The 115,343-nt window shown below is 37.6% G+C and carries 106 protein-coding genes, 3 tRNA genes, 1 pseudogene, 1 CRISPR repeat array, 2 riboswitches and 1 other annotated feature (1 of these 114 running past the window's edge); of the genes and pseudogenes, 45 read left to right on the top strand and 65 right to left on the bottom strand.

Features of this window, described 5'->3' with window-relative positions; genetic code table 11:
* The 11 genes and pseudogenes from J3U71_RS02250 to J3U71_RS02205 all read right to left on the bottom strand — a co-directional run.
* A protein-coding gene (locus J3U71_RS02250) for a sigma 54-interacting transcriptional regulator (RefSeq protein WP_267392570.1) crosses the window boundary here: on the bottom strand, positions 1–900 show its 5' portion. 1,644 nt of this gene lie to the left of the window's left edge; only the first 900 of its 2,544 coding nucleotides appear in the window; the start codon lies at positions 898–900; the stop codon falls past the left edge of the window.
* A 345-nt stretch (positions 901–1,245) separates the two neighbouring features.
* Entirely contained in the window at positions 1,246–1,404 is a 159-nt protein-coding gene (locus tag J3U71_RS11620; RefSeq protein ID WP_416381414.1) for a transposase, read from the bottom strand.
* 117 nt (positions 1,405–1,521) lie between these two features.
* Entirely contained in the window at positions 1,522–1,659 is a 138-nt protein-coding gene (locus J3U71_RS11615; protein ID WP_416381413.1) for a hypothetical protein, read from the bottom strand.
* Positions 1,655–1,849 (bottom strand): annotated as a pseudogene (locus tag J3U71_RS02240) (IS5/IS1182 family transposase); the annotation flags it as partial. The pseudogene J3U71_RS02240 and the gene J3U71_RS11615, both read right to left, overlap by 5 nt.
* Before the next feature lie 147 nt (positions 1,850–1,996).
* Positions 1,997–2,263, bottom strand: a complete 267-nt coding sequence (locus tag J3U71_RS02235; RefSeq protein WP_220220594.1) for a hypothetical protein — start codon at positions 2,261–2,263, stop codon at positions 1,997–1,999.
* 170 nt (positions 2,264–2,433) lie between these two features.
* On the bottom strand, positions 2,434–3,252 hold the full coding sequence (locus J3U71_RS02230) for an alpha/beta hydrolase (RefSeq protein WP_220220593.1): 819 nt from the start codon (positions 3,250–3,252) through the stop codon (positions 2,434–2,436).
* Positions 3,249–4,010 carry a YibE/F family protein gene (locus tag J3U71_RS02225; protein ID WP_220220592.1) on the bottom strand — a complete coding sequence of 254 codons (762 nt, stop codon included), beginning with the start codon at positions 4,008–4,010 and terminating at the stop codon, positions 3,249–3,251. The genes J3U71_RS02230 and J3U71_RS02225 overlap by 4 nt, the downstream gene beginning before the upstream one ends.
* Positions 4,007–5,131, bottom strand: a complete 1,125-nt coding sequence (locus tag J3U71_RS02220; RefSeq protein ID WP_374106774.1) for a YibE/F family protein — start codon at positions 5,129–5,131, stop codon at positions 4,007–4,009. Before J3U71_RS02220 ends, J3U71_RS02225 begins: the two co-directional genes overlap by 4 nt.
* Positions 5,132–5,253: 122 nt before the next feature.
* A complete protein-coding gene (locus J3U71_RS02215; protein ID WP_267392572.1) occupies positions 5,254–6,012 on the bottom strand; it encodes a transcriptional regulator in 759 nt (252 codons plus the stop codon).
* Positions 6,013–6,038: 26 nt separating this feature from the next.
* The gene (locus J3U71_RS02210) at positions 6,039–7,124 is read right to left on the bottom strand and encodes a D-alanine--D-alanine ligase family protein (protein ID WP_220269000.1); all 1,086 of its coding nucleotides are present in this window, start codon (positions 7,122–7,124) and stop codon (positions 6,039–6,041) included.
* A gap of 235 nt (positions 7,125–7,359) precedes the next feature.
* Positions 7,360–8,412 carry a helveticin J family class III bacteriocin gene (locus J3U71_RS02205; RefSeq protein WP_267392573.1) on the bottom strand — a complete coding sequence of 351 codons (1,053 nt, stop codon included), beginning with the start codon at positions 8,410–8,412 and terminating at the stop codon, positions 7,360–7,362.
* Positions 8,413–8,519: 107 nt separating this feature from the next.
* Here J3U71_RS02205 and J3U71_RS02200 point away from each other — a divergent pair, with 107 nt between their 5' ends.
* Entirely contained in the window at positions 8,520–9,509 is a 990-nt protein-coding gene (locus tag J3U71_RS02200) for a CAP domain-containing protein (RefSeq protein ID WP_267392574.1), read from the top strand.
* A gap of 49 nt (positions 9,510–9,558) precedes the next feature.
* Here J3U71_RS02200 and J3U71_RS02195 read toward each other — a convergent pair whose 3' ends face one another.
* The 6 genes from J3U71_RS02195 to J3U71_RS02170 all read right to left on the bottom strand — a co-directional run bounded on the left by J3U71_RS02195 (position 9,559) and on the right by J3U71_RS02170 (position 14,409).
* Positions 9,559–10,035, bottom strand: coding sequence for a nucleoside 2-deoxyribosyltransferase (locus J3U71_RS02195; protein ID WP_220268997.1), 477 nt, complete (start codon positions 10,033–10,035; stop codon positions 9,559–9,561).
* Between the two features lie 103 nt (positions 10,036–10,138).
* Entirely contained in the window at positions 10,139–10,966 is an 828-nt protein-coding gene (locus J3U71_RS02190; protein ID WP_220268996.1) for a hypothetical protein, read from the bottom strand.
* An 11-nt stretch (positions 10,967–10,977) separates the two neighbouring features.
* Positions 10,978–11,661 (bottom strand): TetR/AcrR family transcriptional regulator, encoded by a 684-nt coding sequence (locus J3U71_RS02185; RefSeq protein ID WP_220268995.1) that lies wholly within the window; start codon positions 11,659–11,661, stop codon positions 10,978–10,980.
* A gap of 141 nt (positions 11,662–11,802) precedes the next feature.
* Positions 11,803–12,783: a ribose-phosphate diphosphokinase gene (locus J3U71_RS02180; RefSeq protein ID WP_220268994.1), complete on the bottom strand. Its 981-nt coding sequence runs from the start codon at positions 12,781–12,783 to the stop codon at positions 11,803–11,805.
* A 127-nt stretch (positions 12,784–12,910) separates the two neighbouring features.
* The gene (locus J3U71_RS02175; protein WP_267392575.1) at positions 12,911–13,567 is read right to left on the bottom strand and encodes an alpha/beta fold hydrolase; all 657 of its coding nucleotides are present in this window, start codon (positions 13,565–13,567) and stop codon (positions 12,911–12,913) included.
* A complete protein-coding gene (locus J3U71_RS02170) occupies positions 13,564–14,409 on the bottom strand; it encodes a glycosyltransferase family A protein (protein ID WP_220268992.1) in 846 nt (281 codons plus the stop codon). The genes J3U71_RS02175 and J3U71_RS02170 overlap by 4 nt, the downstream gene beginning before the upstream one ends.
* A 141-nt stretch (positions 14,410–14,550) precedes the next feature.
* On the opposite strand from J3U71_RS02170, the gene J3U71_RS02165 reads away from it, so the two are divergent.
* Positions 14,551–15,516, top strand: a complete 966-nt coding sequence (locus J3U71_RS02165; RefSeq protein WP_267392576.1) for a DUF1002 domain-containing protein — start codon at positions 14,551–14,553, stop codon at positions 15,514–15,516.
* Here J3U71_RS02165 and J3U71_RS02160 read toward each other — a convergent pair whose 3' ends face one another.
* Positions 15,517–16,308, bottom strand: coding sequence for a ribonuclease H family protein (locus J3U71_RS02160; RefSeq protein ID WP_220268990.1), 792 nt, complete (start codon positions 16,306–16,308; stop codon positions 15,517–15,519).
* Between the two features lie 70 nt (positions 16,309–16,378).
* Between J3U71_RS02160 and J3U71_RS02155 the strand changes: the two genes are divergently transcribed.
* Positions 16,379–17,311: an alpha/beta hydrolase gene (locus tag J3U71_RS02155; protein ID WP_220268989.1), complete on the top strand. Its 933-nt coding sequence runs from the start codon at positions 16,379–16,381 to the stop codon at positions 17,309–17,311.
* 23 nt (positions 17,312–17,334) lie between these two features.
* Positions 17,335–18,792, top strand: a complete 1,458-nt coding sequence (gene cls, locus J3U71_RS02150) for a cardiolipin synthase (protein WP_267392577.1) — start codon at positions 17,335–17,337, stop codon at positions 18,790–18,792.
* Positions 18,793–19,837: 1,045 nt separating this feature from the next.
* Here the strand turns inward: cls and J3U71_RS02145 are convergent.
* On the bottom strand, positions 19,838–20,284 hold the full coding sequence (locus J3U71_RS02145; RefSeq protein ID WP_267392578.1) for a hypothetical protein: 447 nt from the start codon (positions 20,282–20,284) through the stop codon (positions 19,838–19,840).
* Positions 20,285–21,090: 806 nt separating this feature from the next.
* On the opposite strand from J3U71_RS02145, the gene J3U71_RS02140 reads away from it, so the two are divergent.
* Entirely contained in the window at positions 21,091–23,559 is a 2,469-nt protein-coding gene (locus tag J3U71_RS02140) for a BspA family leucine-rich repeat surface protein (protein WP_267392579.1), read from the top strand.
* A gap of 729 nt (positions 23,560–24,288) precedes the next feature.
* Here J3U71_RS02140 and J3U71_RS02135 read toward each other — a convergent pair.
* Entirely contained in the window at positions 24,289–26,073 is a 1,785-nt protein-coding gene (locus J3U71_RS02135) for an FAD-binding protein (protein WP_267392580.1), read from the bottom strand.
* Between the two features lie 114 nt (positions 26,074–26,187).
* On the opposite strand from J3U71_RS02135, the gene J3U71_RS02130 reads away from it, so the two are divergent.
* Positions 26,188–27,111 (top strand): LysR family transcriptional regulator, encoded by a 924-nt coding sequence (locus J3U71_RS02130; protein WP_267392581.1) that lies wholly within the window; start codon positions 26,188–26,190, stop codon positions 27,109–27,111.
* 807 nt (positions 27,112–27,918) lie between these two features.
* Here the strand turns inward: J3U71_RS02130 and J3U71_RS02125 are convergent.
* Positions 27,919–28,395 (bottom strand): hypothetical protein, encoded by a 477-nt coding sequence (locus J3U71_RS02125; protein WP_267392582.1) that lies wholly within the window; start codon positions 28,393–28,395, stop codon positions 27,919–27,921.
* 135 nt (positions 28,396–28,530) lie between these two features.
* Positions 28,531–28,772: a binding site (T-box leader), on the top strand.
* 58 nt (positions 28,773–28,830) lie between these two features.
* Between J3U71_RS02125 and asnA the strand changes: the two genes are divergently transcribed.
* From asnA to J3U71_RS02110, 3 genes are all read left to right on the top strand, one after another.
* Positions 28,831–29,844 carry an aspartate--ammonia ligase gene (gene asnA, locus J3U71_RS02120; protein ID WP_267392583.1) on the top strand — a complete coding sequence of 338 codons (1,014 nt, stop codon included), beginning with the start codon at positions 28,831–28,833 and terminating at the stop codon, positions 29,842–29,844.
* 129 nt (positions 29,845–29,973) lie between these two features.
* Positions 29,974–30,678: an NAD-dependent protein deacylase gene (locus J3U71_RS02115; RefSeq protein ID WP_267392584.1), complete on the top strand. Its 705-nt coding sequence runs from the start codon at positions 29,974–29,976 to the stop codon at positions 30,676–30,678.
* 112 nt (positions 30,679–30,790) lie between these two features.
* The gene (locus J3U71_RS02110; RefSeq protein ID WP_103752767.1) at positions 30,791–31,570 is read left to right on the top strand and encodes a TerC family protein; all 780 of its coding nucleotides are present in this window, start codon (positions 30,791–30,793) and stop codon (positions 31,568–31,570) included.
* A gap of 107 nt (positions 31,571–31,677) precedes the next feature.
* Here J3U71_RS02110 and J3U71_RS02105 read toward each other — a convergent pair whose 3' ends face one another.
* Entirely contained in the window at positions 31,678–32,052 is a 375-nt protein-coding gene (locus tag J3U71_RS02105) for a DUF488 domain-containing protein (protein ID WP_267392585.1), read from the bottom strand.
* 43 nt (positions 32,053–32,095) lie between these two features.
* On the opposite strand from J3U71_RS02105, the gene J3U71_RS02100 reads away from it, so the two are divergent.
* From J3U71_RS02100 to J3U71_RS02085, 4 genes are all read left to right on the top strand, one after another.
* Positions 32,096–32,728, top strand: coding sequence for a DNA-3-methyladenine glycosylase (locus J3U71_RS02100; RefSeq protein ID WP_267392586.1), 633 nt, complete (start codon positions 32,096–32,098; stop codon positions 32,726–32,728).
* Between the two features lie 83 nt (positions 32,729–32,811).
* Positions 32,812–32,988, top strand: a riboswitch (Lysine riboswitch).
* A gap of 111 nt (positions 32,989–33,099) precedes the next feature.
* The gene (locus J3U71_RS02095) at positions 33,100–34,725 is read left to right on the top strand and encodes an ABC transporter substrate-binding protein/permease (RefSeq protein ID WP_103752764.1); all 1,626 of its coding nucleotides are present in this window, start codon (positions 33,100–33,102) and stop codon (positions 34,723–34,725) included.
* On the top strand, positions 34,725–35,474 hold the full coding sequence (locus tag J3U71_RS02090) for an amino acid ABC transporter ATP-binding protein (RefSeq protein ID WP_267392587.1): 750 nt from the start codon (positions 34,725–34,727) through the stop codon (positions 35,472–35,474). The genes J3U71_RS02095 and J3U71_RS02090 overlap by 1 nt, the downstream gene beginning before the upstream one ends.
* Positions 35,475–35,851: 377 nt before the next feature.
* Positions 35,852–36,253: a hypothetical protein gene (locus J3U71_RS02085; protein WP_267392588.1), complete on the top strand. Its 402-nt coding sequence runs from the start codon at positions 35,852–35,854 to the stop codon at positions 36,251–36,253.
* Between the two features lie 55 nt (positions 36,254–36,308).
* Here J3U71_RS02085 and J3U71_RS02080 read toward each other — a convergent pair whose 3' ends face one another.
* A complete protein-coding gene (locus tag J3U71_RS02080; protein WP_267392589.1) occupies positions 36,309–37,628 on the bottom strand; it encodes a replication-associated recombination protein A in 1,320 nt (439 codons plus the stop codon).
* A gap of 140 nt (positions 37,629–37,768) precedes the next feature.
* Complete coding sequence (locus J3U71_RS02075; protein WP_220268979.1) at positions 37,769–38,452, bottom strand: dihydrofolate reductase family protein; 684 nt, start codon at positions 38,450–38,452, stop codon at positions 37,769–37,771.
* Positions 38,453–38,710: 258 nt separating this feature from the next.
* Between J3U71_RS02075 and J3U71_RS02070 the strand changes: the two genes are divergently transcribed.
* Positions 38,711–40,243, top strand: a complete 1,533-nt coding sequence (locus tag J3U71_RS02070; RefSeq protein WP_267392590.1) for an SLAP domain-containing protein — start codon at positions 38,711–38,713, stop codon at positions 40,241–40,243.
* A 127-nt stretch (positions 40,244–40,370) separates the two neighbouring features.
* Here J3U71_RS02070 and J3U71_RS02065 read toward each other — a convergent pair whose 3' ends face one another.
* The 3 genes from J3U71_RS02065 to J3U71_RS02055 form a co-directional block, all read right to left on the bottom strand.
* On the bottom strand, positions 40,371–41,339 hold the full coding sequence (locus tag J3U71_RS02065; protein ID WP_267392591.1) for an SLAP domain-containing protein: 969 nt from the start codon (positions 41,337–41,339) through the stop codon (positions 40,371–40,373).
* A 20-nt stretch (positions 41,340–41,359) separates the two neighbouring features.
* Positions 41,360–42,322 carry an SLAP domain-containing protein gene (locus J3U71_RS02060; protein ID WP_267392592.1) on the bottom strand — a complete coding sequence of 321 codons (963 nt, stop codon included), beginning with the start codon at positions 42,320–42,322 and terminating at the stop codon, positions 41,360–41,362.
* Between the two features lie 92 nt (positions 42,323–42,414).
* Positions 42,415–44,253, bottom strand: a complete 1,839-nt coding sequence (locus J3U71_RS02055; protein ID WP_267392593.1) for a BspA family leucine-rich repeat surface protein — start codon at positions 44,251–44,253, stop codon at positions 42,415–42,417.
* 198 nt (positions 44,254–44,451) lie between these two features.
* On the opposite strand from J3U71_RS02055, the gene J3U71_RS02050 reads away from it, so the two are divergent.
* On the top strand, positions 44,452–45,990 hold the full coding sequence (locus tag J3U71_RS02050; RefSeq protein ID WP_267392594.1) for an SLAP domain-containing protein: 1,539 nt from the start codon (positions 44,452–44,454) through the stop codon (positions 45,988–45,990).
* A gap of 409 nt (positions 45,991–46,399) precedes the next feature.
* Positions 46,400–46,687 (top strand): hypothetical protein, encoded by a 288-nt coding sequence (locus tag J3U71_RS02045; RefSeq protein WP_220268973.1) that lies wholly within the window; start codon positions 46,400–46,402, stop codon positions 46,685–46,687.
* Positions 46,688–46,811: 124 nt separating this feature from the next.
* Here J3U71_RS02045 and J3U71_RS02040 read toward each other — a convergent pair whose 3' ends face one another.
* The 7 genes from J3U71_RS02040 to J3U71_RS02010 all read right to left on the bottom strand — a co-directional run bounded on the left by J3U71_RS02040 (position 46,812) and on the right by J3U71_RS02010 (position 53,066).
* Positions 46,812–47,996 (bottom strand): MFS transporter, encoded by a 1,185-nt coding sequence (locus tag J3U71_RS02040; RefSeq protein WP_220268972.1) that lies wholly within the window; start codon positions 47,994–47,996, stop codon positions 46,812–46,814.
* A 104-nt stretch (positions 47,997–48,100) separates the two neighbouring features.
* The gene (locus J3U71_RS02035) at positions 48,101–49,021 is read right to left on the bottom strand and encodes an HNH endonuclease (protein WP_103752753.1); all 921 of its coding nucleotides are present in this window, start codon (positions 49,019–49,021) and stop codon (positions 48,101–48,103) included.
* 115 nt (positions 49,022–49,136) lie between these two features.
* Complete coding sequence (locus J3U71_RS02030) at positions 49,137–49,277, bottom strand: hypothetical protein (protein ID WP_090094091.1); 141 nt, start codon at positions 49,275–49,277, stop codon at positions 49,137–49,139.
* Positions 49,278–49,426: 149 nt separating this feature from the next.
* Positions 49,427–50,074, bottom strand: coding sequence for an ABC transporter ATP-binding protein (locus J3U71_RS02025; protein WP_267392595.1), 648 nt, complete (start codon positions 50,072–50,074; stop codon positions 49,427–49,429).
* The gene (locus tag J3U71_RS02020; RefSeq protein ID WP_267385592.1) at positions 50,071–52,170 is read right to left on the bottom strand and encodes a hypothetical protein; all 2,100 of its coding nucleotides are present in this window, start codon (positions 52,168–52,170) and stop codon (positions 50,071–50,073) included. The genes J3U71_RS02025 and J3U71_RS02020 overlap by 4 nt, the downstream gene beginning before the upstream one ends.
* A 122-nt stretch (positions 52,171–52,292) precedes the next feature.
* Entirely contained in the window at positions 52,293–52,427 is a 135-nt protein-coding gene (locus J3U71_RS02015) for a hypothetical protein (RefSeq protein ID WP_258562412.1), read from the bottom strand.
* A 282-nt stretch (positions 52,428–52,709) separates the two neighbouring features.
* Positions 52,710–53,066 (bottom strand): iron-sulfur cluster biosynthesis family protein, encoded by a 357-nt coding sequence (locus J3U71_RS02010; protein WP_220268967.1) that lies wholly within the window; start codon positions 53,064–53,066, stop codon positions 52,710–52,712.
* A gap of 211 nt (positions 53,067–53,277) precedes the next feature.
* On the opposite strand from J3U71_RS02010, the gene J3U71_RS02005 reads away from it, so the two are divergent.
* From J3U71_RS02005 to htpX, 3 genes are all read left to right on the top strand, one after another.
* On the top strand, positions 53,278–54,378 hold the full coding sequence (locus tag J3U71_RS02005; protein ID WP_103752751.1) for an SLC13 family permease: 1,101 nt from the start codon (positions 53,278–53,280) through the stop codon (positions 54,376–54,378).
* Between the two features lie 107 nt (positions 54,379–54,485).
* The gene (locus J3U71_RS02000; protein WP_103752750.1) at positions 54,486–55,055 is read left to right on the top strand and encodes a LemA family protein; all 570 of its coding nucleotides are present in this window, start codon (positions 54,486–54,488) and stop codon (positions 55,053–55,055) included.
* A gap of 16 nt (positions 55,056–55,071) precedes the next feature.
* Positions 55,072–55,968 (top strand): zinc metalloprotease HtpX, encoded by an 897-nt coding sequence (gene htpX / locus J3U71_RS01995; protein WP_267392596.1) that lies wholly within the window; start codon positions 55,072–55,074, stop codon positions 55,966–55,968.
* A gap of 57 nt (positions 55,969–56,025) precedes the next feature.
* Here the strand turns inward: htpX and J3U71_RS01990 are convergent, their stop codons facing one another.
* Positions 56,026–56,964: an AraC family transcriptional regulator gene (locus tag J3U71_RS01990; RefSeq protein WP_220268965.1), complete on the bottom strand. Its 939-nt coding sequence runs from the start codon at positions 56,962–56,964 to the stop codon at positions 56,026–56,028.
* 167 nt (positions 56,965–57,131) lie between these two features.
* Positions 57,132–57,222: riboswitch (TPP riboswitch) on the top strand.
* Between the two features lie 36 nt (positions 57,223–57,258).
* Here J3U71_RS01990 and J3U71_RS01985 point away from each other — a divergent pair.
* A complete protein-coding gene (locus tag J3U71_RS01985; protein ID WP_267392597.1) occupies positions 57,259–58,626 on the top strand; it encodes an ATP-binding cassette domain-containing protein in 1,368 nt (455 codons plus the stop codon).
* A gap of 8 nt (positions 58,627–58,634) precedes the next feature.
* The gene (locus tag J3U71_RS01980; protein ID WP_220220553.1) at positions 58,635–59,288 is read left to right on the top strand and encodes an energy-coupling factor transporter transmembrane component T family protein; all 654 of its coding nucleotides are present in this window, start codon (positions 58,635–58,637) and stop codon (positions 59,286–59,288) included.
* 54 nt (positions 59,289–59,342) lie between these two features.
* Here the strand turns inward: J3U71_RS01980 and J3U71_RS01975 are convergent, their stop codons facing one another.
* From J3U71_RS01975 to yycF, 9 genes are all read right to left on the bottom strand, one after another.
* Positions 59,343–60,752 carry a glycoside hydrolase family 32 protein gene (locus tag J3U71_RS01975; protein WP_267392598.1) on the bottom strand — a complete coding sequence of 470 codons (1,410 nt, stop codon included), beginning with the start codon at positions 60,750–60,752 and terminating at the stop codon, positions 59,343–59,345.
* A gap of 188 nt (positions 60,753–60,940) precedes the next feature.
* On the bottom strand, positions 60,941–61,264 hold the full coding sequence (locus tag J3U71_RS01970; protein ID WP_267392617.1) for a LacI family DNA-binding transcriptional regulator: 324 nt from the start codon (positions 61,262–61,264) through the stop codon (positions 60,941–60,943).
* Positions 61,265–61,367: 103 nt separating this feature from the next.
* The gene (gene rlmH / locus J3U71_RS01965) at positions 61,368–61,847 is read right to left on the bottom strand and encodes a 23S rRNA (pseudouridine(1915)-N(3))-methyltransferase RlmH (protein ID WP_220268961.1); all 480 of its coding nucleotides are present in this window, start codon (positions 61,845–61,847) and stop codon (positions 61,368–61,370) included.
* A 491-nt stretch (positions 61,848–62,338) separates the two neighbouring features.
* Entirely contained in the window at positions 62,339–63,550 is a 1,212-nt protein-coding gene (locus tag J3U71_RS01960) for a S1C family serine protease (protein ID WP_103752744.1), read from the bottom strand.
* A 57-nt stretch (positions 63,551–63,607) separates the two neighbouring features.
* On the bottom strand, positions 63,608–64,405 hold the full coding sequence (locus J3U71_RS01955) for an MBL fold metallo-hydrolase (RefSeq protein WP_267392599.1): 798 nt from the start codon (positions 64,403–64,405) through the stop codon (positions 63,608–63,610).
* A gap of 15 nt (positions 64,406–64,420) precedes the next feature.
* Positions 64,421–65,242 carry a two-component system regulatory protein YycI gene (locus tag J3U71_RS01950; protein ID WP_220268959.1) on the bottom strand — a complete coding sequence of 274 codons (822 nt, stop codon included), beginning with the start codon at positions 65,240–65,242 and terminating at the stop codon, positions 64,421–64,423.
* 2 nt (positions 65,243–65,244) lie between these two features.
* Positions 65,245–66,579, bottom strand: coding sequence for a YycH family regulatory protein (locus J3U71_RS01945; protein WP_220268958.1), 1,335 nt, complete (start codon positions 66,577–66,579; stop codon positions 65,245–65,247).
* The gene (gene walK / locus J3U71_RS01940; protein ID WP_220268957.1) at positions 66,560–68,416 is read right to left on the bottom strand and encodes a cell wall metabolism sensor histidine kinase WalK; all 1,857 of its coding nucleotides are present in this window, start codon (positions 68,414–68,416) and stop codon (positions 66,560–66,562) included. Before walK ends, J3U71_RS01945 begins: the two co-directional genes overlap by 20 nt.
* A gap of 63 nt (positions 68,417–68,479) precedes the next feature.
* On the bottom strand, positions 68,480–69,196 hold the full coding sequence (gene yycF / locus J3U71_RS01935) for a response regulator YycF (RefSeq protein ID WP_220268956.1): 717 nt from the start codon (positions 69,194–69,196) through the stop codon (positions 68,480–68,482).
* Between the two features lie 138 nt (positions 69,197–69,334).
* Here yycF and J3U71_RS01930 point away from each other — a divergent pair.
* Both J3U71_RS01930 and J3U71_RS01925 read left to right on the top strand, forming a co-directional pair.
* Positions 69,335–69,407: transfer RNA gene (locus J3U71_RS01930), tRNA-Lys, on the top strand.
* A 439-nt stretch (positions 69,408–69,846) separates the two neighbouring features.
* A tRNA-Lys gene (locus J3U71_RS01925) sits at positions 69,847–69,922 on the top strand.
* Between the two features lie 71 nt (positions 69,923–69,993).
* Here J3U71_RS01925 and J3U71_RS01920 read toward each other — a convergent pair.
* On the bottom strand, positions 69,994–70,482 hold the full coding sequence (locus tag J3U71_RS01920; RefSeq protein ID WP_267392600.1) for a zeta toxin family protein: 489 nt from the start codon (positions 70,480–70,482) through the stop codon (positions 69,994–69,996).
* 148 nt (positions 70,483–70,630) lie between these two features.
* Between J3U71_RS01920 and J3U71_RS01915 the strand changes: the two genes are divergently transcribed.
* The 6 genes from J3U71_RS01915 (at position 70,631) to J3U71_RS01890 (ending at position 76,813) form a co-directional block, all read left to right on the top strand.
* A complete protein-coding gene (locus J3U71_RS01915; protein WP_267392601.1) occupies positions 70,631–71,521 on the top strand; it encodes an alpha/beta hydrolase in 891 nt (296 codons plus the stop codon).
* Positions 71,522–71,646: 125 nt separating this feature from the next.
* A complete protein-coding gene (locus tag J3U71_RS01910) occupies positions 71,647–72,732 on the top strand; it encodes a DUF4097 family beta strand repeat-containing protein (protein ID WP_267392602.1) in 1,086 nt (361 codons plus the stop codon).
* A gap of 141 nt (positions 72,733–72,873) precedes the next feature.
* Positions 72,874–73,188, top strand: coding sequence for a PadR family transcriptional regulator (locus J3U71_RS01905; protein WP_103752736.1), 315 nt, complete (start codon positions 72,874–72,876; stop codon positions 73,186–73,188).
* A complete protein-coding gene (locus tag J3U71_RS01900; protein ID WP_220232621.1) occupies positions 73,181–73,819 on the top strand; it encodes a DUF1700 domain-containing protein in 639 nt (212 codons plus the stop codon). Before J3U71_RS01905 ends, J3U71_RS01900 begins: the two co-directional genes overlap by 8 nt.
* 2 nt (positions 73,820–73,821) lie before the next feature.
* Positions 73,822–74,787, top strand: a complete 966-nt coding sequence (locus J3U71_RS01895; protein ID WP_267392603.1) for a DUF4097 family beta strand repeat-containing protein — start codon at positions 73,822–73,824, stop codon at positions 74,785–74,787.
* 311 nt (positions 74,788–75,098) lie between these two features.
* Positions 75,099–75,397: a CRISPR direct-repeat array (repeat unit 35 nt; unit sequence TTCTAGTCATCACTGATTTAACAACCATCTAAAAC).
* 687 nt (positions 75,398–76,084) lie between these two features.
* Entirely contained in the window at positions 76,085–76,813 is a 729-nt protein-coding gene (locus tag J3U71_RS01890) for a DUF4097 family beta strand repeat-containing protein (protein ID WP_267392604.1), read from the top strand.
* A gap of 179 nt (positions 76,814–76,992) precedes the next feature.
* Here J3U71_RS01890 and J3U71_RS01885 read toward each other — a convergent pair whose 3' ends face one another.
* Both J3U71_RS01885 and deoC read right to left on the bottom strand, forming a co-directional pair.
* The gene (locus tag J3U71_RS01885) at positions 76,993–77,712 is read right to left on the bottom strand and encodes a GntR family transcriptional regulator (RefSeq protein WP_103752732.1); all 720 of its coding nucleotides are present in this window, start codon (positions 77,710–77,712) and stop codon (positions 76,993–76,995) included.
* Between the two features lie 114 nt (positions 77,713–77,826).
* A complete protein-coding gene (deoC, locus tag J3U71_RS01880) occupies positions 77,827–78,534 on the bottom strand; it encodes a deoxyribose-phosphate aldolase (RefSeq protein ID WP_220220539.1) in 708 nt (235 codons plus the stop codon).
* A 163-nt stretch (positions 78,535–78,697) separates the two neighbouring features.
* Here deoC and J3U71_RS01875 point away from each other — a divergent pair, with 163 nt between their 5' ends.
* The 9 genes from J3U71_RS01875 to J3U71_RS01835 all read left to right on the top strand — a co-directional run bounded on the left by J3U71_RS01875 (position 78,698) and on the right by J3U71_RS01835 (position 85,273).
* Positions 78,698–79,108, top strand: coding sequence for a PTS sugar transporter subunit IIA (locus J3U71_RS01875; protein ID WP_220220538.1), 411 nt, complete (start codon positions 78,698–78,700; stop codon positions 79,106–79,108).
* A gap of 23 nt (positions 79,109–79,131) precedes the next feature.
* A complete protein-coding gene (locus J3U71_RS01870) occupies positions 79,132–79,626 on the top strand; it encodes a PTS system mannose/fructose/N-acetylgalactosamine-transporter subunit IIB (RefSeq protein ID WP_103752729.1) in 495 nt (164 codons plus the stop codon).
* 21 nt (positions 79,627–79,647) lie between these two features.
* Positions 79,648–80,490 (top strand): PTS mannose/fructose/sorbose/N-acetylgalactosamine transporter subunit IIC, encoded by an 843-nt coding sequence (locus J3U71_RS01865; RefSeq protein WP_220220537.1) that lies wholly within the window; start codon positions 79,648–79,650, stop codon positions 80,488–80,490.
* Positions 80,491–80,507: 17 nt separating this feature from the next.
* Positions 80,508–81,341: a PTS system mannose/fructose/sorbose family transporter subunit IID gene (locus tag J3U71_RS01860; protein WP_220232617.1), complete on the top strand. Its 834-nt coding sequence runs from the start codon at positions 80,508–80,510 to the stop codon at positions 81,339–81,341.
* A gap of 152 nt (positions 81,342–81,493) precedes the next feature.
* Positions 81,494–82,255 carry a lysophospholipid acyltransferase family protein gene (locus J3U71_RS01855; RefSeq protein WP_220220535.1) on the top strand — a complete coding sequence of 254 codons (762 nt, stop codon included), beginning with the start codon at positions 81,494–81,496 and terminating at the stop codon, positions 82,253–82,255.
* A gap of 15 nt (positions 82,256–82,270) precedes the next feature.
* On the top strand, positions 82,271–83,110 hold the full coding sequence (locus J3U71_RS01850) for a glycosyltransferase (RefSeq protein ID WP_267392605.1): 840 nt from the start codon (positions 82,271–82,273) through the stop codon (positions 83,108–83,110).
* A gap of 25 nt (positions 83,111–83,135) precedes the next feature.
* Positions 83,136–84,083: a glycosyltransferase family 8 protein gene (locus J3U71_RS01845; RefSeq protein WP_103752726.1), complete on the top strand. Its 948-nt coding sequence runs from the start codon at positions 83,136–83,138 to the stop codon at positions 84,081–84,083.
* Complete coding sequence (locus tag J3U71_RS01840) at positions 84,080–84,958, top strand: lysophospholipid acyltransferase family protein (RefSeq protein ID WP_220232613.1); 879 nt, start codon at positions 84,080–84,082, stop codon at positions 84,956–84,958. The genes J3U71_RS01845 and J3U71_RS01840 overlap by 4 nt, the downstream gene beginning before the upstream one ends.
* Before the next feature lie 84 nt (positions 84,959–85,042).
* Positions 85,043–85,273, top strand: coding sequence for a cytochrome b5 domain-containing protein (locus J3U71_RS01835; RefSeq protein WP_103752724.1), 231 nt, complete (start codon positions 85,043–85,045; stop codon positions 85,271–85,273).
* Between the two features lie 93 nt (positions 85,274–85,366).
* Here the strand turns inward: J3U71_RS01835 and J3U71_RS01830 are convergent, their stop codons facing one another.
* Entirely contained in the window at positions 85,367–86,554 is a 1,188-nt protein-coding gene (locus J3U71_RS01830) for a hypothetical protein (protein ID WP_220232607.1), read from the bottom strand.
* A gap of 195 nt (positions 86,555–86,749) precedes the next feature.
* On the opposite strand from J3U71_RS01830, the gene J3U71_RS01825 reads away from it, so the two are divergent.
* Both J3U71_RS01825 and J3U71_RS01820 read left to right on the top strand, forming a co-directional pair.
* A complete protein-coding gene (locus J3U71_RS01825) occupies positions 86,750–87,943 on the top strand; it encodes a metal-dependent hydrolase family protein (protein WP_220232606.1) in 1,194 nt (397 codons plus the stop codon).
* Positions 87,944–87,961: 18 nt separating this feature from the next.
* Positions 87,962–89,134 carry an amidohydrolase gene (locus J3U71_RS01820; RefSeq protein ID WP_267392606.1) on the top strand — a complete coding sequence of 391 codons (1,173 nt, stop codon included), beginning with the start codon at positions 87,962–87,964 and terminating at the stop codon, positions 89,132–89,134.
* Between the two features lie 619 nt (positions 89,135–89,753).
* On the opposite strand, the gene J3U71_RS01815 is transcribed toward J3U71_RS01820, so the two are convergent.
* Genes J3U71_RS01815 through J3U71_RS01800 form a run of 4 tightly spaced genes read right to left on the bottom strand, consistent with a single transcriptional unit; the run spans position 89,754 to position 94,920 of the window.
* Entirely contained in the window at positions 89,754–91,217 is a 1,464-nt protein-coding gene (locus J3U71_RS01815; protein WP_267392607.1) for a glycoside hydrolase family 1 protein, read from the bottom strand.
* A 1-nt stretch (position 91,218) separates the two neighbouring features.
* Positions 91,219–92,139, bottom strand: coding sequence for an ROK family protein (locus tag J3U71_RS01810; protein ID WP_258562411.1), 921 nt, complete (start codon positions 92,137–92,139; stop codon positions 91,219–91,221).
* A 12-nt stretch (positions 92,140–92,151) separates the two neighbouring features.
* Positions 92,152–93,723: an alpha-rhamnosidase gene (locus J3U71_RS01805; RefSeq protein ID WP_220268944.1), complete on the bottom strand. Its 1,572-nt coding sequence runs from the start codon at positions 93,721–93,723 to the stop codon at positions 92,152–92,154.
* A 12-nt stretch (positions 93,724–93,735) separates the two neighbouring features.
* Positions 93,736–94,920 (bottom strand): MFS transporter, encoded by a 1,185-nt coding sequence (locus J3U71_RS01800; protein WP_267392608.1) that lies wholly within the window; start codon positions 94,918–94,920, stop codon positions 93,736–93,738.
* A 135-nt stretch (positions 94,921–95,055) separates the two neighbouring features.
* On the opposite strand from J3U71_RS01800, the gene J3U71_RS01795 reads away from it, so the two are divergent.
* Complete coding sequence (locus J3U71_RS01795; protein ID WP_220268942.1) at positions 95,056–96,183, top strand: AraC family transcriptional regulator; 1,128 nt, start codon at positions 95,056–95,058, stop codon at positions 96,181–96,183.
* Positions 96,184–96,360: 177 nt separating this feature from the next.
* On the opposite strand, the gene aroD is transcribed toward J3U71_RS01795, so the two are convergent.
* The 11 genes from aroD to J3U71_RS01740 all read right to left on the bottom strand — a co-directional run bounded on the left by aroD (position 96,361) and on the right by J3U71_RS01740 (position 108,776).
* Positions 96,361–97,116, bottom strand: coding sequence for a type I 3-dehydroquinate dehydratase (aroD, locus tag J3U71_RS01790; RefSeq protein WP_267392609.1), 756 nt, complete (start codon positions 97,114–97,116; stop codon positions 96,361–96,363).
* Between the two features lie 14 nt (positions 97,117–97,130).
* Positions 97,131–98,045: a shikimate dehydrogenase gene (locus J3U71_RS01785; protein ID WP_220235033.1), complete on the bottom strand. Its 915-nt coding sequence runs from the start codon at positions 98,043–98,045 to the stop codon at positions 97,131–97,133.
* A gap of 43 nt (positions 98,046–98,088) precedes the next feature.
* Positions 98,089–99,858, bottom strand: coding sequence for an FAD-dependent oxidoreductase (locus tag J3U71_RS01780; RefSeq protein ID WP_267392610.1), 1,770 nt, complete (start codon positions 99,856–99,858; stop codon positions 98,089–98,091).
* Positions 99,859–99,882: 24 nt separating this feature from the next.
* Positions 99,883–101,076, bottom strand: a complete 1,194-nt coding sequence (locus J3U71_RS01775) for an MFS transporter (RefSeq protein ID WP_267392611.1) — start codon at positions 101,074–101,076, stop codon at positions 99,883–99,885.
* A 306-nt stretch (positions 101,077–101,382) separates the two neighbouring features.
* Complete coding sequence (locus J3U71_RS01770; protein ID WP_220220515.1) at positions 101,383–101,832, bottom strand: acyl-CoA thioesterase; 450 nt, start codon at positions 101,830–101,832, stop codon at positions 101,383–101,385.
* On the bottom strand, positions 101,833–103,350 hold the full coding sequence (locus tag J3U71_RS01765; protein WP_267392612.1) for a class I adenylate-forming enzyme family protein: 1,518 nt from the start codon (positions 103,348–103,350) through the stop codon (positions 101,833–101,835). It abuts the gene before it with no gap.
* A 9-nt stretch (positions 103,351–103,359) separates the two neighbouring features.
* Positions 103,360–104,280 (bottom strand): electron transfer flavoprotein subunit alpha/FixB family protein, encoded by a 921-nt coding sequence (locus tag J3U71_RS01760; protein ID WP_267392613.1) that lies wholly within the window; start codon positions 104,278–104,280, stop codon positions 103,360–103,362.
* Positions 104,281–104,284: 4 nt separating this feature from the next.
* A complete protein-coding gene (locus tag J3U71_RS01755) occupies positions 104,285–105,022 on the bottom strand; it encodes a hypothetical protein (protein WP_267392614.1) in 738 nt (245 codons plus the stop codon).
* Between the two features lie 14 nt (positions 105,023–105,036).
* Positions 105,037–106,182, bottom strand: coding sequence for an acyl-CoA dehydrogenase family protein (locus tag J3U71_RS01750; protein ID WP_220232593.1), 1,146 nt, complete (start codon positions 106,180–106,182; stop codon positions 105,037–105,039).
* A 9-nt stretch (positions 106,183–106,191) separates the two neighbouring features.
* Positions 106,192–107,436, bottom strand: coding sequence for a CaiB/BaiF CoA transferase family protein (locus tag J3U71_RS01745; protein ID WP_267392615.1), 1,245 nt, complete (start codon positions 107,434–107,436; stop codon positions 106,192–106,194).
* 89 nt (positions 107,437–107,525) lie between these two features.
* Entirely contained in the window at positions 107,526–108,776 is a 1,251-nt protein-coding gene (locus J3U71_RS01740; protein WP_220268933.1) for an acyl-CoA dehydrogenase family protein, read from the bottom strand.
* Between the two features lie 352 nt (positions 108,777–109,128).
* On the opposite strand from J3U71_RS01740, the gene J3U71_RS01735 reads away from it, so the two are divergent.
* The 3 genes from J3U71_RS01735 to citG are packed head-to-tail and all read left to right on the top strand — an operon-like array spanning position 109,129 to position 111,892.
* Entirely contained in the window at positions 109,129–110,040 is a 912-nt protein-coding gene (locus J3U71_RS01735; protein WP_220268932.1) for a LysR family transcriptional regulator, read from the top strand.
* A 29-nt stretch (positions 110,041–110,069) separates the two neighbouring features.
* Positions 110,070–111,065, top strand: a complete 996-nt coding sequence (locus J3U71_RS01730) for an NAD(P)H-dependent flavin oxidoreductase (protein WP_220268931.1) — start codon at positions 110,070–110,072, stop codon at positions 111,063–111,065.
* Positions 111,066–111,070: 5 nt separating this feature from the next.
* The gene (citG, locus tag J3U71_RS01725; RefSeq protein WP_267392616.1) at positions 111,071–111,892 is read left to right on the top strand and encodes a triphosphoribosyl-dephospho-CoA synthase CitG; all 822 of its coding nucleotides are present in this window, start codon (positions 111,071–111,073) and stop codon (positions 111,890–111,892) included.
* 73 nt (positions 111,893–111,965) lie between these two features.
* On the opposite strand, the gene J3U71_RS01720 is transcribed toward citG, so the two are convergent.
* Positions 111,966–113,846: a flavocytochrome c gene (locus J3U71_RS01720; protein WP_103752911.1), complete on the bottom strand. Its 1,881-nt coding sequence runs from the start codon at positions 113,844–113,846 to the stop codon at positions 111,966–111,968.
* A gap of 299 nt (positions 113,847–114,145) precedes the next feature.
* On the opposite strand from J3U71_RS01720, the gene J3U71_RS01715 reads away from it, so the two are divergent.
* Positions 114,146–115,072 carry a LysR family transcriptional regulator gene (locus J3U71_RS01715; protein ID WP_220268929.1) on the top strand — a complete coding sequence of 309 codons (927 nt, stop codon included), beginning with the start codon at positions 114,146–114,148 and terminating at the stop codon, positions 115,070–115,072.
* Between the two features lie 105 nt (positions 115,073–115,177).
* On the opposite strand, the gene J3U71_RS01710 is transcribed toward J3U71_RS01715, so the two are convergent.
* Positions 115,178–115,250, bottom strand: a tRNA-Asn gene (locus J3U71_RS01710).
* Positions 115,251–115,343 lie beyond the last annotated feature (93 nt).

The following is a 115,343-nucleotide window of genomic DNA, read 5'->3' as shown; positions in this document are numbered from 1 at the left end:
TAGTTTTACTTTATTACCTAAAGTACCTATATTTCCAAGATAATTCCGATTGGCTAAATCCATAAGCAAAGTTTTTGAAACTGAAAACTTTTTCTTTGTTTCGGTTGCCTCATGTTTAAAACACTGTGCCACTATAGCAACTCGTTCGGTCAACGGACGATCAATAAACTTAGGCAGATTTATGTGAAGAGGTATTCGCCGTAAAAAAGTCTTTAATAAGCAATTATCTAAATTTTCCGTAGTTGCAAATATTAATCGAACATTTACTTTATGCGGATGACTGACCTCCCCTAATGGATAAAAAGTACAATTATCCAAAAGAGAAAATAGCTTTTCCTGATCGGATTTTGACAAGCGATGTACCTCATCTAAAAAAAGGTAGCCATTATTAGCTTTATCAAGCAATCCTATGGTATTTTCATCAGCACCAGTAAATGCTCCTTTTTTATAGCCAAACAGAACTGATGATAGCAACTCAGGATTATTAGCATAATCTGCAGTATTTAGAGTAACAAATTTACCATTTTTTTGAATTTTACCTAATTCTAGCGCCCTTTGATACATGAGTTTGGCCAAAAGACTTTTACCAGTGCCGCTTGCACCTGTAATTATTACGGGTAGACCATGTGGTGGATACAAAATCGCCTGAGTTAAAGCTCGAATGTGGTATTTAAGACTTCCATCAGACCCAATAATATGATCAAATACAGATGATTCAGCTTTAACAATCCAATATACTGGACGCGTACCATGCTTTTCTACCAGATTTTGTTTAAACAATTTAGCTAAATAGCCACTTACTGCACTTCGACTAAGACCGGCTATTTGGGCAATTTCTTCAGTTGTCAATAATTTATTTTCTTTCTGAAGTAAACGATATAAGTGCTCAATTGCTTTCATATTTTTCCTTTTTAAACATTAACTTAAATTTTAAGCACTACTTAAAGCGCTTTTTCTATTTTTAATGCTTATTATAAAGAATTATATTTAGATATGTACTTAAGCAATCAAGATTTATTTTTATTTAAATTATTAACTAATTTAAGTGTACTATTAGTAAAAGAGTCTGGGAAGAAACTAGCTCTTTAAGCAAAAAAAGAAGCATCCAAAACACCGAAAAAAGTGTTTTGGATGCTTTTTGCTTCTTTCTGCCTGCCAAAGTTGACTATTAGGACTACTCCTTTGCCAATATTTTTTCAAATTCATGGTCATTAGCATTAATCCTAGATCATTTTCAACTTTTGCTTATCCTCTTAAGTGGACCTGGCACATGCCAAATACGTGCTTCAAATGGCCAAAGACCGGTTCCACATCAATCTTGCGTTGACCATAAATCCGTTTGCCGGTTTTGCTTTGAAGGGCTGCTTGGGCCTGGCTTTGAAATACTGCTAGGTGGGATTGCAATTGAGCTAGCGCTGGTGCCCGCTGGGCGTTTTAGCTAGAGCAGTTTTGGCCGCATTTAGCTGAAACTCTTCTGCTTCGTAGACTTTAAACTGACGGGTAAAGCCGTAACGATCGTTTCTAGTGCTTAAAGTTGAAGCGCACGCCCTGATGGTCTAAGTAATAATCCTCGGTTTCATCATAATACCAGTTGTCTAACTTAGTCGTGTCATGACGATACTTGCGCTTCTGCTCTTTTTCATAAGTAGTGTTAGGCAAAAAGCAAGACTTTAAGCATCAGAGCCGGATGGAAGGCTGGACGGCCAGTAAAAGAAGGCTTACCCTCAAGCACAGCTAGGGGAATAGGATCAACAAACTGACTAATGGCATGAACGAGGTGATTTTGCAGAATAGAAAAGTCTAAATTAAGTACTAGAGCAGTCTGGCCTGTGGTATAATTTGGGTACATTGTTTTTGGTCTCCTTTCTATTTGAAGTTAGATAATTAAATAATAACAAGACCAAGAAAGAATGTATACAAAAAAAACGTTGAGCCATTATGTTCAACGTTTTTTTATGGTCTAAAAAAATAGTTTTTCCCAGACTCTTTTCCTTAATTAAGCATGGTGTCTTAACAAATGAGCCTTCGCAGGTTCACTTCTCAGCCAACTGGCAAAGAAGGCAAATCCAAAAATGATTACGGCAATTATTGCTGTAAAGATGAATAAACCATTCCCACTATTAAGGGCAATTGTTTGCTCATCATCTAAAAGGCGACTTGACTCATTAACTTGATTACACAATCCAAAGAATAACATGATTAGACTGCTTAAAGTTAGTACGCCGTTAATTGCTGTTAAAATTTTTATTTTCGTTAACTTCAAAAAATCATGTCCTTTCTTTTGATTCAAATATGTGCAATTATATACCTTTTAGAAATAAATGCAATACTTTTGTTTAAAAAATTCGCACTTTTTAATTTTTATATTAATATTCTTTCTAGTAAGTCTTAATGCTGGCAAATAGCCCACAAAAAAGCAGCTACACTGCCTGTTTATGACCATTCGCTGGCCAACCACTCTTGAGCTAACTTAAACCAGTGGGCCGCATGCGGATTTTCCTGCCACTCGCGCCCTTTTATCACCATATCCTTACGGGCTAGTGAAAAGCCGTGACCACCACGATTGAAAATATGAACCTCACATGGCACATTTTTGGCATGTAAAGCAGCAATATATTCCATGGTATTTGTCACTAATACAACGGGATCATCCCACGCATGAAAAATAAAGGTTGCAGGCGTTTTGGCAGTTACACCTAATGCACTATTTTTAACAAACTCATCTGTCGGTACCTTGCCCTCCTCTTCAGCGGGGACATCAAAGCCAATTTTAGCTAAGTTAATTAACGGGTACCCTAAAATAGTCTTAGATGGTAAGACGGCACTGCTGGTAAAAGAAAATTCTTTTTGGTATTTAGGAGAGTTAGCCATGCTATTGGCAAAGCTGGCCACGTGACCGCCAGCTGAAAAACCAACAGTAACAATTTTTGCAGGATCAATATTGTATTCACGCGCGTGATCACGAAAGTACTTAACCGTAGTCAATACATCTAGCCCCGCATCCGGATAGATATCACCTTCATCTTGAACCAAGTTATATTCCATTACAACGCTGTTGAAGCCGCAGTTATTAAAGGCAAGTGCTACCGGCTCGCCTTCTCGTAAAGACAAGTGGTCAAAACTGCCGCCTGGAATAATAATGGCAAGCGGATGCTTAGGAGTCACTAAGTCACCAATTGAATCCAGAGTATAAGTATGAACTTTAAACTCCCGCTTGTTAAAGTTAGTTAACGTTAAATCATTTACTTTCATTTTTTCACCTCACGTTTAGCCATCTTTTTTGCTAAAAAAGCAGTCGATAATGGCACAGTTAGTAATACACCAATCAATGAATACATAATAATAAGCGTTTCATTGACAAATAATTTTTCATTTAAAATTTCACCTAATGTGTAATTGAGCCTAATATACCACAAAAATAGGGAAAGAAAGCTACCAAACATGCCAAATAAAATGGTATTCATCGCTGTTCCTAAAACATCGTTGCCGATTTTTGCCCCACTATTCAGTAGTTCTTCATGGGTAATCTCGGGATTGTGCTTTTTAATTTCTAATAATCCAGAACTCATTGCAACCGCCGCTTCCGCAACCGCTCCAAGCGTTGAAAAAATCGCAACAGCTACGGCAATTAACGGATAGCTAAGCCCCGGCATTTGTGATAAACCAACGAGAATCTCTCCTGCTTCTGGGCCTAAGCCAGCAGCTTGTGCCAGCCATTCGAATCCTAAAATCAAACAACTGACAACTAAACACACAATTAGAGCAGAATAAAATGAGTTTTTCGCTACTTGATAGTCATGCGTTCCCAAAAAGATAATTGTCACTAACTTGAGTGGAATAAAAATCAAAATTAACACGGGAATGCTAATACCCCATGAAATCAGAATTGCCAGCAAAATTAACAATAAGGTGTTAATCAGCACACTGAAAAAACTACGAATGCCGGTTTCACCGCCAATGACCGTCATTAATATTGCCAAAACGATTATCAATGCCATTAATGTGTTCACTTTTTATTCCACTCCTTCCATTTTTGACCTTCTAAAAAGAACAAACTGCAGCCAGTCGCGAAAACAACCGTTAAAACAATTCCGATTGCGGAGATAACGCTTTGCGTTACTCCTAAAGATAAGGTGAAGCCAAAGGTGGAACTTAAAGTGTTGTTGTCACGTAAATAAATAATTGTTAGCGGCAACGCTTCAGACATGAAAATCAGCACTAACACATTAATCAGTGGTCCCATAATCTCTTGGCCCATTGTTCGGCCACTTTCAATCAGCTGTTTGGCAGTCAAATCTTTTTTAGTCTGAATTAACTCATATAAGCTTGAGATAATATCCGTTGCTTCATCCATCACTGCTCCTAAAATGCCGAGCAAGGTCTGTGCTAAAAAAATGCCACGGGGATCTTGGGTAGCGTAATCGCCAGTTTCATATTTGATTTCAGACTCTCCCGTAAGGCGCATAATTAAGTAGCACAAGCCAAACGAAACAAAGACGCCTAAAAGCGTCGCGGCCCAGGTCGCCAGCATTTTTTTATTAAGTCCTTGAACAAGCAATAAGCTGAAAAAGGAAAAGACGATGTCAGCCAAGCCAAAGAGCAACACAATATACGAACCGTTTAGTTTAATATCGGTCATAATTACGAGGTAAAACAAGAGCCAGCTCAAAGCCATGGACGCAATCAGTCCCAGCGTGTTTTTACCAGAAACGGCTACCATTAGTGTCGCCATGACTGTCAGTGCTAAAACCAACACCCAATCGCGTTTGGGCGTTTGAATAGCCGGATCATTATGTTTAATATTGACAAAAATCCGCTGACCAGCCCGGTATTTTTGCGTAATCAATTGCGATGGGTAATAATAATTGACCGTTCGGTAAGTTTGGTTCTTATGCTTACCAGATAAAACTTTGAGGTGAAGCACCTGTTTTCTGGTTTCGTCCTTGTTGTTATACACATCCGTACTTTTTTCAACTAAAGTGTCCTTAATCGTGCGGTCCGTAATTACTGCTACATCATGCTTAGTGTAGATGTCAGTGGCAAAATAAGTACACGCCGTCAAGGCCAGTCCAATAATAGCTACAACTAGCGCCAACACATAGCGCTGCTTAGTTCTTTTCAATGTAATCATCCTCAATCTATTCTTGTCTACTGTACCTCAAAAGCGGATATCATAATTAAAAGTTTAACTTAAGTTTGCTAAATTTGGCATTAATAAAAACGACTTTTTTCTAAAAGTCGTTTTTATCTAATCTACATATCAATAAGTTTTTGCCACCAATGCTTTTTTTCCGGTTCTATTTGCATATCTGACAATGTCCGGTGCGCATTAACCGTACTTTTTTGGGCGTTTTCTTGTGCTTTTGACAAAATTTCATCATGCACTTCTTTGCTTGATTTTTGTTCATCATTAGCAACCTGCGCACGCTTTTCAGCAGGTGTCAGTGGTTTATTTTCTTCAGCAAAAATTGGTGCAGTTGCCAGATCATCGGTTACAATTCCTGAAATATCAGGTAAGCTAGCAAAATCGGCTTCTTTGGCAGATGAATTTTCTAACTCCTTCTGTTTTGCTAGTAGATCTTTATTCTGCTTTTCAATTCGATTTAACTGCTTTTGTAATTTAACAAGCGCTGAATTTTGCTGTCCAATAGTCTGTTGCAAGGCATTAAGAAGTTTCATCACCTGCGGTGTGCTCATCACTTCATTGTTAGGTTCGTCCACGGCATTTGATTCTTTTGCGCTTTTATCACTCACAGCAAAAATTTGCTGTGCCGCTTCTTGCAAAGTAAGGCCATTTTCCTGTGCTAACTTATGAAAGTCCTTTAAGTCTTGAACATCCTTTTTACTATATAACCGGGCATTTTGTTTGGTTCTAGCGTAATAATCAGGCTTACCGGCAACTTTTTCAACTATTAAGGAATATTTGCGCAAAGTGGCAACGCTAATCTGCAATTCCTTAGCTGTTGCTGCAGGGGCGGTCAATTCTTCAAAATCATGCTTATCTTTAGTCATAAAATATTACTCCCAGCACAATCTAATTAACCGATTTTATGTAGCAACGTCTTTTTATGCTCATAACGTTCTTGACCGACATTAATTAACCGTGTGATCAATTCGGAATAAGGAATACCCACTTCTTCGAACAATTTTGGATACATACTAATGTTAGTAAAACCTGGTAATGCATTGACTTCAGTAAAAACAATCTTTTGGTCACTTTCACGTAAAGTAGAGTCAACCCGAGCCAAACCACTACATTCGGTTACCTGGTAAACTTTTAAGGCATTAGCCCTAATTTTTTCAATAATTTCGGCTGGTAATTCGGCTGGAATCTGCAATGTTGTGGTGGAATCATCATCATATTTATTTTCATAACTGTAGAAGGTTCCCGCAGCGTTAATAATTTGACCTACCCCAGAAACAAGCGGCTGATCATTGCCTAAAACAGCAACTTCAACTTCAGTGCCATGAATCGTTTCTTCTACTAAAACTTTATCGTCATACCTAAAGGCATCGGCTAAAGCTTCACGGTATTCTTTCTCGCTTGTAACATGGTGAACCCCAACGGATGAACCCTGATTGGATGGCTTAACAAATAAGTCACCACCCAATTTTTCGCTTACTTTTGCGTAATCACATTTAGCATTATTTTCTTCGTCATATTCAAAGCGTTTAATTGCAATCCAGTCAGCAACCGGGACACCAGCTCGTTGTGCCAAAATCTTGGTAAATTCCTTATCCATTGTTACTGCAGCAGATAAAACATCGTCACCTACAAATGGCTTATCCAAAATTCTAAATAAACCTTGCAGACAACCATCCTCACCTAAGTTGCCGTGGACAATTGGGAAGAAAACATCGATTTCAGGTAAATTTGCTAACTCAATTAGATTAGAAATATTAGCGACTTTGTGCGGATTTTGCACCGTATAGTGTGGATCTTTAAGTACCTTAAAAGAATCTGCTTCACTAGCCAAGTACCCGTCATTGGTAATCCAAATCGGGTGAACATCAAACTTATCTTGATCAATTGCATTATAAATGTTGTGGCCTGACATAATTGAGACTTCATATTCGGATGAATTGCCACCAAAAATCAGGCCAACCTGTGTTTTCCTAGTCATTTTATTTTTACCTCTTAATTAATGTTTCTAACTTTTTAATTATACGGCAATGTAAGCCTAAAAAAGCACAAATTAGCCGAATTTTAGAAATATTTTTTTAATCCGAACCTAAATCTTAAAAAACATGAGTAATTTTTCAATTAGTTAATAGCCCGCTTTTTTTATTGTGAAAATTCACTTTGCTAATAATCATTTTGGCTTTTAGTATAATATTTTTCCCGAACATTAGTGTTGGCTATAAAAGTCCCCAAGTTACTTGGTAAATTTTATTAATTTTAGTGGGATGCTTAGTTGGATTAGCAAAATCGTGCAGTTGGTGGTAGGCAACCGTCACCAAAACATTGTTATTACTTACAACCTGAATGCCTTCAACTTCCGTATAATAGCCCGGAATTGCCAGTTCTGTTGCAGTTGTCAAATCAACTAATTCCCAACCGGTAGCATTAACTTCGCCCCACGGAATTTTAACAATTTTACGGTCAAAGCCAGCTGTATCAGTAGACGGCTGGCTAGAAAGATAAAGATTAAACTGGTCGTTATGATTAGCAACATAATGATCAAGGGCAAATCCTTGCAAAGACCCTACCTGTCCTTGATTGCCAGATAAAGTTGGAATTTTAAAGGCGGCAAGGCATTGTACAGTTGTTATATCAACATATTTGCTGACAGTTGTGGCGTGATCCAAGGCATCATTAATTGCACTCAGACGGTATAGTGCAAAGTAACCATTATGATCGTTATCACCGTAAGCAATCAGAAAATATTGGCCATCAGGTGAAACTGCCGCCTCGACGCGGGCAAATTGGTCACCCGCACAACCAACACCAAAGTCGCTACCTGCATGATTCAAGTTAGCTAGCCGAGGTTGCATGCTTGTATTAGAACTGTATTTTTGTGCGTGCCACAGAGAAACCCGGGCAATCTGCTTTGACCAGCTCGACCACGTACTGCTCATATTAAGGTCATTTGGCTTAGTTCCCACAAAATATTGATCAAATTTATTCGCATATTCAAATGTTTGGGTATGCCCTGCAGCAGTTCCCGTCATGAACAACACCGGCTTATTTTTATTAAAGTTAACATTTTGACCATTATGGCCACGATAAACAAAAGTATCACCAGCAACGTGTTGCAAGGCATAAGTATAATTCTTGCCGATTGTTGCTTTTTGAACAACGACTTGACGCAAATCACGATCAACCGGTCCAGTAACGCCGTCCCAATCATCAAGATTACTAACCAATTTCAGCTCAACATTTCTTGCTTGTGGTATGTTTGGGTTAATCATATTTAATAAACGCTCTTTTCTACCAGCTTTTTTAAATTTTTGTTTTGTAGCTATCTAAAGGGCTTTTTTGCCTTATAATATTTCATAGTTAGGAGACGTCTTGAAAAATGTTACGCAAATTATCTATTATATTTACCAGCCTACTTTTCATTTTTCCATTTAGCGCTACAACTACTTACGCAGCTAATTTCACGCCAAGTGAAGCAAACCAAGTAAAGCAATTGCAACAAGAATATGCTGCTTTAGATAAAACTCCTTTTAACGAAGATAACCTCTATGTAACTAAGCCGCAGCTCAACCGCAAATTTAAAGAAGGTGTGCTAAGCCCGACTTATCTTAGTGATCAATTAGCTTACATTAATTATTATCGCGGACTTTTTGACTTAACACCAATAGCTGAGGCCAAACAAGACAGTATTGATGCACAAAAAACGGCTGCCGTTTTGGCAACCTTAAATGCCAATCCGTTAATTAACCAGCACAACCTTCCTTATGAAAAAAGGCCGCGCAACGTTAGCAAAGCGATTTGGCAAATCGCCCGCTCCACTTCCAATTCTGCTAATCTTAACTTTAATACCCATGACCAAACTGCAGGCGATGTAATTACTGATTTAATTACTGATCGCTATAATTTATCCGGACCAGACACAGGACACCGTGCCTGGTTACTCTCAACTAGACTGACTACAACCGGAATCGGAGCCGCCTACGGAAAAAATGGTTACCGCTATTCTGTTCAAAAAGTTCTTAATTCAGCTGATGTCTTTCGCAAGCCAAGTCAACAGCAAGTTACTTATCCTAGTTCAGGCGTTTTTCCGCTCGAATTAGTCCAAGGACAAAACATTGCTTGGTCTTTTTATAGCTCCGATCAGGTAATTAAAGAAATTCCGCAAATTACTATTACCGATGAGGATACACAAACCACCTATCAAGCTCAGGAAGTTCACAATTATCATAATTCCGGCTATGGCAATTTTACAACCATTATTACTTATTCTCCGGGAGCTACTCCCTTAGTTAGTGGACATGAATATCGGGTCGATATTGCGGGAATTTTTTCTTATCATTTCAAGCTCTTTCAACTAGGCAGCAACTAATTTATGACAGAAAAAAGCCACGGAAATTTTACTTCTGCGGCTTTTTTTGCTATTTTAAATACTTTGCAACTGCCTGTAATAAATCAGGTTCATTATTAACAATTGTCCCACTTAACTTAATTAGTCCCGTTGTATAAAGGTTTACGTAGTGAAATTGATTTTCAGCGATTTCACTTAGTGCAGCTAATTTTTGCTTATTATTGCTGCCTTTTTGCCGCGTATCAGTGTACAGACCAATAATCGGAATTTCTTTAGCGTAGGCAATACCGATTTCGCTTGCTACCCCATTATCAATACTGAGACCATCAAGAACGGCAACCATTAAATCACTTTGAAGGAGCTTATCAGTATCGGCCTGAGCAATCATTTTTGAGTCGGCATATGCCTCTTTATCGTTAATTGTAGCGTTTTCCTGTGGTAAATATAGATCAATTGCAGGATCTAGTTGACGAATTTTAGCTGCTAATTGGGCATTATAATTAATTTCTGCCTGAGAAAACAGAGCATTTGCAAAGTAAATTTTCATTATTAACTCCTTATTTTCGCAATCTTCTGGCAAGACAAGCCTACCTAAAAAACTTTTTAGTAGTCAAGTACTGTTTTAAGGGAACTAACGCTAAATTAACTAGCTAATTTTCTGGTGCTGTAAATTCCCATAAAATAGCACTTAAAATGTAGAGAACAACCCCCACAATTACAAAATCCAAAAATATGCTGCTGCTAATTTCTAAAATATAGCCAAAAACAGCAATTTCCCTAACATTAAAAACTATTGGAACAAGTGCAATGATTCCTGCAATCAGCATTAACCAAAAACTTGCCCACATGGCTGCACCCGTAATAGTATGGGTTAATTTTTTCGAAGTCATTTCTGTACGCAGGTCACTAATAAGCGAGCGCAAGCTGATAGCAGCCATAACTAACACAACAATGTTAAGCAGCAGTAATGCCGTTGCAACATTACTGCCCACCATCATTGTATTTAAACTGAACGCATCAACTACTTCATAAGGTGCATTACTGCCCTGCTTTTTTAATTTTTGTTGAACCAACTGAGCATCGCTTGATGCTCCCTGGTCAATATTTAAATCAATATCATATAAAATTTGGTTAGCTAAATTAAGATTATTAAACTTAAAAAATGCACCCAAAGTATAATCAATAATATGATCGGCAATCGGTTGCGTTTGCTTAGTAGTCAAAAGATTGGCGTTGCCATTTTTATTGGCTCCAATCTCGTTAGCTAGTGTATCAAAGTGCTTGTTGACCTGCCTAACAATGATGGCTTCATTATTGTTAGTTCTAATCTGATTCTTCATAAAAAAAGGATTGAGAAAAGTAACCGTAACCATAATAAGCGTCACAATTAGATAGATAATAAAGGACAGTACCTTTTGATATTGGTCATCCTGTTCCCGAGTTACTCTGCGCAGATCATCTCGCGCGCCATTTGCCATATTTTTCCTTCCTAACAGACGATCTCTTTTTCTTTTTCAAACATCGTATCAATTGCGTGATGAATTGTTTCGATATCAGTTGATTTAATGATCTCATGACCATCTTCAAGAGCACGGTTAACCTGCTCAGGCGTGCAATGCAGAAAACTATACATTAATGAACTAGTAGCGTAATCAGCCAACTGTTCGGCAGACAAATTAAACCGTTTACTATCATGATATAACCGTCCAACTCCAGTTACTACAAATGCAATACCGTACTCTACTTCGTTTAAATCAAAAGTATCTTCATTAAAAATCTGGTTTTCTTTTACCCAACTATTAAGCATTTTTCCCCAGTTATCAAGAGTTTCATTACTACTGAAAACTTCAGAAATAATTCGCTTAAGGCCCTTGTCATAAATTCCTAGCATTGCAACCGTATAAATAAAAGCCTTAGTTCGGGCACATATATTGCCCTCCTTGGCATGGTTGAATTTTCTCACCTGTTCATCCAAGGTATTAAGAATATTGCGAATCACATCATCCGTTAACTTTGCTTTATGGGGATAATATGATTGAAGAAGAGATTTTGAAATCCCTGATTTTTCTGCAATCATCTGAAATGACACATTGTCCATGCCATTTTCCCTAATTAAATGAAAGGTATTACTTAAAATAATTCGTCTTCTCTTATAATTTTTCCTTCGTGCCATAATGGTTTCTCCGTTCTACACATTTTGTTTATCTATTATACCAATGTTAAAAAATAAATAAACAAAAATACATTATAGTAGTAAAAAACATTGGCACAACAGTACTTATAAGTATTTACAAAAACACTTTAAATAATTAAATTATTTCAAGTCAATTTCACTTAACAAATGCATGGATCGATCATTATATACATAATTAATTCCACGAGCCAAAAGCAAATCGACCGAAATCCGAACCATTCTGTCTGGATAGTGGCTGTGCTTAATTGTATCAGTTACCACTATTTGCTCAATTGGCAATTCATTAAGCGTTTCCAGTGCATTTTGTGAAAGAAGTGCATGCGTAGCCGCAACATAAACTTTTTTAGCGCCAGCTGCTAAAACTGATTTAGTTGAAGAAGAAATGCGTGAACCAGTGTCAATCAAATCATCAACAATAATACATTTCTTGTCCTTAACGTCACCAATCATGTCATGCACATCTGTATCATAACGTTCACGACGTTGGTCAACAATTGCGATTGGCGCATCAAAGAACTGCCCAAAGTTCCGCGCTAATTTTGCTCCTGAATGATCAGGTGAAACAACGACAATATCGTCTTCTTCTTTAGTCGCAATTCCATTATCAAGGAAGTATTGCGCTAAAAGCGGCATTGCGTGCAGATGATCAACCGGAACGTTATAAAAGCCTTGAATTTGCGAAGCATGTAAATCTAAAGCAATTAAATGGTCTAAGCCCGTAATCTGCAATAAATTAGCAACCAGCTTAGCTGTGATTGGTTCACGGGAACGTGTTTTAGTATCAGAACGCGAATATGCCAAGTAAGGCACAACAACATTAATTCGGTGCGCAGAAGCGCGATGCAATGCATCCAAGACAATTTCTAACTCCATAAAGTTTTCGTTGACTGGATCTTGTATTGACTGGATAACAAAAACGTCACACCCTCTGACGCTTTCACCAATATTAACCTGAATTTCGCCATCGCTAAAATGCTGTACAGCAGTTTCAATTAGCGGTTTTTTCAAAATCGTGGCGATCTTTTCGTTTAAAGCAGGATTACCACTTAACCCAATTAACTTCATTGGATGCATTAACTGAAGAAGTTCTTCTTTGTTCATAGCTACCTCTTTATTTAAAATACTAACTTTGCAAATCTATTATAACCAAAAAAGTCCCTAGTGCCTAGAAAAGGTAAAAATCAAAACAAAACGCCGAAAACTTTTTCGACGTTTTGTTAAAAAATAGTTATTTAAAAAAATCTTCCATTAAATTAAGAAGTTTAAAACTTTTCACAGCATAACTTTCATGTTTTTGCCTTGGCATTACGAGAAGCTGGCCCTGTGGAATAATCTGGCTGTACCAGCGAACGTGTTCAACCTTGACCCAGTCTTTTTCACCAACAACACAATATGTTGGAATTGAAATCGCCTTTAAGCTATCAACGGACATAAAGCTTTCGGTCAATTCTACTTCACTGTCACGATTATGCCTCAAAAAGCGCAAAATCCCCTCGGTTAAGTAATGATATGGCCTAATGCCATTACCATTGACAAATACACCAGCAACCATCAATTTTTTAAAGGCCTTTTGGTCTTGACTTGCAAGCATCATTGCAACTAAACCACCGGCATCAAAACCAAAACAGTAACAGCCCCTAATACCAACCTGATCAATAAAATCAGCGACATCCTTAACTTCTGTCTGGTAATGTTGCGCTATTTCGCCTTCACTCAAGCCGTGTCCACGCATATCAAGGACATAAACTGTGTAATAAAGTCCGAGCGGGGCAATAATCTGGTCAAACATCCCACCATCTAAGTGATGACCGTGCAATAAAAGAAGTGGTTCTCCGTTACCCAGTTTGCTGTAATATAATTCGTTACCGTTAACTTTCTCTCTCATCGCTGATCCCTTTCACTAGCTTCAAGCAACTCTTGCTCAGAATTTTTTTCCTTTTTATGCTCATGCCACAAACTACGTATCATCGTTTTAAGGATAATATGATTTGCCCGAAAGTTATCAGGAATCATCTTTAAATTGAAGTTATGAACCATACTGTCTTTACGTTGCCAATAATGGTATAACGGCGTGCTGTCACAAAAGAAGCCGTCTGTTTTGGCTAAATATTGCACATTAAAAATTTGGTCTTCCATAAATGCCAGGTTGCCCATAAAACGCAAATGGTTTTGCCGAACAACGGAAAGCTTATAGCCCTTATTCCAAGTGTAGCCCTTAACTGGTGTTGCTAAGAAGTGATTGTCAAATAGTGATCCCAGCGGATTGCAGATAAGCTGATAACTGCGCAACTTTTCTTTCATCCCGTTTACTTTTTTCTTAGTCGCCGGTACGGAGCCTTCCTTATTTTCATAGTCAAGCCAAAAGCCACAAGAAACCATTGCTGCTTCGGGATGCTCATGAAAAGCTTGGACAAAAAAGTCTGTATAACCAGAATCTACCCAATCATCACCATCGTGAAAGGTAAAATACGGCGTATCAACGTTGTCGATTCCAACATTACGGGCATCAGACAAACCGCCATTAGGTTTATTTATTATTTTTAAATTATGAAAATCATTCCGGTAACTTTCCGCAATTTTTCTCGTATTATCAGTTGAACCATCATTGACAATCAACAATTTGAAATTCGGGTTGCTCTGTTTAGCCAAGTGTTCTAGTGCTCGCGGCAAATATTTTTCAACATTGTAGACCGGCATTATGACAGTTAATTCAGGTTGCTGAATCATCGCTACCTCCCTCATTGTTTTTTATTATACCATCTAAATTATTAAAAATATCGTAAACTGGATGGTCTAAAAAGCTATTTTAAACTTTTGTAATCAGCATTTAGTATAATTAATAGCAATAAACAAGGAGTTGATTATTTTATGAAAAAAGCAACAACTATTATTACTACTATTTTAACGTTATTAATCGGAGCGTTGGGACTATCTCTGCCCCAACAAACAGTCAAGGCAGATGATCTTCCCGTTGTTTGTCTAGGAACTTCTTTATCGGATGGTCAGCGCAGCGGAACAGTTAAAACGCTTAGTGAGCCGTTAAACGGCAATAGTTACCAAACTATTACCATTACAGGAAGCGACTTAGTTAAATATCTTAATCCTTCGGGGGCTAACTTCACCACTAATTCTGGCGTTTGGTCCAGTGCAATGATTCAAAAGACTGCTCAAGGCAGCGGCATTAATGTCAAAATCTTGGATTATCAAGGTAAAAACAATATCACGACTATTACCGCCGATCAGTATAAAAATGCCGCACTAACGGCCGGAATTGCCGACGCGAATATCTATGTGACTAGTGCCGTGCCAATCGATGGCTCTGGTGCTTTAGCTGGTGTCTATGCTGCTTACCACAAAACCGGTGAAAGCCTCAATCAAAGCCAGGTTAACGCCGCCCAAGACGAAATGGGAACCTTAAGTAAAATTACCAAGGAAAACAAGAGTAAAGATGGTTACAGTGACGCTCAGTTAAACAACGCTGTTGCTGGTGCCAAACAAGAAATGGGTAAAATTGGCAACAACATTTCTGACAGCCAAATTCGTGACATCGTTAACAATCAAATTAATATTAACCACTTAGGTGATGTTATTAACAATAACCAAAAACAGCAGATTATTAATGTTTTAATTGAAATCCGCAATTCTGGAGCCTTAAAAGACAACAAGTTTAAAGATCAAGCTGGAGCTTTATCCGATAACATCAAAAAAGATGCTAAGGGCATTTTTGACAAAGTCAATACCCCTGAAAACCGCAACTGGCTAGAACAAGCTTGGCAAAATGTAACTAATTTCTTTAGTCACTTATTTGGCGGTACAATTGTCGTCTTTAACTAATCACATTTGGTCCATAAACTTATTTAACGTATGGTCGACAAATTCATTGCCGCGGTTATTATTATGGCCCTTAGTCCATTCGAATTGGGCGCTAGTAAATTGCTCTAGCAACCGGTCCATTTCCTGCCAGCATTTCAAATTGGCAATTGCACCCGGTGTGCTCTTTTTCCAGCCCCGTTTTTTCCAACCCTTGAGCCAGCCTTTAGTGATTGGATTTAACACGTACTGAGAATCGAGGACAAACAATAATGGCTGCTGATTAAAGCCCAGTTGCAGCAACTTTTTCAAAGCTTCAATTAAGGCGGTTAGCTCCATCTTATTATTAGTAGCACCAAATTCACCATTCGAGTCATATGCCGTTTGTTTTTGGTTATGGTCATACCACTCAATTAGATAAGCCCAGGCAGCCTTGTCGGTTGCCTTCACGTGACCGCCTTTGAAGTTGCCCGTATTGCGTGTTCCACCGTCAGTGTAAATCGTGGCAAAATAGTCGCCACTAGTCTCATTTTCTGTTGCAGCATGTGTCTTTTTCTGTTTAGGCACTTGCTGCTTTTTATTAACTGTCTGACTAGCCCGCTGTATTTTGGCAATTGCTTGCTCTAAGGAGTCTTCGTCTTTTTGAAAAACCTGCTTAATTGTTGGCTGATCCCAATCCAAGTAGTCCGTTGCATCCGTAACTTTGCTAAAGGACTTATATTCGGCGTTAGGAAAACCATCAACTTGTTTTTTGGCTGCATCCCATGTGCGATAAACACCTGGTGTACGGCCTTTTTTTACGGCGTAAAATTTCATATGTACCTCTATCACTATATTTTCGTAGTCAATGTTAAAATGTAGGTAGCTCTATTTTTAAGGTGGTATTATGTTCTTCAATACAAAAAAATATAAAGAAGAAGCTGAGAAGAACCGTAAGCACAATTTATCAAAAGAACCTAGTCGGTTCAACATGATTTCCTTAGCTATTTTAGCAACAATTGCACCAATGCGCATTTTTTTACGCCTACATAAAAGACGGATTGAAGATAATGCTACTGTTGAAAGCAAAACCGGTAACTTTGAGCAAATACCGATTATTTATTTTCACGGCTTCCGCGGCGGTGACTACACCACCAATATTATGGTTAAGCAGGCCTTAAAAGATAAAAATAATGCTAAATTTCTCAAGGTAACCGCTGATTTGCTTGGTAACTTTAAGCTTGAAGGAACATGGACGGGGGATCAGAATCCTATTGTGCAGGTAGTTTTTCGGCAGAGAATTGTCGGTGTCTACGCAATTGATTATTATCTAAGATTAATCCTGCCATTTTTGGCTAACAGGTATCATTTTAAGCATTATCGTGCTGTGGCTCATTCCTTAGCTTGTCCTTGTATTGTGCGAACCGAAATGCGGACATACCACAGGAAAAATTTCCCGCGGCTAACAATGTGCGCATTCATTGCCGGTCCATTTGACGGTGTTACCTATATGGGCGATATTCCCAACGTTAACGGCCTCAATCGCAACGGTCGACCAGCGGTAATTAATTTGCACTATCTTTATTTATTATTTAGGCGTAAAAGGTTCAATCCCGATATTTCGGTTTTAAATATTTATGGTAATGTACTTGATAACACAAATAGCGATAAATTTATTTCTGTTATCTCGGCTAAGAGCATTCGCTATATTCTGGCACCACACGCCAAATCCTATCATGAGGTCGAAATTCGGGGTAAAAAATACGCCGAGCACAGCTGGATGCATGATAATCCGCTGGTAATCAGTATTATTGATAAATTTATTGGACTTAAAAAATAATCTTTTGTTTTTGGAGGAACTACGTGATTCTACTCCGCGATATTATTCGCATTATCATTATTACTAACACTATTTTAGCTTTCTACATCGTCTTTCACCGCCGGCGCTCGGTCTCAACAACTTGGGCTTGGCTAATTATCTTACTAGTTTTCCCTGTTATCGGCATTATCTTGTACGGCTTTTTTGGACGAGGTATTTCGCAGGAAAATATTTTTGCCATTAATAAGCAACACCATATCGGACTGCGCAATGTGCAAAAGTCAATTACCAAGGCGCCGAGAAAGACCAGTCCCTCAGACACCTCAGGAAAAGCGAGCATGGTGGTCCGCTTTTTTGACCGTAACAGCGAATCGCCGCTCAGCAAAAACAATCACGTTCAGCTCTATACTGATGGTGCACCAATGTTTCGCGACATGATGCGCGATATTGAAAATGCTAAACAAACTGTCAATATTGAATTCTACACTTTTTATAATGATCAAATCGGTAACGAAATTCTTGATTTACTAATTAAAAAAGCTAAACAGGGTGTTCGGGTACGATTACTCTATGATGCTTGGGGTTCAATGGGTGCAACCAAAACTTGGTTTGACCAGCTGCGTAAGGCCGGAGGCGAGGTTCTACCTTTCATTACTTCACGCAATATGATTACCCGTTACCGCATCAACTATCATCTCCACCGCAAAATTGTTGTCGTTGACGGAAAAACTTCTTGGACCGGCGGGTTCAACATCGGTGATCAGTATTTGAGTCGCAAGAAAAAGTTCGGCTACTGGCGCGACAGTCAAGTGCGAATTGTTGGATCCGCATCATTGCTTTTGCAAGAACGCTTCGTCATGGACTGGAATGCCTCAATTCAGCAAGAGGAGCAGATTATTACTTTTAACACGATGCTCTTCCCTAATTTGGATGAAAATGAAATTCATCCCGGTGATGTAGCCACCCAAATTATTTCTGATGGGCCTGACCGTTACAACGCAAATATGCGTAATGGCATTATCCGGCTCATGTTTCAAGCTGAAAAACGCTTGTGGCTTCAAACACCTTACCTTATTCCAGATGATGCCATGTTTGCCACCCTGCAAACAATTGCCATGTCTGGTGTTGATTTGCGCATCATGATTCCGTGCAAACCGGATCATCCCTTCATTTACCGGGCAACGCAGTGGTATGCTAACGAATTATCCCGCTATGGCATTAAGGTTTATATTTACAATAACGGCTTTATCCATGCCAAAACCATTGTTGTTGATGACGATTTCGCAACCGTAGGCTCAATGAACCAAGATTATCGTTCTTATGACCTAAACTTTGAGGACGTGGCCGTTTTTTATGATAAAAACTTCACTAAAGAAGTTGCTCAATCATTTGAAGACGACATGCAAGTTTCCACTTTACTGACACCACAAATGATTGAGCAACAAGGCCGTTGGTTACGAACTCTTCAAAGTTTTTCACGGATGCTATCACCAATTTTATAGAACTGTAAATTATCTTAAAGTTATTTTAAATTGAATAGTTGCAACAACATATAAAATTCAATGAAAAAAATTTCTCTTAGTACTTGATTGTCTTAAATTTATAGAGGCAATAAATTACAGAATGAAGTTGAACAATTATCCCGATATAATTAGAATATTTACTTTTGTTGTGTAAGATTGGACTTATGTATTCTAATACTTAATAGCGCGAAGGTAGCCATTATACTGCAAAGACTTACTTTAGCATTAACAACATTGTAACGAGTGCCATAGGTAATAAGAAATAGTTCTTTACTCTATATTATAAATATAATCATAAATATAATCCAAATTAGTCTTAAATTTCGGCCTTAGCTTAGTTATTGCCTGAGTTATTTTTTGCACTCTCTAATACATACTTTTATTGGGTCCATCACAGATTTATGGTGAACTATTAACTTAAACGACTAATGTAAATTATAATGATGCCATTTTGTTTCAGATCCAATTATAGACAAGAATTTATTTCAAGTTTTCCAAACAATATAAATTTTAAACCTTAACTTTTTATACAATTCGGCCATAGAAAAAGTTGTAAAAGTATCTAGCTTTTACGATTCACTACAATAAGCTTTAATTTATTGGAATTTTCACTTTTAGAGTTTTCCTAGACACAGAAGAATGTAATTATCCACCAATTCTAGAAAAATGTTTTCAGCAAACTTACTGAATTTTACAATATTTACTCATTTTAAATAACAGATATCTAACTTTCAACAAAAACCAGATCCTGAGTCTAATTCTGCTTTGTCATGGCTAACTGCACCGCTATGACGTCAAAGTGCTTCATCAATGCAACCATACAAAACATTTAAATTGCACAAATTGGTCCGATTAAAAGAAGAGGTACAAAGGCTTAATTAGATACCTTATACCGAGTTCATCAAGGATTATGACTTAGCAAAATCTACAATATGAAAATGGTGTAGCCTTTCAAATCAAGTAAGACACTTAGCCTAAGATTTTAGTCTTCAATTTTTATACAGCCTAAAATTTTAAGAAATATCTATAACTTCATTATTGTATTAATAAAACTAATAACATTTTGTGGCATTTCGACACTAAAAAATTCAGAACCAGTAGCACCAATATCTGTAAGAGAGGTTCTTTCACCAACGTATTTACGATGGACTTTTTCTTTATAAATAAGTAGCGGAACTTTTTCTCTAGTATGTTGAGCATACCCAATTGTAGGATCATCGCCATAATCAGCCATCACAATTAGAATATCTTCACCTGTAAACGGCTGTTCAGCTTCAGGAAGTCTCTTATCCATTATTTCAAGGATATCAGCATAATGATCAGTGTCTTCGGAATGTCTCGCAAAATCAGTTTCTTGAATGTTCATAAAAATTAGACCATCTTTAATTTCTTTAGCCTGCTTTATAAATTGGTCAAAAAAATAGTTACTATCTACTCCTGGAATATCTCCTAATTTTATTACCTCTGACAACATCCTAAGCTTTACCAATTAGGGCTACGTCAATTCCGTGATGGACTAGATGCTTGCCAGTTAGGCATTTGGATCAATCTCATATCCGAAATGGATAACAATAATATAATAATATATAGATCAGAATATTATACTTAGCGGTATATATAGAGTTAAAGAAATTGGCTTGATCAGTTAATCAGTTAAGGGCATTTTCGAATTCGAAGTCCATTAGAGTATTAACATTTAATAATAAATGGCTTAAAAAGTTTATGCAATAGAGAAATCGTTCATCGCAATTGCCCCCAAAGGATGTGATAATGAGATAGCCTACCACGTTCAACTTGAATTCAGGTGAATAGATTTGCTTAACGTATTTAATCTTTAAAGCGGTTATGCCGTGCTCGCGGACTAATTCAATTCTAACTAGACCCTGATAGCCGTGTAATCAATGTCATATTCTTTGCTTAAGTCAATCAAAGAGTTTTGGCGTTTAGATATTTACAAGCAATTTCGATTTTCAAAACAATTGAATATTTAGCCATGAATAAAAGTGCTCATGTCTAACTATTATAGGGCTCTTCATAGATTATCTTAATTAAGTTTCTATAGCTTTTATTTATATAATGATTTAAGTACAAATATTGTTATTTTTTAAATACTATAAATCTTTGTTATCAAGCTTTTATCAATTATTTTAGTTTTTTTTAAGGGCTTTGGTATCTTGATTTGTTATTAATTAAGATATACAATCGATATGTAAGAAACTGTTTACATTATAGAATATAAGTTAACTTAATAAACTAGCTATATAATGGAGAATAATAATGAACAAAAGATTGGATCATAACAAACGGACTGAGGCGTTTTTTCTTAGTAATTTAACAGCAGCTGCACTCGGTTTAACGATACTGAATACTAACGTTGTCAAGGCTGATAGTGGCCAGACAGCTCAAGAAACTGCACAAAAGCTTGACAAAAATCAAACTGAAACTACAAGTACAACTAACTCAATTCAACAGGATATTAATCAAGATACTAGTGTAAATCATGATGAAATATCAAATAGTAAAAATGATAAAAAAGTAGATCAAAATGAAAATGTGGACTCATCGCAGGGTATAAGTGAGGAATCACCCTCTAAGGGCTCTGCTGGTAATGACAAACCAGAAGCCATAACTACTAAGCCCGAAGATAAAATTACTACAAAGTCTCTCGTTAAAAGTAAATGGGGTAACGTCGATGTAGATTACGATACTGATACTAAAACAGTAACTGTACATGGAAGTACTGATAAGGATAATCCGACGATAGTAAATAATCCCGGTCCTTTATGTTCATCTATAAATGCCCAGAATAGCACTAATGCATCAAAGGCTAAAAAAATAATCTTTGATGGTCATTTTAAAATTGTTGGTGAAGCGCGATCAGTTTTTATTAGTTTCAGCAGCTTAACTGATATTGAAGGCTTGGAAAACCTTGATACGTCTGAAGTTACAAATATGTATGCATGGTTTTGTAAATGTAGCAGTCTTACCCACTTAGATCTCTCGTCTCTTAATACTTCTCAAGTAGAAAACATGGCTTCCATGTTTGAAGGCTGTACCAAACTTAGGGATCTCAACATTAGTAAATTTGATACTTCTCAAGTTACAGATATGTCATATATGTTTACTGGATGTAATAGCCTAGAAGAACTAAATTTGAAAAATTTTAATACTTCTAAAGTTAGAGATATGTCATTTATGTTTGCCGAATGCTCTGGCCTTAATAAACTGGATGTTAGCAGCTTCGACACCTCTAACGTTGAAAATATGTCATATATGTTCAATTATTGTGCAAGCTTACCAACTATTGACCTACACAATTTCAATACTTCTAAAGTTACAGATATGACTTCAATGTTTAGCATGTATTATTATCAGTTCAGCGGTACAGGTCAAGTATTTGGTTGGGATACTCAGCTGACATCCCTTGATCTTTCCAGCTTTGATACTAGTAACGTGCGAACTATGGCGCAAATGTTTTTTAAATGTACAAAATTGCAATCCTTAAACATCTCTAGCTTTAATACAGCTCAAGTTCAAAACATGGAAAACATGTTCAATGGCTGTAGAAGACTATCAACCTTGGATTTACGGAATTTTAATACAGCTAATGTTACAAGTATGGAGTCTATGTTCCGTGACACTCGTGATTTAATCAATTTGGATTTGTCGAGTTTCAATACAACTAAAGTAAAAAACATGGGTTCCATGTTTTATCACTACGATCAAGATGGCAAGTTAAAGACTCTTGATATAAGCAATTTTGACATGAGAAATGTCGAAAACTGTGGATTTATGCTATATGGACTAAATGAACTGTTGGTTTTGAAGTTGGGAAATAATGTCAAAGACTTTCCAAAAATGGAGCTTAAAACCCCAGGAATTTGGCTAAATGTTGGTACTGGAACAATACAACAACCTGAGGCAAGAGACAAGTGGTCATCAGAAGAGCTAATGAAAAATTGGAATGGTGAAGAAGAAACGTATGTGCGTGAAGTTACGCTAAAAGTTCATTATCAAGACGAAAACGGAAAGTCACTTGCACCCGATGAAACTATTATTGGTACTTATGACACTTCATATGAAGCTAAAGCTAAAGAAATTCCTGGATATATGTTAATCACAAGACCGAAAAATGCTTCGGGACGCATAGGTGAAAACACAGATGATATTACGTTTGTCTATCAAGAAATTGCTAATAACGGCGGAATACCTATTAAGGTAGGTAACGTGACGGTACATTATGAAGATGAAAACGGTAATCAACTGATCCCTAATGTAATTTTAAGCGGTAACATTGGTGACAACTATCAAACTGAAGCAAAAAGTATTTCCGGCTATACGTTAAAGTCCAAGCCTAATAATGCTACAGGCTTCTTTACTAGCCAAAATCAGAATGTAGTCTATATTTACACTAAGAATACCCAGAATACCCAAAACGATAAGCAACCTGAAAATGATTCAAAAAACAATAGTAATCATTCTAGTGATAATACAAAGTCTAATAGGAGAAAGAATAGCTCACATAAAACTAGTAAAAAAGCAAATGAGGAAAGCAAGCTAATTAATAAACGTAATAAAGTCCGTAGACAGGTGGCTAATAAATCTTCTGTTGCAAAAGAAAAAACCGGAATTTTAGTACAGACGGGTAGAGATGGAAAATCGCAAGTAGGTATTCTTCTCTTAGGTGTTTTAGCAATAGGCCTGAGTCTTTTCGGTGTAAAGATCGAAAGCAAAAATAAAAAATAATTTTTCTGGAATTTCTCTATTTATTTTTGGATCAAAGTTGAATAATATATATGCAACCTATTATCAAAGTAAACCGATAATAGGTTTTTATTTTGATTAAAATTACCTAAGCAATGAAATTATGTTTATTAACAGCAGTCAATATCAGCTGATTATAATACAGAGATTGCATAATGAGTTACCAGTTGCCGATATTTGTAACTTGCCTAACATAATTGCAAAAACGATTCAAGAGAATGAAAGTCACATATAAAACATTCAAACGTAATAGTCTACCAGACTGGCTCAATGCAGCCAAATATGATCAATATAATAGCTGTCTAATCAATTGCAAGATTAAACAGTTTGAGTAAGTACTTAGGCTCCCTTATTTATTTTCCTAATTTGATCTCAAGGATCCTCAACTTAACTATATTGAAAAAAGGACTATGTTCATGGGCTCGTCTGACATTCAAATTCAAGGATTCACTCCTGCCCTACGACCTCAGTTTCAACTTTAAGCATAAAGAAGAAGCAGATAAAAGTATCGTCATACTTCTATCTGCTTCTATTTTCGGATGTTTGGCGAGAAACCGACAAGCAAGACATTGCAAATCTTTTTTATTAAGTTTAGTGAATTAACAAAACAGTTTCCAATTAGTTTATTTTGCTTTTTGTGTTTCAAGTTCAAGGAAAGCTAGTTATCGTTAACTTAATACATTTATTTACTTACACTTTCGATTATCTTAATTAGTGCTTATTCTTTAAGGCTTTAGAAACTGCATCTTGTATTGCATGTGAAGTTCTAGTAGCCCCGGTAACAACATCAACTTGAGTAGAATTTGCTTTAATAATTTCTTGTGGTATAACCTTTAAAGCCTTTTTACCAATATCCTCACTTTCATTTTGCTCTATAATTTCAATATCCTTAATCTTGTTACCATCTGTGGTTACGCAGACTTTTATCTCATCGCCCATACCAGCATGAGAAGTTCCTAGAAACTGATTATTATTGAGAATAATATTCTCCCCATGATTTAATAAATCATTTTGACCATTCATTTCTTGTGAAGCATCAATTTCCTTGTCTTTTTCCGCAGCAATATTCTCTCCAGCAATCTTTCCAAATATTAAACATTCTGCAATGTTGCAAGCAGTTTGGTAATTATTGACGCAAACGCCTCCAAGTTCTCCAGCACCATATAAATGTCTGATTGGTTTATTTTCTCCATCAAGAATTTGGGCTTTACTGTTGCGTTTTGGCCCCCCTTGAGTATTAAGTACAGTATTTATCATTTTAATAGCATAATATGGGCCTTCTCTAAACTTTCTCATGGTTTTAACATCTCTGCCAAATTGATAGTCTCTACCTTGCTCTACAAAATAATTAAAGTCTTTAACTGTTCGCTTCAAATTATCAGCCGGTACATTAATTTGTTTAGCGAGTTCGGTTATGCTATCTGCTTTTACCAAGGTTTCATCATAGCCTTCAAAAGGCTTAGGTAGAGCCATTATCTGTTCATATTGAGCTTGATCAAAAATTAAATGAATATTAGTATGATAATTCGGTACATCCCATCTGCCATGATTATAAACATGACCATGACGATTGGAACCGTTCTCTTTAATATAACGAGTACCATCTTCTGCTACAGTCATAATACTGCCATGAGAAAACTGTGGATTGCCAAATACTAACCTGGCTCTACTGCCTTCCTTAGTATAAAAGGACAGACCTGGTATCAATCCCGCACTTTCATAATTCCACATATGCCAAAGCTGTGCTCCAGCCTCAATAGATAATCTAATACCATCTCCTTTATTATAAAGCGTGCCAAAAGGTGCCAAATATTGACTATTTAAATAGGCTTGGGCCATTTCACGACTATTTTCGTAACCGCCTAAAGTCAGAACAACCCCTTTAGTGGCAGCAACGCTGATATCTTGACCATTGCGTTGAATTATCGCGCCGATTATTGTTCCATCTTCTGTGTCTTTAATTAAATGCTTAGCTCTCGAATTTAACCAAACATCAATTTTATTATTTCTGTTTTGTACCTTTTTACGTAAGATTTTCCATAAAGCACTGTCTGCTATACCTTCATGAACTAAAGAAAAATCAAATGTATTTGCCCCATCAAACTCTGGAAATTCTTCCAACATTTTTTTTAATGGAAAAGCATATTTAGACGTATCCAATTTGTCGTGACGCACACTAACCGGATTAACTCCTAGATACTTTTTTAGGTAGCTTCTCATATTAGCCATGCCTTTAACATAAACAGCCTGTAGTTTTTCATCTTCATCCATTGGTTCAGACAACTGTTTATAATACTTTAACATCTCGTCATAATTATCTGCTGTACCTACTAACTGAATGCAGTAACGCGTATTTCCGCCTTCATGTCCATAAGGTGCAGAATCAACTAATAAAACTTTCGCTCCTTTATCTGCAGCGAATCTAGCAGCAGTTGCACCAGCTCCACCAAAGCCAAGCACAATAACATCATATTTTGCTTTGTATTCATGTTTCATTATTATTTACCTCACGATACATTTATATTAAATCGCTTACATACATATTATCAATGCTATAATCAGAGTTGTTAAATAGTTATTTTAAGAAAGATATATAAGCAAACGGCAATAATGAAACTCGATGAAGAATTAATTTTTAAAATTCTAGAAATTACAAAGAATTGTAAAAGTATTAGTGAAATTGCACATCAATTATATTTAAGCCAGCCATACATTAGCCAGGTCATTAAAAACGCTGAGAAATTTTACAATGTTAAACTAATTAATCGTAAAAGAATTCCTATTTATTTAACCCCTGCCGGTGAACAAGTTAAGGAAGGCTTATCTAAAATAATTAGTGAAAGAAATAAAATTAATACAAATCTTAGACCATTTATTGAATCAGAAGAGAATACTATTCGAATCTCATATACTCCTATTTGGTCAAGACAACAAGGGATTATCTTTAACGAGTTACAAAAGCACTATCCAAATACTAAATTTCTTTTATGCAATGTTTTTACTAGTAACACATCCTATAATTTAATCGTAAATCATACTTCTGATATATTCTGGGGTAGGTACCTCAAAGGCAAAGAAATCACCTCTACTTTTTTATATCGACAGATTGCCTATCTCTTAATACCCAAAAATTCTCCTCTTTTTGAAAGAGGTAAACGAGAGATTGCTTTTAGTAATGAAAAATTTAACCAACTAAATGGAACAAATTTGGTTTCGCTAGAGAGTGATTCCTGGTTTCAACAAGCTGTTAATCATGTATTTTTGGATAACGGAATAAAAACTAAACAGTCTGTTATCATGAATGACTTTATTGGAGCAGCAGAACTAGCCATTCAAGGTTGGGGAATAAACGTGACCCTCGCCAATACTCTTGACTATATAAGCACTAAAGAAGAGTTTAATTATATGAAGCTGCCTTTATCAATGCTTAACCTGGATACGGGATTAAGTATTAGTAATGAAGCATCTAAAAAAGTACAGCAAATAGCAAATAGCCTCGCTCAGATCATCAATGATGTTGGATGGCGAGTTTAAAAAATTAATACAGATACTTTTCGGCTTTGAACTAAGACTTTTTGAAGATATTTCCTTATGTAGCTTAATACGATGTTTTAATTTTAATCTACATCATCAATTTTTAGTTTTTTGATTACGTTAACACCCGGTGTCTAGTAGAAAAGTTGAGTTTAAATTATACGATCAATCAGCTAAGGCTTTAACTTTAAAGAAGTAATTGTGAATAATTTAGATGATTTTGGAATTCTAAAGTCCTAAACATTTTGTCGATCTTAATATGTGCCAATATGATTTCAAAAAGTTAGTATTGACTGATTATAAACATGATGACGCACTTTTACGCAAATTCTGTATCACAATATCGTTCAAATTAAAACAGAAAGCCACACGCACTCCTGCCAATTAGCAATTATTATAACTAATCTTCCCAAGAACGTAATTTTAAGACGATTACAATCGCAATAATCCATAAACTACCTCGGATTATTTACTGCTTGATCGAATTAAATATAAGTGTTCATTTGAGGATCGTTAAACTTCACATGCACTTCTTTAACTTTCAGGTGTATCAGCATCTTCAAAGTTCAAGCCCTGCAGATTGCAGCCCGATGGGGCGGTAATAGTTTCTTCAAAATTTTTACAAAAGTGTTGTTTTGTCCAACATCTTTAAAATCATTATTAAGCACCAGTTACTCGCTTTCTAATTTAAAACACCAATTATAGTATAGCTAGCAGCCTTTTGTGATGCTTTTTCACTTTTATAGGTAATAAAAAGACCAGTCCTGCTTATCAGCTAAAACTAGTCTCTTGCTTGCTAAATTATATTTATAATATATCCTGAATTTCAATCCTAATACTGCGGTGCGCGTAGCTCTTAATCGTCTCCACGATCTGAGCAACCCCCGTTGAAAATTGGAGATAATATTGCCGATTCTTCTGCGTCGTTAAAATACAAATCACAGCTTTCTTTTTCGGATTAGGCACTCTGATTAGTGTTACCAACGCAATTTCTGAATACGGTACAGTTCGACGAAAGTAGCCCGACACAACTGCTTTTTTAGGTGCAAACCCGGTAAAACCGTCAATAATGCTCATCACTAACAGGATTGCTAAAAAAACAGACAGGCCAGGATCACTTTTTTCAATCAGTTGCCAAGCAAAGCCAATCCAAATAAAAATTATCGCCCAAATAATTGATGAGGACCGATAATGTCCCTTTAAGTTGATGTTGGCCTGCCAGTACCAGCTATAGCAAGTATAGCCAAGCAGCAAGGCATCCAAAATAAGATAAAAACTTGCCATAAAATTTCCTCTCAATAAATATTCCTATCTATTATAACAGAACAAGGCTTTTTAGATTGCCAAACCGTTTTTTTATTATTTTATATTAATTTTTACTTGCATTTTAATTAAAATAGTTGTTAAATTACTATTAACTTAAATGCAGTGATGAAGACGAGTAAATAATCTATCTCTTACAAGTGAACCGGTGATAGTGGAAAATCGGCAGACCCTGAATTATCGAAAAACACTTCTAGCAGCACACTGAACTATTAATTAAAGTAGGTGGTGCCGTCTCCAGTACGTTATCAAACTGGTGAAGCATAATTGTGTTTCATGAGTGGCCCAAAGTTTGGGCAATCTAGGTGGTACCGCGGAAAAAGCCTTTCGTCCTTATTTTTATTATTACGGGACAAAGGGCTTTTTCTTTGGCTCAAAAATTTGGAGGTAATTACCATGTCTTTAATTTTGCCAAAAGATTATCAACCAACTTTAACAATTCGTGACACTGAAGCCGCAATTGTCTTTATCAGAGAAAGATTCCAAGAAATTTTGAGTCAAAAGCTAAACTTGCAAAGAATGTCAGCACCGCTTTTTGTCGAAAAAAGCACTGGGTTAAACGACAATTTAAACGGGGTTGAACGTCCAGTCGCCTTTGATGCTAAGGATTTGCCTGAAGATGACACAATTGAAATCGTTCATTCACTTGCTAAATGGAAACGATTGGCCCTGAAAAAATATGGTTTTGGCATGCACGAAGGTTTATATACCAACATGAACGCTATCCGCCGCGACGAAGATCTCGATAATTTCCACTCAATTTACGTTGACCAGTGGGATTGGGAAAAGATTATTGCTAAAAAAGAGCGGACAGAAGATACTCTAAAAGAAACGGTAACTAAGATTTTTGCGGCAATTAAACAAATCGAAGCAGAATGTGCGGCTCGCTACCCTGCTTCAACTTACCGTTTACCCGAAAAGGTGCACTTCGTTACGACCCAAGAACTAGAAGACACGTGGCCAGATTTAAGTCCCGAAGAACGTGAGGATAAAATTGCCCAAAAAGAAAAAGCCGTCTTTATTATGAAAATCGGTGACAAACTAAAACGCAGCGGTGAGCCTCATGATGGCCGGGCCCCTGACTATGATGATTGGCAATTAAACGGTGACTTGATTTTCTGGTATGAACCGCTCGACCAGAAGATCGAAATCTCCTCAATGGGTATTCGTGTCAGTCCTGAAAGTTTGCACGAACAGCTGAAAAAGGCTGACTGCCTAGACCGGGAAAAATTGGCATTTCACAAGATGCTTTTAGATGGCAAGCTTCCTTATACTATCGGCGGCGGTATTGGTCAATCTCGTCTATGCATGCTTTTACTTGCTAAGGCACACATTGGCGAAGTGCAAGCAAGTGTTTGGCCCCAAGAAATGATTGAGCAATGTCAAAAGCATCAGATGCAAATTTTGTAATTATGTTTAAATTCACACGTTAAGTTACTATCGTGTGAATTTTTATTTACTAAATAAACCTGGTTTAAAGTAAAAATCTTGTAGTAAACTATCACATAGTAATAATTTTGAGAAAGGTCGAAACATTTTATGATTGATTCACAGCAACTTACTGAACTCAAGGCAGATATTAACGCGGCCAAGCATATCACTTTTTTGACTGGTGCAGGCGTATCAACTCATTCTGGTATTCCGGATTATCGCTCCAAAAACGGTATCTACGACGGCGTGAGTGAGAGCCCCGAGACAATTTTAAGTGCAGACATGCTCTACAATCGACCTGAATTTTTTTATCGGTTCGTTATGGACAACATGTATTTTCCAGAAGCTAAGCCTAATAAAATCCACCAAAAAATTGCCGAAATCTGTAATCAAAAAGGTGAATTAATTACCCAAAATGTTGATGGCTTAGATAAAAAGGCTGGCAATAAGCACGTAACCGAATTTCACGGTAGCTTATACGAAATTTATTGCACCAAATGCCATAAATCAGTTACTTATGCGGAATATGCCGACTCTTTTCGTCACAAAGAGTGTGGCGGCATTATTCGTCCCGGAATCGTTTTATACGGAGAAGCAATTAATGGTGATCGGTTAGCTCAGGCAGTTAATGCCATGCAGAATTCTGATCTTGTTATTATTTCCGGTACTAGCTTTGTCGTTTATCCATTCGCTCAACTACTAACATACCGCCAAGCAGGCGCAAAAGTTTGGGCAATTAATAAAACCGCTATCCCGGCAAATGATATATCCGCAATTATTGGCGATGCTCTTGATGTTTTTAGCGCCTTATAAGTTTTTAGCTTAACTAGCTTAGGCTCTTGCAATCAGTAAAACAGTTTACTTATGCTAAAATAGCAAAGCAACGTGACTATCACTTGATTAAACTAGAAAAGAGAACTTTTAAATGGCAATTTTAAAATTGTATGCCCCATTCTTTAGCGCTAATAACTGGCTGCATGTTTTAACTAGCGGTAAAGACTGGCTAATTATTTTAACCTTAATTCTCATGGAATGTCTGCTTTCCGTTGATAATGCCGTTGTTTTGGCAGCACAAACTAAGGTTTTGCCAGATAAGAAGCAACAAGAAAAATCATTATTTTACGGCATGTGGGGTGCCTACATTTTCCGTTTCATTGTAATTGGAATTGGTACATACTTAATTAATTTTTGGGAAATTAAATTGGCTGGTAGTCTCTATCTTTTCTACCTCGCCATTAAGTATTTTTATGATCAGCACCATCCACAAAAAGCCGCAGCCGAAGAAAAGGCTGAAGAAGCCAAAATTGCTAGTCATCGCCCAAAAAAAGGCAAACATTTCCTATCCCTATTTTGGCGGACAGTTATTTCAATTGAAGCGATGGATATCGTCTTTTCAATTGATTCGGTTCTAGCAGCCTTAGCCGTTTCCAGTAATCCGGTCGTCGTTTTAATTGGTGGCATGATTGGGATCTTATGCATGCGAGGTGTAGCTGAGATTATCATCAAATTAATGGATATTATCCCAGAATTGCAGCCAATGGCCTATGTTCTTATTGGGATTATTGCTCTAAAACTGCTAGTTTCATTGCCACCTCTGCACTATGAATTACCTAATACCGTCTTTGCAATAATCGTTTTTGGCGTCTTGCTGTTAACAATTGCGTTTCACTTTATCCGGATTAAAAAGCACGGCCGCAAGCTATAAATTTTGCTAAGGGCAAAACTACAAAATTAAAAAGTTAAGCTGCTTTAATGGGCTTAACTTTTTTATTGGTATTTTTAAGTAAAACAAGGCCGCTATTACTTCATTGTCTACTTGTGCAAATTAACTATTTGCCCTTCAACGTATTCTTTTAAAATCACAGCTTGATTATGCAGTGAGTCCTTTGCTCCGTATAAAAATAAAACATCCTGTTCTTGCAGCTTGTTTTCAACAGTTTTAACAAACTCGGCCCCTGCCGGATTTTCCGCCAATTCTACCAGGTACTTTTGCCTAAACTCAGAAAATTTATTATCATCATGATTGAACCATTTACGTAAAGCAGTTGTCGGTCCAATTTCTTTTGCCCAACAATCAAGGTGCAACACACTTTTACTCTTACCTCTTGGCCACAAACGGTCTACCAAAATACGGTAGCCCTCCGGCTGATCTTGAGCATATACACGGACTAGCTTTATTTTTGTCATTACATTCACCTCAATTATTATTAGTGTACTACTTTAGGAAAAAATGAATTACACAACTTATTTTACTAATCAATCAACCGAAACCATCAGTGCTGACTTAATCGGCCGGCCATTAACTTACCGCAGCAATAACCAGGTACTTGGCGGCTATATTGTCGAAACCGAAGCTTATTTGGGTGTTAAAGATCGTGCGGCACATTCATATGGCGGTCATCGCAGTCTGGCAAATGAAGGACTATATGGCCCCGGTGGAACAATCTATATTTATGCTCAGCGACAATATTTCTTTTTTGACGTAGCAACCAGACAAAAAGATGAACCACAGGGAGTTTTAATTAGAGCAATTGAACCCACCTGGGGAATTGAACAAATGTGTTTAAACCGCTCAGGTAAAAGTGGCATTGCATTAACCAGCGGACCAGCAAAAATGATGCAGGCATTTGGTATTCATGATAAAAAATGGGATTTACATTTTCTTAGTGATTCCCCTTTTACTATTGACCTAAACGACCATCACCGCAAAAATGCCCAGAAAATCGCAACTAGCCCACGCATTGGTGTCAACCAGTCGGAACGCGAATGGGCTAACAAAAAATTGCGCTTTTATGTGGCTGGAAATCCATATGTTTCCCGCATGAAAAAGCGTGACTATCGCTCAGATCATGGTTGGAAATGAGATAATGATAAAATAATCTTTAAATGAAAAGATTGACAAGCCTTTGTTTTTAGCCTATTATTTTTCATAAGTTAAATAATTTCCAATGCAATAGAGGTCGCGACCATTACAAAATTATCTGGAGTGAACGAACACAAAGAAAGATAACGTAAGAATTGTCGCCGAAACAAAAAGATTTTCGTTTTGATGTTTTTGTTGGGCTGCAAAGAGAATATCTTGCAGACTGTCCTGATTAATTCCCAGGGAGCGCTATATGATTTGTCTAAAGATGATTAATTATAACCTCGTTGTTTTGAAGAGCAACGAGGTTTTTGTTTACGCTTTTTATTGTATTGGCTTTATTTGAAACAAGATTTTCGGAGGTTTTCAAAATGAAGTCAAGAAATAAGTGGATTACCGTTCTGCTTTCTATGCTGCTTAGTTTTATTATTGGCAGCAACTTCGACTTTTCTCAAGTTGAAGCAAAAAGTAATAGCGGTGAACTCAAAGTAGCTATGGAGGCCAATTACCAACCATACAATTGGACCCAAACTACTAACGCTAATGGTGCTGTTCCGATCGAGGGGTCAAACGAATACGCCAACGGTTACGATGTGAAGATTGCCAAAATTATTGGTAAACAGCTGCACCGCAAAGTCGTAGTTGTCAAAACCGAGTGGGATGGACTGCTGCCAGCTTTAACTAGTGGCAAGGCCGACCTGATTATTGCTGGGATGAGCCCAACGGCTGAACGGGCCAAGGCAATAAATTTTTCCAATGCTTACAGAAACAGCACTTTTGTTGTTATCACCAAGATTAATAGCAAATACGCTAATGCTAAAACATTAAATGATTTTAAGGGTGCGAAATTAACCGCCCAACAAGGTACTTCGCATTATGCTTTGATTAAGCAATTAAAGGGCGCTAAAAGACAGCCAGCAATGCGCGACTTTGCGGCAATGCGCCAAAGTTTAATTTCAGGAACGATTGATGGCTACGTTGCCGAAGATACCGAATCAACTTCCTTTAAGATGGTTGATCCTGACATTAAGGCGATTCCAATTAGTGAAATGGCCGGGTTCAAGGTTTCCAAGGAAGATTCAACGACTGCTATCGGAATTGCTAAGCCAAACAAGCAGCTGCTAAAAGAAGTCAACCACGTTTTAGGTACAATTCCAAATTCCCAGCGAACAAAGTTAATGACGACGGCCATTAAGCAGCAGCCAAAAACTGATGATAAGAAAAAGGGTAAAAACGGAAAGTCCGAGCCGTGGCTAGTTTCAATGTGGAAGCAATACGGCGGCATGATTTTAAACGGGATTGGCATGACCCTGCTCTTAGCCTTAGTCGGCACCATCGCCGGCTTCTTCATCGGCCTGTTTGTCGGTATCATCAGAACTATTCCAACTCCAACCAGCCAGGGTAAGAAATGGCTCTTAAAAATTGTCAATTGGCTCTTAGCCGTTTACATTGAGATCTTCCGGGGCACGCCAATGATGGTACAGGCCGCTGTAATTTACTATGGCATAGCCCAATTCTGGCACATTAATATTGACCGGACAATTGCTGCGTTAGTCATTGTTTCGATTAATACCGGTGCCTATTTAGCCGAAATTATTCGGGGTGGGATTATTTCAACACCCGAAGGTCAGTTTGAAGCAGCTAGTGCTTTGGGAATGACACATAATCAAAGAATGTGGCACATTATTTTGCCACAAGCAATCAAGAACTGTTTGCCATCAATTACTAACGAATTTATCGTCAATATTAAGGATACTTCCGTTTTGAGCATCATTTCTGTTTCTGAATTATTCTTTGTCGGAACAACGGTTGCCAGTCAAACCTTCAAGTTCTTCCCGACTTACTTAACCATTTCCGCAATTTACCTGTTGTTAACGTTCACGACTACCAGAATCTTCAATTTAATTGAAAAGCACCTGCAGGGTAGCAAAAACTACAACTTAATGGCAAACCAGGTTCAAGTAGGAGCAACAAAAGACACGGAGGCTAATAAATAATGACTGAAACAAATGAAACTATTTTAAGCTTAAAGCACATTCAAAAAGCTTTTGGTGAACATCAAGTTCTGCGTGACATCTCTCTTGATATTAATAAAGGCGAAATTGCTACGATTATTGGACCTTCTGGTGGTGGTAAATCGACTACTTTACGGTGTATCAATTTACTAGAAGAACCAACCGCTGGCAAAGTTATTTTTCACGGTGAAAATGTCCTAGAGCCAAACTATAATCGGAACATTTACCGGGCCAAGGTCGGCATGGTCTTTCAACAATTCGATTTATTCGAAAATAAAAATGTCCTGGCTAACTGCATGGTAGGCCAAGAACTTGTTTTGAAGCGTTCAAAAGAAGAGGCTCGCCAAGTTGCCCTCGCAAACCTAAAAAAAGTTGGCATGGAGCAGTACATTAATGCCCGCCCTAGCCAACTTTCAGGCGGTCAGCAACAACGGGTTGCAATTGCACGGGCGATTAGCATGGACCCAGAGATTTTGCTATTTGACGAACCAACTAGTGCACTTGACCCAGAAATGGTCGGCGAAGTTTTGAGCGTTATGCAAAACTTGGCCACTACCGGTTTAACGATGATTATCGTTACCCATGAAATGGCTTTTGCCCGTGATATTTCCGATCAGATTTTCTTTATCAGTGATGGTGTAATTGCTGAACAGGGCAATCCTGACCAATTATTTAACCATCCGCAAAACGAAAAAACCACGAAGTTCTTAAGTAACTTCCAAAATAATTAAAATTAACAATAAAAAAGACCGAGGAACGATTCGTCCTCGGTCTTTTTAAGCTGAGCGACAGCTTAATATCAACAACCAACTAAAACGTATTGCATACCATCGAGAATTTACCAATTTCGACAAATTGAAATAATACTAGTTTTAGTTTATATTGACTCATTTCCAACAATTTCAACTCAAACACAGACACAATTTAGCAAAATCTTCTTCTTTTGCTTGAAGCCGTCGCAACTTTTACTTAAACTAATTGACGCAAATTATGATAAAAGTTAGAATCTAATTAGAAAAGTTTAATCATATTTGACAATGACCGCGGTCATGTCTGCTAGCAAAAGTAGCAGCCCTAGCTTTTGCAGAAATTAAGTTAGAGAAAAACCATGAAAAAGAACAGCTACAAAATTAGCACCTGGATATTAGGAATTTTATTTATCATTACTTTAGGTGTTCTACTCTATGTAACAAGAAAGCCACCTACAGTTTATGGTGGTTTTGCCAATCATGGCGTTCCTACAAGTTCGGTCAATCCTCATGTTGCGATATCTTTAGGAACCAACGGCAAATATCGGCTTTTCAAAAATGGCAGAGAATTTGATAGTGGTACTTATGAAAATTCAAATGATAACGCCTGCGTTTTGAAATCAAATAATAAAACTGACGGCGTGATGGTCTTAAGCAATCAAAAATCATATTTATACTATCCAGCTATTAAGAAAAAGCTGTTAGTCATCAATAAACTCCCTGGTGAAACACCTATCGAGCCACTGAAAATCGGTAAGTAAAAAACCGCTTTGAACACTGTTTCAAGGCGGTTTTAATATGCTGTTAAATATCTACTTAATCATGTTCTTGGTGCCACTTTTTAATCTGCTGCAGACGCTTTTTAAATCGGTCTTCATGCCCTTGCTCAGTTGGCAAATAGTACTCGTGCCTCTCTAAATTAGGCGGCATGGTCTTCATCGTTGTCAGTTTATCTTGGGTCTGATGAGCGTATTCATAGCCCTTACCGTAATCCAAATCCTTCATCAATTTAGTTGGCGCATTGCGAATTTGGAGCGGAACCGGCTCATCAATTGTTTTTTTAACGTCTTTTTCGGCCGCAAGTCGTGCCTTGTAAACAGCGTTGGATTTTGGTGCTAGCGACAAATAAATCACGGCTTCCGTTAAATGAACATCGCACTCTGGCATCCCTAGGAACTGACAGGCTTGAAAAACATTGATTGCCACGTTGAGAGCATTGGTGTCAGCGAGTCCAATATCTTCACTGGCAAAACGCACGAGCCGCCGCGCAATGTAGAGCGGGTCTTCCCCGCCCTCTAGCATGCGCGACAGCCAATAAATTGCGGCGTTAACATCACTGTTACGCATCGACTTATGCAAGGCGGAAATAATGTTGTAGTGTTCTTCCCCATTTTTATCATATAAAACTGACTTCTGCGTAATCAGCTGTTTTAAACTGGCCATCGTCACCCTGATCGTGTCACCATTTTTTACACCATTCAAAACAGCCATTTCCAAGGTGTTGAGCGCAGTCCGCGCATCGCCATTCGCGAACTTAGCAATTGCCTTAATCTCTTGCTCGTCAATGTTAACTTTAACCTTACCAAAACCATTAGGGTTATTAATGGCATTTTTGAGCAATTTAATAATGTCGGTAACTTCAAGTGCCTTTAAAACAAAAACTTTGCAACGTGACAGCAAAGCTGAATTAACTTCAAAGGAAGGATTCTCGGTGGTTGCGCCAATTAAAGTAATACTGCCACGCTCAACATACGGCAGAAAAGCATCCTGCTGCGCCTTGTTAAAGCGGTGAATTTCGTCAATAAAAACCAGCGTCTTCTGTCCCAACTGGCTTTCTTCTTCAGCTTGCTTCATAATTTTGCGAATTTTCGCAATACTGCTATCAACGGCACTAAAACTGTAAAAACCCGCCTGACTTTGCCGTGCAATAATCTCGGCCAGAGTAGTCTTACCCACTCCAGGCGGGCCCCAAAAAATCATGGAGGAAACCTGATCATGATCAATCATTTCCCGCAAAATCTTACCCGGGCCAAGCAATTGCTCTTGACCAACGAATTCAGTTAAATTTTGCGGCCTGACCCGATTCGCTAGTGGCTCACTAGCTGCATTATTTGCAAATAATGATTCTTGTTTCATCGCTCTATCTTCTCTACTAATTGTAACCAGTTACCTTCATTATACATGGCAGTAGTAGTTTTGCTAACAAAAGATCATTACGAATTTTTTACATAAAAAAGCCCGCATAAGATGCAAGCTAATCTTTTACTCAATTATTTTCAGTTATCTTTTTCAAAAAGTAAATGAACACCGCCGTCAGGTAGCTTTTTTACCATGTCGATTTTGAAGCGGTCATCGATGCGCGTGGCTGTTTCAAAAGCCGCCTTAATCTCTTTGTCCCCATTAACATAGGGCGAGATCACAAGCGAAATTTCATCAACGACATGTTGCTCCAAAAAGACGCCATTAATTCTGGCTCCACCACAAACAGCCAGTGTTTCAATGCCAAAATGCTGCTTTAACTTGACCAGTACTTCCGCTAAATTAAAGTTCTCATCACCAGAAATAATGTAGGGAATATTGAGTGACCGTAAAAAAGCAAGATATTCTTTTTTAGCCTGCCGCGTAACCACCTCAATTGCGTGCATGCGGTGTTGATTATACAAGAAATAATTTTGATTCCAGCCACATTTGCCCTTGCGGTCAAACGCAACTGACCAAGTGTCTGACTTAATGTCAGGTAACCAATCCTGATCGTCAATACCTTCAGGACTGTATTTCGTCAAGTCAATTGTGTCTGGTGCAGCATACATTTGGATTGTGCGCCGGCCGTTACCGTCAGCGTTACTTAAAACAAATAATTCATCACTATAATATTGACCGGATTCAGGACTCTCGGTCTTCCCGTCAATTTTGCCATCAATTGTCACATACATGTGAACAACGACTTTTGCTCTTTGCATCTTTTTGCCTCCTTATTTATTCAGAGCTTAGCACTTCAAGTATTCTTTAAGTCAAGCAGATATTTTTGCCGAGTTAGACAGTAAGTTCTCCTGCACTGACCAAGCAGAAGAGACCGAGTGCTACAACAATTCGAAGAGCCCGTCTTTTTTGGTTTTGATGAAAATATTCCTTTTTCTGCACTATCTGTACCGATTGTTATATTTAAAGACACTTAAGTGAGCTATAATAAGCTTATATAGAAATTTTGCGAGGCTAAAATGATGAAATTAATTAAAAAAATTGGCATTGGGCTGACAGCAACTATTATGGTACTCAGCCCACTATTGCCAAATTTAAGCCAAATGCAAACTGTGCTAGCTACTAAGAAAAAAGCTAAGGCCAAGGGTAAAGTCACCCTGCTAAAAAATGATTATGTTTATGACAAGCTGGGCCATAAGATAAAGCTCAAGCAACTGCCTGGCGGAGGTTATAAAGTGCCAGTCAACTTTACGATTGACTCTAAGAAGGGGTTTGTCACAACAGATGCTGACATAAACGATGATGAGATGGCAAACAGCTATTCTTATTACGGCACTAAGAAAATTAACGGGCAAAAATATTACCAGCTTGCTAATCACTATTACCTTAACGAAGCTGCAGTTTTACTGCAAAACAAGCATAACACCAAAAAGAATAAGCTAGTTTTGGGTCACAACTCAATTGTGTACAATCAAAACGGAACCGCTACGGGGAAAAAATTACCTAAAAATGCCATAGTTGCTTACCAGGGCAAGATTAAAGCTGCCAAAAAGGAACCCAAGTATTTCTTTTACGAAGATGATTGGGCCCGGCATCTGCAAATCAAATACTTGCCAACCCGCCAAATCAAGAAGAAGCAATACTATTCTTTAGGTCGGGGACATTACATTAATGCGGCCAATGTCAGCTACATCAACGGTCACGTTGCACGCTATCATGGAACAGCTACCGCAACCGTTTTGCACAAAACCTATACCACATCAGTTAACTATGTTACTTTTAAGCATAATCTGAAGCCAGGACAAAAAATCAAAGTTGATCTAACCGTGATTCCATATGCAGATGACGGCTTTGCCGGCTATCTTTACCGGCTACATGACCATCATCAGGAATACATTGACCAGTCCAGTATTTCATTGGACAAGAACTTGCCAATCGTTAATTATGAGGATCTAATTTACACCTTTGTTCGACCATTATCAGGTGATAGTGTTGAACTTTACGATACTACTGGAGCAGCAATTAACAAAAAAATCCAAAAACCAAAATACGGCGATCTGACCGTTGACGGCCTCATGTATCTCTGGGTGCCGAGTGAAAACAAGGCCGAGCTATTCTATCATTGTCTAAATTACGATGACCAGAGCGTCTTTGATGATCAGCTACCCGCTGCACCGGAGGAACCAGACAGTGATAAACCAACTAAGAAAAAGTTGTTCTACGGCAATAACCTGCTCAAAGCAAGTGACGTTAAGTACATCAGCGGCCTTAAGTTGAAACCAATCAATTCGGCTAAGGAAGCTGAAAACGACCAAAAGGTGGCTTCAGAAGCGGACAAGCAGGAACTGGTGCAACTATTCAATGACGGTAAAAACAAGTATACCAATAGTCCATACAGTGACCTGCTGGTAAACTATGGTTGTGCACTGGTCAATGCTTCCCTTGTCCTGCGCAATAACAAGGCAACGGTTGCACAGGTTAAGGAAGCAGTTTGGTACATTAAGACAACCATTACCCAGTTTAGAACCATGAGCTATCCGCTGGGTGACTAAACGACTGATAAAACAAAGTCTGCTTTTCCCCTTAGGAAAATAAAAAGAATGTTAATCAAAAAGATTTAGCATTCTTTTTTGTTTTTATTGTTGCCACCAAAGCCGCGGTTCAACAGGACAGATTTTATTATTTAGCAACGTTGACAACCCGAACATAACGATTCTTGGCAATACGGTAGTACGTCTTACCCTTAATCCGGTAAACCTTGCCGTTAATTAAGAAAATTCTCCCCTTTTTGAGCAGTTTCTTAAAAGCTCGTTTACCTTTATGGTTATAGCAATATGATGCTTTACGCAATTTTACGTAGTGGAACTTGCTTGGATCAACTGGATCAACTGTGGTTGATTTCTTGGCAGTTGTAGTATTGCTATTGGCTGGCTTACCAGCAGTGGTGCCCGAGTCAGTTAAATGACCGGTTTTCTTATAGTTAGCAACTACTTGGTTAACGTAAGCAGTTGCTTGGTCGACATATTCCTGGGAAGTACCGATAGAGTATACTTTATCTTCTTGTTTGCCGATCAATGCAACTAATTCACGTTCCTTGCTAGTAAGATGATTAAAGTCTACAACAGAATCAAACTCACCCATTGCCTTTTCAAAAGCACTTACATCAGCATGAGTGACATCTGGATTGCCACTATCTACTGGATGAAAATCACTCGATGATAAATCGGTATCATTTATTGCATTATTAACTAATGTTACACTATCAGCTGGATAATCTTGCAGATTCCAGTCTTCAACATCGACATAAGTCTCTGAAATTTTACCACCAGCTTCATCTTGAATGCCTTGCAAGCCTGGAGTACCGCCAATTACAGAAGTTAAGTAAAACACATGACTTGGCAAAGACTTAGGTGGCTGTGATAATGAATATGTATCACGAACAACCTTAGTGCCAGCTCTGTAAATATGACCAGATGGCCCTCGTAAATCGTATTTTAATGTTCCATATTGAATCCACACCTTGGTACCATAAGCATTATTAGCGCTCGCCGTATAAGTATTTTCTTTAATGATCGAAGTTGCACCGACGCCAGTTAAAGCCACGCCACATAAAGCAATGACGATTCTTTTTGCTATTTTTTTATCCATTATTATTTCTCCTAACTTATTTATTTAGCAACGTTGACAACCCGGACATAACGATTCTTGGCAATATGGTAGTACGTCTTACCCTTAATCCGGTACACTTTGCCGTTAATTCTAATAATACTCCTCTTTTTGAGCAGTTTCTTGGAAACACGCTTGCCTTTGTGGTTATAGCAATATGATGCTTTACGCAATTTCACGTAGCGTGACTTGCTTGTATCCACGGCGGTCGGTTTGTTAGTAGTATTGGTGTTGCTATTGCTATCGCCCGGTTTGTCAACAGTACCAGAATCGGTTAAGTGACCAGTTTTCTTGTAGTTAGCTAATAGCCCGCTGATATAATCAGTGACTTTATCAACTTCTGCTTGTGTTACTCCAATTTTCATTGCCTCTTCTGATTGCTTTAAAGCATTAGATGCAATTTCTTTATCTTTTTTACCTAACTTTGATATATTAATGTCAATAATAAAATCGTTAGTTATTGCATTTAATTTATCAGTATTAGCATGAGGTACATCAGGATTACTACTGTCTACAGGATGAAAATCACTTGATTTTAAATCAGTATAGTCCGTAGTATTATTAACAAGCACAGTTGTTGTTGTTGGATAGTCAATCTCTGTCCAGTCACCACTAATGTTGACATATGATTCTGCAATGTAGCCACCACCAGTGTCTTGTATCAGGTTGTTTCCTGGCAGACCACCAATTTGCATAGTTAAATAGAATGGGCCTTTTGGAACAGAAAATGCTGGTTTTTCATTTGTACCAGCTTCACGTACAACTTTGGCACCAGCTCTATAGATACGTCCAGATGGACCTCTTAGGTCATACTTTAAAGTACCATATTGTAGCCATTCTTTAGTACCAGCATCGTTAGCACTTGCAGTGTAAGTATTTTCTTTAATGATTGAAGTTGCACCAACGCCAGTTAAAGCCACGCCACATAAGGCAATGGCGATTCTTTTTGCTATTTTTTTATCCATTATTATTTCTCCTAACTTAATAGTTTTTTAATTAATTTCATCATAATTCAGCTTTGTGATAATAGCTAGCCTCACTATCAATTTGACTAAAACTATTTAATAGTCATTTCTTTTGAAAAATGAGGTTTCTTGCCGTTATACATCACGTAGACTTCCACTGGGCTTTTTTTAGCGGAGTGATTATAAAGCCGTAAAAGCTGCTTTTCGGTATATTTCTTGCCTTTTGGCTTGTTAATCGTCCCCTTGCCAACCGCTTGAATATGCTTAAAGCCGTGGCCGACACCGGAACTCTTGCGCAAACGGTAATGTCCTAATTTCACGGCAAAGCCCTTGGTGTTACCTGCCTTAGCCAAGATTTGACTGTTATGAATATTTAAGTGACTTAAGTCAACGCTAGTGAGCTGGCGGTCATTGTAAAACATTCGCGTTGAAACATACATTTTTGGCAGTTTCCAGCCGCGTAAGTCCGCAGAGACAAGGCTAGGGCAGTCCATAAACATTTGGCTAATTCGTTCAACTTTACGCGTGTCACAGTTATGCAAATCAACCCTTTTCAAACTCGTGGCACCCATAAAGACGGCAAACATTTCGGTTACATTTTTAGTATTAAAGTGGCTTAAATCAAGTTTAACCAGTTTGTGATTGTCACGAAACATCGAATCCATGTACTTGACATTTTGGGTATTCCAGCCCTTCAAATTCACAGTTGTTAAGGAACTATCGTCGCGAAACATGGCTGTCATTCTGGTAGCACTACCCGTATCTAGATGACTTAAATCCAAACTGGTCAGGTTCGGGTTGTGCGCAAACAGATCCTGCATGTTTTCGACATTGTGTGTATCGAGCTTGCTTAGATCGACTTGGTCCAGATGCGCAAACTTGGCGAACATATAAGACATATTCCTGACCTTGCCCGTGTCAAAACTGCTTATGTCCAGGTTGGTCAAATTAGGGCAGTCATAAAACATATATGACATGCTGGTCACGTTACTGGTATTCCAGTTTTGTAAATTAACCTCAGTCAGATTACTGCCTTTAAACAGATTGTCCATCTTAGTTACATTGGCCGTATTAAAATTGTGCAAATCGAGACTATGCAAGTTCTTAGTTTGAGCAAACATGGCTTTCATATCAGTGACTTTACTAGTATTAAAATTAGCCAGATTTAACTGTGCAATGGCGGTGTTAAGGAACATCCCACTCATATCCGTCACTTGGCTAGTATCAAAATTCGACAGATCAAGCTGTTTGAGGTCACTTTCGTCAAACATCCCGCTCATGTCAGTGACCTTGCTGGTATTAAAGCTCGTAAGATCCAGCCTGGGAGCTTTCACAAGAGCAAACATCCGGCTCATGTCGGTAACATTGGCAGTGTTAAAGTGGCTCAAATCAATCGTCGGCAGTTTGGTGTTGTCAAACATCCGACTCATGTTGGTAACCTTGCCAGTCTCAAAATGACTCACATCTGCACTGGTTAAAGAACTATCATTGGCAAACAAAAATGACAGATCAGTTGCTTGACTGGTATCAACTTGATCTAAGCCCTTAATATCTTGTAACTGGCGGAGTTCCGCAAATTTTGAACTTGAATCAGGGGCGAGACTAACTGGTGTTTCAAAGACAATGTGTTCAATAATGTCATACCAGTTAAATTCCTTTTTAAAAGGCGTACTTGACAGCTGACTTGTTTTCACCGGTGCACTAATTGTGAGCGTTCTGGTGACTAGGTCAAATTTCCAATCACAGTCACCGTCTTTACCCGTCCATAAACCAATATCGGCTGAAGAATTAGTTTCATTACTTAGTGACGTGCCAGCTGGCGTATCGGCTTTAGTCGTCGCCGTGAAGCTAATCAGGCACAGCAAACTGAGCAAGAGTGCAGTAACTGCAATTTTGCTTTTTTTCAATTTATTCATGCTATTCGATTTCATAACATAACCTCTTTTCTCATACCTTCATTATAGACCGGCTTGCTGGTTAAATTGGTTAAAAGATAAAATTTACAAGAAGAAAAAAGACCGTTTTTTAAAAATAGCTTTATGTTGAACTCAGATTTATATATATGGTTATTAAAAAGTGTTCTATAATAGATATGATTATGAGGTTTAAGATAATTTACGAGGTAAAAAATGAAATTAATAAAAAAGATTAGAATTGGGCTAACAGCAACAGTATTAGCAATCACTCCATTATCGACAGTTTTAGCTCAAGTACAACCAGTTTTGGCTGCTAAGAGGAGCGTTAAAAAAGCAAAAGGAACAGTTCAACTGCTAGAAGATGACTACGTTTATAACCAATTTGGTAATAAAATCAAAATTAAGCAAGACCCAACTTCAAAGGCCTATTTGATACCTGCAGACTTTAGGGTCGACAAAAAAGGCTTTGCCATGACAGATGTTAACAGCGTGAAGGATACTGGAGAAAATTATGGTACCTATCCTTATTATGGCACTAAGAAAATTAATGGTCGTACTTACTATCAGCTTGCCAACAACTATTATCTTGATGCAGCCATCGTTATAAATCAAAATGGCAAAAACACAAAGAAAAACAAACTGATTTTAAATCACAATTCGTTTGTTTATAACAAAAATGGTCATGCCACAGGCAAAAAACTATTTAAAAAAGATATTGTGAGCTACCAAGGCAAGATTAAATCTGCAACTGAAGCTCCAACATACTTTTTTTATGAAGATGATTCCGCACGACATTTAAAAATTGAATACTTGCCAACAGCCAAAATAAAAGGTAAAAACTTTTATTCATTGGGTCAAGGTCACTATATTAAAGCTGCTAATGTGGGCTATATTGATGGTCATGCTCAACGGTATAACGGCGTTGCCACCGCAACAGTGTTAACTGAGTCATCAACAACTACAGTCAACTATTCTTCTATTAAACGTACTCTTAAAAAGGGTCAGAAAATCAAAGTTGATCTAGCTGTGATTCCATATGCCAATGATGGTTTTGAAGGATATATTTTTAGACTACACGACCATCCAGATGAATATATTGCTCAAAATAATGTTTCTTTAAAGGTAAACTTGCCAATCGTAAATTATGAAGATTTAACTTACACCTTTGTTCAGCCACTTTCTGGTGACACCGTCCAGCTTTACGATACTACTGGCAAATCAATCGGTAAAAGCATTAAAAAGCAAAAGTACAGGGACCTCACGGTTGATGGTCTAATGTATCTTTGGGTACCCGAGGAAAAGAAGGCCGAGTTATTTTATCACTGCCTAAATTATGAAAATTCCAGCGTTATCGATGCTAATAATTCAGCGACAACAAATTCTAGTCCCGCTCACCCTGTTGAAAAGCAAAAATTAAATTATGGCAACAACTTTATCAAGGCAAGTGATGTCAAATATATTAGCGGTATTAAATTAAACCCAATAAATACCGCTGCTCAGGCTGAAAGTGATCAAAAAACTGCCTCAGAAACTGATAAACAGGAACTGGCTAAACTAATCGATCAAGAAAAAGATAGAAAAATAAATAGTGCATACACAAACTTAAAAGCAAACTATGACAGTGCATTAACAAACGCTATTCTTATTCAAAAATCTGATAAAGCAACCGTTGCCGAAGTAAAGGAAGCTGTTTGGTATCTTAAAACAGCAAGCACGCAACTCACTACAATGTCTTATCCACTTGGTGACTAATTGGTTTATTGAAAATCAAAATATTAATAGTGCTAGTGCTGTGACAAGAAAGTGTGCATTATGATCACAGTGCAATTGCGTGGCTTTTAAAAGCAAGACTTTTTTAAAAAACAACTAAATAGTTAAAAAATCAATAGCAAAAACTATTGATTTTTTATTTTCCATAGAAATTAAACGGATTTCTCCTATCTTTATTCAAATTATAATGGTAAGATTATGAAAATTATTAAGGTGGCAAGAGCCGCTTTTGGAACCCTCAATGTAACTTGCACTAAGAATATCACTATTCCTAACGTAGGCAATCACGGATATGTAGTTCTAATAAGTAGAGCTTCTTCTAACATTTTGCCAACGTCTACTTTTTTTTTTAGCCTACTGCTGCATTTCAAATAGAAAGGGCTGACTAAGAATGGATGAAGTCAATCGAGATAACCTAATTTTGCTTTTAAAACAGGGCGTTAAAGATCTGTATGAGTATAAATGTGAAAAGTCAATAAATGGCGCATTATATATAGCAGTCTATTCTTTTGACAGCTTTCTGGATATGGTAAATATACTTGGCGCTATAGGTGCATATTTTAATGTTGATAAGAGAGAAAGTTTCGACGGCGTCCACGAATATGAATATGGCTTTACTATCAATGACTGCAAAGAAGATTTGAGCAAATATGTCTATAAGCCAAATAAGAAGCGTTAAAGCACATAAGAGTCCTAACTATTGGCAAAGTTAGTTTATTTAAGCGTCAGGTTACTATGTAACTTGGTGCTTTTTTATGATTAATTATGGCTAGAAATAAATGGAGATACAGTTTTTACTTACATTAATCTAGGCGTGACAATTTGCTGGTAAAAGTCATGGCAACCGACACGACCATGCAAAAAATTGCAATCACAAAAATTAAATGCACTTCATATCTTATTAGCACACCACTAAAGATTGACATAATCGGTCCAATTAGTCTTGTTAAAGATGTTGCGATTGAAGTTATTGTCCCCTTATAACGATTCGGTGTCTTAGACTGAATAACGGTAAAAAAGTTTGCCTGTGACCAAACACTACCAAATGAAACAATCGCATAGCCACAAGTTACCATGATAAATGACTTAACATTCAACATTAATACAAAGCCAAGAGCAATCATAATGCCAATTAATACAAGCTGCAAACCCAACTTTATTTTCTTGTTTAAGCGTAGATAGATAAAATTGCCGATAATACTAGCTATGGCTGCAATCGAAAAGAACACGCTAATCATGTTCACAGAAGTTTTCATTACTTGTCTTAGTAAAAACGTAAGCATTGGAACCACCGCTTGAAAACCAATATTGGCCACAAAAAAGCTTATAATAATCCACTTAATAATGGGCTGCGAAAACAAAAAAGTCCAACCGTTCTTTGCGCTGCTTTTAAAAGATCGCTTATTTTCAAAATAGCCTGGTTCTCTATTTAAGGGTTCGTAATCTTTGACAACATAAGTTAAATAGCCGAAACTGAGTGCGTCTAGCAGAAAGCCTCCTGCATAATTAACTAAATTGATTATAATCGCCGCTATTCCCGGTCCAAAGGTTTTCTGAATAGCAGAAATTAGTCCTACTTGTCCAGATACTGTTGACAGTTCATTATTGTCGACAGATTCTGCAATAAAAACTTGATAGCCTGTCCACGTAATTAAATCAAAAGTTCCAAATAGAAACACAGCTACTAAAATCCAAAAAATAGGGATATCTTTGATAATCAACAAGGGGGCACACACGACAAGGATTGCTTGCATGAGTAATGATATCAACATTACTTTTTTTCTTGGCCAAATATCAAATATTGGTCCAATAGTGAGACCAAACAATGCTGTAGGTAAATATTCCATTGCCGTTAAGAGCCCCATAATAATTGACGAATGAGTTTTTGATAGTAGTAGTAGCGGGATAGCGAAAATATAGAATTGATCACCTAAACCAGAAATAGCGTAACCAATTAACAATCTAGATTTTTGTGATCTTTTCTTCATTTTAGATTTACATATCTTTTCTATGAAACGCTGATTTTCAATCAACGCTATTCAAAGTTATTAGAATTAATTTGCTTAATTCACAACTATTCCAATAATCAAATTTAAATAATATCTTCTTTTTTATTCTCAAGCATTAATTTCCAGCCTGTCATGAAGTGCTGCTCACGCAAAGAACGCAAGTCTTTATAATCACTTTCCAGACTATCAATTGCGTCTTGTAATTTTTTATTTTGTTTACGCATTTGATTTAGTTCCGGATCATTAACCACGCCCTTGAGGTGCATAGTAGCTGCTAACTCACGGCGCTTTTGGTCGAACTCGCCTTTAAGCGTGGCCAGCGCATTTTCATACTTAACCAATTTTTGGTTAATTTTAGGAATTTGATCATTTAACTGAACAAACAATTCATAGGGCATGTTTGATTTAATGCGATTGCATTCTTGGCAAGATAAGATCAAGTTGTCAAAATCGTTATTATGCGATAACGATACTGGGTCCTTATGATCGACACTGCGACCACGCCGACCACAGTATTGACAGCGATAATGATACTTAGCCCGAATGCGCTCACGATCAATGTAGTCAACTTCATTTAGTTTAAAATCAACGTTTAGACCAAGTTTTTGCAAGTTTTCGGCAAAAGTTAGTTCCATACTAGGAACAAACTCAAGGCTGCCTTTCTCACTGTCAATTACTGCTTGATTAAAGTCTGGTCGTGGCAATTGCTGCTGAGCTAAGTCGTTGCCATCATAATCCTGGATAAAAGCTTCGTAGCGCTTGCGGTTTTCTTTTTTAGTAACGAAAAAGGGTGCAGATTGAACATTGTCATCGCTTAGGCCAATAAAAGTATAGAGTAAGCCCTGCGCAAAAATATTAACGGCAACATTGGCAAAATCGGCTGGTTGTTCTCCACGTTGAATACAGAGATCGCAAATACTGGTTAATTGCGGATTAACTAGTCCTTCTTGTTTAAAATGTCTGGAATTTATCCGTAATCCGCATGCACTGCACTGAAATTTCACTTAAAACAGCTCCTTTTGCCCTTAACTCATGTTTATGTTAATTTTACTCAAATTTAGATAATAAAAAAAGACGGATCACTTACATGATCTGTCTTTTTAATTCTTTACTAGCAGATTATTTGTTTTCGTCTGCTTTGGCCTTGTTCAAGAAAGCAACAACTGCTGCTACGTGAGCAACGCGCTTTTTACCGTTTTTCTTGTTCTTAGGTCTTTGGTTTGGTTCACAACCAGTGTTGTAATTTTCACCTTTACGCATAGTACTATACTTCCTTTCAGATTTTCGAAAATCTTATTCAGTTTAACACGTCAGACATAATGAGGCAAGTGACCGTTCAGCAGCAGCTAATATTGAGAATCAAACAAAGAATTGTCATTGCAATTCAATATAAATAAGGCTAGCAATGATTAACTCTTGATATTGCTCTTCAATTTAATTATTCGATTACATTTCTGTGCAACCTGCTCATCGTGAGTAACTATCAAGACAGTCTTGCCCGCTTGGTTGAGTTCTAATAACAGTTGAAGGATTTCATCACGATTTTTACTATCTAAAGAACCAGTTGGCTCATCTGCTAAGACTAACTTACTAGGCTTTATTAGGGCACGTGCCACTGCTATTCTTTGCTGCTGTCCTCCAGAAAGCTCATATATTTTATTTTGCTCATATTCAGCTAATCCAACTTTTTTGAGTGTTGCCTTAATTAACCCCAACTTCTCTACTTTTTTCTGGTGAACATATTTTAATGCCAGCATTAAATTTTGCTCAACTGTTTCTTCTTCAATTAAGGCAAAGTTTTGAAAAAGATAACTGATTTTTTCTCTGATAATTTTTTGCGCCAAATTACTATTTGGTTTGACATTAGTATTTTCTTCAAACCTGTATTTGCCATCGTCAATATTATCAATTAGGCCGATAATATTTAATAAGGTACTTTTACCTGACCCACTGGGCCCGATAATTGCCACCATTTCTCCTTTATCAATTTGCAAATTAAAGTGATCAAATATTTTCTTAGTTCCAAAAGCTTTACTAACATTTTCCAGTTCAATCATGCTAGTCCTCCTTTAAGCAGAAATGACAAGTCCCGTGTTTCAATTAATCGTACTACTAAGTCAAATACTAATAAATCGATTAAAACTAACAAAGCTGCTAATAACAGTGAGATAATTGTTGCCTTTAAATAAACTAAAACCAAAATTTCGCTAATACCGAGACAAGAAATCAACAAAATTTCTATTTGATAGCGATCAACTTTGCGATAACCTAATAAACGTTCAACAGCTAGTTTCTTTTGCTTACTTGAGATGATGTATAACATTAGAAAAGTTGTCGTAAATAAATTAATAATAAAAATAGCGATTAAGCCTATTAAGAGTGCTTGTAATCCGCGATATGAAGAATCTAAACTAGTTGTTAGTATTTCGCTTACGGTCACAAACTTTAGCCCTAGCTGCTTAACTTGCGCATTTTGCACTGATTTTTCTAATACTCTTTTAGTCTGCTGATTATTTTCAATTTTAATTGGACTATTTTTATCGGTATTACTCAAGAATAAAGACTGTCCGTCTGTTATTCGCGATTCTTCCATGACTTCAATAATGGGATTAACAAATCGCTTTTTTAACCTTACATTGTAAGTAATTGGGCTGATTTTTTCATCGTAATATTTAATCTTTATTTTTACTTGCTCAGGTTTTAATTTTTCTTGTTGTTTACTAGCTAAATCGTTGTACCGATAGCACTGCAAAAGATACCTAATTTGCGAGTCAGCCCTGCGATACTTAATTGGTACTAAAAAAATGTGGGAAGTAGAATCTAAATATTTCTTTACTCGTGGTAACTTGGCATTGATAAAATTACGATTAACAGTCATCATAGCGTATTTGGCTGTTGGATTATGAATCGTGGCTTTTTCGGGTAAGATAGCCTTTGCAGTTGATATTTCGCTATCTACATAATAAACTCCCTTATTTTTAGCTATTGCCTTGAACCAATTGCTCATGATTTTTTCTGCTTGCTTTTCGTTAGTCTGAAAAAAAGAGCTAACAGAATTGACTGTTAGTAACTTGCCTTCTTTACTCCAATCCTGTTGCAACTGGTAGTCTGACCTTACAGAAGTAATTGCATTTGAGACATTAACTAGTAAAACTGTCGAAGTAATCGTCATCATGACTTTTAAAATAAAGGCTAATTTAATGCCAAAACCAAAGTGAAAACTCCCCTTAAGCATATCTGCAATTGATAAGTGCTTAATAATAATATAAGTAAAAATATTAACTAATGTATACAAACACAGAATTATTATCTGGCTTAATATACAGCAAAGTAAAAAGCCTTGCGGTTGATAAGAAAAAAGCACGAAAGAAATTAAATCAAGGCCAGTAGCAACAATAAGGATCGTCAAGATACCAAATTTGATCATATCAAATAAAATATCCCTATTATTCCAGCCATTTAACTTTTTAATGCCAATTGTACTTGATTGAGTAATCGGGTAATAGGTATTAACTAAAAGAAAGACTAAAATAGTCAACACCAAGAGAAATCCTAGAATAAGAATGTTCTTCGTAAAATATTCAAACTTATTCCCAATAGTTGGCTTTAGTAACTGCGCCCGGGAAACACCATAAAAACGAGTCAACTTCTTAAGAACAGCTTTTTTACTTGATTTTCCAGGGATAATGGTATACACGCCATCAACTATTTGCTTTTTTTGAAAATACCTATCCATACTTTGTAAAATTACTTTATTGTTTTTAGCAAAAACAGGAATTGTACCCTTTTGTGTCAATTTTTTTGTATTATAACTAGCATAAAAGCTCTTCTTGTCGGCCAAATCTATTTGCTTGAGCCGAAAGGAAGTTTTGGGAAAAGAATGTGGATTGACAATGACAGATTTTTCAACTACGTTATTCAGACTATTTGTTGTTAAAATAATTGATACGCCATCTTGCTTGGCCAAGTTTTTAAAAAAGGCCAGTTGATCACTAGGAGTTATTTGGCTGTCTTTTAGATAAATTTGGTATGAAGATTTTGTCTGTCCCATCCGAACTATTTGGTCATAATCTTTTACTTGATAAAAGCTAATAATCATCAGGTAAGTGAGGACTGTGACAACCATTAAACAGCCAGAAACTATCTTTTTCATCAGGAACCTCCTATAAAAAATAGGTGCAGTTAATAACCAACTACACCTATCAGGGTTAATATGAAGTTACGTATAAAATTTAATAAGTATTCCACCAATAAGACAAGCCTGTTGGAGGTATCTTATGGTATTCTGCATATGCAGTTTTTCGCTGTACTACGATATTTGTTCCCCTTATAAGAAACTGGCCCTACTGCTAATAAAGCGGCAGACATAGTTACAGCAGAAATGACTTTATTCAATTTCTTTTTATTCATAGCTTTCTTCTCCTTTGCTCTAAATATAAATTTAAAATAATTGAGGATTAGAAGCCCATGAATAACATGAATCTTAGCATAAATCATTTTATAACATCGCCATATTTTTATAATACATTATATATTATTTTTAGCAAGCGCTTTCTATATTTTTTATAAATATTTTATATTAATGTATATAAAATATTAGCTGATCTAATTAACTAAAGAATTTTCTCCAAAAAAAAGACAATCAAAACTGATTGTCTCCAACAATGGATTTAAATACTATAACTATACTTTTTAATGTTTATTTATTGTCATTGCGCCGTCAATAACACCACTATCATCTGACAAGCTCATTGCTGCATTTTTCACATCAACAACTAGGTCATTGCCAAGATATTGCATTTCAGCAGGACTAGTGTAAATCTTAAGACCAGCATTGTTTTCAACTTCAATTGAGAAATCAGGATCCTGTTTATCCAAAATTACAAATTGGAAACGTGAGCCAGCAGCACAAGAACCGCCAACATCAGAGTATTTGTTTGAACCATCATTCAAAGATAGCAAAACAATTTGACCGTCTTCAACTTGGTTTTTTACTTTATCTGCAGCAGCAGATTTAATATTAACACTAACTGTTTCTGAATTACTCATAATAAAAATTCCTCCTAATCAATGCCTGTTTCCTCAAGTATAGGGTGGAACAAGTTCAGAAGTCAAAAGTTATGTTTATGGGCCCCTTTTATCCGCTATTTATTTTATGGTTTTTTTTCTATCCAAATATTTATATTGCGTATACAGGAAAAAAAGCTCAAAATGGATATAGCAACTATAGATGATTGTAACTTGTGAAAGGGGACATTTTATGACCGTCTTAAAAAAGATCTTTAGCGATAAAATTCTGCAAATTACCGTTGTGGTGACGGTAATCAGTCTTTTCTTTGCTAGACCTCGGCTGGCGGATATTAACTTACACACAATCTTTTCTGTCGCCGCGATGTTAATTATTATTCAAATTTATGCTTACCTGCATGTTCTCGATGTACTAGCTTACAAATTAACTAGTATTGCTGATAACATGCGCAAGCTCAATATCCTGTTTACGCTACTGGCGATTATTTCTGGGATGTTTTTGGGTAATGACATAACAGCGCTTACATTAATTCCCTTATATTTAAACATTGCTAAAAGATGCGATTTACCGCAAATTCTACCAGTTACCTTAATCGGAATGGGAGCCAATATCGGGGCCGCATTTACTCCGTGGGGTAACCCACATAACATTTTTCTTGTTAGCAAATATTCCGTCACTGCATTAGAATTTTTCTCATGGTCACTGCCATACCTGCTTGCAGCTGTTGTGATTACTTTCATCATTTTTCACTTTATCCCCCAGAAAAAAATTCCCGTTCAGGACGTCAAACAGATTAATATCAGCGTACGCCCAACTGTGATCACTACCGCAGTTTTTGCTTTATTCTTTTTGGGTGTTTTCAAAGTTATTAACGTTGCAATCCCAATGATTGTGGCAGCTGTTTTAGCTTTAATAATTAATCCGCGCATTTTGTTAAAAATCGACTACGCCTTGCTGCTAACCTTTACTTGCTTCTTTATTTTTATTAGCGATATCCAGCAGATTCCAATGATTGTTACCCTGATTCACACCATGGTCAACTCTGAGACATCTACCTACTTTACTTCTATTATCTCTAGTCAAATCATTAGCAACGTTCCAGCAACCATTTTAGTCGGCAAGTTTACCACATTTGCCAAAGCCCTCTTTTTGGGATCAAATATCGGTGGCTTCGGTTCACCAATTGGTTCTATGGCCAATATGCTTGTTTTAAAAACTTTTACTCAAAATGCAACTGTTTCCCGCAGTGAATTTTTCAAAAAATGGCTATTAATGCAATACGCCGGTTTAATCATCTTGACACTAATTGGCTGGGCATTGATACTACTATAAAACTTAATAATTATTAAAGCTTTACCTGCAAATGCTGCTAAAGCTTTTTTTAATACTCAAGTTTAACTTTATCAGTTATAATTGAATAAACATAAGGAGGAAAAATTATGTCAAATTCAACTTGGTTAATAATAATTATTGCGATTATTGTTATCCTGCTCATCGCAATTTATATTGCAATCTATAACGGCTTACAAAAAGCTAAAGTTTACACTGACGAATCTTGGAGCCAGATTGATGTGCAATTAAAACGGCGCAACGATTTGATTCCTAATTTAGTTGAAACTACTAAGGGCTATGCCAAGCATGAAAGTGAAACTCTGGAAAGAGTTGTTCAATTGCGGAACCAGTTGACTGCTATTCCAAGTGATGATCATGCCCAAACGTTAAAGGTTTCTAACCAAATTTCTGATACTTTGAGATCAATCTTTGCTTTATCGGAAAATTATCCTGATTTAAAAGCTAACCAGAACTTTGCTCAACTGCAGGAAGAATTAACCAACACTGAAAATAAAATTGCTTATTCACGGCAACTTTACAATTCATCTGCAGCTCTTTACGATCAAAAGTTGTTAACTTTTCCTTCCAATATCGTTGCTAATATCCACGGATTCCGCAAAGTTGATTACTTACAAACGAGTGAAGCTGAAAAAGAAGTACCTAAAGTTAAATTCTAAGCAATAGGTCAATTTTATGTTATTTCAACAAATTGCCAGCAACAAACGCAAAACTACTGGCATCTTGATTTTATTCGTCATTATTCTCGCCTTAGTTGGTGCCGGATTAGGTTTTATCTGGGGCAATCGACCTTTATTAGGAGTAATTATTGCGCTTTTTTTTAGTGCAATTTACATGTTAATTGTCTTGCCTAATCCCGCTAATATGGTTATGAGTCTAAATCATGCCCAAGAAATTCATGAACAAGACAACCCCGTTTTATGGCACGTTGTTCAAGATATGGCGCTAGTCGGCAAAGTACCAATGCCACGCGTTTTTATTATCAATGATCCTAGTCCTAATGCTTTTGCAACCGGACGGGATCCAAACCATTCTGCGGTTGCTGTCACCCAGGGCTTACTTGACATGATGAATCGCGAGGAACTTGAGGGCGTTTTAGGTCACGAAATCTCACATATTAGAAATTATGATATCTTGGTTTCCACTATTGCAGCCGTACTGGTTGGCGTCATTTCATATTTATCAGGCATTGCTAGTCGCTATATTTGGTGGATTGATGATGATCGCGACAGTGATAACGATAATGGCAATACTATTGTCGTTATTTTCAAAATCGTGGCGATCATCTTTGTACTTATTTTAGGACCTATTTGTGCCAGTCTTGCTCAGATGGCTTTATCACGCAACCGTGAATATTTAGCAGATGCTTCTTCAGTTGAGTTGACCCGTAATCCTCACGGTTTGATTTCTGCTTTGACAAAAATTGACGGTTCTGACCCCATGAAAGCTGCTGATCCAAGTAGTGCTGGCATGTATATCGAAGATCCGCTACGTAAGCGGCATGGTCTTACCCACTTATTCGACAGTCACCCGCCTACAAGTGACCGAATTAAACGTTTAGAAAAAATGTAACTTAAAAAGGAGCGCTCTGCAAAATAGTCCGCTCCTTTTTTAATAAAAATATTGCTCTTACTTTAAATTGATATTGGCCTGTCTAAACAGTTCCGCACGCATTTGTACCGGCGTTTCATGGTAATATTCATTAAATTTTTTGTAAAAGAACGATTTACCGTTATAACCGACCCGCGCGATGATTTCTTTAACCGAAATGTCAGGTCGAGCAAGCAAATTGCGTGCCTCCTGCATGCGGCGTTCATCAACATGTTCAACAAAGCTCTTACCAGTTTTTTGCTTAACTAAACTGGAAAAGTAATTTGGGTTGAGTCCAAAGTGTTCTGCTGTTTCATTTAAGGTAATATCAGTATAATTTGCATCAATGTAACGCTCTAACGCCGTTTGCGCAAACTTATGTTGATTAACTGGCGCTGTTTCCAAGTCTTGATTTCTAATTGCCGTAATCACGAGTATCCGCAATTCTGCTGCAATAATACTGCGCGTAAAAAGATTGTGGTTTAAATATTCATCAATAACTTTTTTCATTAACTGACTTGGGCGCGACATTTGTGAGCAGCGCAAACTTAATAGTCTCTTAGTCTTGAGAATCTGAACAAGCTGTTCGGCTACTTTTTGTTCACGTGAATTGAGCGTTGCTTTTTCTCCCCAAAAATCCGCGCAATTAACCTTTGAACTAAATTCTAATTTGACCAAAAGATCATTTTTCCCTTGTTTTTCGACCTCATAGCCACATTTTTCTTGCAAAAACAGCAAATTACCCGCTTTTAAAGTTAAGTTTTGTCCGTTAATTTTAGTTTTTGCCATGCCTTCAGCTTCGTACAAAATTGTGGGATTGCTGGTTTGGTACCGGTGAATGCCCGTATTATGATTTTCAAGGTAAACCCTAAACAGGTTAAAGGCCTTGTTTCCGGGCTTTAGCCGGACTTCATTCGTATCCGCATTAGTTGAATCCAATACACTTGCCAAATATTGTTCTAGCTTAACTGCTGCCATGATGTCACCTTCTAATTAGTAATTTATTTTCATAATTTTATTATATAGCAAAAAGCGCCGCTATTTATATGTTTTTAACATCTGTGATAGAAGTTGAGCCTTAAGTGCTATTAACGGAGCCTAATTTGCCGCAACTAGACAAGAAAATTGCTTTTATGTATAATTGACCTGAAATATTGGGGTGCCATCTTGGCTGAGAATATACCCACTGAACCTGCTATGGATAATGCCAGCGAAGGGAAAAGCACTGAATTTTAACGTCGCCTAGCATTATGCCATGGCGACTTTTTTAGATTGGTTAAAAAATTGCTGAAAACTAAAAACCTTACTTTTTCATATGATGAAGAAAAGCCTATTTTGCAAGATGTTAATCTTAATATCCCGACGGGCAAATTTTCCTTATTAATCGGGCCAACAGGTTGCGGTAAATCGACGCTATTAAAAATTTTAGCTGGCCTTTATCCTAAATATGCTGGTAAAGTTAGTGGAACTGTCGATCTTAATGGGCTTAAGAGTGCAATGATGTTTCAAAATGCTGGCGAACAATTCACAATGGCAACACCGCGTGAAGAGATCATTTTTGCACTTGAAAACCTGGAAATTGACCGTGAGCACTACTCAAAACGATTGCAAAAAGCAACTTCTTTTGCCCAGATCGACCAGCTGCTTGATCAAAAAATCAATACTATGTCTGGCGGTGAGCAGCAACGAGTAGCTCTTGCTGTTTTAATTGCAATGGATGTCGATCTTTTTCTGCTTGATGAGCCTTTTGCAAGTTGCGACCCTGCTGCCCGCCAATTTTTAATTAAAAAGTTGGCTCATCTTCGTGACTTAGGAAAAACAATTATTCTAAGCGACCATGTTCTAGCTGATTATGAGGGTATTTGTGACTGTTTGTTTAAATTTACCGGTCACCAGGTTACTGCCTTAAGCACTGCCGAAAAAAAGCAGCTTCTTCGACAAAATGACCACCACGAGCATTATTCTTTTGCCCTACCAACTAATGAAACAAGCCGCTTTGAACTTACTAATACCTTAATTAAGCAGAACCGGTTACTGCTAAAACAGGAGCACCTAAAGATTTTGGCAGGCAAAGCCACCCTAATCACTGGCCCTAATGGTGTGGGGAAAACATCGCTTTTCAATGCGCTAACCAAGATGCTCACATACACTGGTAGTTTGACTTACCGCCAAAAAGAAATTCGCAACTTGCGCATGCGAAAATATTTGCGTCAAGTCGGGCAGATATTTCAAAGTGCAAGTGATCAATTTATTAACGTTTCCGTTGAAGATGAACTTAACCTAAGTAAAAAAATGCGCACCAGCAACTTTTATTCCGATCAAAAAATTGCGAAAGAGGTGAAAGACCTTGATCTTGACCAGACACTAGACCAAGTCGTCTACTCACTTTCGGGCGGTCAACAAAAGAAATTACAAATTTTATTAATGCTAATTGCTGATCAAGACGTTTTATTAATTGATGAGCCCTTAAGCGGCTTAGATCACCAATCGGCACAAAAAGTAATGGGTCTGTTGCGCGAAAGCCAGGAAAAAAGGGGGCAGACACTTCTGATTATCAGCCATGAACTAACTAATTTGGCAGATTGGTGCGATTACCACCTTGTATTTGACCAGCAACAATTAACATACGTAGACAAGTGAGGCTTGTTATGAATCCCAGTTTTAAATTCATTGTCGCTTTAATTATTTCGGTTGAAATATCTTTTAAAACCAGTCTAATTACCAACGTGCTAATTATCGGCTTTTGCACGTGCTATTTACTTTACTGCCACATGAAAGTTAAAAATCTCCTGTTAACTTTTACCGTGCCATTAATTGCGGCCTTTACCGTGTTTGCCACACTCTACTGGTTTGCACCTCAGCCTAATTTAACCAACGCTTTAAGTCTTTCTAGCAGAATCTACGTTTACACGCTGACAATCTGCTGTGTCGCCCAAAAAACTAGTGCCGAAGAATTGGCACGTTCATTTGAACAGAATTTTCATTTACCTAGCAAATTCGCATACGGGGTCCTAGCAGCACTCAACATTATTCCACGCATGCAAACTGCCGTTAAACAAATTCGCACAGCGGCAATGATGCGTGGCGTTTATCTTAGTTTTTGGTCTCCCGTTCTCTATTTTAAGGCTATCCTAGTCGCGCTTAACTCGGCCGAAAACTTGGCACAGGGAATGGAATCGCACGGCTTTCGCGAAGATGCCAAGCGCTCGGTCATCGTGGCTGTTCCCGTCAAACGCAGCGATTGGTTATGGGCCGCTGGTCTTTTATTAGCCACTAACGTTGCCTTATTTACATTAAAATAATAAAAGAGCGGCAGTGATGTTTTAACCACCACTGCTGCTCTTTTTAGCTAGAGTTTATCGCGCCAAAGTATAACCTTCGACTTTTGCCTTAATTCCTTTATCAGCGCTAAAGAAGATTTGCGGTTGATTCTCGGTATAATAACGCTCTGAAAAGACCAGTTCACCATCATTTAAGAAGAACTCAATCGAACTCGTATCAATGAAGATATGCAGTTTTAAGCTTGCGCTAGTCTGGAGATTGCCATAGCGTTTGTCATCCCCATCAGGTTTATCAGCGCGGATAGCCGTTACTTGCCCAGTTTTTTTATTCCAAGTTAATGAAACCAAATCTTGCTGTTTGCTCTCGAGCGTAAAACTAATTTCATTACCCGACCAAGATGACGTATTGGCTTCAAAAAGCAGTTCACAATGCTGCGGATCCGGCGTCGTGACCTCAAGGGATGTTACCACTCCCTCTTCAGCCATAATTTTTTCAGTTCGCAAACTCATTAATTCAGCAATCGGCTTCATATACAAATGACCAGAAGCATAACTTAATTCCCGCGGAACTGTCAGTGCACCCGACCAGCCGTCGGCTTGTTCCGGGAAGTTGGCATTCCACATATCCATCCAGCCAATCAAAATCCGCCGATGATCTGGGGCAAGCATTGTTTGGGCTGCATAAAAATCATGTCCATGGTCTAATTCTGTAAACGCCCCGTGAGTAAATATGTTCTGCTGATAATCCATTTTGCCACTAAAATAGCCTGTTTGAAACTCGTTTAAAAAGCGTAAACCATCGGATTCGATGCCTTGCGGCGAACACAATAAAATGTCGTGGTCTCCTAGTGTAAATAAATCGGGGCACTCCCACATAAAGCCCTCTTGCGCACTAGTTTGTGCGTTAGCAATTGGTCCCAAATATTCCCAGTCAAATAAATTTTCAGAGCGGTAAGTTAACGCCCGTCCTAAGCCATTTGCCGCCTGACTGCCTAAAATCATGTAATAATACTTGCCTTGACGCCATACCTTCGGATCACGGAAATGCTGCGTATTATCAGCTGGAGCAGCAGCAATGATTGGATTATGAGCATCTTTTTTAAAGTTAATGCCATCATCGCTATATGCAATATTTTGCGTTTCAGTAAACTGCGTATGATCATTCAGGTCATGATATTGGTGCCCTGTATAAATCAAATACAGCCGACCATCTTTCTCAATCGCACTACCTGAAAAACAAACATTTTGCTCGTCATCTGGTGCTAGGGCGATCGGTAACTCTTCCCAGTGCACTAAATCGCGACTGCGATAATGTCCCCAATGCATCGGCCCTTTTTGTGCGGAATAGGGATAATACTGGTAAAAAAGGTGGTAATAGCCTTTAAAAAACGAAAAGCCATTCGGGTCGTTCATCCATCCCCCCGGCGTAGAAACATGATACTTGAGGCGATAGCGCTCATTGGTAACTTTCACAGCTTCAGCCATTGCAAATTCCTTTCTAATCTAGCGGAATATCTTAATCACTGTCATTAAAACAGACTTTTTTATGTGATACAAACAATACAAAAGAGGCGCAGAAAAACTGTCCTCTTTTTGCTTAAGAATTATTTGTTTAATTCAATCATCAAGTTCCCGTGGCTTACCTCGGTTGCCGTATTTTTCCAAAATTTCGATCAATTGCTAGTACAAGCAATTTCTTTTTCCGGATTATTAAGACGATTGCACAATAAAACTTTATACCCCTGATTTGACAGTAAGTATTCAATGTCCTGAATCAATTCCGCATGAAACGGGATGCACATTTGACGGAAAATTAGGTCAACCGTATGTGTTCTTTTCTTATCTACGGCTCTTGCTAAGTTATTAGGATAATATTCCAGCTTTTTCATTGCTGCCTGCACCTTATCCCGCGTTTCTTGGCTAATATATCTCCGATTATTTAAGACCTGGGATACTGTTGCAGTAGAAACATTAGCCTCCTGAGCGGCTTCACGAATTCCGACTTTTTTTCATACTAAAACCTATCTTAATTTAAATTTTGACTTCTTTTTTCGGCAAATTATCGAGCCTGAAAAATTAGCTTTTTGGCCCCAATTTGTCTTATTTATGGTATGGACTGCCACTAATAATCATAAAGCAGCGGTAAATTTGTTCAATTAGAACCACTCGCATTAGTTGATGAGGCATTGTTAGCTTTCCAAAGCTCAATAATTCATCCGCACGCTTATTCACAGCCTGGCTTGTACCAAGACTGCCACCAATGACAAAAGTTACGTCAGAGTGGCCGTAAGTAGCCAAATCCTTTAATTCCTGTGCAAATGCTTCACTAGTTCTTTCTTTGCCCTTAATTGCAGTGACATAAACATATTCCTTGTCCTTTATTTTATTAAGAATACGCTGACCTTCAAGTTCTTTAACCTTTTCTTGTTCAGCAGCACTAAGTTTTTCTGGTGCTTTTTCATCAGGTACTTGCACTAACTCAACTTTAGCAAAACGACTGAGCCGCTTTTGATACTCGGCAATCGCGTCTTTAAAATATTTTTCTTTTAACTTACCTACACAGACGATTTTGATATTCATGTTTTCTATTTTATCCCCTAATTCTCATTGTTTCCACCTTGTTTTTCCACAGTTGTGCACAAGCAAAAACTACATTTTGTGGTCATTTTTGTAAACAGACGGCTAATTTGTGTTTGTAAAAAATATTTTTAAAAAACCCACTGAAATTACCCACATGTACACTTTTCACAGTTAACATTCACAAACTTTACCCGTAAAACACTGATTTGACGCATTGAACAATTGTTTGAATTATCAACTTTTTACTAATATTTACACACAAGTCACAGGTTTTCCACAGTGAAACGAAAACACTTTACCCCATTTTATGCACAATCCACAAAGTTTTCCACAGTTATCAACAAGGAAAAAGCAAGTCTTTTTTTCTTGACAGAAATAAAAGACGAACTATTTAATGTTTCTCATTATTTTTATTAGTAAAAAGGCCATACTTGTAGCTAAAATCGCCAAGTATAGCCTTTTTTATCTTCAATTAATGAATATTATCAAGATTAATTTGCTTCAAGTTTTGCATGTAAATTAATTTCTTTTCCACCGCGGTTAACCGTTAAAGTCACCGTATCACCGATTTTATGATTATACAAAATGGTGTGTAACGATGCAACATCAGTAATAACTTTATTGTCAACTTTTATTATTACATCGCCAACTTTAACTCCTGCATTAGCTGCCGCACTATTTTTATTCACACCCGCAATGTAAATGCCACTCTTCAGGTTGGACTTAATATTGAGGTGTTTACGGTAGCTTGAAGGAATTCCTTGCAGTGCAATTACTTTGATTCCAAGCTGCGGCCGAACAATTTTACCCTTCTTTACCAGTTGGTTAACAATGTTCACAACCTCATTAGATGGAATAGCAAAGCCCATTCCTTCAACGGAAGTCCCATCACTTGATTGCGATAGTTTCATCGAGTTGATTCCAATGACCTGACCAGCAGAGTTAACCAGTGCCCCACCGGAATTACCCGGATTAATTGCGGCATCAGTCTGAATAACTGTTTGCTGGTTGGCTGATGAAGAGGTAATACTACGCGCTGGTGCCGAAATAATCCCCTGGGTGACTGTGGATGCATATTCGCTTCCTAATGGTGAGCCAACCGCAATAACAGTTTGCCCGGCTTGTAAGCTCTTGGAATCGCCAAATTCAGCCGTTTGCGTTACGTATTGCCCATCAATTGCTAAAACCGCTAAGTCAGTCGTAGCATCGGTCCCGACAATTCTAGCATTCACAGTTTTACCGTTTGACAACATAACTTGAACTTTATCACTGCCAGAAACAACGTGATTATTAGTAACAATGTAGCCCTTGTTATTTGACTTCATATAGATAACACCTGAGCCTTCGCTGTATGTTTGCAGCCGGCCCTTGCCTCTAGCATTATCATCTTTGTCATCACCGAAAATATCAAAGATCGAATTGCTGCTACTGCTTGATTGCCGTTTCAAATTGATAACGGAAACAACAGCACCCTTCACGTCATTATATGCCGGCGTCATTACACCACTAGTTTTTGCACTATTTTTCGACGTTTTTGCACTATTAGAACTAATAGTCGTCTGTGCATTATTATTCAGATTTGCATTGTTAATTTGATCCAGGGCAACATAGGAAGCGCCGCCCCCAATTAAACCTGCGACAACACCAACAATGGCAGTTTTAACCAAACCATTTTGCTTGCGTCCAGAATTTCGATTGTCCATTTGTAATCTCCTTTACATATCTTTATTTAGTATACTGAAAAACATGTGCTTATTTTTTTAAATTTGTTCTAAATTAGTCGGCTCGTCTGGACCCGTTAACATAATTTTAACATCACTTGGTAAATTAGCATCGCCATTGACTAGGATTTGCTTAGCGGCATCGTAGGCCAACTTAGCTGTATTATTGTGCTGACTGCGATGTGCTAAAAAAATATGTTTTGTTTTATTAGAAACCACATCAAGTAGTGCTTGCCCCGCATCTTCATTGGATAAGTGGCCGATATCAGACAAAATTCGCTGTTTTAAAGACCATGAATACGGACCATTACGGAGCATCATATCATCATAATTAAATTCCATCATATAAGCATCGGCATCTTCAATTACCGCTTTGACTTTTTGCGATACATAACCTGTATCCGTCAAAAAGGCCATCCTTTTGCCAGCACTAGAAAAGACGTAATACTGCGGTTCGGCAGCATCATGGCTAGTGGCAAAAGCAGTCACGTCAAGATCACCAAAAGTCTTCGTTTGTCCGGGTTCAATAATATTCATTTGCTGGACGGGAATCTGACCAATTTTGTGCGACTCACTTAAATATTCCCATGTTCCACTGTTGGCAAATGCCGCAATTTTCGGATAGCGGCGCATTAATACCCCAAGTCCTTTACTATGATCAGAATGATCGTGGCTTAAAAAAGCCATATCAATGTCGTTAATATCAACTCCTACTTCTCCTAATAACGTTTTGATTTTCTTACCAGATAAGCCAGCATCCATCAAGATTTTATGCTGGCCAGTTTCAATCAAACTGGTATTACCAGTCGATCCACTAGCTAAAACAGAAACCCGCACACCAATTTTCCCTTTCTAATTTTTCTGGACATTATACGAGCTACTTTGCAAAATTTGCGCTGTAAAAGCATTAACCCGTTTAACCGTAATATTTTTGGTTGCTTTGCTTTCGACTAAAATCAACCAGGTAGGAAGCATTATGGTGCTGCCACGTACTTCAGTCAATTTAGAATAGCCCAATTTTACTTGAATTACCCGCGAGTTATTACTGATTTCACGGTCAGTATACATGGCCTTCACGGCATGCCATGGGCTAATAATTAGTTGCGATTCACGCACAGAACTAATCGGTCCCATGTAAGAAAGCGTGTAATTAGTAATCTGATTATTATGCACATTAATTGTCAATTGTGCATCACCATCATAAATTTGACCATAAGACGTCTTTTGCACATAGCAGTATGTATCATCCCCCGACATACTTTGGTCGTACACAAACTTTTTCCCATAAGGAACATTTTCCGGGTCATTTTTAAAATCTTCTAGCTGCTGCAAGATTTTTTTCCGATTACCATTGAGTAGTATTACAGCCTTAGGCGTACCCGTTAAAGAATTGTCCGCTTTTGAATAATGGGTTGTCACTTGCGTTAAGCCATCAGTTTTGCGGGAAAGATAGTCCCGATTTTTTGCTGCTAAATAATAGCCTGACTGCTGCTTATGTGACAGATGCAGGGGAAGGTCAATTCCATCTGCCCGCATTTCCGCTCTAATACTGGTGGAAGTCGTTCCTGCAGTCGAACTTAGACTAATCGGTGAGCGCCAGATTTCGATTCCTAGGTAAAGATCAATTAATAGGAAAACAACGAAAAATAGCCATTCAATTCTTTTTCTATCCATAATTACTTACCTTCTCCCTGACTTTTCACCGCTAGCTTATTAAAATCTTGCTTTTCCCAGGCTTGCGCACTCTTCCACTGGTCGTAGGCTTTAATGTAATATGTTGGAATCAAGTTGACCAAGCTATCATGACTATGATCTTTTTCAATTCGATATGCCACAATTATTCGTTGAATTTCCGTCTTTTTTAAACCGGCATTAACCAGACGCTGGATCACCGTGCCAGTAGCAGGCAGTGTCCGCGTTTGCCCATCATATGGAATGGGAATTTGCAGTTCTAAATTGCTAAAGGCAACTTCTTCGGTATCTTGCGTCAATTTTGTGCTGACCTGAGGGCTGTGTTTTCCCATGAAAACAGGCATGCCTTCAATGTAATTGCTATAGCTTAGCTTGTCCTTGGTTGTATCAAAATAACGCAAGTCCTGCTCACTTAGACCTAATTTGTGCACATACTCAACACTATTAATCAAGCGGTCATTTTCACTTAAATTTTTCTGCTTTTCATAACGGGTATAAAGCATGTCATGTCGGCCGGCTTTAGCATCGGGTACCCGCAATTTGGTGTAATAATTGAGTGAATACGTGGTCCACCCTTTTTTATTATTGCTTGAGGTAACATTTGCTGTACCTAATAAGCGCGAAACAAAATAAGAATCAGTCTGGGTATTGGTCAAGTAACTATAAACCCGCCAGTTTTCAGGTTGATCATAAAAAGTTTCGTAACTATTTTTCATCCGCACAAATTTAACCGGTTTTTTAGCTCGTGACTTAGCGGCATATTCACGCAAGCGATTAAAGTTAGCATTAGCTATTTCAACGCGATAGATCGTTGTCGTTTTATCATTGCCAAGGTATAAGACATCATTATTTGGCGAGATAAATGAGCGCCGGAACGTTTGATCCGTACTTTTTAAATTTTTCTTCGTAAACAAATTCACACTGACTTCATTAGGAAAAGTCAATTGCAAATACTTAGGGTCATTGAGCATCGCTTCATATTCTTTTTGACTGGAGCTAACTTCTCTAATGTTTTTATATTTTACTTTTTTTAGGTCTTTAATATATTCGAGTGGTAAGTTCTTTTTGGCATCATATAAGCGGTATGGCTGCCCATTTTTAAAGCCGTAAGCACTGGTCGGCAAATAAAGATTATAGATGATCCGGCTTCGACGACTGCGTGAATTTTGACTAACATTATTAGTTTGATCAATTCGACTAAAATATTGATCATTAGTCATAATAAAAATCCACAAGACGATTGAAAGGGCGAAAACGATAAAAGTACCGGCTGTTAATAATATTTCGCTAAACTTAAACCTAGACTTCATCCCAATCATCCCCTTCACTCATCGGTTCATATGGTAAAGCAATATAGAAGGTGGAACCTTTGCCTTCGCTACTATTAGCCCAAATCTTACCGTGGTGTTCTTCCACAATTTCTTTTGCAATGGCTAACCCTAAGCCAGTACCACCTTGTTCACGGGAACGCGCCTTGTCAACCCGGTAAAAACGATCAAAGATTTTAGAAAGATCTTCCCGCGGAATCCCCAAGCCTTGATCAGCAATGCTTAAAATGATCTGTTGCCGTTCTTGGCGCAATTTAATCGTAATCACGCCACCATCAGGCGAATACTTGATTGCATTATTCATAATATTATCAATAACTTGGGCAAACTTATCGGTATCTATTTCAACCCATAATGCCTGCGAGCTTAGATTTCGCTTAATGGTATATTTCTTTTTGCCTTCTTTAGTGTCTGTTTTTACAATCATGTCAAAGCGATCAAGAATATGAGACACGAAGTCATTAAAGTTGACCCATTCAACGTCTACTTTTGATACCCCACGATCCATGCGAGACAAGCTCAAAAGTTCATTAATCATCCGGATCATTCGCTCAGTTTCTTCTTGGGTAACCTGTAAGAACTGCGGCGCAATCTTAGGATCCTTCCATGCTCCCTCATTCAGGGTTTCAATATAGGCGTGCAGGCTCGTAAGCGGCGTACGCAATTCATGCGAAACATTGGATACGAATTGCTTTTGGGAATTTTCATTCTTTTGCTGCTCAGTAATATCGTGTAAAACACAAACACTACCAGAAACAAAGCCCGTCACTCTTTTAATCAGTGAAAAACTAGCATGTAAAATCACTTCATCGCGTGTGCCCTGATTAACAGTTAATACAATACCTTTTTGACTGGCTATTAAATCCTGCGAGGTTTCATCTAAGCCCAGAACGGAGGCGATTGGCTTATTAATAATTTGGTCCTCGGTGGTATTCAGAAAACTAAGTGCCATTTGGTTAACAACATTAACATTACCGTGTCGATCAGTCGCTAAAACCCCGTCACTCATGTGAGACAAAACGCTATCCAGCCTTCGCTGTTCACTTTCAGACTCTTCTTGTGAGCGCTCGATTCTGACAGACAATGTATTAAAAGCTTGCCCCAATTGTCCTAATTCATCATTAGAATATATTTTTACCTGACTAGAATAATCACCGTCAGCAATATTTAGTGCTTGGCTCTGCATCTCTTCAATTGGTTTAGTAATCGCATGCGACACGACTAAAGACAAGATGGCACCCATCACAGCGGCAATCAAAGAAGTGACCAAAAACATTAATGAAATGTTGCGTAGGTCATTAAAAACGCCCTGCATTGACGCTCGAACGTAAATTGCGCCGACAGTATTAGCCGAACCGTTACCGGCAGTAAGCGGTGTTACCTGAATCATAAAATCGCCGTGGTCATTAATTACCTTAGTTGCTTGCCTGCCCGTTGAGGTAACCTGCTTGACCAACGTATTATTGACCCGCTGTCCAATGCGCTTTTTATCATTTAGATTAGACACAGCCCGAATAATATCTTTATTATCAACAACAATAATTTCACTAATTGTGCCGATTCCATTGCTATAATCGCCAACAATCCGGTTTAAATTGCTGTTTGTATGCCGGTCGTCTTTTAAGAGCTGTGCGGACAACTGGTTGCTGACAATAGGAAGCACTTGAATTGAAGATTGAAAGTTTTCAATACTATTTTGTTCTAATTGGCGTGTAAAATAAGCCCCAATTACTTCGATTGTGGCAATGATCATCGCCATAAAGACAATGGCTAAAGTCGTATTAATCGAAATTGTTAAATGTTTAAACTTATTTTTTAGTTTCTTCATCTTTTTAATCAAATCAATATAAAAAGAAAGCTCGCATCGTGTTAGTTCTGCGGGCTTTCTTCATTATTCTTCAGTAGGCTGCTTTACATAATAGCCAACGCCACGGCGAGTCACTAAAATCTGCGGCTGAATTGGATTGTCCTCAATTTTTTCACGTAAACGGTGAACCGTTACGTCAACAGTCCGGACATCACCGAAGTAGTCATATCCCCAAACTGTCTGCAGTAAGTGCTCCCGGGTCATTACTTGATCCATATGTTGAGCCAGATAATAGAGTAACTCAAATTCACGGTGAGTCAACTCGATTTTTTTGCCTTCTTTTTCTACAATGTACGCGTCAGGCATAATTACCAAATTGCCGATGGCAATATTTTTAGTTGAAGTATCCTCGTTACTACTTTCAACCTTTTTAACTATGCTGCGCCGACGCAAATTAGCCTTAACCCTGGCAACCAATTCACGGTTGGAGAAAGGTTTAGTAACATAGTCATCGGCCCCCATTTCAAGACCCAATACTTTATCAATTTCTGTATCTTTGGCAGTTACCATAATAATCGGCATATCATGTGTCTGCCGCACTTCGCGGGCAACATCCAAGCCGTCCTTTTTTGGCAACATCAAGTCCAAAATCATCAAATCGGGATTATATTCATCAACTTTTTTGATGGCTTCTTCGCCATCATAGGCAGTGTCGACGTCGAAGCCTTCCTTAGTCAGGTTAAATTTAATTATATCTGAAATCGGTTTTTCGTCATCGACTACGAGAATTCTCTTTGGCATCGAAAGCCCCCTTTGCTTAACATTATACTGTTTTTTGCAACATTAGCCAAAAAAGTCACGAAAATTTAATAAAAAACCTTGCTTTTTGCTTGAAATAATAGCATAATAGTTCTCGTTGATCGTTAGTTCAGCAAGTTTGGGTGGCTAGCTCAGTTGGCAGAGCAACGGACTCTTAATCCGTGGGTCCAGGGTTCGAGCCCCTGGCCACCCATTATTTTATGAAAGGCAGCAATAGATTAATCTATTGCTGTTTTTTGTTTCAACAAGTGCGAATATTTTATCACGTTCTATTTGAATGTCAATCAATTCACTGCCAGTATGGGTATTGATGATTATTAATCACTAATTTTGATTTACTACCTATAATTATGCGGACGATTTTTTAATAGCTGACTAGTACTGAAATGGTTTTAATGCTTTTATAAGTTCCTTAAAGTCACTTTTACATCTGTTGCTTCTTTATCCAAAGATCTAAAAAAATAGTTTCCATTATTTAGCCATGTCGGCTCCGCTTATTTTTCTTTATTTGGCCATTTTTGAGTCAAAGTGAAAACTTTTTCTACAAAAAACAAAATTCTGCTAATTATTTTGCACAAAAACCTTGTCAAATGGTTTAATAATTGATATTATATTTAACGGTCAACAGAAACGGGTGGCTAGCTCAGTTGGCAGAGCAACGGACTCTTAATCCGTGGGTCCAGGGTTCGAGCCCCTGGCCACCCACCATAATGAAAATGGCACTGCAAGAAGTCGGTGCCTTTTTTATTGCCTTTTTTTGAAAGCGCTTTTCAATTTGTCTACTTAATATTAGTCACCACTTCTTTGACGCACTGCTTTAGTGAAGTGCTAGTAATCTTACACTCAATGCCGGTAAGAAAATCATTTTCTAACCACCACTTTTTCAAAGTTGTTTGCGCAAATGGATTGTCTTTTTGGCGGTTGTTTTGGACTGTCTGTTCAAAGGGAACATCGAGACAGTAGAAATAAGCATTTTTACCAATTCGCTGATAAAACTCTTTTAACATGCCACCATAAATCTGCTTAGGCAAAATTCCCTCTAAAATTGTCACCTGGTAATTTTGTAACCCCAAGTTAACCATGAAATTACGCAGCTCACGTGTGGGACTATCAGGCCGCTCTTTTACATGTAAAATCTCACGTCTTAAAATATCTTCCTGCAAAAGCAGACACTGCTCACAAGTGAAATATTCTTGTAGTTTTTTTGCTAAATTTGTCTTTCCAATACCCGAATTACCCCTAATAGCAATAAAAATCGGCTCAACCATCACTTTCCCTCTTTTCGTTTTTTGATTTTACAACTTACGCCTTTCATTGCCAACTTATTATCAATCTAGAAGCACTATGAGTTGCTTATTCTGCCATTCACTTTTATATTGATAGTAACTAATCTCGGCAAAAGGAAGCAAATTAATTATGGGTAAAAAAACTTCTCGCTGGCTATTTGGAATATTATTATTGCTATTAATCGGCATAGGCTTATTTTCTTGGCGCCAAAAGCAACAAAAGTATGCCGTGTCATCTTCTACAGCAATAACGCAAAACCAACAAAAAGCTGCCGCACACCAAGACACCATTCCAACAATCTATTTACATGGTTATGGTGCAGGCGCAAGGTCAACTAACAGCATGATTACTTACGCTGAGGAGCATGACAATGCGCATCGAGTTTTGACAGCCACAATTTCACGAAGTGGCCAAGTTAAGCTCTCTGGTTCCTGGCCCAAGAATACTAAAAGGCCACTAATTCAAGTTGTGTTAAAAAATAATACCAACAATGACTACTTTGTAACCCGTGAATGGATTCATAATTTGTTCTTACTGCTTAAGCGTAAATATCACATCAGTCGCTATAATACTGTTGCCCATTCAATGGGCAATTTAACGTTTTTGTTTTATCAAATAAAGTATGGGCAAAATAATGCGTTGCCGAAACTCAAAAAGCAAGTTAATTTAGGCGCACCTTTTAACGGGATTATTGGCATGGATGACCAGCCTAATCGCAATCGCCTTGAAAAAAAGGGCAAGCCGAAATATTCTTCTTCCACCTACCAATACTTATTAGAGCACCGCAAGGACTATCCAAGAGGAGTAGACATTTTAAACATTTTTGGCAATAAAGAAGATGGCACAAATTCAGATGATGCGGTTAGCGTCACCTCTGCCCGTTCTTTACGCTACTTAGTAGGAACAAAAGCCGCTAGCTATCATGAAATTGAAATTAAGGGCCCCGGTGGTCAGCATAGCAAATTACACGAGAATAAAGCAGTCGCTAAGAAGATTGACCAATTTTTATGGCATAACTAGTTGAATGATTTAGGCAAAAAGGATTATTCATAAATATTTAATAAATAATGGCGTATACTTATATATAGTTGAGAAATTTCCCTATTAAAACTAGTGACTTCAAATTTTTAGAATAGGAGAAAAAGATGACTCAAATAATCGATGACTACATTGCTAGTCTAGCTACCCAATTAAATGCGTTATCCGCAGCCCAAAAAGAGGATGCACTCAATTTTTATCGTGCATTTTTAAGAAATGGTGATTGCCAAAGTAAAGAAGAGATTTTAATGGAGCTTGGTACTCCCGCCGCCCTTGCCAAAAAAATCAAGGCTGATTATAAGCAGATTACCCAAATAACAGCACCACCGACTGACGAGAAAAAAACAAGTGATGGCTATTTCTTAAATTTTCACGCTAAAAAGACCCCACTGCAAAAAAGGACAATGCAACCCGGTGAGTTCTCAATAATTAGGCTCAAAGTCCGGAATAGTAAAATATTTATTCATCCGGGCCAACAGTTTAAAATTAATGTGGCTGATTATAGCAATTGTGCAATTGATATCCAGCTTAAAAATCATGTGTTGCTAATCAAGGAGAAGGAAAACAGACCTGAAAATCGGCGAATTATAATTAACCGCCGCCTCCCTAGCTGCTCGGTTGAAGTTACCGTTCCCTTTCCTGATTCACTTACTTCAATTAATGGTAGTAACCAAGATGGCAGCATTATTTTGCAAAATCTACACCTGCAAAATTGTTCACTACAAAAACAGGATGGAAAACTATTTTTTAACAATTTAACAATAGCTCAAGAATTAATTGTTTCTTCAAAAGATGGCAACACTATCATCACTCAATCGCAAATTACCAGTTTTGTTTTACAAACCCGGAATGGTAATTTTGATTTCAAACGTAGTATTTGCAGTCAACTAGAGCTACAATTAAAGGATGGGAATATTAACATTAAGCAATGCCATCTTAATCTTAAAATTACTGCTAAAGATGGTAATTTGCGAATTATTCAAAGCCAGCTGATTGATGGAAACTTCATCCAAGTTTTAGATGGTGCATTACGGTTAAAGCAATTGAATCATGACCTAAATTTAAAAATAACGACCAAAAAGGGCAATATTACTTACCGCGGTTCTAGTATCGGCAGTCGCTTTAACAGTAAGAGTAAGGAAAAGGACTCCTTGCGCATTATTGCCAAAAATGGTGACATCATCATGGCATGAATTCAATCTTTTTGTCACAAAAGTTTCAGAAAAGCAGAGCTTTGATGCCCTGTTTTTTTCGTTAAAAGTAATTTAATCTTGTCAATTTAAAGATTCTAACTTAGAATGCTATATAACATATAATATTAGGGGAGGGGAGTCATGGCTATTCAAATACCCACTCGGTTATTGGACGGAGCGGTTTTAGCTTTTCTAAAGCACGAAGATTTATACGGATATGCATTAACGCAAAACGTGCAAAAGGTTTTTGACATCTCCGAATCGACAATCTATCCGGTTTTGCGCCGATTGAAGAAAAATAATTATTTAACCACTCACGATGAACCATTTCAGGGCCGTAACCGGCGCTATTACCACATTACTGAAGACGGTCTAGCACTATTGGCAACCATTCAAGATGAGTGGCAGGACTTTAACAATAAAGTAGATCAAGTGTTGGGAGAAGAAAATGACTAAAGTAATTGATGACTATATCTTTGAGTTAGAACAAAATCTAACTGATTTGCCAGAAAAAGAAAGTCAAGATATTCTTGAGTTTTACCGCGAATACTTACTTGATGGCGATTTTGTTAGACGGTCAACTATTGAGCAGGAATTTGGAACTCCTAAACAATTAGCAATTAAAATTTTAGCTGATTATTCGACTAATAATAATACTTCCCCAATTAAAGCCAAGGCTCCACGGTCAAATTTAAAGGCTATTTGGTATATTCTGCTTGGTCTATGCGCTGCCCCGATTGGAATCCCACTAATTTTGGCCATCTTTTTGTTCTTGTTTGTGTTCATTGCCATTTGTGCGGCCATCTTTGTTGCCTTTATTACGGTTTTATTAAGCCTATTCATTGTCGGTGGCTTTACTTTTCTTAAGTCAATCGCTCTCTTATTTACCAGCAACTGGGCAACTGGCTGCTATTATCTGGGGATTGTCCTTATTTGCCTTGGGGGTTTTCTTCTCATCTCGCCGTTTATTGCCAAAGTAATCAACTTTTTGATTGCGGAATGTGCCAAACTGATGCAATTTATGGGGAAAAAGTTCTTCAAGAAAAATTATTATCAAACCAATTCTAACCAGAAGAAGGAGAATTAATCGTGAAAAAGTTTTTTCAAATAAGTGGCGCGATCCTAATTATTGGCTTTATTTTATTATTCATCGGTAAGCTCAATCACGGTGATCAAAATATTGCACGCACACACACAGGCATTTTCAATACTCTTAATTGGCAGCACAAAACCCAACATAAAGACGACGATGATGATGACTATGACGATGACGACGAAGATTACGATGATGAAGATGATGACGACGACGATGATGACGATTCATCACGACAATTTCATGAAAGTCAAACTTATAATGTGGCAAGCTTTGATAAAATCAAGCTTAAGGCTGGTAGACCAGACATCCGTATTTCATTAGGCAACAGCTTTCAAGTAAAAGTTAGCGGCAAAAATATTAAGACGATTAATACTGGTGTAAAAAGCGGTATCTTAACCGTTGAAGATCACGACACCCAAGAGAAAAATGATGGCAACTACGAAGTCGCAATTACCGTCCCAAACGCAAACGCGGTTAAGTCAATTACTGGTACATGTGCTGATGGCAATTTTGCGTTGAGTAATTTAAATGTCGCTAGCCTTGATTTAAGGGTTAACAACGGTGATTTTAATTTAGCTAAGGTTAAAGCCAAAACCGCTGATTTACACATAGGCCCAGGAGATTTAAAGATTGCTAATTCAAGAATAGCAAACAGCAATCTATACTTAGATGTTGGTGATGTGGAAATTAATAGTAGCCAAATTAAGACCACTGCCTCGTTAAATGACAGCGATATTGAAATTAAGAATTCAAAACTCCTTGGAAATAGTACCTTTAAATTAAACGACGGTGATTTTGAATCATATCAGATGACTAATATCAGTTATGATTTATCAACTACTTCCGACAGTGATATCGAAGTTAAGGGTCGTGAGCAGCGAAAGCATTATAAGAAAATCTATCACGGCACTCCTTTACTCAAAATAATCAGTAAAAGCGGTGATATCGAAATCAACTAGGTTCAAATCATCTGACAAGCTAACACCTTTTGGCTAGGAACTTAATTAACAAGCAAAAATCTTAAAAATTAAAAAGTCCTATTAAATAAACCTTTATTTAGTAGGACTTTTGTTTTGGATAAAACTAGCAAAATTAACTAAATAATTAAGCAGGTAATGAAAAGCATTGGGTTAAACACTCCATTGAATTGCTACTAAAGAGTGTGAATTCGCTATTTTTCAAAATTTACGTCCATAATTGACATAAAAAGCTAGCTGCTTAAGTTTGATACTATAGTTAACTTAAATCAAATTTTATTACAACCACTTTATTCTAGTCATCACTGATTTAACAACCATCTAAAACTTAAACGGTTTAATTAATGAGGTGCAGGAAGTTCTAGTCATCACTGATTTAACAACCATCTAAAACGGGAGTTCCCGCCACTTATAAAAAAGTTAAGTTCTAGTCATCACTGATTTAACAACCATCTAAAACATTTATCATTTCTCCTTTTAGTTATTCCCAGTTCTAGTCATCACTGATTTAACAACCATCTAAAACTGGCTAATGACTGGGAAGTAGTTGAAGTGGGTTCTAGTCATCACTGATTTAACAACCATCTAAAACCGATGTTTTATCATCAAATTTTAATGTAGCAGTTAATACCAGTCGACTAAACCTTCATTAACGCTATAAAAATAGGCATCCCCAGAAACAACCAAAAAATCCGAAGATGTGAATTCAATTAGGACAACCATTAACCTCATTCGCTTTGCAATTTGCGCTAATTCTGATTATTCAAATAATTTATAACATTGCAAAAGACAGGAACTGTTTTCAAATTACAGTTTTGGTGAATCTCTATAGAACCATCTCAATTATATCATATGAATCACTTAATATATTCTCAGCTAGATGCAAATCCACCATTTTGATTAGCGTTTTTAAATCTTCATCAAAATCAATTGCTAGCAGCAAATTTTGCAGAAGCAGTGAATCAGATAATGTTAATTCAAAATTGCTAAAAGCACAAAATATCTTATTACGTGTGATTTCATCTAAGTTATTAGTACCCTTTTAAAGAAACTTCTACCATGTCAAAAGCTTTTTCAAATAAAAGCATGAAGTAGTTCCATGCAGCAATTCCTACGCAATCAGTTTTATTTGCCAAATTTAACCGCTTAAACAATTTTTACTGCCAGTTATGCAAAAAGAATTGCATTATTTTTTAAAAGTATTTTAATTAAGACATCAGTAAAAACTAAGAAATAGCAAAACTTCATCACAAAAAATAGTCACAACAAGGGGTTAATTATGGGAAACTTTTTTAAACATATTTTCGCTGAACAAGAAAGCGACAGTGCAAACTTAAATTCACGTCAAATTGATTTACCGCAGTTTACTGAAATAGATGCTGAAACATACACTTTTACTATTAATATTCAGGGTGGTAAAAATTATCAGGCTATTATTTCTAGTCAGGCTAACGAAAATGTAAACATTACTGTGGTGGGAAAAAAGCTACTAATTCGGGAGAAAAAGCCCCGGGCTAAAAAAAATCTAATTTATACTAAACAGGCACTCATCAATATTACATTGCCGCTAGATTGTGAACTTTTACAAACAAAAATTAAGGCTTATGCAGGCGATGTCACGTTACTTCATCTAACCATGCAGAATTTAGACATAGAATTGCTTGCGGGTTCGGCTAAATTAACTGACTTAATTGTTCACGGCGCAGCTAAAATTAATCTTTCTGCCGGCAGCCTTAAACTTCTGAACTGCAAGATGAATTTGAAGGCTGATCTCGCTGCTGGTTCAGCTAATATCAAGCAGCTGCAGGGACAAAGCAGCTTTATACTTGCAGCAGGATCATTAACCATAATCGAAAGCAAAAGCGACACTACAAGTTATGACCTTAAAACCAGTGTTGGTCTAATTAAGTACCATCAAGAAAACCATCATCATCATTTTTATCGTAAATCTTCTGGACCAAATAGTTTAGTAGCCAAAGCACTTGCAGGTTCAATTATTGTCAAATGACAGAGCAATTGACCTGACATAATAAATTTAATGAATTTCAACTGCGAACTGATTTCCGCGATTTCGCGTAAATCAGTTTTTTAGTTGCCCATCTTTCAGATTATTCTGGTACCCAAAAACCCCCATAATTAGTCGTCCTAATCATGGGGGTTTCTGCAAATTAATAGTAAACATGGCTGTTAACGCTGAACATCAATCACAAAAGAATTGATATCACCGCGATATTCAGCGATTGAATACTCAATCGGCTGCTCATCAGAAGTTAGTCCTTGAGTATGAAAGTAAAAAATCGGTTTATTAGCCGCAATATTTAAGAGATTGGCAGTCGTCTCGTCTGCTTCCATCACCTCTAGTTTTCTAATGACATGCGTCACCTTTAACTGATACTTCTCCAACGTGCTATATAAAGAAGCCGTGGAAAAATCGTAGTCGGCTAACTTGGGCACCCTTTTTTTAGGTACATAAGTTGTCACTAAAACAGTTGGTTGCTCATTGGCATAGCGCAAGCGGACCATCTTAAAAACCGGTTCTTGCACTTCGAGTTGTAAGTTTTTACTCACTTCTGGATTAGCTTTTTCTTCGCCAAAATAAAGTAAGTTTGTTTTAGGGTAAATCCCCTTAGAACTCATTTCCTCACTGTAGCTTTCAATCAGGTGCGTAAATTCCTGTTCAATTTTCACCTTTTTTACTAAAGTCCCACGCTTACGGCGTCGTTCCAAGTATCCTTGATTAACTAAAAGTGAAATTGCTTGGCGAACGGTCGGCCGACTTACTTGGTAAGTGCTTGCTAATTCTACTTCAGGCGGAATGATTGTGTTTTGTGCATAAACACCAGTCTGAATTTTGTTTAAAAGATCGTTAGCAATTACGCGATATTTCGGAAGATCTGTTTCAGCCAATTAAACCCACTGCTTTCTTTTTATTTATTTTATATCATTATATTAATAGTATAACATTAAAAAAGCCAGTATTAAAGCAGTTTTTTTATCTTGCTACGGCCATTTCTAGCGAATTTAAAGGTCAATTGCAGTAACATTATCAGCAGCAAACCGCTTTTTTAATGCAGCAATAATTTTGACGCCTGAACTAGTACCAATTCTTTGCGCACCAGCCGCAATCATTGCCAAAAAGTCATCTGTATTTCTAATTCCGCCAGCTGCCTTAACCTTAACTTTTGTGCCAACCGTGTCTTTCATCAACTTAACATCTTCGACTTTAGCTCCTGAGGTACCAAACCCAGTTGAGGTTTTGATAAAATCCGGTTCGACTTTTTTAGCAATCAGCGCCAGCTGTTTAATCTCGTCTTTGGTCAAGTAGCAATTTTCAAAAATTACTTTGCACGGAACATGCTGGTTGTGGCAAGCTGCTACCATCTTTGTCATTTCTTCCTCAATATATGACCAATTATGCGCTTTGACCTGGGTCAAATTTACGACATAATCAATTTCATTTGCCCCATTTGCCAATGCATCTTTAGTTTCTGCCACCTTAGAAGTAATTGTTGTTTGGCCCAACGGAAAACTAATCGCGGCTCCAGTATCGATATCCGTTCCGGCAAGTTGAGCGGAACAAAATTTGGCTTGCACTTGGTTAATGGCAACCATTTTAAAATGGTACTGTTTAGCCTCATCACAAAGTTTTTTCATATCTGCTTCAGTTGCATCAGCATGCAGATTAGTATGATCAATCAGCTGGGCAAAATCATCAATCGTATATTTCATAATTCTTTTCTCCTTTTTTGTCATTACATAATTAAATTGTAGCTATTACTGAAACCGTTGTCAATAACAAAAAACAGTGTAAAAATATTAATTGACTTGTGGAAAGCGATTACATATAATGTTGGTTGTAAAGATTATGTAATTACAAAAAGAGGCGATAACAGTGCAAATCTTATTAACTTCACATGGTCACCTAGCAAGTGGTATCAAATCAAGCTTTGAATTTATTGCGGGTAAATCTAGTCATTTAATGACTATCGAACTAGATCAGGATGGTATCGGTTCGTTTCAAACGCGGCTAAAAAAATTATTAGAGCCAAGAACAGAGCCCATCCTAATTTTAGCCGATCTGAAAGGCGGAACACCGTATAACGAGGCTTTTAAACTTTACTTAATGCGACCGCAAACCATTCGGGTAGTCAGTGGTTTGAATTTACCTATGCTACTTGAATTAGTGCCGCAATTAACTGAGCAATTGACTTTAGATGAGGCTGTAGCAATTGCCCTTAATGCCGGAAAAGCTGGAATTGACGTTGCACACGATGAACCAGATGATGATGAACTTGAATTCTGAGTATTTGAAAAAGGAGTATAAAAATGAGTATTTCAGTTGTACGAATTGACGATCGCGTTATTCACGGCCAGACAATGACTAGATGGACAAAAGCACGTCCTGTCGATGGTATTTTAGTAGTTGGCGACAATATTGCACATGATAAATTGCGCCGAAAAGTTTTAAAGGCTGCGGCTAACGAATTAAAGGTTGGTATTTATACCGTAGCTGAAGCCGGGGATAAAATTGCCAAGGGAATTGCATCAAAGAAAAAATTTTTCTTAATTAGTGATTCCCCTAAAACTTTTGCGCAGCTTGCAGACATGGGGATTGATTTTGGCAAAGTACTAAATGTTGGTCCCATGAATACCCGACCAGGAACCAAGGTTTTAGGGCGAACAGTCGCATTAGACCAAGCTGATTACGATGCCTTCGAGGATATTGCTAATCACGGAATTGAAATCCAATTCCAGCTATTACCAGATGATGAAATTAAGCCTTGGTCAACCATGAAAAAGAAATTTGATTCAATGTCTTAACTATCTTTGGAGGCAATAATTATGAATAATTTGTTTTTTCCAGCTTTACTGACTGGTATCTTTTGTTACCTTGGTGCGATTGAATCGCCTTGGCTATTTGGCATGTCAGGTGGATTTTACATCGTCGGCCGACCGCTGGTAGCCGGACTGCTAGTTGGGCTCGCTTTTGGGGATGTTAAAAACGGTATCCTATGTGGCTTAGCCGTCCAAGCTGTCTTCATTGCCAACTTGTCAACAGGTGGCGCAACTAATAGTGAAATAACCTACGCAGCCTACGGTGGGATTGGCTTAGCCATGGCTACTACCAAAAATCCCGCAATCGCCGTTACACTGGCTATTTTCATCGGGCAAACCTTCGGTCTAATTTTCTATAATGGCCGAATGGCACTTTACTCGTTTTGGAACACACGCGCAGAAAAAGCGGCCCATAACAATGACGACCGCCAGATTGTGCTAAACCACTTAGTTTATCCGCAAATTACTACTTTTCTCTTACGTGCTGTTCCCGTTTTTTTAGCAATTTTCTATGGTAAAGGCTTAGTTAATTGGCTGATCAACAGCATTCCAGCAATTGTTACGCACATTATTCAAGTTTTGGGCGGTGTCCTGCCAGCCTTAGGAATCGCAATGCTCATGAGTATTGTTATTAAAAATAAAGCACATTTCATCTTCTTTTTTGCCGGTTTCGTACTGCTGGCTTTTGCCAAACTAAGTATGATTGCCATTGTATTTATTGCTGCGCTGGTAGCTTACCTTTATTATGTTGCTACAGCCAAAAACAATCAGCCTGCTGCTAGTTCAGCCGATAATGGGCCTGAGGCGGTCGATACGGATGATACCTATGAAGATGAAGACTTATTTTAAAGAAAGGACGAACAAGGATGGCTACTAAAAATACCCAAGAACCGCAAAAATTGCTGTCAAAGCATGAACTTAATCAAATTTGGTACAGATGGGGTTTTACCCACCTCAGCTCAATGAGTTATGAAAAACTGCAGGGGCATGCCTGGGCTTACTCTTATTTACCCTTTGCCCGTAAATATTATCAAAATGATCCTGCTAAAAAGCGCCGGTTACTTGAGCGGCACTCAATGTTTTATAATACTGAGCCGCAAACCGGACAAATCATTAACGGGATCGTTGCCTCGCTTGAAGAACAGATTGCCTTAGGCAATGATGTTTCCGAGGAAATGCCAGTTAATATTAAGGCCACTCTGATGGGCCCGCTGGCTGGCATTGGAGATTCACTTATTCAAGGAATAATTGTTCCGATTTTACTATCAATCGCAATGAGTTTAGCCAAGGGCGGCAGCCCAGTTGGCCCACTCTTTTATATCATCGCCTATGGCATCATTGGGCCAACCATTTCCTACGTTGCATTTCATAGTGGTTATCGCCTTGGTGTTGGTGCAATTGATACAATCGTTGGTGAAAACTCGAAAAGAATTACTGATGCATTCAATATCTTAGGTGTAATGGTTGTCGGTGCACTGGCAGCTAACACGATTGTTTTAAAAACTGTTGCTAAAATTCCTTTAGGAGGTAAATTTCAGCCTTTACAGACCGTTCTTGACGGCATTTTCCCTGGTTTACTTCCTTTAGCCATGGTTATTTTAGGCTGGTGGCTAGTCTCAAGTAAGCAGTTAACCGCCACTAAAGTAATTATTATCATGGTCGTAATTGTTACAATTGGCTGCTTGATTGGTTTATTTTAAACAAACAAATAAGCCTATTTTCGGCTAATGATTTTAAAGCACACATTAATTGTGTGCTTTTTTTGTTTTCAAGTGTAAAAATATGACGACCTTTTTCTTATTGTGCAATTCATGATAAAATTACCTAATACTGTTATTGAAAGAAGGGTTTCATGGGCAAGCATCAATACTATTACCATCTCTTAACTGACGATTTAGTAGATAGTCACCAACAAGATTATCAGTTGCCTGACGATTATTCGCTTTTTCCCCCATCACGCTGTGGCAAGATCTGGGCAAAAATAGTTCGCCCACTGGGACATTTAATTAGTTTTGTCTATATTCACCTAATTTTGCACGTTCATTTAATTGGAAAAGAAAAGTTAGCTAAAGTACGTAATCAAGGATACTTTATTTATGGTAATCACACCCAAGCCTTTGGTGATGTTGTTTTACCACTTAGTATTATTCCTGCTCAAAATTATTATGCAATTGGGGCACAAGCCAACTGGGGCATCCCCATTTTAGGCAAATTGGTATTACCATACTTTGGTCTTCCCATCGGCAACGATCTTGCACAGTCTGGTAAACTAATTAAGGCTGTTTCAACTGTAATTAAGGCAGGCAAAACGGTCGTCATTTATCCTGAAGCTCATGTCTGGCCGTATTACACTAAGATTCGGCCGTTTCCTAAAACCAGTATGCACTTTCCGGTGGCATTGAATGCGCCTAGTTTTACCATGACCACAACGTATACCAAGCCAAAATGGGGTAAACGACCACGAATAACTGTTTTTATTGACGGCCCTTTTTATCCCGCTACCCAGCTTAGTAAAAAGCAGCAACAAGAAAAATTGCACGAGCAAATTATTGCAGCAATGCAAAAACGTGCAAATTGCAGTAACTATGAATATTGCACTTACCAAAAAATTTAATTTAAGGAGTTCAAAATGAATATTCTTTTTTGCGGTGATTCAAACGCTGAAAATGGCATTCTTATCGCTATTCTTTCTTTGCTTAAAAATAGCGGATCCGAAGAACTCCATATTTACATCCTAACGATGTACACCCAAAGTTTTAAAAAGAAATTTAGTCCCTTTAGTAAACACGCGGCTGATTACCTCAAATCGCTTTTGGTTGAGCAAAATCCTAAAAGTACGTTAAAATTAATGGATTGTACTGGCTTATTTGTTCGTGAACCGTTAGTGGCCAATATGAGTACCCACTTTACGCCTTATGCAATGCTACGGCTTTATGCCGACCAGATTTCCCAGCTGCCAGATAAGATTTTGTATCTTGACGCTGATGTAATTATCCGCCGCAGCCTAGTTGATTTTTACCAGCAAGATCTTACGGAAACAGAATTCGTCGGTGTACTTGATTACTGGGGACGATTTTTCTTCCATAATTTGCATGAGCACAAGGTCTTTGACTACGTTAATTCAGGCGTGTTATTACTAAATTTGCCAGAAATCAGAAAGACTAACTTATTTGTTAAAATTAGGCACCTTTTGCAAACACGAACTGTTCCAATGCCGGATCAATCGGCGCTCAATCACTTTGCGACTAAAAAGAAAATTGCACCGCGCCGCTACAATGAGCAGTACAAATTGCAATCTGATACTGTGATTCAGCACTTTACGACCAGCTTTCGTTTTTGGCCAATCTTTCATACTTTGACCGTCAAGCCATGGCAAGTTGAGCGTGTTCATGAGATTTTGAAATTGCACGAATACGATGATATCTTAACGCAGTACCTTGATTTAAAAGATAACTTAGTTCAAAATTAATATTTAATTTGGAGATATATATACTATGACTATTCCTATTTTTTATGCTATTAGTGATGATTTTACTAAATATGCAGCTGTTTCATTAAATTCATTAGTTAAGCATGCTGATCCAAGTAAAGACTACACTGTTTACTTTTTAAGTCAGGATCTGGCAGACGAGCACAAGCAAGATTTAGTCGACTTGGGCTCCGATAATGTTCACGTTAAATTCTTTAAGATAAATGATGAAATTGTTGCTCCGATTGAAAACCGGCAGGAAAACTATTTACGGGCTGACTTCTTTACAATGTCTATTTTCTACCGTCTATTCATTCCTGACCTTTTCCCGCAATATGATAAAGCAATCTATATTGACAGCGATACCATTATTAATGATGACATTGGCAAACTATACGAAACCGAACTTGGCAATCACTTATTTGGCGCATGCACGGATTCATCAATTCAGTTTGTCCCAGAAATGCTGGCATATATCAAAGATGTTTTAGCCTTAGAGCCTAAAAAGTATATCAATTCCGGTATGTTAGTATTAAACTGCAAAGCATTCCGCGACGAAAAGTTTATTGACCACTTTATGGATTTGCTGGAAACTTATCATTTCGACTGTATTGCGCCTGACCAAGACTATTTAAATGAAATTGGTGACAAGCGCATTTTGCACCTCGATCCTAAGTGGGATGCAATGCCCAACGAAAATACCGAGCCACTTGCATCACCAAGCTTAATTCATTACAACTTGTTCTTTAAGCCGTGGCATTTTACCGCAATCCAATATGAAAAGTACTTCTGGGCTAGTGCTAAAGAGACCAAGTTCTACCCTGAATTAAAGGCAGAACTTGAAAACTATACTGATGAGCAACGTGAACAAGACCGCGGCAAGCTCAATCATATGCTTGCAAAAGAAGATAAGGTAGTCAACGACCCTAATAGCTGGGCGCAGGTTAAGAAGCGGGGTTCAGTCAGTTTATGATTATTGGCGACAATCGTGAAAAAGTAATCGAAAATATTAAAGCAGCTGTAAGCCGGGAAGACTGGAATGCAAAAGTTGAACTTGGCGATCCGGTTCTATCATTAAAAGAACGTAAAAGCTTGGTTAACAGTTTTTGGTCAGAGCAAGACACAATTAAGGGTAAGGTCAATAATAAGATCGGCCATTTAATCTTTAACGCGTTAACAGGCTTGTTTACTTCTACCACTAAATTTGTGGGGCTTGAAAACTTAGAAAACCTGCCTAAAGGCGGCGCAATTATTACAGCTAATCATTTCAATCAGCTGGATTCATTGCCAATCAAGCATTTAGCCAATAAAACTCATCACAATTTAGCTATTGCCATTGAGGACACTAATCTAAAATTGCCGGGTTTTCTATGCTATTTAATGAATTATGTTGGCACAATTCCCTTAATCAAAACCCCTAGTTATGTTGGTACGGAATTCCCCCAGCACCTTCACGATGTACTTGAAGACGATAATTGGGTTCTAATCTACCCCGAACAGGAAATGTGGTGGAATTACCGGAAGCCGCGGCAGTTTCAACGTGGTGCGTACTATTTTGCTGCTAAACAAAATGTACCAGTCATTTCTACTTTTATTGAGCTTCAAACAACCGATAAATTGGAAAAAGACCACCCTAATTTTTATCAAAATAAGTATGTGGTCCGTGTTCTACCGACTATTTATCCAGATGTAAAACTGAGCGCTAACGAAAACTCGAAGCGAATGCTGAAGCAAGATTACCAGCAAAAAGTGGCTGCTTTCGAACAAGCCTACCATCGTAAGCTAGATTACGATTTTACCCCGTGGGATATCGCAGGCTGGCGCTACAATTATCAAAATAAAAAATAATTCAATAGACTTAACCGTTCTTATCGACTATGATAATAGTGGAGTTATTTTATTTTATATATATTAAGAAAAGGGGTTTCTTGGATGGAGAAATTTACAAAAGAATCTTTGGCAAAATACGATGGTAAGAACGGTAATCCCGCTTACGTTGCAATTAATGGCGACGTTTACGATGTTACTGGTAACCCACACTGGGCTGAAGGTGAACACCACGGCAACTTGGCAGGACAAGATTTGACAATTGCAATCGGTCAAGCACCTCACGGCACAAGTGTTTTGGGTAAATTAAACAAAGTTGGTACCTACGAAGACTAATCTAGGTTAACAATCAAAAACCGCTTTTGCTTATGGCAAAGCGGTTTTTTGTTACTCTTTTGAACTTTAATAATTGTTTTAACCAGGCTAACTTTACAATAGTTTCAAGAAAACAGAGGCAATAATAATTGATGCAACAGAAACAGTAGCAAAGCCACCTACCAACATCTTAGGCATCATGTTTTCCATCAGATAGGCCTCTTCTTCCTTATTATTAGCTACTTCATGCGAAACTTCACTCGTAATTACATAATCGGCTGGAAAGCCGCACAAAGATGTTAGTGAGCAAGCATAGGCCATTTGCCAAGTCATTTTAAATGGTTTTGCCAAAAGACTAGACGCAATAAACATACCTAGTAAACCAAGCATGATTAAAACAATGATTTGCACAATAATCGTGCCCATTTGGTGTGGCGTAGTAAGGCTCAGTTGAGCAAAAATATACGCTAACAAACCATACATTAACCAGTTATAAACACCAGCTTTAGTTAAGACATCGGATTCCAAGAACCCTACTTGATGGGCCAAAACGCCAAAAATTAGACAAATGACATTTGAATTAAGATCAATGTGAAGGTAAGTTTTTAATGCAATAGACAGACCACTGCTAAGAGCCGCAATTAAGGCCACTTTGACCAAAATAAATGCAGAAGTTTGGTATTTAGCAGGCATTTTCTTAAAAAGATTATTTTCATTCGAATCATTATCTAACCCGGTTGGTGCCGTTTGCTTAACAGGCTGTTTCTGATATTCATTGACCAGGCGACCGCCTTCTTTTTTCAATAGCCAAGAAATTAACGGATAGCCAAATAATGAGTGAAAAATAAACATTGATACAGGTAAAGCAACTAGAGTTTGAATTCCCTGCGCCTTTAATCCATCTGTCATCAAAAGAGCCGAGACTAATCCCCCTGTTAATGGCGGAATTGCCGCAACGACAGTGTGCCAGTCAAAAATCAGCGTACCAATCGTTAAAGTTAAAATTAGCGTGCCGCAAACGCCTAAAAGAGCGATACAAACTGCACGCCATTGCTCAAGCAGCTTTTTTAAACTCATTAAAGTTCCCAAATGCACTAATAATAGGCCAACACAAATTGTGCTGAAATTAGTACCAAAAGAGGCTGTTGCAACAACATCTTTAGGCAAAAAGGTCCAATAACCCAATACAAACAAGACTGCCGTCATAAAAACCGATGGAATATAGGTGTGTGTTAAAGAAGATACCCATTCTCCTAACATTAAGAACAGCATCACGACTAAAAATGAGATGATAAATTGCATATTCATACCTCCGCTTGGCTAAGTAATAAGTAAAGATAAATTAAAGATAAATTAAAAAGAATATTAACCAATTTAATAACTTAAGTCAACAAAAAATTAAAATAAATTTGACATAAGCTTAAACAATTATTAGAATACACAATTATTACAGCAAATGTTACCAAAGCACTTCAATTTAAACTTAAGGAGGTTATTATGACTAAACAACTTTTTTACAATTTTTCATTATTTGATGGTAATAAACGTGATCTCCAAGCTGATGCCTGGATGTTAGTTGATGATCAAACGGGTAAAATCGTCAGCGTAGGGACTGATGGCACTAACCTACCCTCGGCTGAACAAAAAACCGACTTAGCAGGAAAATATGTGATGCCTGGTTTAATTAATTGCCATACCCACATAACCATGGAGCCAAGCGTTGGGGATGGTGGAACTACAGCTAACGTTGTTGCCTCAACGGTTAGAGCTGTCAAAAACTTACATACCTTTTTAAAATCTGGTGTAACCTACATTCGTGAATGTGGTAGTACTTATGATATTGATATTACCTTAAGCAAGCTAGTTGCTGACGGTACGATTGATCATGCACCCGAGATTCTACCATCAGGTCGGCCTTATTCAATGACTGGCGGTCACGGAGATTTCCCTAACTTTGGTCACTTAGTTGATTCTCCTGATGAAATGCGTAAAGCCGTAAGGCGTGGGCAAAAAAAGGGAGCTAAGGCTATCAAGGTCATGGCAACCGGTGGCGTAATGACTAAAAATGATTTTATGGATGATCCGCAATTGAGTACAGCGGAAATAAGTGCGGCAGTTGAAGAAGCTCATCATAAAGGCAACATCGTAGCCGCACACGCAGAAGGTAATCCAGGAATCTTGAACGCTATCAAAGCCAAAGTCGATTCTATTGAACATGGCTTTTATGTTAATGATGAAGAAATTGATCTTATGCTTTCTCAAGGAACCTTTTTAACGCCAACAATTGTGGCAGACTGGGCTATTCCCAAATATGGTACTGGCATTTTGCCCGACTGGGAAATTAAAAAAGCAGCTGATGCACTAGATGATTTACGTCATAATATTGCCCATGCCTATAAGCGCGGTGTTGCGATTACCTTAGGTACCGATGCCGGTACGCCATTTAACGATTTTTCTATGACTCCTTTTGAGCTCGAATTGATGGTTAAAATTGGCTTTAGTACATATGATGCTCTGCTAACATCTTGTCAAAACTCAGCTAAATTAATGCAAATTGCCGATGAATACGGCACGCTAGAACCAAACAAATACGCGGACTTCTTAGTATTAGATGCTAACCCATTAGCCGATATTACTGCCGTCCAACAAGAAGATAAGGCGGTATACAAAAAAGGGCAAAGAGCATATTAAAAAGGAGCTATCATAATAATGGAAACACAGCCTTGGTTTAAATTAATTCCGCAAGAGCAAATGATTAAATGGCGGCGATATTTTCATGCCCACCCAGAACTTTCTTTTAAAGAAAACAAAACTAGCAAAGAAATAACTCAGATTCTTGCATCCTTTGACCAAATTACTATTACTCATCCCACTCCTACCAGCGTCTTAGGAACAATTAAGGGAGCATACCCTGGAAAAAAGATTTTACTACGTGCTGATATAGACGCACTTCCTGTAAAAGAGGAAACCGGGCTCGACTTTGCTTCACAAAACGATGGCGTCATGCATGCCTGCGGTCACGATACGCATACCGCAATTTTATTAGCAACAACAAAGGTATTGACTCAATTACGGTCACAGTTGCACGGAACGGTTCAGGTCATTTTTCAACATGCTGAAGAGCAGGTGCCTGGCGGAGCAAAAGAAATTGTTGCCAGTGGTCAGTTGCATAATCTCGATGCTGTTATTGGTTTGCACATCATGACTGGGCTTAAAGCCGGCACTGTTAACATCGTAACTGACGGCCCGGTGACAACGGGCGCGGATGCTTTTGATCTAACAATTCAGGGTAAAGGTAGTCACGGATCAATGCCGCAAGAAGGCATCGACCCAATTACTGTTGGTACAGAGATTATTAACCAATTACATACAATTACCTCTCGTTTTACCCCGCCAAAAGACCTAAACGTTGTTACTGTGGGCAAGTTTCATTCAGGCGTTGCCGTTAACGTCTTACCTGACACAGCAACAATCGGCGGTTCCGTTCGCACTATTGATGAAGACACGAGGCAGGCCATTGCCAACAGAATTAAGAATATTGTCAAGAATACATGTGACACTTTTGGTGCTTCCTACCAATTAGATTATCAATTTGCATATGCTGCAGTCATAAACGATCCTAAGATTGCCAGTCTTGTTAAACGATGCGCACTTAAAGTTTTGCCTAAAGAAATGGTTCCTGCAGGGACAATGATGAGCGCTAGTGAAGACTTTTCCGCATATGGTAAGCTTGCACCTCTTTGCTTCTTCTTGCTTGGTGGTGGAACCGAAGAGGAAGGATATCCTTATTCCAACCATAGTCCTAAATTTATTATTGCTGAAGATGCACTTCTTAACGGTGTAAAAACCGAAGTTGAAAGCGTCTTAAAATTTTTAAGTTAATATAATGTGATATAAATTTTAACAACTGTACTAGTTAAAATTGTAACTAATCCCTTAAAAAATCAAACAAGTAGAAATGAGTGTTACTGCTTTAAGACTAAAAGCATGAATTATTTTACTCAATTTTCCTAAAGTAAAAAATTCATTTATCACTAACAAATTATCAACTTGTTAAAGATTTTTTAAATTGAAACAATAAAGCTAATTTAATATTGCAACAATTATGAATTCGAATTCTAATTTGGCAACTTTATTTTTTAGCAACCAACTGTGGCACTAAATTACTGAACACCGATTGTACCAAAATACTTGTATTTGTTATTCCTAATGATTAAGTAAACTAATTTACCAATATGATAAATACCTTGTAGCTTTAAATCATTACCATATTTGGTAATATGGATTAACAAGTCATATTATTGCTTTTAGGTCAAGTCATGTCTAGATTTATTTGTAAAAATATATAACCTAGTAATTTTTCAGATAAACTCTGGTACATCAAAAGCTGCAAAATTGAGTTAAATAATTTTGCAGCTTATTTGCTTAATTAAGATTTTTATTACTGCGCTTAAAAAGCAAGCACTATTCACAAACTAAAATGTCATCCCTAACAAAGATTTTAGTAGTTAATATCATTAAATGACAAATTAATCCCATTTGTTGCAATTACTCTTTTATACCAAAAGAAAGATTTCTTTTTTATTCTGTTACAAGTTCCACTACCATCATCTTGAAGATCAACATATATGAAACCATATCGTTTACTCATTTCTCCGGTTGAAGAACTAATTAGATCAATACAGCCCCATGGCGTATATCCAATTATTTTGGCGCCATCATAAATTGCTCCGCTAATCGCTTCAATATGTGCTTTTAGGTACGCTATTCTATAATCATCATTAACTTTTTTCTGCCGAGTTAGCTCGTCCTTGGCTCCAATTCCGTTTTCTACGATAAATAACGGTTTTTGATACCTGTCATATAGCTTATCAAGGATTATTCGCAGTCCTGTTGGGTCAATTTGCCAGCCCCATTGGGATGCAGTCAAAAACGGGTTCTTAACGCTGTGAGTTAAATTGCCCGGAACAATCTCTCTTTTATTAACTGTGTCAATAGTGTTTGATTGATAATAGCTTAAAGAAAGATAATCGACTGTTCCTTCAGCAATTTCTTTTAGTTCACTTTCCGTCCAGTCTATATCATTCTCGGTTAAGCCATGCTCTCTTAAATACCGGTAAGTGCATGCCGGGTATTGTCCTCTAACTTGTACATCGGAACAAAAGAAATTAAAGTCTTGCTCTCTGTGAAAACTTGCCAACTGATTCTGCGGGTTGCAATCATAAGGATAATTTGCTGTAGATAAAATCATACAGCCCATCTTAATATTAGAATTTAATTTGTGAGCGTATTTAACAACGCGTGCACTAGCAATAAATTGATTATGCCAAGCTTGAAAAATATTTTTGTAATCCTTTGACCCAGTTTTAGGTATTAGGCCTTGTGACAAAACTGGAAAATGGACTGCCGAGTTAATTTCATTAAAAGTAATGAAATATTGCACCTTAGCAGCATACCTTGCTAAAATAGTTTTCGCAAACTTTACAAAGTATCCAATCATTTTTTTGTTGGCCCAGCTGCCGTATTTATTAACTAAATACAGCGGAATTTCATAATGTGAAATTGTAATTACTGGCTCAATTTTATTTTTAATGCATTCATCAATTAAACAATCATAAAAATTCAATCCAGCTTCGTTTGGCTCTTGCTCATCACCTTTGGGAAAAATTCTGCTCCAAGAAATTGAAAATCGGTAACATTTAAAGCCCATCTCTGCAAACAGACCAATGTCCTCCTTATATCTATGATAATGATCAATCCCGAAGTGGTTAGGGTAGCAATATTTTTCGTCATCGATTTTCCAGTCAAAGTCATCACTTTGAAGAATCTGCAACCTCTTTTTGCCACCCGGCATAGCATCTACTGTAGAAGGCTTTCTGCCGCCTTCCAAATAAGCACCTTCAATTTGACATGCAGCAGTAGCACCTCCCCAAAGAAAATCATCTGGAAATTCTTTTAAAAGCATATTAGTTCCCCTCATGTTTTGTCTGTTTATTCAAAAAATTGTACAGTCCGCCATATAAGTTAGCATCACTTAAAAATGTCGTAGCAACGATTTCAGGTAACTCAATATTGCTTGCAATTTTGGGAGAATTAACTATGCCAGTCTGAAACTCTTCTTTGATTTGTTTAATTAAAACCGGTTGGCTGCTAATACCACCGCCGATAGCAACTTTTTGCAGGTCAATCACGCTATGGATATTTAATATTGCTGCAGCAATCGTTGCACAATAATGTTTAAAAATAGGTAGTATTCTCATGTCTGCGTCATTGATTGCATCAAAAACTTTGATTCCGTCAAGCTTGTCAGGTATGCCAAGTTTATAAGAGCATGCTTCAACTAAGCTTACGGATGAACACAATTTTCCCACAATATCTTTGTCTGCAATTGAGTTTCCTAAAGTCATAAAACTTATTTCACCAGCCTGATCATGAAAGCCCCGAAGCAACTTTCCGTTGGCAATAATGCCGCCACCCACTCCAGTACCTAAAATAATGACTGCACCGTTATCAACATTATGCATGCTCCCCCGCCATATCTCAGCAAGCGTAGCAGCACGACCATCATTTTCAATTTCTACGGGAATATTATATTTATCTTGTAAGACATGCTTAAAGTTGAACTTGTCTAAGTAATGCAAGGATCCACCATGATATACAATTCCTTTTTCTGAGTTTACTTTCCCGGGAACGCTTATGGCAATCCCCCGAATTTGTGATACAAAAGGTTCAACTATTTCATCAAGTTTTTTAATAAAATCAGTTACACCACTTTCGGGAGTGTATGTAACCTTTTTTTCTATTAAGTTTCCGGATTTATCGAAAAGTCCTGATTTAATATTTGTTCCACCTATATCTATACAAAGATATTTATACATATTACCCATACCGTTTTCTTTTTATTTTGCATATTTCTTTAATAAATAAATTGGCGTGCAACTCCAAGCATGACAATAACTATTAATCGCCAAACTATTATAAGGCGAAAAACTAAGATCATCTGGTTTATAAGCTTCCCAGAAAGTATCTGCTCCTAATTCAAGCATTCCGCCCCAGTATTTCTTAATCAATTTAATCGCTAATTCATAATTATTTGATTCAAACAACGCAGTCGCAATATGATGATACATATACGGTGTTGTAATATCCTTAAAAGGATAAAACCTTTCCATGCTCCGTTTCATTAAATCGTGATTTTTATCATCAGATAAAATATGCGTTAGCACCATCCAAACTTGACTGGCTACATTAATTTTCTTTTGCTTTCCACTGACAAAAAAGCCTGTTTCTTTATCGTAAAGAAGGTCAAGAACTGCTTTTTGAATATTCTTCAGTTTTTCAGCATACTCCGTCATGTTCTCATTAATAACTTTTCCTAAGGAGATAAATTGCTTCAGTGCATATAATAAAACCGCAGTCGCACAAGTAGTTTTATCAAAATTATTTCCTGAATCAATGTATATTGGCCAGTCTGACCTTATTTCGACTAAATTTTGGCCATTTAAGTATAGCAGAGCCTGCTCCATTTCCCGTTTTGCAGCTGGAAATAGATCTTTCAAAGTTGCTAAATCAAGGTACTGTTTGTAATAATCATACAAAGTTGAAATGAAGAATAGACCATAATCATATAAAAACGTGTCATCTGGAATTGGTTCATCAAAATTAGTGAATAAATTACTGGTGATTCTGCCACTACTAGTTGGAAGCGCCCCAAATAAATATAGACAGCGCTTAACCAGATCTTGGTCATTATACGAAGCATAATTGGCCAACGCTTGTAAACGCAAATCACCTAGCCACAGCCTTCTGTCCCTTTTGGGTCCGTCTTCAAAAACATCTTGCATACAGTCTCTAAGCGTTTTTGCACTTACTTCGACAATTTGATCTAATAATTTATCGCCAGTTTTTGGCAGGTTAACATCAGACAGCGTTACTGCACTTTTTGCTTCAAAAGTAGGGTGATCAAATACCACTTTCCACTTTGGTGAAGTATCAACTACCTCTAATTTAACATACCGACAAGCATATCTTCTTGTTAATTTTAAAACAGCCGGCAGCTTGTCCATATGGACATATTCTTCTTGGAGCCATGACTTGCTCAATGCCCCTTGATATGGTTCTTTAATTTTTACCAGTTCAATGGGCTGCTCCGCAAAAACTAAATGCAAGAATAACGGCGCATCCATCGGGGAGCCAATCGAAGAAATACCAATACTAAAATAGCCGACATGATGATCGCCAAAATCCAGGATAATTGAATCACCTTTACCTAAACTATAGTCGCTAAGGTTTGCCAGTTTCTTCTCCGAAGGCTGTAGTGAAATATTTTCTATTCCTTTACCTTGTCCAATTTCAACAATATCTTTGGCCTTGACAATTTTACTGTGCAGCGGTTTTTGAACCAACTGCGCTTTTTTTAGTAACTCGTCATTTCTTTCAAAATCGATATTTTTACCTGTTTGAAAATGCATAATGCTACCTCCTTAACCTTGTTGTGCAAGCCGCATTCTTCTAAAGGCTGTTACTGTAGTAATAATGGCTAAAACGAGCAGAATAACTCCGGCATTAATTATTGCCAACTTACCAGTTTTACCAATTAGACTTCCCGCGTACGGGGAAATAAAAGAGCCAAAGTTCGAGCCAACTAATGCTAACGAAGTATAAAATGGCGCATTTTGTGGCAACGCAACTTCACTAATGCGGTTAAAAATATAAGGAGTAACGTTTGATGCAGCGAATCCGGTTAAAATATTTAGCAAATAGATAATAGTCATGGTCTTAGAAAAACCAATCATTACAAAGCCAACCCCTACAAGAGCAAGACCCATGGGCAACAGGTAGCCCTTTAAATGTTTATATAAATAGCCGAAACACATTCCACCCAGCAATCCAGCTAAGTTGTGAATACTCCATGCGGTAGCAGACTGAGAAGCTGTACCAATTTTATTTTGCACTAAAAAAGTCGGCAGTTTAACGGCAAGAATCATAAAGCTGACCATCGCCATAAACATTAAAAACATGAGTGCAATCAATAGCGGCTTAGACTTTTGAATCTTTACTGATTTCTGACCATCCTCTTTGGTTTCAGTTTGTTCTTCAATATACCCCTCTTTTTCTGGACTTGGAACAAAGATTACAAATAAAATCACAGCTGGAACAAACAGCAGATAGACTAAATATGAAGCATGCCAACTAATTTTTAATAATTGACCTGCTAAATAGGTCATTAATGAAGTACCAACACCAGCAATAGCTGAGCGCCAGCCCATTAATCTGGCACGCTCGTCTCCTTGAAAGAAAGTACCAATTAAGCTAATCGCAAGTGGATTTGCTAAACCAATACCAATACCCAGAACACCACGCGAAATCAATACAATAATATATGAATTTGAAAACGCTGGAATAATGGAACTAACGGCAGCTATTGTAATCCCCAATAGTGCTGTTTGCTTTTGACCAATTTTTTTAACAATTACTCCACTTACCAAGACAAACACGGTCACAAACATTGAGACGATTGTTGTTAGCATTTCTACATTAGTTAGAGAAACATTACTGAAAGTTTTGGCCATCCCTGGAATAGTTGCAGTTATTACGCTTGCAGCTTGTTCAACAATATTTAAAAATAATAATGCGATAATCAGCATTATCTTTTTAGTTTTACTCATTTTTTCACCTTTCAAAAAACAAATAATCTTCGTGCACTAAGATTATGAGTTAACTATAATTAAAATGATAAACAAATACTTGCTCAATATTATTATTTTTTATAAAATATCACTATAAAAGAAAGCGCTTTACAAATGAATAACTTATATTATTTACTAGAACATTTCAGTACTGCTATTAAACTGCCAGTACTTTTGTTTGATAAAAACAAGAATATCGTTCATAAATTTCAAAATAGCTTAATTCCCGACTTTCCCAAGTCATATCTCAAACACATTAATGAAAATGGCCAAAAAAACGCAATTTATTTGTATGCAACTCAAGAAAAAGATAGTTTTAGCGTGATTTATCTTTCTGATGCTAAAAATCATATAGTTGTCTTATGGTACAGCTCACATAACTTAAACAATTTGCAGTCTTATATTTCTAACTTTACCGAAATAACAATTGAACAATTAATAGAGTACAGCACTGTCCTTTATTTCAGCATTTTTCAAAAAAAGCCCATCATCATTCAGCCTATGAATATTTTGGAACATGCATATCAAACTTCAAAACAAAATAATAAAGTAGTGCAAAGCAACATTCAAACTGATCATGGCAACTATTTTAAAGAACAACTAATGATGAATTCTTTAAAACTAGGAAATGTCGAACTGTTTGAAAGTCAATTAAAGTCTTTTATTGACAGCGGCTCGCCTGGCAAAATGGTTAGCGGCAATGACTTACGTGAGAAAAAAGATTTGCTAATTGTTTCAATTACACTTTTTACTAGAGCGGCAATTCAGGGCGGCATGCGACCAGAAGCAGCCTATAATTTGAGTGATCTTTGCATTCAAAAAGTAGAAGGCTTAACTAATATTGGCAATCACTATGAAATTATGCTGGACATTGGAAAACTTTTCATAAAGCACATTAGGATAAATCGTGGCTATCCACATTTCAGATTGATTTATAGCATTCAGGATTACATATATCATCACCTAAACTCACGCATCGATTTAAGCGAGCTTGCAAAGCAGTTAAATTATTCCAAAAACTATCTTTGCGCAACTTTTAAAAAAGAAACTGGGAAAACTATTGTCCAGTATACTAACGAATTGAAAATTTATGAGGCTCAAAGTCAGATTATATTTTCAAAAAAGAATTTAGCTGAAATTGCGACTTCATTAGGTTATTCCAGCCAAAGTTATTTTTGTAAAACTTTTAAGCAGTATACGAAACTATCGCCAAAACAATACCGCAGTAACTTTCAAGTCTGAGACTTTACCCGATCGATAATTTACACTATTAAAAAACTCCATAATATTTAGATGATTTAATCTAAATACTATGGAGTAATTTTATTGTACTTGTTTTCGAGTACTGAGCTGTTTACAAACTCTTTAGTTTAGAAATTGCCAGCTTATTTGATGCAGACGTCAGATAAATTTGGCTTTTTATAGCGCCAAGTATTTTTCGGCATTGCGCAAATCCTCAATTGACAGCTGTCCTGGTGCCGACGTTTTGCCAACGGCACCAAAAGAAAGACTTGAGCCAAAAACTTGTCCGGCAATCCTAGTTATTTTGCCAATGTCACCCATTGCCATTGTAATTAACGGATTAGTAATTGCCGCATGTGTTTCAGTTGTCGCCTGCAAAAGAGTTAAGACGTCACTGGCACTACGAGGCATACAAGCAAGCTTGGGCACATCGGCACCAAGCTCTGCCATTTTTTTCAGCCGAAATTCAATAACATCTTTAGCGGGAACTTTTTCAAAATCATGATTGCTCATAATTACGACAAGATTGTAATTATGTGCAAGATTAACCAGATTTTGAACCCGTTTTTCATCATGGAATAATTCAATATCCACGGCATCTCCAAGGCGATTAGTAATTACTGTTTCTAGCAGCTTGAGGTAATCATCTTCAGTTAAATCACAGACGCCACCCTCATTTTTAGTACGAAAAGTAACTAAAATTGGCAACTCGCCAACCGCTTTACGTAGCTTCTTAGCCGTAGTAATTAATTGTTCATGATCATTAATCCCAACAGAATAATAGTCAATGCGCCATTCCATTAAGTCAGGCTGAGCTGCTAAGATTTTTGTCGCTGAATTAATAATTTCGTCCTCATTTGAGCCAACGTTAGGAACCGCAATCTTGGGCAAACCTTCACCTAAAACAATATTTCTAATTTTTACTGTTGCCATTGGTTTAACCTCAATTATTTATTGTCGTCAGAAAACATAATCTCACGAATATAATCGGTTGGCATATCTTTTCCGGTCCATAGCTTAAATGATGCGGCTCCCTGATCAATCATCATGCCGATTCCATCATAAACATGTTCAACGCCAGCTTCTTGTGCAACCTTCATTAGCTTAGTAGTTCTTGGCGAATAAACAGTATCAAAGACAACCATATCCTTGTGGAACCATGATGGATCTGAAACCAAAGTTTTATCTTCTAATGGCTTCATACCAATACTGGTAGCATCACAGTAAATATCACTTTCAGCAATTGAATTTTTAAATGCTTCTTGGTCTGAAAGCTCAGTTAACGAAACTTTACAATCTGTTTTTTCTTGAATAGTTTTTACATTCTTTTCAGCTTGTGCCCACTTATCATCCTTAATATTAAATATTCTAATTTCTTTGGCACCATCAAGTGCAGATTGAACAGCAATTGGTGTAGCAGCGCCACCGGCCCCAGTCATGGTCATAACCTTACCCTTAATTGAAATGCCTTCGTCCTTAAGGGCCTGCACAAAGCCAATCCCATCAGTCGTGTAACCCGTTAAAACGCCATTGTCATTAACAATTGTATTTACCGCATCACACATTTCCGAAGCAGGAGATAATTTATCAAGATACTTAATAACTTCTTTTTTATTAGGCATTGAAACATTTGAGCCCCGCATATCTAATGTCCTAATTGCATCTACAGCTTTTTCCAACTTATCATTACCTATCTCAAAACAAAGGTAAGTGTAGTTTAAACCTAATTTAGCAAAAGCATTGTTATGCATTGTTGGCGACATCGAATGCCGAATCGGATATGCCATTAAACCAATTAGATAAGTATGTCCATCTAACCAACCAGTAATCGGACCATTAATTCCCGTAATTTTATTAGCCATTTTAAAACTCTTCTTTCTTAAAAATAAATCCTTATTTAATATTCTATTTAGCTGAGGCACCAGATACAGTATCTGCTTTTTCTGCCGGTGTCGATAAAATTCGCTGGCAATTCGCATTATCTGCTGCTTCTGTGCCAGCAACAAATCCAGATGCATAACTCCATGAATTCATCATACTTGGCATTGAATCATGACCATTAGCTCCCCCAACTATTTCACCGGAAGCATAAAAATTAGCAACAGGATTGAATTCCTGATCAAGCAGCTGCATTTGCTTATTAGTTTCATAGCCACCTAAGGTCGTACAAAAACGGAGCTTTTGCTCAATCACGTAATAAGTAGATCCTTCATATTCGTGCATAAATTTAGCTGGACGGTTAAATTCATGATCCTTGCCGGCTTTAACTTCATCAGCATAATCTGTTAATGTTTTCTGCAAATTAGTGTAGTTAATACCGGCTTTTTGCGCGACTGTTTGTAGATCACCTTTGACTAAAATTGGACTCTTTTTGCCGTCAAGATCAAAAAAGCCCTGAACTTCATCTGCCGTAAAACCATATTTCAGCAATAATTCGTAAAACCTGTCCCAAGTTCGCTGATCCATAACAACAAAGGCAATTTTATCTTTTTGAGCAGCGATTGCATCCCTAAAATGAGTATAAGGTGCCGATTCATTTACAATTCGCTTACCACCGGTATTAACAAAAATAGCCCCCATATCAGTAGCTTCTTTAGTTGAATATGTCGTCAATTTTGCAATCCCCGGTTCTACTTCTAGACCGTGTGGGTAAACCTTATACCAGTCAAGATTGCGTGCTACTAAATTCATATTTTGAGCAAAGTCAAAATAATCACCAGTTGAAGTCATTGGCCCATAGTATGGAATTTTAGTTTTATGCTCGCGATAATCACGTGCACCCCAGCCACCAGCTGCCATTACAAGTGATTTAAAATTAACTTTTACCGTTTCGTGCTTGCCTTCAGCAACCAGTGAAACTAGCTTACCTTGATCATCTTTATTTAGTTGTTCAACCCTAGTTTCAAGTAGAATTTTTCCGCCTTTTTTCGTAAAAGCTTCTGCGACTTTTGAAACTAATTCATAGGAACTTTCTGATGGCATCTCAATTTGGCGATCGACTGAATGCTCAATTGTTTGCGTTTCAGCTTTTTGATAGGTAAGATTGGCAAACTCTGTGATGAAGTCCACCGCTTTACCAATATTATTAGCTAAAAGCTGCGATAGTTCTGTGTAATTGGTTCCACGACTTTCACGAGTAATATCTTTTACAAGTAATGCTGGAGAATCTTTTTGTGCTTCTTCACCAAATAAATTAGCAGAAACTTTTGATCCGGTGCCAACGACATTTGACCCATTAAGAATGGTTGCACCGCCAATATAACCGTTCTTTTCAAGCACAAGAACATTTTTTCCGAGCGCCAGGGCGCGCGCAGCAGCCATTAAACCTGCCATTCCTGAACCAATAACTGCAACATCGACATCTAAAATTACATCGCGGTGCTCTGGTTTTGGTAATTTAGACTGAATGGCAATACCATTTTCTTTAAGCGCCTTACTACCAGAGTCTAGCATTGCCTGGGTCATGATTGATGCACCAGAAACGGCATCAACAGCAAAACTTTGATTTTTAATGACGTTTTCTTTGAGTTTGCCAACTACTTGTTTAAAAATACCAGGCGTTTCCGAACTTTTGGTTACTTTGATATCTTCAATCCGATCATTGGCCACAGCAATATCAAAATCAATTTGGCCATTACGTCCCATTGCTTGGGCTTTAATTATTTTTTCTGACATAAATAAATTCACCTTTTTTATTAATTAGCCTTTAATAGCAAATTTCTTACTGCGAACAATTAAAATTGCTGCTAATACTACAGAAATTATTGTGATAATTGCAGTAATCCAGAAAACCATCAAAGTACTTGCAGCGTTTGCTTTTAATACAAATGCTGCAACTAATGGTGCAACAAAGTAAACTACGGCTGGTGCAAAACTATAGTATGAGGTAATCTTACCGTGGCTTTGTGGGAAATATGATGTCAGAACTGATAAGCCAACTTGCCACACACCACCAGCAGTAAAGAAACCAACTGCTAGCGCACCGACTTCGCCTGCCACTAATGACGGACTAATGATCATAAACAGTAATCCAAGAGCAGTAATGATTGAGTAAACCAAAATCAGATTTAGCCGTTTAACTTTTGTAACTAAAGCTGAGGTAACAAAAACTGAGATTAAGGAGGCAATTGAATACCAAGAAACTAATTGATTAGCACTTGCGGCAGGCTGATTTAATACGTATTGACCATAATATGGTGCATATAAAGAAAAAATGTAAAACGTAAAACAAAGCGTAAAGCCTAATGCAATAATCATTAAACCGTCAACCGCCAATTTGGGCTGTTGAGCATCTGCTAAATGAGTCTCAGTTTCACCTGTATCATCCTTTTTTTCGACAGTCTGTGGTGCATAAGCCGTCTTAAGCGTAATAACAACATCAAGTAAAATTATTAATACTAAAATACAAGCTGTTATCCGCGGATTATTAATTAGCTTGACACAAAATGGAAACAGCATTTGCATTACTTGCATTGCCGCTTTAACAAAAGAATTCATTGTTGCTGTTTTTGTAGGAAATGCATCTGCTAAAGCCGGATAACCAGCCGTATCACCAAATGAGTTGGTAGCACCAAAAAACATTGCCGCAATGCCAGCAACCCAAATGTTGCTAGCAAAAGCTGCTCCGAGCAAGAAAACCGCATCACTCAGTAATGCAATTAGTAAAGTTTTCTTGCGCCCAATTTTATCTGAAATTGCTCCAGCAAACAGAATCGTAATAATTCTGCCCAATCCAACCATAGCAATGACCAATGATACTTGAGTTTCGCTGGCATGCCACGAACTAGCTAAAATTTGCCGATATTGGCTAATAAATAGCGTTGCAGCACCAACAACTGCAAAGTGTAAGTAAACAGAGGCTGCTACTCCCGCGTAACTTTTTTCTTGTTTCATAACTTCACCTTTCAAAATTAATCGTTAATAAGCACAAATAATATAACCTATTTTATGTTTTATGAATAATTGTTTATAACATGCTTGCTATTATTAATAACTATAATAGAAAACGTTACCACAGTGGGATTCTAGGCAAAATTTGTACTGCTATCTTTTTGTGAAAATTGTTTTAAACAAGTAAATATCGTAGTTTTTGCACTTATGAATACGCTTTAATACACCTTTTTATAGTTTATCTTAATACTTTAGTTAAAAAAACAAATAGCGAGGAGAAGTACCTCTGCCTTTACTCTCGCTATTTTATTATTTAATACCAAATCTTTTTTTAATCATTGCAAGATATTTTTGCTCTTCTTGATCCTGTGGATGATATTGCTCAATTGAGCCAGCAATCGGATTCAGTTTCTCATCCACTGCAACATAAGTAAATACGGCTTCTCCAATTAGCTCCGTACTTGAATCATCGATTGCCAGCCGATTAATCTCAGCATAGATAGTCATCGTTTTGGAAGTTGTTTTAAGCAAACTAACACAAAAACTAATATGATCACCCACATAACTTTTTTTGTGGAAAATAAACTTATCAATTCGACCGGTAAGTGTTCTCGTATGACAGTATGAGTTAGCAAACATCCCCATTGCCGAATCGGCATTATCTAGTAGTGTGCCGCCATGTGTAATATTCATGTGATTTAGCATTTTGGGCGTAATAAAATAATCCGCCATTTGTCGTTTAAAAAAATTATCTTCCATTTACTTTTTGCCTTCCAGCAGTTTTCGTAATAAATATTTTTTCACTTTGCCGTTGGCTGTTTTAGGTAAAGAATCGACTATCCAAATTTTTTCTGGCCATAGTTTTTTATCAACTTGCTGTTCTTGCAATTCAGCAAGCAGCTTAGTTTTATTTAATGTTGGTTGACTATGATTTAAAGCAATGATTGCGCCAATTCTTTGTCCTAGCCGGTCATCGGGTACGCCTAAAACGGCTACTTCCTTAATATTTTGACAGCTTTTGATTTTTTCTTCAACTAACGCTGCAGAAATATTTTCACCGCCACGAATTATCTTATCGCTATTGCGACCATCAATTTCAAAAAGACCGTCACTATTATAATGACCTAAATCACCTGTTATCAGCCAGCCATGATCAAAAGCTTCATGCGTTTTCTCAGGATTATTAAGATAGCCCTGAAACACTACTGGCCCGCAAACTTCAATTATTCCTTGAACATCTTTTTGTTCGACAACGTGCTGTTTCTTAACGATTCGAACCTTGACGCCAGTTATTGGTGTTACCGCTGTCGTCATAGCCTGATGTTCCGCAAAATAATTGCTTGGCGTGTAACTAAACGGAACTGCTTCTGTTAATCCATAACAATTATAAAGTGGAATATTGCGCTTTTTTGCTTGGACTAACAGACTAGTTTTGATCTTGTCACCGCCACAAATTAACATTCTTAGCTGTCCGATATTTGCAACGTGGAAAAGCAAATCATACATAATAGTTGGCAAGCTATCAATACAAGTAATCGGCAGCCGCAATAACAATTTAGCCACTTCATCAACTTGATAATGTTTCATTAAAACCATTGTGCTTCCGGCCATCATTGTTGAAATTAATCCGTGGTGAAAGCCAATTGCATGGTAAAGTCCCGAAACTAATAAAATCATGTCATGCTTATTAATACCGAAAGCGGCATTATAGCCTATTTCTGCAGTCAAAACATTTTGATTAGATAAGACCACGCCTTTTGACAGACCACTGGTTCCAGATGTATTAATTACAATCACTGGTGCGCTAGCCCCTGTTTTATTAGTAAAAGGACTAATACTATGCTTTATTCTGGTAAAAATTTTTAGATCACCATTTACTTCAACTTGATAATGCTTTAAGTGTTTAAAGTTGCTAATGGTATCCCGTCCACGAACCGAAGCTTGGGAAATAATTGCACAAGGTTGAAATCTTTCCACTAAGTTTTCAACTTCGGTAATGTCCAAATGCGGATTCAGTGGATTTATCACCGCGCCAAGTTCAATGCACGCAAGAATAGTAGCAACATTTTCAACATCAAGTTCAAACTGCAGTGCAACCAAATCGCCCTGACCAATTCGACATGCTTTCAGTAACTTGATTTTAGCCGCAACTAACTTGGCCATCTCACCGTAGCTATATTGCTGATCATTTTCAATTACAAATACTTTTTGTCGACTCTGGCGTAAACGCCAGTTCCATAGCTCCTTAACGGTTGCTATCTTAGCGTTAACATTCATTTTTTCGCCTTACAAAAGATCATTCAGTTGGCTAATGACTTTGTTTGCATCCCCAACAATGCCATAATTAGCCAATTTAAAAATCGGTGCTTCTGGATCAGTATTGACTGCAATTATTTGCTTTGATTTATTCATTCCACTAGTATGCTGGACAGCACCGGAAATGCCAAAAGCATAGTAAACATCTGGCTTGACCGTCAAATTAGAAATGCCAATCATGCGTTCCGGACTAAGCCAACCCAAATCAGTTACTGCTTTAGTGGCGCCAACACTGGCATTCAATTTTTGAGCTAACTTCATCAACGGCTTAAACTGCTGCTGTGAACCTAATCCCTTACCACCAGCTAACACTACTTTAGCAAAAGCCAGTCCATTGCCCGCAGTTTTTGCTTGGCGATACTGCTGCTTTGTTTGCTCATTTAACGACCAACTGATCACATCAACTTTAGCCGGTTCATTCGCTGCAACGCCATTACACGAAAACGTAATCACCGCTTGTTTAGCTAGGGGAATAACTCGCTTGGCACTAGTAGCACCAACATCTTGCGTAACCGTCAAGTTCGGTGTTTCAGTAATTTTTTTGGCATCTGCAACAAAAGTTATATCAAGTAAGGCAGCAATTCTGCTTCCTAGACTACTACCCAAACTATCATTATCAAAGACCAGTAAATAATCTGTTTTGCTTCTGAATATCTGTTTTAGTTTTGTTAAAACAGCATCAAAGTTAGCAATTGTATAAGCATCATTTTGATAAATTGTTGTTTTAACTCCGGATTGAGCATACTTTTCTGTAATTTCTGTAGCATGATTTGAAAAGACAAGTACTTCTTTTTCACCAGCAAAATTATTCTTTAAACCTGCTAAAGTATTGCTGCTGTTGCCATCCATACTATTTCGATCTTCTACTTGAATATAATAGATTGATGTCATTTTTCTACCTCAATATTCCGTCTTGGCGCAACGCAGCAACTAACTTCTGTGTAGCTTGGGGGTCTTCAGTTAAATCAAAAATTTCTTTTTGCGGTCGTTTATCCTTAGCTATAATCGAACTAGTTTTTTGCTTAGGCAATTTGTTAAAGGAAACGGCTGTAATACTTGTGTTAATGGCCTGATTTAAAGCAGAAAAGCCTGCTAAATGACTAACACTAACTGAACTTAAAACGGTTATAACAGCTGGTAATTTGCACTTGCCAGTAATTGCGCCTTGCTCCAATTTCATTTCAAAATTAAGTCCTGCATCAATTGCTGAAAGATGATCATAGTAATTTGACTCTAATTGAGTCGCAATCATTGCACTTAATTCAGTCCAGCCTGTACATCCTGTCAATATTAAATCGTAATTCTTATCTTGCTCTTTTAGGTAGTGGACAAATTCCTGCGCAATATAGTTTTGCTGCAAAGGATCATTAACATCACCCGCGGTAATCTTAATTGCTTTATTAGCACCTAAAGCCAGTGCTTCATGTAGAACCCTTTCAGCTACCTGGTCTTGTTCAAAAGTATAGGCATCAATTGTGCCGCCTCCTTGTTCAATCAGCTGCAGAGCATACTCTAGTGCACTTTTGTCTTCCTCACTCAAAAATAAGTTATTAGAATGATAAGTCACTTGTTTATGATGCGAAGTATACGTTTTTGAATTTACCGCTGCTTTTGCAATCACTGCAATTTTCATTTGAATTCCCCCACTTAGCCTAAATAATTCTTACTGACCTCACGGGCAATAGTCATTCGTTGGATTTCATTAGTTCCTTCCAAAATTTGGAATCCTTTAACATCACGCATCAGTTTTTCAACTGGATACGCACGAGTATAGCCATATCCACCTAAAATCTGGACTGCATCCGAGGTTACTTTCTGTGCCGTGTCCGTAACAAAAAGTTTAGTCATTGCACCTTCTTGGCGAACTGAAAGGTTATTGTCCATCATTTTCATCGTATTGTTGACAAGCAGCCGAGACGTTTCTACTGCCGTTGCCATATCTGCTAACATATTCTGGACGGATTCAAACTGCGCTATTGGCTGATTAAATTGCTGCCGTTCATTAGCATATTTTGCTGCTTCAGACAGTGCTCGCTGCATAATACCGACAGTTAAGGTCGAAACATAGGCACGAGACAAATTTAAGCTGTTTAACGCAATATTAATTCCCCGTCCTTCTTTACCTAGCAAGTTTTTAGCTGGAACATGAACATTTTTAAATCCTAAGGGAACAGTATTTGATAATCGCAACCCCATTTTATCTTCGTGTTTTCCGACCCATATTCCAGGGCTATGGCGATCAATCATAAAAGCAGATAGCCCGTGATTGCCATTATCAGAAGTCCTAAAGATACCAATAAAGATATCTGCGATACCACCATTTGTGGCAAATGCCTTATTACCGTTGAGAATATATTCATCACCATGACGAACTGCAGTTGCTTTTACCGAACCCGCGTCAGAGCCCGCATCGGCTTCTGACATTGTGAATGCGGCGAATTTACCATCTTCAATTACTCGGGCAAATTCACGCGTTTGTTCTTCAGTTCCAGCTAACATTACACACCGCAGTGCAACAAAGGAGGTAATTAAAGTTAACGCATAACCTGCATCATATTCCGCAATTTTTTCAAAAACTAAGGCAGAATCTTCATATGAAAGCCCTGCGCCACCATATTCTTTGGGGATTTCAAGCATATGAAGTCCCATTTTGATTGCCGGTTTAAATAGGCTTACTGGACAATCGCCTTCCTGATCATATTTTTTAATAATTTCAGGGCTAAGATAACGATCACCAAATTCCTGTGCCAAGTGAATGTATTCTCTTTGTGCTTGTGTATATTGTAATGTCATCTATTTCACCTATTTAAGCGGTTCATCTAAATGCCGCACACCACTAGCTGCACCTGATGCAATCATTGCCGCAATCTTTGCATCACTATAGCCAAGTTCATCTTTTAAAACTTCGCGCGTATCAGATCCTTGTGCACGAGAAGGCGTTAAGGTTGGCTTACCTTGTGAAGCAAATCGAACTGGATTAGTTGGGATATAACGTTTAGCACCAGATGGAAATTTCATTAATCGGATCTCATCATTATCAAGCGCCTCAGGATCCTGGTAGATTTCTGTTGGAATTTGACACGCCTCAAGTGGCAAGTCTTCTTTGCCAAATAAATCAATCCAATATGCTAATGGCTTTTGCTTGAATGCATCTTCCAAAATAGCTATCACTTCGCTACTAGTACCATTTGCATTCAATGTATCCATCTTGTTATAGCGCTTATCGCCACAAACATCGTCACGGCCAATATCGTGCATCACTTTATCAAAATCACGATCATATTCTGGAACACATAGAACAAACCACCGGTCATCTGCAGTTTTATAAGTATCATTGAATGGATTAGTGACTTCTCGCCGGCTTTTAGGATAAACATTACCGTATTGCGCAGATACCATTGCAATGTTTTGCATAAAAATTGCTGCATGGTTCAAATTAACCACGACTTTGTCACCTTTTCCGGTTCTTTGTGCTTGAAGTAAAGCAGCACAGATTCCTGCTGCCAAGGTCATTGACACCTGAAAATCACCGTAGCCATTTACAGGATTGTAAGGATTACCGCCCTTATCAACCGTTGTGCCTTGAACACCGCCACGTGCTTGATAAGCAGTTGCATCGTAACCCGCTGCATCTTTCTTAGGCCCAAATTCACCGTAACCACGGTCTTGGGCAAAAACCAGTTTAGGAAACTCTTGATGCAGTTCTTCCCAGGTAATTCCCATGTGTGCTAAACTTTTGGTTCGCACTGAAGTAAGAAAAACGTCAGCCGTTTTGAGTAAGTCTTTGAATGCTTGCATTCCTTCAGGCGTCTTCATATTTAAAGTGACAAAGCGCTTATTCATGTTGGAAACATCAAAGCCTAAATTTTCATCATCTTCATATTTCATGCCAAAAACGGCACCTTGGGTTCGCCCAGCATCTCCTTTGGGAGCTTCTATTTTAATTACATCAGCACCCCATTCGCCAAGCACCCTGCCAACAGTTGGTGCAGCCAAAAATTGCGTCAAATCAATAACTCTGATTCCCTTTAATATTTCATCGGCCATTTTTTATCTCCGCATTAGTTATAATTAAAGAGGATTGAAGCTAATAGTTTAATTTATTAGTTTCAGCCCTCCCAAGTTAGAATATCTCTTTATAAACTAGTAATTGGTGTCTGACCACCATCGTTGATCAGTAATCTCCCTGCTGTTAAGCGCTGAACCGAACGTGGTCCTTCCTCAAGCCACATTGCACGGCAATCGCGGTATAACCGTTCAGCTGGGCCATAAGGATTGTCTTGGAAGTAGCCAATTCCACCAAAAATCTCTAACATATAATCAGAAACCAGCTTAACAGTATTAATACTTTCAAGTTTAGCTAATGACGCCTTCTTAGTAATATCCTTTCCTTCATCGTAGTCTTTAGCTAAATCCCATAACATCAGCCTAAGTGCATGAACTTTAGCGCCCATGTCGGCAATTTCAAAAATGATTGATTGCCGTTTGCATAATGGCTTACCGAAAGTTACCCGGTCTTTAGAGTATGCGATCGACATCTCCAACATTCTTTGAGCCATTCCCAAGTTAGAATCAGCAATATGTGCACGCGATAATGATAGCGAAGAGATTGCAACTTTCATTCCTTCGCCACGTTTACCCAACATAAATTTGTCTGGCACACGCATATCTGTAAACTTTAAGTCGGCATGACCAGCACCGCGGCACCCCATCATCAGTGGCATTTCATTAGCTTCAAATCCGGGTGTATTTGTTGGGACAAAGAATGCAGATAAGCGCTCATCACCTTCTTTATCAGGATCGGTAACAACGATTAGATAAGTAAAGTCAGCTACATCTGCATGAGAAATCAGCGTCTTTTCTCCGTTAATTACCCAGTCATCGCCGTCTTTAACAGCCAAGGTATGCAAATCAGCACCCGTACCGCCGCTTTTTTCAGTCAAGGCAAAATTGGCATAAATTGATTTATCTTGAAATTTATTCATGTACTTATCTTTTAATTCTTGACTACCAAAATTATCAAGAATTCGCCAATTCATGTCGGAGGCATGGTGCAAGTGCATTCTGATACCACCTTGAGTACGAGAAAATTCTTCTTGTACTTGTAGAATCTGTTTTTCACTCAAACCCCAACCTCCGTATTGTTTTGGCAATGCAAAGCGATACAAGTCATGCTTAATTGCTATTGGGAAAAAGTCTTGTGGAAATTTACGATTCTCTTCAATATAGTTAGTCATACGATCAAATTCATTTTGGGCCAAATGTCTAATTTCTTTAACGTAATTAGCAAAGTCTTCGTCAGTCATTGACTCACCCGGCTTAGCCTTGTGCATAATTGGTGTTTCTTCATATGGTGGTAATACATGCAATTGTTTTTGTTCAGTCATAATACAATCTCCTTTTTACTTTCTGAAGTTTTTTGAAAGCACTCTTAATTGACAATTGTATTATGTTGGCAAAAAATGACTTTGTAAAATTGATAACAAAGTTACTTTTATTAGTTTTATAAATACTTTTTACCATTATTTTGGCTGAAGTTTTGCTAAAATGACAAAGTTTATTGCGGACTTCTTAAATTGCCTGGTAAATTTATCAGCTAAATTACAACAGGCTCAACTATTAAGCTAAAATATTAATTTTTCCAATGATTATATTAAAAAATGTGAAAGCGTTTTTATTAAATTAGGTATAGCATCTATTATTAGGTAGTGAATATCATATATTTTTTGAGGTACTATCATGAATCTAAATCAACTTTACTATTTTCGTGAATTGGCAGAAGAAAAACAATACACTACAGCAGCTGAAAATTTATATATTAGTCAGCCCACTCTTTCAGTATCAATCAAACAACTAGAAAAAGAATTGCATTGCAAACTATTTAAGCATAATGGCCGCTACGTTCAATTAACCAACTATGGACGTATTTTTTACGATACGGTCACTAAATCTCTGGCTACTCTTGACCATGGTAAAAAGAAAATTGAACAAAAAATTAGTCAAGACAAAGGTAACATTCATATTGCCGGCATCCCTACCGCGATTGGTATCTTGCTTCCTAACTTGACCAAACAATATCAACAAGAAAGCAGTATTGCACCTCACTTTATTTATCACGACAACCCTTCTTATCAAATTTGTGAAGGTATTAAAAACGGCTGGTATGATATTGGAATCTGCTCATATGTGCCCGAATTTAGTGACTTTACTTATGTTCCACTTTATACTGAGGAAATTATTGCCATTGTTTCTCAAGAAAACGAACTAGCCAAAATTACGGAAATGACTCCAGAAGAGCTCCAGGGTGAATCGATTATTACGTATTCAAAAAAAATCCAAATTGGCAAGGATATTACTAATGCCTTATTAGCTACCGCATCAGATTTACACATTACTAATCGTTTACATGATGAATTGGCTATTGCTGGTCAGGTTCTTACAAATGACATCGTCGGTGTAGTGGCCAAAACGATTTACCTTAGTGGTTTTAATATTCACATGATTAAGCTCGATTTACCTAAAAATACACGCCAAGTATACTTGGTCTATGATTCCAACCAGAACTTTTCACCAGAAATCATTGATTTTCTCGATTTTATTAAAAGCCGTAAAAAAGAAATTCAAGAAATGGTTGATAATATTCTGGTCTAATTGATTGAAGGGGGGTTCAACATCTTCAGATGAATAAATTATGTCAATTATTAGGGGTTAATTTACCAATTATCCAAAAGCCTATTCACACGCTAACCAACGGTAAACTGATTGCTGCCATTTCAGAAGCAGGCTCATTAGGAATTCTGGGAATTAATGCAGGTTATCACGCACCTGATGCGCTAACAGGAGCCTCGGCAAGTAGTAGCGACCAAGTTGGCAAAGCTGGCAACAATTATATCCTTGACGCAATGCAGGAAAGAAATTTGATGAATGAACAAATAGACTATGTCTTAGCTCATACCTTTCGCCCATTTGCCATTGAAATTCCTAGTAGTGCCAGCATACCTGAGCAAGATCATACAGCAATGGAACTTGTAGAATTAATGCGCAAAAGAAGACTTACCATTGCTCTTTTTGAGGGATTTGGTCAAATTGCTTCAAAAGAATGGGTTCAATTACTTCACCATAATGGGATTAAAGTTATGCAAGCTGTCTCCCAGACTGATAGGGTAAAACAAGCGCAAAAAAATGGAATTGATATTCTTATCTACCCGCAAAAAGAAGGACTGCCAGAATTTGTACATGAAGCGCAAGCCACTCCCGTCTTAGCTGGCTTTGATACCGCTAATCCTAAGGCCTTAACTCACGCTTTAGCTTGTGGTGCACAAGGCGTCTTTCTCAAAACTGTTTTTGCCGCTAGTGAAGAAGCGCCCACAGCTACGTCTATTAAAAATGCGTTGATCAAAGCCAAAAATTCGGATTTGGTTTCCTTTAAATCAAACAACCGGACTATTTTTTCATTACCGGGAAGATTGCCTAATCACTTAGCTAAAATGACTGCTGCCGGGATAGATGCTACCCAAATTACTGCTGCATCTCACGGTTACCAGGGTTTAATCAACGGGATGCTGAAAGGCGACCTTAATCTGGGGTATACTGATATTGCCGAAGATATTGATTTTATTACTGTAAACCAATCGGTTAAAGAAATTGTTAATCAGATAAATAATAGTCAAAAGTGATCTTTATGAATAATTCAATTACCCAAAATGCCACTCGAGCTCTTTTATATGAAGTTGTCACCCTTCCTAAGCCTGGTCTTGTCGACCCGCTAAATCCAGGACCGCATCAGGATATGAATATCTATACTTTCATTGATAGCAGCTTGAGCTTAACTAACTATTTTACTGCTGCATTTAATATTGGCCATGATTTTAAAGCAGCAGATTTAACAGAAATGTTTTTTAAGTTGCGGCAAAAAGGAATAGCTGCTGAAAAAGACATGTTTCAGGCTACTAATGGTATTAATACGCATAAAGGCGCAATTTTTGCTTTAGGAATTTTTGTCTGTGCTGAAAGTTATTGCAAAAAAAATCAAACTGAGATTTTTACTACGATTAAAAAAATGTGTACCGGCTTAGTTGAACACGACTTAAAACTAAATAATCAGTTAAAAACTGCAGGAGAAAAAGAATTTCAGCAATATGGTGCGGGAGGTGCACGTGAGCAAGCTGAATTGGGATATCCAATTGTCCGCGATGTAGCTCTACCGTTCTTAAAAAAGCGGACGGGAAATCTTCAAACTAGGTTGCTAGATACCCTAATGAAAATTGCTATGGTAACTGTTGATAGCAATTTAATCAAGAGAGCTGGCAACTACGAAATTATTAATTGGCTTCAGAATAAGGCCACTAGTTACTTAAAGCTAGGCGGCTACAATTCTGCCGCTGGGAAAAAATACCTACAAGAACTCAACCAAGAATGCCTGGAAAAAAATTACAGCTTGGGTGGTTGTGCAGACTTGTTAATTGTGACTATTTTTATGGCACTTGAACGGGATTACTTATAATTTAAAATAAAAAAATAATAGTTAGCCTAATTGGTTAACTATTATTTATTTTTGTCAGAAAAGTTTATTGCAATTAATGCTGCGAAGCGCCTGTAGCCACATCAGTGTCTTTTATTTCATCACATGCCGTATCAGCTGCAATTCGACCAAACGTAAAGATATCTGCTAACGAATTACCGCCTAGACGATTACCAGCATGTAATCCACCTGCAACTTCACCCGCAGCATACAAACCATCAACTACTTGCCCGTCTTTATTAATAACTTGTGCTTTCGGATTGATCTTTAAACCACCCATTGTGTGATGAATAGCGGGTTTACGCGGTGTAGCATAAAATGGCGCTACTTCACATTTAAGGTTGAACGCACTCTTGCCGAATTCGGGATCCTCGCCTGAATCTACGTAAGAATTATACTTTTTAATAGTATTAACTAAAGTATCTGGATCCATTCCGGCTTTTTGTGCTAATTCTTCAAGCGTATCGGCTTTCAATAAAGTTCCGGCTTTTACTTGTGCCTCTAAAGATTCTTCGGTTGTGTTATAAGCCGTTTTCTTAATCTTTTCATCAGCAATTAAGTAGAAAAGCGTTCCATTGGCAATTGCTGCTTTAGCCAAGGTGTCACGCTCCGCAAATTCATTTACAAAGCGCTCACCCTTTTGGTTAACCATAATAAAGTTTTCTGGCGGTGTTTGGATACCGGTAAATAGTTCGCCCGTTTTTGGATCGGAAACTGGCATTAATTGAATAAAGCCCATGCCCACTAAATCAGCGTTAGCTTCTTGCCCCAAAGCAATGCCATCACCAGTAATAGCAGGAGAATTAGTTGTGGCAATATCGTCATCAATATGCTCCCAATAAGTATTGTATTTTTGTACCATCTTGGTATTAGCACCAAAGCCACCAGAAGTTAAAATTACTTTTTGAGCATGAATTGTTACTTTGCTGCCATCATTACTTTTAGCAATTACACCAGTGACGCGATTGTTTTCAGTAATTAAATGAGTTGCCCGCGTTTCGGTCAAGATTGTAGCACCGTGCTCTTCAATCCATTTACCCAATACACTAATAAAAGCATAGCCCATTGGCTCAACTGGCTTATGGCCTCTACGCCATAAAGCGCCTACGGGCATGGTTACCTCACTGCGATCAAATTTAACTCCCAAATCAGTCAGCCAATTGACAGAATCAAGTACATTGTTAACTAATTCAGTTACTAAAGCGTAATTACCGTGAATTTCATTTCCGTTTAAATCAGTCCGCTTACCACCCAAATAAGTTTGAATTTCGTGAAGCAATACTGAATCAAATAAGTAATCTTTTCCCGACTCAACGTAATCATTAATTTGTTTTTGCAGCTTCTTGAAGTCTTCTTGGTATTCTGGGTCAATTTCATCAATTGGCATTGCTGCTAATTTTTCTAGGCTTTCTTTTTCACCAGCTAAAGCCTTAAACTGATTTTGCCATTCTGGTTCCGCTGCATTAAGTGGACCACCAGCACGAGTTGTATTGCCACCAATCTGAGGATACTTTTCAAGCACAACAACCTTTTTTCCGTTTTGAATTGTTCTAGCAGCTGCAGCAAGCCCTGCACCACCTGCACCAATTACAACGATATCCGTATCCAGTACCTGATCTTGTCCACCAATAACGGCTGGCTTAGCACGGTCTTTCCATTCTTGCGCATCACCACCGGCTTCATTAATTGCCTGAGCAACACCATCAACAACACCATGACTGGAAATTGTTGCGCCACTCACCGCATCAACATTCAAAGTTTGATTGGCAATAATTTCTTTGGGCAAACGCTTAAAAACTTCATCGGCGACACCCTTAGTTTCACCGCTAGAATCGATACTAATATCTTTAATGCTATCTTCCGAAAGTGTGACTTTCATTGGCATAAAGCTTGAACCATGACCTTTCGCTTTTACATCATATGTACCTGGTTTCATCATGCTTTGCTTCCTCCTTATTGACTACTTAGTAATTAAATTTTACTAAGTTTCATACGCAAGGTGAAATAGTTTTATAGCAAGCAAGCCATAACAAAAATGTTATTGGGAAAAAGAAGTCGACTGGTACTTTTATCCCTTTGATCGTTTATACCCCCAACTGTTAGTTTCAAACTTAAATTAATTACGAACTTGCTTTGATAATTGGTCTCTTATTTTTATTGAGTAAAGTAATATTAAGTTGCCCAAGTTGTTGAGCCACGAGTAAGATATAATTGAGATATTATTGGAGGAAATAGATGAAAGATCCAGAAATATTACAGCATTATATCGATGTCTTGTTAAAAGAAAGCAACTTTACCCGAGCTGCACACGAGTTATACATTTCTCAGCCATATCTAACACAATTAATTAAGAGGCTAGAGCGCAAATTAGGGGCTAAAATAATTAATCGTGAAACAATACCGTTTACATTAACTGAAGCTGGCATTATTTATTACCAATATCTCGAAACGGCTATTTCTAATAATCAGACTTTAATTGAGCAATTAACCCCATTTTCCATGCCTAATAAGGAAGTAATTCGAATTGGTGTATTAGAAAGCTTAGGAACTTTTCTTTTGCCAGCACTTCTACCAGATTTTTTAGCCAAAAATCCCAACATCAAAATTCAATTATCTGAAACTTATCCTCGTAAAAATGAAACCAAACTTTTAAATGAAGAAATTGATTGTTATCTAGGACAAACACCAGAATCACTCAATCATGGAATAGACTTTTACGTCAATGGTGGCGAAAATTATTACGTCATCATATCGCCAAAGTCGCCTTATTTTAAAAAGGGGCGCTTTATCTTAGAACCTAACGAATATGATATTAAAGATATTCTCCAGGAGCCATTCGTTGTTAGTTCTGCCAATTCAGCAATTAGACGGCAAGTAAATGGGGCCTTTCAAAAATTTCACGTTAAACCAAACATTGTCTTAGAAAGCAGCAGCATTTTAACAACCACTAACTTAGCAATCAAGGGTGTAGGATTAACAATTTCTGCAGCCAGCATTATTAAGCGAATGGCCCAAACCCCCATTAATCTACTTCCGCTTGACAATAACTTAATTCAAATTAAATATTTTATTGCCGTTAAGCATAGATCCCATCAAACTGAGGGCCTGCAAAGATTAATTACGGCATTTACCAATCTTAAAATTCAACCAAGCATCAAGTAGACGACAGTAGACGATAAAAATTACTAGAAATCACTTGAATACAAATAGTTTAATTATAAAAACCGCACAAAAAAGAGGACTATCATTAGTCCTCTTTCTTACTTGCTCCGGCTGTCAGACTCGAACTGACGACATCTTGATTAACAGTCAAGCGCTCTACCAACTGAGCTAAGCCGGAATATTTAAAAAGCACGGCAGCTTCCTACCCTCGCAGGCAGTCTCCCACCAACTACTCTCGGCGTGAAGAAGCTTAACTGCTGTGTTCGGCATG

The sequence above is a fragment of the Lactobacillus sp. B4015 genome (assembly GCF_026536055.1).
GTDB lineage: Bacteria > Bacillota > Bacilli > Lactobacillales > Lactobacillaceae > Lactobacillus > Lactobacillus panisapium.
The sequence above is the reverse complement of the archived record's forward strand: the minus strand, read 5'-3'. Positions and strand labels throughout refer to the sequence as shown.

Excerpts from the sequence above, each read along its gene's own strand:
- J3U71_RS02230 (WP_220220593.1), bottom strand. The coding sequence starts at position 3,252 with ATGAAAGTAAATGATTTAACGTTAACTAACTTTAACAAGCGGGAGTTT.
- J3U71_RS02220 (WP_374106774.1), bottom strand. The coding sequence starts at position 5,131 with ATGATTACATTGAAAAGAACTAAGCAGCGCTATGTGTTGGCGCTAGTT.
- J3U71_RS02215 (WP_267392572.1), bottom strand. The coding sequence starts at position 6,012 with ATGACTAAAGATAAGCATGATTTTGAAGAATTGACCGCCCCTGCAGCA.
- J3U71_RS02210 (WP_220269000.1), bottom strand. The coding sequence starts at position 7,124 with ATGACTAGGAAAACACAGGTTGGCCTGATTTTTGGTGGCAATTCATCC.
- J3U71_RS02205 (WP_267392573.1), bottom strand. The coding sequence starts at position 8,412 with ATGATTAACCCAAACATACCACAAGCAAGAAATGTTGAGCTGAAATTG.
- J3U71_RS02200 (WP_267392574.1), top strand. The coding sequence starts at position 8,520 with ATGTTACGCAAATTATCTATTATATTTACCAGCCTACTTTTCATTTTT.
- J3U71_RS02195 (WP_220268997.1), bottom strand. The coding sequence starts at position 10,035 with ATGAAAATTTACTTTGCAAATGCTCTGTTTTCTCAGGCAGAAATTAAT.
- J3U71_RS02190 (WP_220268996.1), bottom strand. The coding sequence starts at position 10,966 with ATGGCAAATGGCGCGCGAGATGATCTGCGCAGAGTAACTCGGGAACAG.
- J3U71_RS02185 (WP_220268995.1), bottom strand. The coding sequence starts at position 11,661 with ATGGCACGAAGGAAAAATTATAAGAGAAGACGAATTATTTTAAGTAAT.
- J3U71_RS02180 (WP_220268994.1), bottom strand. The coding sequence starts at position 12,783 with ATGAACAAAGAAGAACTTCTTCAGTTAATGCATCCAATGAAGTTAATT.
- J3U71_RS02175 (WP_267392575.1), bottom strand. The coding sequence starts at position 13,567 with ATGAGAGAGAAAGTTAACGGTAACGAATTATATTACAGCAAACTGGGT.
- J3U71_RS02170 (WP_220268992.1), bottom strand. The coding sequence starts at position 14,409 with ATGATTCAGCAACCTGAATTAACTGTCATAATGCCGGTCTACAATGTT.
- J3U71_RS02165 (WP_267392576.1), top strand. The coding sequence starts at position 14,551 with ATGAAAAAAGCAACAACTATTATTACTACTATTTTAACGTTATTAATC.
- J3U71_RS02160 (WP_220268990.1), bottom strand. The coding sequence starts at position 16,308 with ATGAAATTTTACGCCGTAAAAAAAGGCCGTACACCAGGTGTTTATCGC.
- J3U71_RS02155 (WP_220268989.1), top strand. The coding sequence starts at position 16,379 with ATGTTCTTCAATACAAAAAAATATAAAGAAGAAGCTGAGAAGAACCGT.
- J3U71_RS02140 (WP_267392579.1), top strand. The coding sequence starts at position 21,091 with ATGAACAAAAGATTGGATCATAACAAACGGACTGAGGCGTTTTTTCTT.
- J3U71_RS02135 (WP_267392580.1), bottom strand. The coding sequence starts at position 26,073 with ATGAAACATGAATACAAAGCAAAATATGATGTTATTGTGCTTGGCTTT.
- J3U71_RS02130 (WP_267392581.1), top strand. The coding sequence starts at position 26,188 with ATGAAACTCGATGAAGAATTAATTTTTAAAATTCTAGAAATTACAAAG.
- J3U71_RS02125 (WP_267392582.1), bottom strand. The coding sequence starts at position 28,395 with ATGGCAAGTTTTTATCTTATTTTGGATGCCTTGCTGCTTGGCTATACT.
- asnA (WP_267392583.1), top strand. The coding sequence starts at position 28,831 with ATGTCTTTAATTTTGCCAAAAGATTATCAACCAACTTTAACAATTCGT.
- J3U71_RS02115 (WP_267392584.1), top strand. The coding sequence starts at position 29,974 with ATGATTGATTCACAGCAACTTACTGAACTCAAGGCAGATATTAACGCG.
- J3U71_RS02110 (WP_103752767.1), top strand. The coding sequence starts at position 30,791 with ATGGCAATTTTAAAATTGTATGCCCCATTCTTTAGCGCTAATAACTGG.
- J3U71_RS02105 (WP_267392585.1), bottom strand. The coding sequence starts at position 32,052 with ATGACAAAAATAAAGCTAGTCCGTGTATATGCTCAAGATCAGCCGGAG.
- J3U71_RS02100 (WP_267392586.1), top strand. The coding sequence starts at position 32,096 with ATGAATTACACAACTTATTTTACTAATCAATCAACCGAAACCATCAGT.
- J3U71_RS02095 (WP_103752764.1), top strand. The coding sequence starts at position 33,100 with ATGAAGTCAAGAAATAAGTGGATTACCGTTCTGCTTTCTATGCTGCTT.
- J3U71_RS02090 (WP_267392587.1), top strand. The coding sequence starts at position 34,725 with ATGACTGAAACAAATGAAACTATTTTAAGCTTAAAGCACATTCAAAAA.
- J3U71_RS02085 (WP_267392588.1), top strand. The coding sequence starts at position 35,852 with ATGAAAAAGAACAGCTACAAAATTAGCACCTGGATATTAGGAATTTTA.
- J3U71_RS02080 (WP_267392589.1), bottom strand. The coding sequence starts at position 37,628 with ATGAAACAAGAATCATTATTTGCAAATAATGCAGCTAGTGAGCCACTA.
- J3U71_RS02075 (WP_220268979.1), bottom strand. The coding sequence starts at position 38,452 with ATGCAAAGAGCAAAAGTCGTTGTTCACATGTATGTGACAATTGATGGC.
- J3U71_RS02070 (WP_267392590.1), top strand. The coding sequence starts at position 38,711 with ATGATGAAATTAATTAAAAAAATTGGCATTGGGCTGACAGCAACTATT.
- J3U71_RS02065 (WP_267392591.1), bottom strand. The coding sequence starts at position 41,339 with ATGGATAAAAAAATAGCAAAAAGAATCGTCATTGCTTTATGTGGCGTG.
- J3U71_RS02060 (WP_267392592.1), bottom strand. The coding sequence starts at position 42,322 with ATGGATAAAAAAATAGCAAAAAGAATCGCCATTGCCTTATGTGGCGTG.
- J3U71_RS02055 (WP_267392593.1), bottom strand. The coding sequence starts at position 44,253 with ATGAAATCGAATAGCATGAATAAATTGAAAAAAAGCAAAATTGCAGTT.
- J3U71_RS02050 (WP_267392594.1), top strand. The coding sequence starts at position 44,452 with ATGAAATTAATAAAAAAGATTAGAATTGGGCTAACAGCAACAGTATTA.
- J3U71_RS02045 (WP_220268973.1), top strand. The coding sequence starts at position 46,400 with ATGGATGAAGTCAATCGAGATAACCTAATTTTGCTTTTAAAACAGGGC.
- J3U71_RS02040 (WP_220268972.1), bottom strand. The coding sequence starts at position 47,996 with ATGAAGAAAAGATCACAAAAATCTAGATTGTTAATTGGTTACGCTATT.
- J3U71_RS02030 (WP_090094091.1), bottom strand. The coding sequence starts at position 49,277 with ATGCGTAAAGGTGAAAATTACAACACTGGTTGTGAACCAAACCAAAGA.
- J3U71_RS02025 (WP_267392595.1), bottom strand. The coding sequence starts at position 50,074 with ATGATTGAACTGGAAAATGTTAGTAAAGCTTTTGGAACTAAGAAAATA.
- J3U71_RS02020 (WP_267385592.1), bottom strand. The coding sequence starts at position 52,170 with ATGAAAAAGATAGTTTCTGGCTGTTTAATGGTTGTCACAGTCCTCACT.
- J3U71_RS02015 (WP_258562412.1), bottom strand. The coding sequence starts at position 52,427 with ATGAATAAAAAGAAATTGAATAAAGTCATTTCTGCTGTAACTATGTCT.
- J3U71_RS02010 (WP_220268967.1), bottom strand. The coding sequence starts at position 53,066 with ATGAGTAATTCAGAAACAGTTAGTGTTAATATTAAATCTGCTGCTGCA.
- J3U71_RS02005 (WP_103752751.1), top strand. The coding sequence starts at position 53,278 with ATGACCGTCTTAAAAAAGATCTTTAGCGATAAAATTCTGCAAATTACC.
- J3U71_RS02000 (WP_103752750.1), top strand. The coding sequence starts at position 54,486 with ATGTCAAATTCAACTTGGTTAATAATAATTATTGCGATTATTGTTATC.
- htpX (WP_267392596.1), top strand. The coding sequence starts at position 55,072 with ATGTTATTTCAACAAATTGCCAGCAACAAACGCAAAACTACTGGCATC.
- J3U71_RS01990 (WP_220268965.1), bottom strand. The coding sequence starts at position 56,964 with ATGGCAGCAGTTAAGCTAGAACAATATTTGGCAAGTGTATTGGATTCA.
- J3U71_RS01980 (WP_220220553.1), top strand. The coding sequence starts at position 58,635 with ATGAATCCCAGTTTTAAATTCATTGTCGCTTTAATTATTTCGGTTGAA.
- J3U71_RS01975 (WP_267392598.1), bottom strand. The coding sequence starts at position 60,752 with ATGGCTGAAGCTGTGAAAGTTACCAATGAGCGCTATCGCCTCAAGTAT.
- rlmH (WP_220268961.1), bottom strand. The coding sequence starts at position 61,847 with ATGAATATCAAAATCGTCTGTGTAGGTAAGTTAAAAGAAAAATATTTT.
- J3U71_RS01960 (WP_103752744.1), bottom strand. The coding sequence starts at position 63,550 with ATGGACAATCGAAATTCTGGACGCAAGCAAAATGGTTTGGTTAAAACT.
- J3U71_RS01950 (WP_220268959.1), bottom strand. The coding sequence starts at position 65,242 with ATGGATAGAAAAAGAATTGAATGGCTATTTTTCGTTGTTTTCCTATTA.
- J3U71_RS01945 (WP_220268958.1), bottom strand. The coding sequence starts at position 66,579 with ATGATTGGGATGAAGTCTAGGTTTAAGTTTAGCGAAATATTATTAACA.
- walK (WP_220268957.1), bottom strand. The coding sequence starts at position 68,416 with ATGAAGAAACTAAAAAATAAGTTTAAACATTTAACAATTTCGATTAAT.
- yycF (WP_220268956.1), bottom strand. The coding sequence starts at position 69,196 with ATGCCAAAGAGAATTCTCGTAGTCGATGACGAAAAACCGATTTCAGAT.
- J3U71_RS01920 (WP_267392600.1), bottom strand. The coding sequence starts at position 70,482 with ATGGTTGAGCCGATTTTTATTGCTATTAGGGGTAATTCGGGTATTGGA.
- J3U71_RS01915 (WP_267392601.1), top strand. The coding sequence starts at position 70,631 with ATGGGTAAAAAAACTTCTCGCTGGCTATTTGGAATATTATTATTGCTA.
- J3U71_RS01910 (WP_267392602.1), top strand. The coding sequence starts at position 71,647 with ATGACTCAAATAATCGATGACTACATTGCTAGTCTAGCTACCCAATTA.
- J3U71_RS01905 (WP_103752736.1), top strand. The coding sequence starts at position 72,874 with ATGGCTATTCAAATACCCACTCGGTTATTGGACGGAGCGGTTTTAGCT.
- J3U71_RS01900 (WP_220232621.1), top strand. The coding sequence starts at position 73,181 with ATGACTAAAGTAATTGATGACTATATCTTTGAGTTAGAACAAAATCTA.
- J3U71_RS01890 (WP_267392604.1), top strand. The coding sequence starts at position 76,085 with ATGGGAAACTTTTTTAAACATATTTTCGCTGAACAAGAAAGCGACAGT.
- deoC (WP_220220539.1), bottom strand. The coding sequence starts at position 78,534 with ATGAAATATACGATTGATGATTTTGCCCAGCTGATTGATCATACTAAT.
- J3U71_RS01870 (WP_103752729.1), top strand. The coding sequence starts at position 79,132 with ATGAGTATTTCAGTTGTACGAATTGACGATCGCGTTATTCACGGCCAG.
- J3U71_RS01865 (WP_220220537.1), top strand. The coding sequence starts at position 79,648 with ATGAATAATTTGTTTTTTCCAGCTTTACTGACTGGTATCTTTTGTTAC.
- J3U71_RS01860 (WP_220232617.1), top strand. The coding sequence starts at position 80,508 with ATGGCTACTAAAAATACCCAAGAACCGCAAAAATTGCTGTCAAAGCAT.
- J3U71_RS01855 (WP_220220535.1), top strand. The coding sequence starts at position 81,494 with ATGGGCAAGCATCAATACTATTACCATCTCTTAACTGACGATTTAGTA.
- J3U71_RS01850 (WP_267392605.1), top strand. The coding sequence starts at position 82,271 with ATGAATATTCTTTTTTGCGGTGATTCAAACGCTGAAAATGGCATTCTT.
- J3U71_RS01845 (WP_103752726.1), top strand. The coding sequence starts at position 83,136 with ATGACTATTCCTATTTTTTATGCTATTAGTGATGATTTTACTAAATAT.
- J3U71_RS01840 (WP_220232613.1), top strand. The coding sequence starts at position 84,080 with ATGATTATTGGCGACAATCGTGAAAAAGTAATCGAAAATATTAAAGCA.
- J3U71_RS01835 (WP_103752724.1), top strand. The coding sequence starts at position 85,043 with ATGGAGAAATTTACAAAAGAATCTTTGGCAAAATACGATGGTAAGAAC.
- J3U71_RS01830 (WP_220232607.1), bottom strand. The coding sequence starts at position 86,554 with ATGCAATTTATCATCTCATTTTTAGTCGTGATGCTGTTCTTAATGTTA.
- J3U71_RS01825 (WP_220232606.1), top strand. The coding sequence starts at position 86,750 with ATGACTAAACAACTTTTTTACAATTTTTCATTATTTGATGGTAATAAA.
- J3U71_RS01820 (WP_267392606.1), top strand. The coding sequence starts at position 87,962 with ATGGAAACACAGCCTTGGTTTAAATTAATTCCGCAAGAGCAAATGATT.
- J3U71_RS01815 (WP_267392607.1), bottom strand. The coding sequence starts at position 91,217 with ATGCTTTTAAAAGAATTTCCAGATGATTTTCTTTGGGGAGGTGCTACT.
- J3U71_RS01810 (WP_258562411.1), bottom strand. The coding sequence starts at position 92,139 with ATGGGTAATATGTATAAATATCTTTGTATAGATATAGGTGGAACAAAT.
- J3U71_RS01805 (WP_220268944.1), bottom strand. The coding sequence starts at position 93,723 with ATGCATTTTCAAACAGGTAAAAATATCGATTTTGAAAGAAATGACGAG.
- J3U71_RS01800 (WP_267392608.1), bottom strand. The coding sequence starts at position 94,920 with ATGAGTAAAACTAAAAAGATAATGCTGATTATCGCATTATTATTTTTA.
- J3U71_RS01795 (WP_220268942.1), top strand. The coding sequence starts at position 95,056 with ATGAATAACTTATATTATTTACTAGAACATTTCAGTACTGCTATTAAA.
- aroD (WP_267392609.1), bottom strand. The coding sequence starts at position 97,116 with ATGGCAACAGTAAAAATTAGAAATATTGTTTTAGGTGAAGGTTTGCCC.
- J3U71_RS01785 (WP_220235033.1), bottom strand. The coding sequence starts at position 98,045 with ATGGCTAATAAAATTACGGGAATTAATGGTCCGATTACTGGTTGGTTA.
- J3U71_RS01780 (WP_267392610.1), bottom strand. The coding sequence starts at position 99,858 with ATGTCAGAAAAAATAATTAAAGCCCAAGCAATGGGACGTAATGGCCAA.
- J3U71_RS01775 (WP_267392611.1), bottom strand. The coding sequence starts at position 101,076 with ATGAAACAAGAAAAAAGTTACGCGGGAGTAGCAGCCTCTGTTTACTTA.
- J3U71_RS01770 (WP_220220515.1), bottom strand. The coding sequence starts at position 101,832 with ATGGAAGATAATTTTTTTAAACGACAAATGGCGGATTATTTTATTACG.
- J3U71_RS01765 (WP_267392612.1), bottom strand. The coding sequence starts at position 103,350 with ATGAATGTTAACGCTAAGATAGCAACCGTTAAGGAGCTATGGAACTGG.
- J3U71_RS01760 (WP_267392613.1), bottom strand. The coding sequence starts at position 104,280 with ATGACATCAATCTATTATATTCAAGTAGAAGATCGAAATAGTATGGAT.
- J3U71_RS01755 (WP_267392614.1), bottom strand. The coding sequence starts at position 105,022 with ATGAAAATTGCAGTGATTGCAAAAGCAGCGGTAAATTCAAAAACGTAT.
- J3U71_RS01750 (WP_220232593.1), bottom strand. The coding sequence starts at position 106,182 with ATGACATTACAATATACACAAGCACAAAGAGAATACATTCACTTGGCA.
- J3U71_RS01745 (WP_267392615.1), bottom strand. The coding sequence starts at position 107,436 with ATGGCCGATGAAATATTAAAGGGAATCAGAGTTATTGATTTGACGCAA.
- J3U71_RS01740 (WP_220268933.1), bottom strand. The coding sequence starts at position 108,776 with ATGACTGAACAAAAACAATTGCATGTATTACCACCATATGAAGAAACA.
- J3U71_RS01735 (WP_220268932.1), top strand. The coding sequence starts at position 109,129 with ATGAATCTAAATCAACTTTACTATTTTCGTGAATTGGCAGAAGAAAAA.
- J3U71_RS01730 (WP_220268931.1), top strand. The coding sequence starts at position 110,070 with ATGAATAAATTATGTCAATTATTAGGGGTTAATTTACCAATTATCCAA.
- citG (WP_267392616.1), top strand. The coding sequence starts at position 111,071 with ATGAATAATTCAATTACCCAAAATGCCACTCGAGCTCTTTTATATGAA.
- J3U71_RS01720 (WP_103752911.1), bottom strand. The coding sequence starts at position 113,846 with ATGAAACCAGGTACATATGATGTAAAAGCGAAAGGTCATGGTTCAAGC.
- J3U71_RS01715 (WP_220268929.1), top strand. The coding sequence starts at position 114,146 with ATGAAAGATCCAGAAATATTACAGCATTATATCGATGTCTTGTTAAAA.